The sequence below is a fragment of the Chryseobacterium sp. ISL-6 genome, assembly GCF_018613715.1.
GTDB lineage: Bacteria > Bacteroidota > Bacteroidia > Flavobacteriales > Weeksellaceae > Chryseobacterium > Chryseobacterium paludis.
Genome location: NZ_JAGGPT010000003.1, coordinates 115343 through 230685, shown reverse-complemented (window position 1 = coordinate 230685; position 115343 = coordinate 115343). Strand labels below are relative to the sequence as shown.

112 protein-coding genes, 3 tRNA genes and 1 riboswitch (2 of these 116 running past the window's edge) are annotated in these 115343 nt (G+C 33.6%); of the genes, 73 read left to right on the top strand and 42 right to left on the bottom strand.

Annotated features, from left to right (window positions below; all coding sequences use genetic code 11):
* The 6 genes from J7E44_RS07270 to J7E44_RS07245 all read left to right on the top strand — a co-directional run.
* On the top strand, positions 1–303 hold the end of the coding sequence (locus J7E44_RS07270) for a DUF47 domain-containing protein (protein WP_214827191.1). It extends 336 nt beyond the left edge of the window; 303 of the gene's 639 nt are visible here — the last part of the coding sequence; its start codon lies off the left edge, out of view; the stop codon is at positions 301–303.
* A gap of 15 nt (positions 304–318) precedes the next feature.
* The gene (locus J7E44_RS07265; RefSeq protein WP_214827190.1) at positions 319–1461 is read left to right on the top strand and encodes an inorganic phosphate transporter; all 1143 of its coding nucleotides are present in this window, start codon (positions 319–321) and stop codon (positions 1459–1461) included.
* Positions 1462–1563: 102 nt separating this feature from the next.
* The gene (locus J7E44_RS07260; RefSeq protein ID WP_214827189.1) at positions 1564–2535 is read left to right on the top strand and encodes a polyprenyl synthetase family protein; all 972 of its coding nucleotides are present in this window, start codon (positions 1564–1566) and stop codon (positions 2533–2535) included.
* Positions 2536–2643: 108 nt separating this feature from the next.
* Complete coding sequence (locus J7E44_RS07255; protein ID WP_214827187.1) at positions 2644–3594, top strand: GSCFA domain-containing protein; 951 nt, start codon at positions 2644–2646, stop codon at positions 3592–3594.
* A gap of 3 nt (positions 3595–3597) precedes the next feature.
* A complete protein-coding gene (locus J7E44_RS07250) occupies positions 3598–4128 on the top strand; it encodes a DUF4269 domain-containing protein (RefSeq protein ID WP_251040514.1) in 531 nt (176 codons plus the stop codon).
* A 3-nt stretch (positions 4129–4131) separates the two neighbouring features.
* Complete coding sequence (locus J7E44_RS07245) at positions 4132–4893, top strand: TatD family hydrolase (RefSeq protein ID WP_214827184.1); 762 nt, start codon at positions 4132–4134, stop codon at positions 4891–4893.
* 55 nt (positions 4894–4948) lie between these two features.
* On the opposite strand, the gene J7E44_RS07240 is transcribed toward J7E44_RS07245, so the two are convergent.
* From J7E44_RS07240 to J7E44_RS07220, 5 genes are all read right to left on the bottom strand, one after another.
* Entirely contained in the window at positions 4949–6211 is a 1263-nt protein-coding gene (locus tag J7E44_RS07240) for a DEAD/DEAH box helicase (RefSeq protein WP_214827182.1), read from the bottom strand.
* A 215-nt stretch (positions 6212–6426) separates the two neighbouring features.
* Positions 6427–6912 carry a porin family protein gene (locus J7E44_RS07235; protein WP_214827180.1) on the bottom strand — a complete coding sequence of 162 codons (486 nt, stop codon included), beginning with the start codon at positions 6910–6912 and terminating at the stop codon, positions 6427–6429.
* Positions 6913–6982: 70 nt separating this feature from the next.
* On the bottom strand, positions 6983–7966 hold the full coding sequence (obgE, locus tag J7E44_RS07230) for a GTPase ObgE (RefSeq protein WP_214827178.1): 984 nt from the start codon (positions 7964–7966) through the stop codon (positions 6983–6985).
* Positions 7967–8031: 65 nt separating this feature from the next.
* On the bottom strand, positions 8032–8610 hold the full coding sequence (locus J7E44_RS07225) for an adenylate kinase (RefSeq protein WP_214827176.1): 579 nt from the start codon (positions 8608–8610) through the stop codon (positions 8032–8034).
* Between the two features lie 43 nt (positions 8611–8653).
* Positions 8654–9208 carry a phosphoribosyltransferase gene (locus J7E44_RS07220; RefSeq protein ID WP_034682317.1) on the bottom strand — a complete coding sequence of 185 codons (555 nt, stop codon included), beginning with the start codon at positions 9206–9208 and terminating at the stop codon, positions 8654–8656.
* Between the two features lie 194 nt (positions 9209–9402).
* Here J7E44_RS07220 and J7E44_RS07215 point away from each other — a divergent pair, with 194 nt between their 5' ends.
* On the top strand, positions 9403–10992 hold the full coding sequence (locus tag J7E44_RS07215) for an ABC-F family ATP-binding cassette domain-containing protein (RefSeq protein ID WP_214827174.1): 1590 nt from the start codon (positions 9403–9405) through the stop codon (positions 10990–10992).
* Between the two features lie 227 nt (positions 10993–11219).
* Here J7E44_RS07215 and J7E44_RS07210 read toward each other — a convergent pair whose 3' ends face one another.
* Entirely contained in the window at positions 11220–12155 is a 936-nt protein-coding gene (locus J7E44_RS07210; protein WP_214827173.1) for an alpha/beta fold hydrolase, read from the bottom strand.
* A gap of 211 nt (positions 12156–12366) precedes the next feature.
* On the opposite strand from J7E44_RS07210, the gene J7E44_RS07205 reads away from it, so the two are divergent.
* Positions 12367–13653: an adenylosuccinate synthase gene (locus J7E44_RS07205; protein WP_214827172.1), complete on the top strand. Its 1287-nt coding sequence runs from the start codon at positions 12367–12369 to the stop codon at positions 13651–13653.
* Positions 13654–13902: 249 nt separating this feature from the next.
* On the opposite strand, the gene J7E44_RS07200 is transcribed toward J7E44_RS07205, so the two are convergent.
* From J7E44_RS07200 to J7E44_RS07190, 3 genes are all read right to left on the bottom strand, one after another.
* Positions 13903–14730, bottom strand: coding sequence for an N-acetylmuramidase domain-containing protein (locus tag J7E44_RS07200; protein WP_214827170.1), 828 nt, complete (start codon positions 14728–14730; stop codon positions 13903–13905).
* Positions 14731–14781: 51 nt separating this feature from the next.
* Complete coding sequence (locus tag J7E44_RS07195) at positions 14782–16614, bottom strand: hypothetical protein (RefSeq protein WP_214827168.1); 1833 nt, start codon at positions 16612–16614, stop codon at positions 14782–14784.
* A 74-nt stretch (positions 16615–16688) separates the two neighbouring features.
* Positions 16689–18299, bottom strand: coding sequence for a hypothetical protein (locus J7E44_RS07190; RefSeq protein ID WP_214827166.1), 1611 nt, complete (start codon positions 18297–18299; stop codon positions 16689–16691).
* A gap of 387 nt (positions 18300–18686) precedes the next feature.
* Between J7E44_RS07190 and J7E44_RS07185 the strand changes: the two genes are divergently transcribed.
* The 20 genes from J7E44_RS07185 to J7E44_RS07090 all read left to right on the top strand — a co-directional run bounded on the left by J7E44_RS07185 (position 18687) and on the right by J7E44_RS07090 (position 34361).
* Positions 18687–19520, top strand: a complete 834-nt coding sequence (locus tag J7E44_RS07185; RefSeq protein ID WP_214827164.1) for an energy transducer TonB — start codon at positions 18687–18689, stop codon at positions 19518–19520.
* Positions 19521–19685: 165 nt separating this feature from the next.
* On the top strand, positions 19686–20459 hold the full coding sequence (locus tag J7E44_RS07180; protein WP_214827162.1) for a ParA family protein: 774 nt from the start codon (positions 19686–19688) through the stop codon (positions 20457–20459).
* A gap of 94 nt (positions 20460–20553) precedes the next feature.
* Complete coding sequence (locus J7E44_RS07175; RefSeq protein WP_214827159.1) at positions 20554–21444, top strand: ParB/RepB/Spo0J family partition protein; 891 nt, start codon at positions 20554–20556, stop codon at positions 21442–21444.
* On the top strand, positions 21445–22083 hold the full coding sequence (locus J7E44_RS07170; RefSeq protein ID WP_214827156.1) for a DUF5683 domain-containing protein: 639 nt from the start codon (positions 21445–21447) through the stop codon (positions 22081–22083).
* 35 nt (positions 22084–22118) lie between these two features.
* On the top strand, positions 22119–22820 hold the full coding sequence (dapB, locus tag J7E44_RS07165) for a 4-hydroxy-tetrahydrodipicolinate reductase (RefSeq protein ID WP_214827153.1): 702 nt from the start codon (positions 22119–22121) through the stop codon (positions 22818–22820).
* A gap of 76 nt (positions 22821–22896) precedes the next feature.
* Positions 22897–24552: a signal peptidase I gene (lepB, locus tag J7E44_RS07160; protein ID WP_214827151.1), complete on the top strand. Its 1656-nt coding sequence runs from the start codon at positions 22897–22899 to the stop codon at positions 24550–24552.
* A gap of 56 nt (positions 24553–24608) precedes the next feature.
* Positions 24609–25232, top strand: coding sequence for a WbqC family protein (locus J7E44_RS07155; protein ID WP_502757491.1), 624 nt, complete (start codon positions 24609–24611; stop codon positions 25230–25232).
* Between the two features lies 1 nt (position 25233).
* Positions 25234–26916 carry a S8 family serine peptidase gene (locus J7E44_RS07150; RefSeq protein WP_214827146.1) on the top strand — a complete coding sequence of 561 codons (1683 nt, stop codon included), beginning with the start codon at positions 25234–25236 and terminating at the stop codon, positions 26914–26916.
* 123 nt (positions 26917–27039) lie between these two features.
* Positions 27040–27531 carry a lipocalin-like domain-containing protein gene (locus tag J7E44_RS07145; protein ID WP_214827144.1) on the top strand — a complete coding sequence of 164 codons (492 nt, stop codon included), beginning with the start codon at positions 27040–27042 and terminating at the stop codon, positions 27529–27531.
* A gap of 26 nt (positions 27532–27557) precedes the next feature.
* Entirely contained in the window at positions 27558–28247 is a 690-nt protein-coding gene (locus J7E44_RS07140; protein WP_214827142.1) for a YiaD family glycine zipper/OmpA-like lipoprotein, read from the top strand.
* Positions 28248–28354: 107 nt separating this feature from the next.
* Positions 28355–29242 (top strand): decaprenyl-phosphate phosphoribosyltransferase, encoded by an 888-nt coding sequence (locus J7E44_RS07135; protein ID WP_214827140.1) that lies wholly within the window; start codon positions 28355–28357, stop codon positions 29240–29242.
* Positions 29239–30555: an FAD-binding oxidoreductase gene (locus tag J7E44_RS07130; protein ID WP_214827137.1), complete on the top strand. Its 1317-nt coding sequence runs from the start codon at positions 29239–29241 to the stop codon at positions 30553–30555. The genes J7E44_RS07135 and J7E44_RS07130 overlap by 4 nt, the downstream gene beginning before the upstream one ends.
* A 3-nt stretch (positions 30556–30558) precedes the next feature.
* Positions 30559–31284, top strand: coding sequence for an SDR family NAD(P)-dependent oxidoreductase (locus J7E44_RS07125; protein WP_214827134.1), 726 nt, complete (start codon positions 30559–30561; stop codon positions 31282–31284).
* Between the two features lie 5 nt (positions 31285–31289).
* The gene (locus J7E44_RS07120) at positions 31290–31877 is read left to right on the top strand and encodes an HAD-IB family hydrolase (RefSeq protein WP_214827132.1); all 588 of its coding nucleotides are present in this window, start codon (positions 31290–31292) and stop codon (positions 31875–31877) included.
* Between the two features lie 22 nt (positions 31878–31899).
* Positions 31900–32364 (top strand): hypothetical protein, encoded by a 465-nt coding sequence (locus tag J7E44_RS07115; protein WP_214827130.1) that lies wholly within the window; start codon positions 31900–31902, stop codon positions 32362–32364.
* 2 nt (positions 32365–32366) lie between these two features.
* The gene (locus J7E44_RS07110) at positions 32367–33542 is read left to right on the top strand and encodes a cysteine desulfurase family protein (RefSeq protein ID WP_214827128.1); all 1176 of its coding nucleotides are present in this window, start codon (positions 32367–32369) and stop codon (positions 33540–33542) included.
* Positions 33543–33627: 85 nt separating this feature from the next.
* Positions 33628–33945: a thioredoxin gene (gene trxA, locus J7E44_RS07105; protein ID WP_034682284.1), complete on the top strand. Its 318-nt coding sequence runs from the start codon at positions 33628–33630 to the stop codon at positions 33943–33945.
* Between the two features lie 128 nt (positions 33946–34073).
* Positions 34074–34147 (top strand) — tRNA-Asp (locus J7E44_RS07100).
* Between the two features lie 32 nt (positions 34148–34179).
* Positions 34180–34253, top strand: a tRNA-Asp gene (locus J7E44_RS07095).
* A 34-nt stretch (positions 34254–34287) separates the two neighbouring features.
* Positions 34288–34361, top strand: a tRNA-Asp gene (locus J7E44_RS07090).
* 76 nt (positions 34362–34437) lie between these two features.
* Here J7E44_RS07090 and J7E44_RS07085 read toward each other — a convergent pair.
* Positions 34438–35550 carry a LytR/AlgR family response regulator transcription factor gene (locus J7E44_RS07085; RefSeq protein ID WP_214827126.1) on the bottom strand — a complete coding sequence of 371 codons (1113 nt, stop codon included), beginning with the start codon at positions 35548–35550 and terminating at the stop codon, positions 34438–34440.
* A 159-nt stretch (positions 35551–35709) separates the two neighbouring features.
* Between J7E44_RS07085 and J7E44_RS07080 the strand changes: the two genes are divergently transcribed.
* The 3 genes from J7E44_RS07080 (at position 35710) to J7E44_RS07070 (ending at position 38310) form a co-directional block, all read left to right on the top strand.
* Positions 35710–36672 (top strand): cytochrome P460 family protein, encoded by a 963-nt coding sequence (locus J7E44_RS07080; RefSeq protein WP_214827124.1) that lies wholly within the window; start codon positions 35710–35712, stop codon positions 36670–36672.
* A 2-nt stretch (positions 36673–36674) separates the two neighbouring features.
* Positions 36675–37151, top strand: a complete 477-nt coding sequence (locus tag J7E44_RS07075) for a cytochrome P460 family protein (RefSeq protein WP_214827121.1) — start codon at positions 36675–36677, stop codon at positions 37149–37151.
* 124 nt (positions 37152–37275) lie between these two features.
* A complete protein-coding gene (locus tag J7E44_RS07070) occupies positions 37276–38310 on the top strand; it encodes a L,D-transpeptidase (protein WP_214827118.1) in 1035 nt (344 codons plus the stop codon).
* On the opposite strand, the gene J7E44_RS07065 is transcribed toward J7E44_RS07070, so the two are convergent.
* From J7E44_RS07065 to J7E44_RS07055, 3 genes are all read right to left on the bottom strand, one after another.
* A complete protein-coding gene (locus tag J7E44_RS07065; RefSeq protein WP_214827115.1) occupies positions 38307–38831 on the bottom strand; it encodes a hypothetical protein in 525 nt (174 codons plus the stop codon). The genes J7E44_RS07070 and J7E44_RS07065 overlap by 4 nt on opposite strands.
* 1 nt (position 38832) lies before the next feature.
* Positions 38833–40158, bottom strand: coding sequence for a PDZ domain-containing protein (locus tag J7E44_RS07060; protein ID WP_214827112.1), 1326 nt, complete (start codon positions 40156–40158; stop codon positions 38833–38835).
* Positions 40159–40267: 109 nt separating this feature from the next.
* On the bottom strand, positions 40268–40906 hold the full coding sequence (locus tag J7E44_RS07055) for an alpha/beta hydrolase (protein WP_214827109.1): 639 nt from the start codon (positions 40904–40906) through the stop codon (positions 40268–40270).
* Between the two features lie 224 nt (positions 40907–41130).
* Between J7E44_RS07055 and J7E44_RS07050 the strand changes: the two genes are divergently transcribed.
* Positions 41131–41565, top strand: coding sequence for a hypothetical protein (locus J7E44_RS07050; RefSeq protein ID WP_214827107.1), 435 nt, complete (start codon positions 41131–41133; stop codon positions 41563–41565).
* A 53-nt stretch (positions 41566–41618) separates the two neighbouring features.
* Here the strand turns inward: J7E44_RS07050 and J7E44_RS07045 are convergent, their stop codons facing one another.
* Both J7E44_RS07045 and J7E44_RS07040 read right to left on the bottom strand, forming a co-directional pair.
* A complete protein-coding gene (locus J7E44_RS07045; RefSeq protein ID WP_214827105.1) occupies positions 41619–42254 on the bottom strand; it encodes a response regulator in 636 nt (211 codons plus the stop codon).
* Positions 42244–44238: an ATP-binding protein gene (locus J7E44_RS07040; RefSeq protein WP_214827103.1), complete on the bottom strand. Its 1995-nt coding sequence runs from the start codon at positions 44236–44238 to the stop codon at positions 42244–42246. The genes J7E44_RS07045 and J7E44_RS07040 overlap by 11 nt, the downstream gene beginning before the upstream one ends.
* Positions 44239–44459: 221 nt before the next feature.
* On the opposite strand from J7E44_RS07040, the gene J7E44_RS07035 reads away from it, so the two are divergent.
* Complete coding sequence (locus tag J7E44_RS07035; protein WP_251040513.1) at positions 44460–44876, top strand: hypothetical protein; 417 nt, start codon at positions 44460–44462, stop codon at positions 44874–44876.
* A 52-nt stretch (positions 44877–44928) separates the two neighbouring features.
* Here the strand turns inward: J7E44_RS07035 and tyrS are convergent, their stop codons facing one another.
* Entirely contained in the window at positions 44929–46224 is a 1296-nt protein-coding gene (gene tyrS / locus J7E44_RS07030; protein WP_214827098.1) for a tyrosine--tRNA ligase, read from the bottom strand.
* A gap of 210 nt (positions 46225–46434) precedes the next feature.
* Between tyrS and J7E44_RS07025 the strand changes: the two genes are divergently transcribed.
* Positions 46435–46995 carry an RNA polymerase sigma factor gene (locus tag J7E44_RS07025; RefSeq protein WP_214827094.1) on the top strand — a complete coding sequence of 187 codons (561 nt, stop codon included), beginning with the start codon at positions 46435–46437 and terminating at the stop codon, positions 46993–46995.
* Here the strand turns inward: J7E44_RS07025 and J7E44_RS07020 are convergent, their stop codons facing one another.
* Positions 46996–47643 carry a hypothetical protein gene (locus J7E44_RS07020; RefSeq protein ID WP_214827091.1) on the bottom strand — a complete coding sequence of 216 codons (648 nt, stop codon included), beginning with the start codon at positions 47641–47643 and terminating at the stop codon, positions 46996–46998.
* Between the two features lie 115 nt (positions 47644–47758).
* Between J7E44_RS07020 and lipA the strand changes: the two genes are divergently transcribed.
* Positions 47759–48625 carry a lipoyl synthase gene (gene lipA / locus J7E44_RS07015; protein WP_214827088.1) on the top strand — a complete coding sequence of 289 codons (867 nt, stop codon included), beginning with the start codon at positions 47759–47761 and terminating at the stop codon, positions 48623–48625.
* Between the two features lie 101 nt (positions 48626–48726).
* Here lipA and J7E44_RS07010 read toward each other — a convergent pair whose 3' ends face one another.
* Complete coding sequence (locus tag J7E44_RS07010; protein WP_214827085.1) at positions 48727–49581, bottom strand: AraC family transcriptional regulator; 855 nt, start codon at positions 49579–49581, stop codon at positions 48727–48729.
* A gap of 184 nt (positions 49582–49765) precedes the next feature.
* Between J7E44_RS07010 and J7E44_RS07005 the strand changes: the two genes are divergently transcribed.
* Positions 49766–50944 (top strand): MFS transporter, encoded by a 1179-nt coding sequence (locus J7E44_RS07005; protein ID WP_502757490.1) that lies wholly within the window; start codon positions 49766–49768, stop codon positions 50942–50944.
* Positions 50945–50998: 54 nt separating this feature from the next.
* Here the strand turns inward: J7E44_RS07005 and J7E44_RS07000 are convergent, their stop codons facing one another.
* Positions 50999–51379, bottom strand: coding sequence for a SpoIIAA family protein (locus tag J7E44_RS07000; protein ID WP_214827078.1), 381 nt, complete (start codon positions 51377–51379; stop codon positions 50999–51001).
* Positions 51380–51495: 116 nt separating this feature from the next.
* On the opposite strand from J7E44_RS07000, the gene J7E44_RS06995 reads away from it, so the two are divergent.
* Positions 51496–52701, top strand: a complete 1206-nt coding sequence (locus J7E44_RS06995) for an NAD(P)/FAD-dependent oxidoreductase (RefSeq protein WP_214827076.1) — start codon at positions 51496–51498, stop codon at positions 52699–52701.
* A gap of 70 nt (positions 52702–52771) precedes the next feature.
* Here the strand turns inward: J7E44_RS06995 and J7E44_RS06990 are convergent, their stop codons facing one another.
* From J7E44_RS06990 to J7E44_RS06975, 4 genes are all read right to left on the bottom strand, one after another.
* Entirely contained in the window at positions 52772–53971 is a 1200-nt protein-coding gene (locus J7E44_RS06990; RefSeq protein WP_214827073.1) for a vWA domain-containing protein, read from the bottom strand.
* Between the two features lie 20 nt (positions 53972–53991).
* Positions 53992–55590, bottom strand: a complete 1599-nt coding sequence (locus J7E44_RS06985; protein WP_214827067.1) for a DUF4139 domain-containing protein — start codon at positions 55588–55590, stop codon at positions 53992–53994.
* A 140-nt stretch (positions 55591–55730) separates the two neighbouring features.
* Positions 55731–56405, bottom strand: a complete 675-nt coding sequence (locus tag J7E44_RS06980) for an SIMPL domain-containing protein (RefSeq protein WP_214827065.1) — start codon at positions 56403–56405, stop codon at positions 55731–55733.
* A gap of 149 nt (positions 56406–56554) precedes the next feature.
* Positions 56555–58309 (bottom strand): amidohydrolase family protein, encoded by a 1755-nt coding sequence (locus tag J7E44_RS06975; protein WP_214827062.1) that lies wholly within the window; start codon positions 58307–58309, stop codon positions 56555–56557.
* A gap of 156 nt (positions 58310–58465) precedes the next feature.
* On the opposite strand from J7E44_RS06975, the gene J7E44_RS06970 reads away from it, so the two are divergent.
* From J7E44_RS06970 to J7E44_RS06885, 18 genes are all read left to right on the top strand, one after another.
* Positions 58466–60247, top strand: coding sequence for a tetratricopeptide repeat-containing sensor histidine kinase (locus J7E44_RS06970; protein ID WP_353050453.1), 1782 nt, complete (start codon positions 58466–58468; stop codon positions 60245–60247).
* 110 nt (positions 60248–60357) lie between these two features.
* Positions 60358–60783, top strand: a complete 426-nt coding sequence (locus tag J7E44_RS06965; RefSeq protein ID WP_214827060.1) for a DUF6326 family protein — start codon at positions 60358–60360, stop codon at positions 60781–60783.
* A gap of 85 nt (positions 60784–60868) precedes the next feature.
* A complete protein-coding gene (locus tag J7E44_RS06960; RefSeq protein WP_214827058.1) occupies positions 60869–61603 on the top strand; it encodes a LytR/AlgR family response regulator transcription factor in 735 nt (244 codons plus the stop codon).
* Between the two features lie 72 nt (positions 61604–61675).
* Positions 61676–62218 carry a lipocalin family protein gene (locus J7E44_RS06955; RefSeq protein WP_214827056.1) on the top strand — a complete coding sequence of 181 codons (543 nt, stop codon included), beginning with the start codon at positions 61676–61678 and terminating at the stop codon, positions 62216–62218.
* 256 nt (positions 62219–62474) lie between these two features.
* On the top strand, positions 62475–63725 hold the full coding sequence (locus tag J7E44_RS06950) for a CinA family nicotinamide mononucleotide deamidase-related protein (RefSeq protein ID WP_214827054.1): 1251 nt from the start codon (positions 62475–62477) through the stop codon (positions 63723–63725).
* Between the two features lie 88 nt (positions 63726–63813).
* Positions 63814–67212 carry a trifunctional glycoside hydrolase family 18/polysaccharide deacetylase/glycosyltransferase family 2 protein gene (locus tag J7E44_RS06945; RefSeq protein ID WP_214827049.1) on the top strand — a complete coding sequence of 1133 codons (3399 nt, stop codon included), beginning with the start codon at positions 63814–63816 and terminating at the stop codon, positions 67210–67212.
* A gap of 76 nt (positions 67213–67288) precedes the next feature.
* Complete coding sequence (locus tag J7E44_RS06940; RefSeq protein ID WP_214827047.1) at positions 67289–69346, top strand: M13 family metallopeptidase; 2058 nt, start codon at positions 67289–67291, stop codon at positions 69344–69346.
* A gap of 247 nt (positions 69347–69593) precedes the next feature.
* A complete protein-coding gene (locus tag J7E44_RS06935; protein WP_214827035.1) occupies positions 69594–71690 on the top strand; it encodes a M13 family metallopeptidase in 2097 nt (698 codons plus the stop codon).
* 153 nt (positions 71691–71843) lie between these two features.
* The gene (locus tag J7E44_RS06930) at positions 71844–72395 is read left to right on the top strand and encodes a type VI secretion system contractile sheath small subunit (RefSeq protein WP_214827032.1); all 552 of its coding nucleotides are present in this window, start codon (positions 71844–71846) and stop codon (positions 72393–72395) included.
* A 22-nt stretch (positions 72396–72417) separates the two neighbouring features.
* The gene (locus J7E44_RS06925; RefSeq protein WP_214827029.1) at positions 72418–73779 is read left to right on the top strand and encodes a DUF5458 family protein; all 1362 of its coding nucleotides are present in this window, start codon (positions 72418–72420) and stop codon (positions 73777–73779) included.
* A gap of 129 nt (positions 73780–73908) precedes the next feature.
* Positions 73909–74319, top strand: coding sequence for a hypothetical protein (locus J7E44_RS06920; protein ID WP_251040512.1), 411 nt, complete (start codon positions 73909–73911; stop codon positions 74317–74319).
* Positions 74320–74414: 95 nt separating this feature from the next.
* Positions 74415–75449: an A/G-specific adenine glycosylase gene (gene mutY / locus J7E44_RS06915; RefSeq protein ID WP_214827021.1), complete on the top strand. Its 1035-nt coding sequence runs from the start codon at positions 74415–74417 to the stop codon at positions 75447–75449.
* Positions 75450–75493: 44 nt separating this feature from the next.
* The gene (gene gldD / locus J7E44_RS06910) at positions 75494–76051 is read left to right on the top strand and encodes a gliding motility lipoprotein GldD (RefSeq protein ID WP_214827018.1); all 558 of its coding nucleotides are present in this window, start codon (positions 75494–75496) and stop codon (positions 76049–76051) included.
* A gap of 27 nt (positions 76052–76078) precedes the next feature.
* Positions 76079–77002, top strand: coding sequence for a PfkB family carbohydrate kinase (locus J7E44_RS06905; RefSeq protein WP_214827015.1), 924 nt, complete (start codon positions 76079–76081; stop codon positions 77000–77002).
* Between the two features lie 87 nt (positions 77003–77089).
* A complete protein-coding gene (locus J7E44_RS06900; protein WP_214827012.1) occupies positions 77090–78457 on the top strand; it encodes a peptidylprolyl isomerase in 1368 nt (455 codons plus the stop codon).
* 114 nt (positions 78458–78571) lie between these two features.
* On the top strand, positions 78572–79069 hold the full coding sequence (locus J7E44_RS06895; RefSeq protein WP_214827009.1) for a hypothetical protein: 498 nt from the start codon (positions 78572–78574) through the stop codon (positions 79067–79069).
* Positions 79070–79136: 67 nt separating this feature from the next.
* Positions 79137–80126 carry an NAD(P)H-dependent flavin oxidoreductase gene (locus J7E44_RS06890; RefSeq protein WP_251040511.1) on the top strand — a complete coding sequence of 330 codons (990 nt, stop codon included), beginning with the start codon at positions 79137–79139 and terminating at the stop codon, positions 80124–80126.
* Positions 80127–80274: 148 nt separating this feature from the next.
* Positions 80275–80910, top strand: coding sequence for an alpha/beta fold hydrolase (locus tag J7E44_RS06885; protein ID WP_251040510.1), 636 nt, complete (start codon positions 80275–80277; stop codon positions 80908–80910).
* 15 nt (positions 80911–80925) lie between these two features.
* Here J7E44_RS06885 and J7E44_RS06880 read toward each other — a convergent pair whose 3' ends face one another.
* The 3 genes from J7E44_RS06880 to J7E44_RS06870 form a co-directional block, all read right to left on the bottom strand.
* Entirely contained in the window at positions 80926–81543 is a 618-nt protein-coding gene (locus J7E44_RS06880; protein ID WP_214827006.1) for an HD domain-containing protein, read from the bottom strand.
* Positions 81544–81570: 27 nt separating this feature from the next.
* Positions 81571–81870, bottom strand: coding sequence for a rhodanese-like domain-containing protein (locus J7E44_RS06875; RefSeq protein WP_214827003.1), 300 nt, complete (start codon positions 81868–81870; stop codon positions 81571–81573).
* A gap of 82 nt (positions 81871–81952) precedes the next feature.
* Complete coding sequence (locus tag J7E44_RS06870; RefSeq protein ID WP_214827000.1) at positions 81953–83164, bottom strand: porin family protein; 1212 nt, start codon at positions 83162–83164, stop codon at positions 81953–81955.
* A 98-nt stretch (positions 83165–83262) separates the two neighbouring features.
* On the opposite strand from J7E44_RS06870, the gene queG reads away from it, so the two are divergent.
* Together queG and J7E44_RS06860 are read left to right on the top strand one after the other, a co-directional pair.
* A complete protein-coding gene (gene queG, locus J7E44_RS06865) occupies positions 83263–84207 on the top strand; it encodes a tRNA epoxyqueuosine(34) reductase QueG (protein WP_214826997.1) in 945 nt (314 codons plus the stop codon).
* A gap of 370 nt (positions 84208–84577) precedes the next feature.
* Positions 84578–85255: a TIGR02117 family protein gene (locus tag J7E44_RS06860; RefSeq protein WP_214826994.1), complete on the top strand. Its 678-nt coding sequence runs from the start codon at positions 84578–84580 to the stop codon at positions 85253–85255.
* 81 nt (positions 85256–85336) lie between these two features.
* Here the strand turns inward: J7E44_RS06860 and J7E44_RS06855 are convergent, their stop codons facing one another.
* From J7E44_RS06855 to J7E44_RS06820, 8 genes are all read right to left on the bottom strand, one after another.
* The gene (locus J7E44_RS06855; RefSeq protein WP_214826992.1) at positions 85337–86311 is read right to left on the bottom strand and encodes a chorismate-binding protein; all 975 of its coding nucleotides are present in this window, start codon (positions 86309–86311) and stop codon (positions 85337–85339) included.
* Between the two features lie 23 nt (positions 86312–86334).
* Positions 86335–87222, bottom strand: coding sequence for an outer membrane beta-barrel protein (locus tag J7E44_RS06850; protein WP_214826990.1), 888 nt, complete (start codon positions 87220–87222; stop codon positions 86335–86337).
* Positions 87223–87241: 19 nt separating this feature from the next.
* Entirely contained in the window at positions 87242–88342 is a 1101-nt protein-coding gene (locus J7E44_RS06845) for an RNA polymerase sigma factor (RefSeq protein ID WP_214826988.1), read from the bottom strand.
* 5 nt (positions 88343–88347) lie between these two features.
* The gene (locus J7E44_RS06840; RefSeq protein ID WP_214826986.1) at positions 88348–89406 is read right to left on the bottom strand and encodes a hypothetical protein; all 1059 of its coding nucleotides are present in this window, start codon (positions 89404–89406) and stop codon (positions 88348–88350) included.
* 106 nt (positions 89407–89512) lie between these two features.
* Positions 89513–89941: a PaaI family thioesterase gene (locus tag J7E44_RS06835; RefSeq protein WP_214826985.1), complete on the bottom strand. Its 429-nt coding sequence runs from the start codon at positions 89939–89941 to the stop codon at positions 89513–89515.
* 79 nt (positions 89942–90020) lie between these two features.
* Positions 90021–90617, bottom strand: coding sequence for a 1-acyl-sn-glycerol-3-phosphate acyltransferase (locus tag J7E44_RS06830; protein WP_214826983.1), 597 nt, complete (start codon positions 90615–90617; stop codon positions 90021–90023).
* 310 nt (positions 90618–90927) lie between these two features.
* Positions 90928–92646, bottom strand: coding sequence for a PspC domain-containing protein (locus J7E44_RS06825; protein WP_214826981.1), 1719 nt, complete (start codon positions 92644–92646; stop codon positions 90928–90930).
* An 11-nt stretch (positions 92647–92657) separates the two neighbouring features.
* Positions 92658–92987 carry a PadR family transcriptional regulator gene (locus J7E44_RS06820; RefSeq protein WP_214826979.1) on the bottom strand — a complete coding sequence of 110 codons (330 nt, stop codon included), beginning with the start codon at positions 92985–92987 and terminating at the stop codon, positions 92658–92660.
* Positions 92988–93280: 293 nt separating this feature from the next.
* On the opposite strand from J7E44_RS06820, the gene J7E44_RS06815 reads away from it, so the two are divergent.
* Entirely contained in the window at positions 93281–93973 is a 693-nt protein-coding gene (locus J7E44_RS06815) for an XAC2610-related protein (protein WP_214826976.1), read from the top strand.
* Position 93974: 1 nt separating this feature from the next.
* Positions 93975–94565 carry an HD domain-containing protein gene (locus J7E44_RS06810; protein WP_214826973.1) on the top strand — a complete coding sequence of 197 codons (591 nt, stop codon included), beginning with the start codon at positions 93975–93977 and terminating at the stop codon, positions 94563–94565.
* 39 nt (positions 94566–94604) lie between these two features.
* On the opposite strand, the gene J7E44_RS06805 is transcribed toward J7E44_RS06810, so the two are convergent.
* The 4 genes from J7E44_RS06805 to J7E44_RS06790 all read right to left on the bottom strand — a co-directional run bounded on the left by J7E44_RS06805 (position 94605) and on the right by J7E44_RS06790 (position 99786).
* Positions 94605–94988 carry an acyl-CoA thioesterase gene (locus tag J7E44_RS06805; RefSeq protein ID WP_214826969.1) on the bottom strand — a complete coding sequence of 128 codons (384 nt, stop codon included), beginning with the start codon at positions 94986–94988 and terminating at the stop codon, positions 94605–94607.
* 116 nt (positions 94989–95104) lie between these two features.
* Positions 95105–95282: riboswitch (cobalamin riboswitch) on the bottom strand.
* Positions 95283–95337: 55 nt separating this feature from the next.
* Complete coding sequence (locus J7E44_RS06800; protein ID WP_251040509.1) at positions 95338–96135, bottom strand: hypothetical protein; 798 nt, start codon at positions 96133–96135, stop codon at positions 95338–95340.
* A 160-nt stretch (positions 96136–96295) separates the two neighbouring features.
* A complete protein-coding gene (locus J7E44_RS06795) occupies positions 96296–97285 on the bottom strand; it encodes a hypothetical protein (protein ID WP_214826966.1) in 990 nt (329 codons plus the stop codon).
* A gap of 353 nt (positions 97286–97638) precedes the next feature.
* Positions 97639–99786: an endonuclease MutS2 gene (locus tag J7E44_RS06790; RefSeq protein WP_214826962.1), complete on the bottom strand. Its 2148-nt coding sequence runs from the start codon at positions 99784–99786 to the stop codon at positions 97639–97641.
* A 79-nt stretch (positions 99787–99865) separates the two neighbouring features.
* On the opposite strand from J7E44_RS06790, the gene J7E44_RS06785 reads away from it, so the two are divergent.
* The 3 genes from J7E44_RS06785 (at position 99866) to J7E44_RS06775 (ending at position 101399) form a co-directional block, all read left to right on the top strand.
* Entirely contained in the window at positions 99866–100168 is a 303-nt protein-coding gene (locus J7E44_RS06785) for a hypothetical protein (RefSeq protein ID WP_214826959.1), read from the top strand.
* A gap of 6 nt (positions 100169–100174) precedes the next feature.
* Complete coding sequence (locus J7E44_RS06780; RefSeq protein WP_214826957.1) at positions 100175–100678, top strand: GNAT family N-acetyltransferase; 504 nt, start codon at positions 100175–100177, stop codon at positions 100676–100678.
* A gap of 79 nt (positions 100679–100757) precedes the next feature.
* Positions 100758–101399 carry a uracil-DNA glycosylase gene (locus tag J7E44_RS06775; protein ID WP_214826954.1) on the top strand — a complete coding sequence of 214 codons (642 nt, stop codon included), beginning with the start codon at positions 100758–100760 and terminating at the stop codon, positions 101397–101399.
* Here the strand turns inward: J7E44_RS06775 and J7E44_RS06770 are convergent.
* The 3 genes from J7E44_RS06770 to J7E44_RS06760 form a co-directional block, all read right to left on the bottom strand.
* Positions 101386–101883, bottom strand: coding sequence for a hypothetical protein (locus J7E44_RS06770; RefSeq protein ID WP_214826950.1), 498 nt, complete (start codon positions 101881–101883; stop codon positions 101386–101388). The two genes, J7E44_RS06775 and J7E44_RS06770, sit on opposite strands and share 14 nt — an antisense overlap.
* Positions 101884–101894: 11 nt before the next feature.
* On the bottom strand, positions 101895–102386 hold the full coding sequence (locus J7E44_RS06765) for a DUF456 domain-containing protein (protein ID WP_214826949.1): 492 nt from the start codon (positions 102384–102386) through the stop codon (positions 101895–101897).
* A gap of 75 nt (positions 102387–102461) precedes the next feature.
* A complete protein-coding gene (locus J7E44_RS06760; protein ID WP_214826948.1) occupies positions 102462–103649 on the bottom strand; it encodes a carboxypeptidase-like regulatory domain-containing protein in 1188 nt (395 codons plus the stop codon).
* Between the two features lie 273 nt (positions 103650–103922).
* Here J7E44_RS06760 and J7E44_RS06755 point away from each other — a divergent pair, with 273 nt between their 5' ends.
* The 10 genes from J7E44_RS06755 to J7E44_RS06710 all read left to right on the top strand — a co-directional run bounded on the left by J7E44_RS06755 (position 103923) and on the right by J7E44_RS06710 (position 113655).
* Complete coding sequence (locus J7E44_RS06755) at positions 103923–105185, top strand: mechanosensitive ion channel family protein (RefSeq protein ID WP_214826947.1); 1263 nt, start codon at positions 103923–103925, stop codon at positions 105183–105185.
* A 90-nt stretch (positions 105186–105275) separates the two neighbouring features.
* Entirely contained in the window at positions 105276–105995 is a 720-nt protein-coding gene (locus J7E44_RS06750; protein ID WP_214826946.1) for a pyridoxine 5'-phosphate synthase, read from the top strand.
* Positions 105996–106098: 103 nt separating this feature from the next.
* Positions 106099–106878: an alpha/beta fold hydrolase gene (locus J7E44_RS06745; protein WP_214826945.1), complete on the top strand. Its 780-nt coding sequence runs from the start codon at positions 106099–106101 to the stop codon at positions 106876–106878.
* A gap of 113 nt (positions 106879–106991) precedes the next feature.
* Positions 106992–107261 (top strand): microviridin/marinostatin family tricyclic proteinase inhibitor, encoded by a 270-nt coding sequence (locus J7E44_RS06740; protein WP_214826944.1) that lies wholly within the window; start codon positions 106992–106994, stop codon positions 107259–107261.
* Positions 107262–107304: 43 nt separating this feature from the next.
* Positions 107305–107502 (top strand): microviridin/marinostatin family tricyclic proteinase inhibitor, encoded by a 198-nt coding sequence (locus J7E44_RS06735; protein ID WP_214826943.1) that lies wholly within the window; start codon positions 107305–107307, stop codon positions 107500–107502.
* A 91-nt stretch (positions 107503–107593) separates the two neighbouring features.
* Positions 107594–108553, top strand: a complete 960-nt coding sequence (locus J7E44_RS06730; protein WP_214826939.1) for an MvdC/MvdD family ATP grasp protein — start codon at positions 107594–107596, stop codon at positions 108551–108553.
* On the top strand, positions 108543–109550 hold the full coding sequence (locus J7E44_RS06725) for an MvdC/MvdD family ATP grasp protein (RefSeq protein ID WP_214826936.1): 1008 nt from the start codon (positions 108543–108545) through the stop codon (positions 109548–109550). The genes J7E44_RS06730 and J7E44_RS06725 overlap by 11 nt, the downstream gene beginning before the upstream one ends.
* 210 nt (positions 109551–109760) lie before the next feature.
* A complete protein-coding gene (locus J7E44_RS06720) occupies positions 109761–110774 on the top strand; it encodes an NAD-dependent epimerase/dehydratase family protein (RefSeq protein ID WP_214826934.1) in 1014 nt (337 codons plus the stop codon).
* Positions 110775–112538, top strand: a complete 1764-nt coding sequence (locus J7E44_RS06715) for an AMP-dependent synthetase/ligase (protein ID WP_214826931.1) — start codon at positions 110775–110777, stop codon at positions 112536–112538.
* A 58-nt stretch (positions 112539–112596) separates the two neighbouring features.
* A complete protein-coding gene (locus J7E44_RS06710; protein WP_214826930.1) occupies positions 112597–113655 on the top strand; it encodes a diphosphomevalonate decarboxylase in 1059 nt (352 codons plus the stop codon).
* Positions 113656–113876: 221 nt separating this feature from the next.
* Here J7E44_RS06710 and J7E44_RS06705 read toward each other — a convergent pair whose 3' ends face one another.
* Positions 113877–114959 carry an endonuclease/exonuclease/phosphatase family protein gene (locus J7E44_RS06705; RefSeq protein ID WP_214826929.1) on the bottom strand — a complete coding sequence of 361 codons (1083 nt, stop codon included), beginning with the start codon at positions 114957–114959 and terminating at the stop codon, positions 113877–113879.
* Between the two features lie 132 nt (positions 114960–115091).
* On the opposite strand from J7E44_RS06705, the gene J7E44_RS06700 reads away from it, so the two are divergent.
* Positions 115092–115343 carry the 5' portion of a nuclear transport factor 2 family protein gene (locus J7E44_RS06700; protein ID WP_251040508.1) on the top strand. It continues 198 nt past the right edge of the window, so the window shows 252 of its 450 coding nt (coding positions 1–252); it begins with the start codon at positions 115092–115094; its stop codon lies off the right edge, out of view.

Below are 115343 nucleotides of genomic sequence, written 5' to 3'. Positions count from 1 at the left end.
ATGAAGGCTTATGCAGATTTTTCTCTGTTAATTCATAAAGCATGTCTTGAAATTCAGAACGCCATGAAAAACCTGAAAGGGTTCAAAAATATGGATCAGGTAAAAGAAGCTTGTATTAAAGTAAACTCTATTGAAAATATTGCAGATGATCTGCTTTCCAATTCAATGGTAGAGTTGTTTGAAACTAATGATGCTATCAATATTATTAAAGTATCATCTGTACTTAATTATCTTGAAATAGTAACTGATAAAGCAGAAGATGTTGCCAATACTATTGAGAACATCATGATTAAATACGCATAAACAATATAACAAAAAATGGAATTTCCGATTTTACTTACGGTTATTATTGCTTTAGCTTTAATCTTCGATTATATTAATGGTTTTCATGATGCGGCCAATTCAATTGCTACAATTGTTTCTACGAAAGTTTTAACTCCATTTCAGGCGGTACTTTGGGCAGCACTTTGGAATTTTGCAGCATTCTTTTTAGCAGCCTATGTAATAGGTGAATTTAGAATAGGAAATACCATTGCCAAAACTGTTAATGAAAATTTTATTACCCTTGAGGTTATATTTTCAGGTCTTGTTGCGGCAATTGCCTGGAATCTTTTAACTTGGTGGTTTGGTATTCCATCATCTTCATCTCATACTTTAATTGGCGGGTTTTTAGGAGCAGCTTTGATGCATGCTTTTATGTTGGATTATCACGATGTGGTAGCAACACAACCTAGCCTAGGAACATTTGAAACATTAAAACAGGCTTTTCATCAATTAACTACACAAAGTGTGGTGAAATTTGATAAAGTAATTCCTATTTTCCTGTTTATTTTCATGGCACCAATTATAGGGATGGTAATCTCAATTATTATTACATTAATTATTGTTCATTTATATAAAAGATCAAACCCATACAAAGCAGACAAATCTTTTAAAAGATTACAGCTTGTTTCTTCAGCACTTTTTAGTGTTGGACACGGTTTGAATGATGCACAAAAAGTAATGGGAATTATTGGAGCGGCCTTGATTTATTATCATGTGGAAATGTTACATGATCCTGTTTATCTAAACATACCATCTGCTGGACGTTTTGATTATTTTGCTCAGCATTATCTTTGGGTTCCTTTGGTATCCTTCCTGGCTATTGGTCTGGGAACTATGAGCGGTGGTTGGAAGATCATCAAAACAATGGGAACTAAAATTACTAAAGTAACCCCATTAGAAGGTGTAAGTGCTGAAACAGCAGGAGCTATTACTTTATTTATTACAGACCAGTTGAGTATTCCTGTTTCTACAACGCATACAATTACAGGTTCTATTATCGGTGTTGGACTAACGAAAAGAATCTCTGCCGTAAGATGGGGAATTACTGTAAGCTTACTTTGGGCTTGGGTATTAACAATTCCTATTTCAGCTATTGTAGCAGGAATTACCTACCTTTTGGTTGCTTTTCTTTCTTAAATAGAATTTTAAATAATAATATTAAACTTTGTCCAAATGGGCAAAGTTTTTTGTTTTATAAAGACTTGAAAAATTGTATTTTTGTTGAAATTATAGGATTTTATGGAATTTTTAGACACCTACCAACAGCTTGTTGCTGATGCCATTACCAAATACACTTTTAAAGATAAGCCTACGGAATTATACGATCCGATGAACTACATCATCTCCCATGGTGGAAAGCGTTTACGTCCTATTATGGTTTTAATGGCTTGTGATTTGTTCGGAGGTGATCTTAAGCAGGCGATTAAGCCCGCATTAGCGATCGAGTTTTTCCATAATTTTACTTTGATCCATGATGATATTATGGATGAAGCTCCATTGCGAAGAAATAAACCTACCATTCATACTTTACACGGAATTAATGTGGGAATTCTTTCCGGAGATGGACTGATGTTAAAAGCATACAAGTTCTTTGAAGATCTGGAGCCGGAAATTTTTAAAGCTTGTATCAGAATATTTACGCATACCGGACTTTTGCTATGTGAAGGTCAGCAATATGATATCAACTTTGAGACTCAGGAAGATGTGACTTTTGATGATTATATCAGAATGATTACTTATAAAACAGGTGTTTTAAGTGCCTCTTCTTTTGAGATAGGAGCTCTGATTGCCAAGGCTAATTTTAAAGATGCAAAATCTATTTTCAATTTTGGGAAACATATCGGAATTGCATTCCAGATCATGGATGATTATTTAGATGTATTTGGAGATCAGGCACAGTTTGGGAAAAAACATGCTGGTGATATTTATGAAAACAAAAAAACGGTTCTTTATTTAATGGCGAGAGAACATGCCACTGATGAAGAAAGAAGAGAACTTGATCATTGGTATTCTAAAAAGACCGATAATATTGATAAGGTTTATGGAGTGGAGAAAATTTTCAGAAGAACCAAAGTTGATGAAAAGGCATTGCGTTTAATTCAAAAACATAATGAGATAGGTCAGAGCTATCTTCAGAAGATTAATATTCCGGAAGAAAAGAAAAAACCTTTTATAGAGCTAGCGAATTATTTGTTGAGAAGAGAAAGTTAGAACAGATAATAGATTATTGATAGAAGGTGGCAAAAAATTCAAGAATATATTACCTATTTCCTGCTACAAATTATCTAAAACCTTATTGCTGCTACCTTATACCCATATATGAAATTCAGAACTGAAGTTAACATCAATGAGTCAGAGAATAAGATCGAAGTTGAAGATAAAATATTTTCAATAGGTTCTTGTTTTGCTTCAGAGATGTCAGATCTGCTTCAGCAAGGACAGATTCAGACAGCTAATAATCCGTTTGGGACTGTTTTTAACCCGTTTTCTATTAACAATGCCATACAAAGGCTTCATGACTCAGACTTTTATATTGAGGAGGATTTAATCACCTTTAACGAAGAATATATTTCTCTTGATCACCATAGCAGTTTTGATACACGGTATATTCATCAGACACTGGATAAAATTAATAGCAAAATAGAAGAAGGAAATCTTTTTCTACAAGATGCGAATTGGGTTATTATAACCTATGGAACCTCATTTATCTATGAATTTCAGCCAAAGAAAAAGCTTGTAGCCAACTGTCATAAGATACCACAGAAATTCTTTGAGAAAAGATTGCTGACCCACCAGGAAATTACAGATTCAATTTATAATACGATTCTAAGTCTCAAAGATATCTGTAAAGAAAATGTACAGATCCTGTTTACGGTATCTCCTGTTCGGCATACCAAAGATGGAATGGTGGAAAACCAACTTAGCAAATCAAAATTGATCACCGCTGTTCATGAAGCTATTTCGGTGATTGAAAATTGCCATTATCTGCCAATTTATGAGATTGTGATGGATGATTTACGGGATTATCGTTTCTATAAAGAGGATATGATCCATCCTAATGCTCAGGCTATCCAGTATATTTTTGACAGGTTTGGATCTGCTTATTTCTCAGAGAATACTAAAGAATTTATTAAAGAGAATTTTAAAATTAATAAAGCTTTACAACATAAAACAGAAGATGAGAAAGATCCTAAATATCTTGATTTTAAAGAGAAATTAAAACAAAAGATCGACAATCAACAAAAGAAAGTAAAACATAAAATATTCTAGCTGATGATGATAGACTTTACAAAAATAGATTATTTGGAAAGTGGGAATCAGAAACAGCAAAGAGCTTATGAAGTTCTTACGAAATATAAAGTTTTTGAAAAGCTTAAAAATTATTCTCCGATTTTAGCGGGAACAGTTCCAATTGAAATTGATGTTGAGGGCAGTGATTTAGATATTATCTGTGAGGTAGATCTTAGATTTGAAGAAGATTTTTTGAACGAAATAATGTTTAGCAGGCTAATTCCTTTGGAAGTAGATGTTAAGGTTGAAAAAGTAACTGTAAATGGAGAAAAAAGTATTGTTTTAAACTTTATGCTTGATGAATTTCCCATAGAGATTTTTGGACAAAATAAGCCGACAATAAAACAAAATGCTTACAGACATATGATTGCTGAATACAACATACTACGTGAGAAAGGAGAAACATTTAAACAGCAGATAATAGAATTAAAAAAGAAAGGGATCAAGACAGAACCAGCTTTTGGTTTACTGATGAATCTGGAAAACCCTTATGAAGATCTATTAAAATTTTAGAAAATGATTGATACACATACACACTTATACGCTGAAGAATTTGATGAAGATAGAAAAGAGGCAATCCAAAGAGCTTTTGATAAAGGGATAACTGAATTTTATCTTCCAGCCATCGATTCTGAATCTCATGAAAAGATGCTCCATTTGGAAAGCGAATATCCCGGCCAGATCTTTTCAATGATGGGTTTGCATCCTTGTTATGTAAAACCAGAATCTTGGGAAAATGAATTGAAGATCGTAAAAAATTATCTTGATCAAAGACATTTTCCTGCTATCGGAGAAATCGGAATAGATTTATATTGGGATAAAACGACTTTAGATATTCAGATTAAGACTTTCGAACAACAGATCGATTGGGCTATTGAAATGGATTTACCAATCGTAATTCATACAAGAGAAAGCTTTGATGAAACTTTTGAAGTTCTGGAAAGAAAAAGACATCCGAAACTTCGGGGGATCTTTCATTGCTTTTCCGGTAATCTAGAGCAGGCAAAACGTGCGATAGACCTCAATTTTATTTTAGGGATCGGTGGAGTAGTAACCTTTAAAAATGGAAAGATTGATCAATTTTTGCATGAGATCCCATTGGATAAAATCGTTTTAGAAACAGATTCTCCGTATTTAGCTCCCGTTCCTCATCGGGGAAAAAGAAATGAAAGTTCATATCTTGATCTTGTGGTTGGTAAATTGGTTAATATCTATAACAAAGACTTCCCTGAAATAAGTAGAATTACAACGGAGAATGCAAAAAAAATGTTTAAATAGCTGACCTGTTTTATAGTAAAAAAAATCCTTCTCAGTACTGAGAAGGATTTTTTTATTATTTTTTTCTAAAGAAACTCTTATTCTTTGGCTTTTTCGTGCCGGCATCTTTTCTTTGAGCAGGTTTTGGTCTTCCGGAACCAGCATTGCCATTCATTGGCTTGTTATTGGAATCCCTTTTTTGTGCTACCAGATTCTCTGTATGAAACGGATGATCTTTAATCACCGGGATCTTTATTCCGATTAATTTTTCGGTATCTCTTAAGTTCAACAAATCTAAACCATCTACGAAAGAGATTGAAGTTCCCTCAGCACCTGCTCTTCCCGTTCTTCCGATTCTATGAACATAGGTTTCGGCAACATCAGAAAGTTCGTAGTTGATAACATATTTTAATTCGTCTATATCAATTCCTCTTGCTGCAATATCTGTAGCAACTAAAACTCTGGTTTTTCCGGATTTAAAATTGCTCAAAGCATTTTGACGTGCATTTTGAGATTTATTTCCGTGGATAGCCTCTGCAGAGATATTACTTTTCTGAAGAGTTCTGGCAATTTTATCCGCACCATGTTTTGTTCTTGAGAAAACCAAAACAGATTCGGAGATATGGTCATTTAAGATATGTGTAAGTAATCCTAATTTATCGTCTTTCTGAACAAAATAAACAGATTGTTTAATGGTCTCTGCTGTTGAAGAAACTGGCGTTACTTCAACTTGTACCGGATTATTCAGGATAGAACTTGCCAATTTCTGTATTTCAGGTGGCATTGTAGCAGAGAAAAATAAAGTTTGTCTTCTTTGAGGTAAAAGCTTTATAATTCTTTTTACATCATGTACGAAACCCATATCCAGCATTCTGTCAGCTTCGTCAAGAACGAAGATCTCAAGATTTTTAAGACTGATAATTCCCTGAGCAATAAAGTCAAGTAATCTTCCGGGTGTTGCAACCAGGATATCAACTCCTTTTCTTAATGCAGCTTCTTGTGAACCTTGTTTAACCCCTCCGAAAATTACTAATTTTCTTAAAGGAAGATTTCTTCCATAAGCGCTAAAACTTTCTTCGATCTGTATTGCCAATTCTCTCGTAGGTGTTAGAATTAGGGCTTTGATCTGATTGCTTTTTGGACGTTCTGAAAGATTTTGTAAAATAGGAATAGCAAAAGCTGCTGTTTTACCTGTTCCTGTTTGTGCTGTTCCTAGCAGATCTTTTTTCTCTAAAATAGAAGGAATAGCTTTTTGTTGTATAGGAGTTGGTTTTTCATAACCTTCCTGTTGAAGCGCATCTAAAATGGGCTTGATAATTTTTAAGTCTGTAAATAACAAAATATATTGCGTATTAAAAATAATGCGGTCGAAGTAGTATACTTCATCATTTTTAGCGAATCTGCTAAAAAGATTAACAGAATTTTTAAGTAAAATTAATTACTGAAAGGGCTGAGAATGCCGCGAAATATAATGCAAAGGTAGGTAAAATAATTTAAGTACATTATTTTACCTATTATTGCTGATTTATCCTGAGATTTATTTAAAACGATAACCTACACCGTCTGTAGAAAACCTGCTTTAACGGGAAGTCCGTTAGCTGTATTTATTTTGGTAAAATTGAAATTATATTGGGCATCTACAAAGAATTTTTTATTGAACTTGTATTCCGCACCTAAAAAGGGGTAAAGGTTCAGTGTTTTAATTCCTTCATAATCGTACAGATCTGTACCCAGGAATGTTGTTTTTACTTTTGAAGACAAATTAAATGCGATGTTCATTCCAACAGATGCAGAAAACTGGGGAATGATACTGTATTTTATGGAAACAGGAACCTGAATTTGAGAAAATCGAAGGTTATAACGAGTGTTTTCAAAATTAATTACTCGGCTATCAGGAATGTGAACGGCCTCTTTACTCATTTTTCCTCCAATCTGGGTATAAAGTAACTCCCCTTGCAAAGCAACTTTTGGAGATAAAGGATATTCTACAAGTCCTCCTGCATAGAAGAAAGATTTTGGGTCTAAATTTCTCTTTAGCAAATGATAGATATAATAATAGAGTACACAAAATGCACTCTATTAATAATTTTTTATAAAGACTTAAATAGTTTTATCCATGCAATTTCTTCCAGATCGCATCCTTCAATTCCATAAGATTCTCTCCGGTTACCCCAGAGAAAAATATGGGTTGTCTGTTTTCTGGAAATTCGGCGGAGATCTCTTTTTTAAGTTCATCATCAAGTAGATCTGATTTTGAAACGGAAACAATGAAATCTTTATCCAGCAATTCAGGATTATATTCTTTCAGTTCATTTTCCAGAATTTTAAACTCTTGGAAATGATCCTCAGAGTCAGCCGGAATAATGAATAATAAGATTGAATTTCTTTCAATATGTCTTAAAAATCGATGACCAAGACCTTTTCCTTCAGCAGCACCTTCAATAATTCCCGGAATATCAGCCATTACAAAAGATTTGTAATTTCTGTAATCAACGATCCCTAAGTTAGGAGTTAAAGTAGTAAATGCATAATTTGCAATTTTAGGTTTCGCTGCAGAAACAGAAGCCAAAAGAGTAGACTTTCCAGCGTTAGGGAAACCTACAAGACCCACATCGGCTAAAATCTTAAGTTCAAAAACAACAAAGCCTTCCTGACCATCCATTCCCGGTTGTGCAAATCTTGGAGTCTGGTTGGTAGAAGATTTAAAGAATTCATTTCCCATACCTCCTTTTCCTCCTTCCATCAGAATGATTTCCTGTCCGTCTTCTAAAATTTCACCAATGATCTCACCTTCTTCATTCTTGGCAATGGTTCCAATAGGAACCTCAATATAAACATCAGCTCCATAACCTCCTGTAAGCTGGTTTTTTCCTCCGTTTTCACCACGTTCTGCTTTTACATGACGGGTATAACGAAGTGGAAGTAAAGTCCATTCCTGAGCATTCCCTTTCATGATAACATGACCGCCTCGACCTCCGTCTCCACCATCAGGTCCACCTTTAGGAATGTATTTTTCACGACGAAGATGGGCAGAACCTGCACCACCATGGCCGCTTTTACAATGAATCTTTACGTAATCTACAAAATTAGACATATATTATTTGTTACGAGTTGCGAGTTACGGGATAGGAAACTCTCATCCCGTCCCCCGAATCCCGATTATTTTATTTTTTCTACTTCAGCGAACAACTTTTCAGAAATTTCGTTGATTTCGCCAACTCCATTTACCTCTACATATTTACCTTGTTGCTTGTACAATTCAGCTACTTCAGCTGTTTTCGTATAGTATTCTTTAATTCTGTTTTGGATGATCTCTTCATTACTGTCGTCGGTTCTACCACTTGTTTCTCCTCTTTTCAGTAATCTCTCAACCAAAATTGTATCTTCTACGATCAATGAAAGACAAACATCGATGTCATCATTCAGCTCTTCTTTAACGATTTTTTCCAAAGCCTCTGTTTGTACAGCAGTTCTTGGGTATCCATCGAAAATAAATCCTGCCGCATCTGTCGGTTTTCTTAATTCGTCTATCAGCATATCAATTGTTACCTGATCTGGAACCAATTCTCCCTTATCGATGTAAGATTTAGCTAATTTTCCTAATTCAGTGTCATTTTTCATATTGAATCTGAAAAGATCACCTGTTGAGATTTGCTTTAGATTAAATTTTTCGATGAGATTTTGAGCTTGTGTTCCTTTTCCACTTCCTGGAGGCCCGAACAGAACAATGTTTATCATTTTTATTTAATTAGATATTTAAATTTAAATTTCAGATTTGAAATTAATGGTTGATTTTTCCCTCTTCTAATTGATACAAATTCGAAAGATTTCTTCCCAATTCATCGTAATCTAATCCATAACCAAGAACAAATTTGTTTGGAATTTCTTTTCCAATATAATCCAGCTTGAAATCTTTTTTATAAACCTCAGGTTTTAATAAGAAAGACGCCAGTTTTACAGATTTTGGACGTTGTGTTTCTTTGAAATATTTGAAAAGACTTTCAACTGTGTTTCCTGTATCTACGATGTCTTCTACAAGAATGATGTGACGGTCTTTAACGTCTTTCGTTAATTCCATTTTCTGATAAACGATTCCTGTAGATTCTGTTCCTGCATAAGAACTCATTTGAATAAAAGCAATCTCACAGTTTCCCGGGTAATGCTTTAAAAGGTCTGAGAAGAACATGATAACTCCGTTCAAAACCCCTATGAAGACAGGAACTTCATCTTTGTAATCTTCATAAATTTTTAGCGCTGTTGCTTTTACTATTTCCTGAATTTCGGCGTCCTTTAAATAAGGAACAAAAGTTTTGTCGTGAACTTTAATGCTTTCCATAAAAATTTTTAGTAGTTGGCAAAGTTACGGATTTTTGATTTTTGATTAAAATGTTTTTCTGTTTAATCCACTATTTGCATTATATTTGCATACACAAAACCTAAAAACAGGCTCATGTAGGATATAATTTCTTTCATATTTGATCAGTAATAATCACAGGATTATTGATGTTTAACTTTAATTAGAAAGAAATCATGATTTTTCTACAAAATATATCCTATAGGTTTCCTAACAGAGACCTGCTCTTTAGTCATATCAATTTAACGGTACCATCACACTCAAAATCGGCATTAGCCGGAAGCAACGGCATGGGGAAATCTACCCTGCTTAAACTCATTGCAAACGAAATTCAACCTTTGGATGGAGCGGTAAATATCCAGGGTGATCTATATTATGTTCCACAAATGTTTGGGAATTTTAATGATCTTACAATCGCTGAATGCTTAAAAATAGACAAAAAGCTAGATGCTTTAGAGAAAATCAGCGGCGGAGATGTTGATGAAATTTACTTTGAAATTTTAAATGATGATTGGGACATTGAAGAACGGTGTCAACATATATTAGAATACTGGAAACTGAACAATCTGGATTTAAATCAAAAGCTGAATGGCTTAAGTGGTGGACAAAAAACCAAAGTCTTTCTGGCAGGAATGCAAATTAATGAACCGGATATTGTATTATTAGACGAACCTACCAATCATTTAGATCGGGAAGGAAGAAATTTATTGTATGATTATATCGATAAAACAAGTTCAACACTTGTTATTGTAAGCCATGACAGAGCTTTATTAAATCTTGTTGATACCATCTATGAATTGAGTAATAAGGGTATTTCCACATACGGCGGAAACTTTGATTTTTACACTGAACAAAAAGAAATTGAAGAAGAAGCATTGAACAATGACATTCATTCAAAAGAACGGGCTTTAAAAAAGGCAAAAGAAAAAGAACGCGAAACATTGGAAAGGAAGCAGAAATTGGATGCCAGAGGAAAGAAAAAACAGGAGAAATCCGGTGTTGCAAGAATTATGATGAATACACTTCGTAATAATGCTGAAAAAAATACTTCCAGATTAAAGAATATCCATGCTGAAAAGATCAATGATATTTCTGGTGATCTACGGGGATTGCGTTCTTCTATAAAAAATGCAGAACAGATGAAAGTTAATTTTGATGATCCTAATCTGCATTCCGGAAAAATTCTTATTAATGCAGTGGATGTTAATTTTAAATACAACGAAAATTTCCTGTGGCCGGAAGATCTTAATCTCGAGATCAGAAGCGGGGATCGTATTTCTTTCAAAGGTTCTAACGGTTCGGGAAAAACAACATTGATAAAACTTTTGCTTGGAAATGTTGAACCTACTATTGGAACTGTAAACAGAACAGATTTTAATACGATCTATATTGATCAGGAATACTCTTTGATTGATAAAGAAGCAACAATTTATGAATTTGCTCAGAAGTTTAATGATAATGGATTACAGGAGTCTGAGGTTAAAACCATATTGTCGAGGTTTTTATTTGGTAAAGAAACCTGGGATAAGAAAGGAGAAGTATTGAGTGGGGGAGAGCGTTTAAGACTTTTGCTGTGCGGATTGTCTATCAGTAATAAAGCACCGGATGTTATTGTTCTGGACGAACCGACGAATAATTTAGATCTTCAAAATGTAGAGATCCTTACCAATTCCATCAAAGACTATCAAGGAACATTGTTGGTGATTTCTCATGATGAGTTTTTTCTGGAGGAGATTGGTGTAGAAAATGAGATTGTGTTGGATTAATTAAATATTGGTTAAACGCAAAGACGCAATTTTTTTTAGATAGATTTGTTTTTAAGGCGCAAGGATTTTATCTGCAATAATTTTACCTATACGTTAATCCTGTCATTCCGTAGGAATCTAAATCATCATTCTAAACATGAGCTGCTTAGATTCTTACAGAATGACAAATGCAAAAAGTTTTATTAACTTAACTTGTGTGGCTGAGGCTCTCGAAGCCACACGAGTTATTATAAATGCTTTCTAATCCACTTATAAATATTACTCAATACCTCCTCTCTAATTTCTTCATTCATAATTTCATGGCGCATCTTAGGATAGATTTTATAGTCTACATGAGTAAATCCATCGTGTTTAAGATTATCTACAGTCTGCATAACTCCTTTACTGAAATTTCCAATAGGATCATCCTGCCCACTGACGAATAGAAAAGGTAAAGATTTAGAAATGTTATCTGCCCAGTTTCTTTTTGTTGCTTTTTTATACATTTTAAATAAAGTATAAAAAGCATTGTTAGTGAAAGGGATTCCGGAAAGCTCATCCTTCGTAAAAGAATCTCTATTAGCTTGGTTCAAACTCAGCCAACTTGTATCGCTGAAGTTTTTATCCTTTTTAAAATGACTGTTATTAACAAAATTAAAAAGCGAATTAAAAAATGTTTTTTGACGTGGAGCTATTGTATTGGCCAGTGAGAAATAAGTGTTCAATAATCCAAGGCCTGCTAAAGAACCTCCTGTTCCTACAATAATGGCTCCGGTAAACTGATTCCCTATTTTTTGAAGAAGGCAACGAGTAACAAACGAACCCATCGAATGGCCAAGGATAAAATGAGGAACCTCGGGATATTGGCTGATCAAATGATTGCTCATCATTTCTGCGTCATCAATCAGTTTTCTGTCTGGTTGATCCAATTGGAAAAATCCAATATCTTTTTTATCATTTACTGACTTTCCGTGTCCCAGGTGATCATAAGTTAATACAGCTAATCCTTGACTTGCAAAATATTCAGCTATTTCAGAGTATCTTCCACTATGCTCCTGCATTCCATGAATGATCTGTAAAGTTGCTTTTACCTGATTCGTCTCAGGAATAAACGTATTGTAAAAAAGTTGAGGCCGGTTGTTCGTATTTTTAGATAAATATCCTGATTGGTGTAATGTTCTCATAGGCTACCTTGATTATTTCAGAGTATACTCAAATATACATAATAAATAAAAGAAACTGATCTCACATACTTTTGAGAACTTGGAATTTTACAACTTAAAATCCATCTTAATTCCATGATTTTAAACAAGAATGAAAATAAATTTTCCCCATAATTTGCCCACCATTTTTTTTAAAAGTAATTTTGCATGAATCTAAAAACAAAAGTAAAATATGTCAACTTACGTAGTTGTAGGTCTTCAGTACGGAGATGAGGGTAAAGGGAAAATCACGGATGTTTTATCTGCTAAATCGGATTATGTAGTACGTTTCCAAGGGGGAGACAACGCTGGTCATACGGTTTATGTGGGTGAAGAAAAATTTGTTTTACACCTTCTTCCTTCTGGAGTTCTTCAGTGCAAAGGCAAGTGTATTATTGCAAACGGGGTAGTAGTAAATCCTAAATCTTTCATCAGAGAGGTTGGTCAGATCGAAAGCAAAGGCTTAAGAACAGATCATATCTTTATCAGCAGAAGAGCGCATGTGATCATGCCTTACCACATTCTTTTGGATACTTACCGTGAAGAAGAACATGGAGGAACTCAAATTGGAACGACTAAAAAAGGAATCGGCCCTTGTTATGAAGATAAAATTGCAAGAGTTGGGATCAGAATGATCGACCTTTTGAATCCTGAGATCTTAAGAGAAAAAATTGAGAAAAACCTGAAAATTAAAAATTCTCTTTTTGAAAAATACTACGGAAAACCGACTTTAGACGTAGAAGAAATTTACAACGAGTTTTTAGAGATTGGAAAGCAACTTCAAGACCGAATTGTAGATACAGAAGTTGAATTGAACGAAGCGATCAGAGATGGTAAAAACGTTTTGTTTGAAGGAGCTCAGGCTTTAATGTTGGATATTGATTTCGGAACGTATCCTTATGTTACTTCATCTTCTCCATCTACAGGAGGAGTTTGTACAGGAGCTGGTGTTCCTCCAACTTCACTTCAAAATTTAATTGGTGTTGCTAAAGCATATTGTACAAGAGTAGGAAACGGACCTTTCCCTTCTGAATTAGATAATGAGTTAGGAGAAAAGATCAGACAGATCGGAGGTGAATTCGGAGCGACTACAGGTAGGCCAAGAAGAACCGGTTGGCTAGACCTTGTTTCTTTAAAGCATGCTTGTATGATCAATGGTATTAATAACTTAGTGATTACTAAACTTGACGTTCTTACAGGAATTGAAAACCTGAAAATCGTAACTCATTATAAAACTGAAGATGGAAAAATAATTGATTACTTCACTTCATCAACAGAGAAATTATACAACTATGAGCCGATCTACCAGGATTTACCAGGGTGGAATGAAGATCTTACAAAAGTAAGAAGCTATGATGAACTTCCTGATACAGCTCAGAAGTATATTGAGTTTATCGAAAAGTATTTAGGAATTAATGTTTATTTAGTTTCTGTAGGTCCTGAAAGAAGTCAGAACATTATCAGAAAAGAATTGTTCTAACATAGAATAACTTTAAATATATAAAAAGAGACTGTCAATCTGATAGTCTCTTTTTTGTATTGTCTAATGCTTTCGTCCTTGTCATTGCGAGGAGCGAAACGACGAAGCAATCTATAAATAATTATGAAAAAAAACTCCCACAGATTTCACGGATCACAAGAAAAAATCTGCATCATCTGCTCAATTGCAGGAGCTTAAAGCATAGCGCAAAGAGAACTTTTTAAATCATTGCACTACGTATCTAATTATTTAATTACTCGAATATTTCGCATACGCCTTAGCTAGCTTTTCATCATATTTATTTTGCTTATAGCCTCCACCATTATATCCTTTTGCAAAATTAGCCCAGCTTTTATTTCTTAAATGAACCAAAAGTCCATTTTTTTCTAAGAATTTTCCAAATGCTTTCAAATGTTCTCCTTCATTGATCTCCATTTTGGAAACGAAATCATTCACATCAACATAATCCAGGTTTTTTGCATGGAATCCCATGATCTGAAAACTTCCCCAGGATGCTGAAGAAAGAGCCGCTTCTTTAAATTTAGCATCATTTCCTAATCCAATGGCTTCATTTAATCTGTCGTACTCTTTGACGCCTCCCTGGTAATAGATTTTAGTCCATTTTGGATAAAGAACATCTTTGCTTGAAGAGTTATAATAAGAATTGGGATCTATCCCTCTTTTTCGGAGCTCATTCCAGAAGATATGACCTTCGAACAGTATTTTAGGTTTATTATTAATTAAAAATCCTTTTCCGCTGCTTTCGATCTCATTGACTGCTTTTACGGCGGCCAGCTCAAGCCCATATTGATTGGCGAAATTAATAAGATCACTTTCCTTTAAAAACTTATCTGTTGAATTGATCGGTGCAGAATTTTTAGCAAGCAAAACGGTCCATGTTTTAACGCCGACAATTCCGTCAACGACTAATGAATTTTTACTTTGAAAATCTTTAACGGCCGCATCCACTTCAAGAGTAAATGAATCCGAAATTTTGACGTTGTATCCTTGTTTATAAAGAAGTTCACAAAGTGTGAGAACTTCTGGTGCTTTGGTATTATATTTTAAAAGTTTCATGGTTGGTTGTTTTTATATAGAGTTAAAAGATTATTGAGTAGATCTCAAAAATCAGTTCATTGGTATTTTAGGCATTCTTTCACAGATCATTCCGATCAGAAAGAAAGACTTGAATTTAACTTCTTCTCTTTGAAGCCTGTATTCCAGATTCAATGGATTATCATTTACAACACTAAAGTTTTGGTTAATAACTGCATAGTCATCTATTCTTAATTCAATGCTGTATTCGCCAATTGGGATGATCTGATTGATCATTCCTATTTCGTTGGTTTCTATTTCATAAATTCTGCTATTGTTTGTCCCTTTAATAGAGATAGAGCATTTATAAATAGGATCATTGTTTATTTTATCGAAAATCCTGAATTGTACATTCGCTCCTGTTGAGGGAATCGGAATAGGATATTTTATCGGAACAAAGATTCCCGTATTTCTGATTGGAATCACAGGTTTTATGGGTTGGACTGGAGTTATCGGTTGCGGTGTGGTAACTGTAGTAACCGGCCTTAAGTTTCTGACACTATTGAGAATGTTCATATTCACCTTGTTGTTAAAGGCAAGATTAGGGTTTACTTTTATCGTTTCAGCAGCCGGTTCGGCTATTGGTTTTGCTGTGAATTCTGTAGCTGATATTTTGGCATTTTCAACATTGACTGTTTTCCGGGTTAAATTGTTTAATTGATCAGATTTTATAGTTCTAACATTTGTTATTGCTTTCAGAAATTTCTGATTATTGTTTTTATTCACAAAAAGCTGCTGTTTCATGATCAGTGGGCCAAAATAGATCAATTGATTCGGGTTATTAACTGCATCATTAGTGATAGAAGGGTCTAAGACTATTTTTAGATTTTTAATTAAAATCATCGTTTTAGGAAAAGCGGGTAGTTTGAAGTCATTGGAGATCGTCTGGCCATCTGATATTTTTTTTGGTTCATTCCATTCAAAAAGATCAGACATCATAAAGTTTTTATTAAACCAGCTTCTTTTTAGATGAACAAATGAATAATCCAGCTCCACGGCTTGAATTACACTTTCATCATAATCTATTGATAGAATTTCTGACGGAATATTTTCGTTTGTGTTCTTTGCCTCAGTATATAAACTGTCAAGTTCAGATTTCTCGATTCTCATACTGTTCCATCCGGATTCGTTTTCCATGAAATCATAAGGGATAAAATTAATATCATGAATCGAAGCATTGCTGATCACATCCGTTTTTTCTGCCGCTTCAAAAGTGTTTTTAGCACTTTGAGCCATAGCTAAATATAAATCGGCATCCGAAGCTTTATTAATTCTTGCCAGCTCTTGTTCAATAATATCCTTATTGCCTTTTATTTTCCAGTCAGAAAAAGCCAGTTCTTTCATTGTGTTTAAATTAACTAACTGATCATTCCAATTGCTCTTTTCTTCATCAGTATCCAGACTGTCAAATAATTCTAGATGAGCTGTAATTTTATCAACGGCCTGCTCATGGGTCGTTCTGTATTTTTTATAAGCTTTGAATTCCTTAGTATCACTCTTTTTAGCATCAAAAAGTATAGTGCTTTGGATGGCAATTACCTTATCCAGATTTTCCTCAAGATTCTTTAAATTATTTTTATCCAGAATATCACGATAGATATCAAACAGAGAATTATTGGGATTCAGATCCCAGAATTGAGAAGAAATAGGAACCGAATTCAGTTCATAAGCCATATTTTGCTTTTTAATAATCGAAAGAGCTTTTTTCTGATCATCATTAAACAAACTTTGGGGCTTTAGAAGTTCCAGCTCTTCATTCTCATAAACCCTGAGAGAAGGACAAATCATAGGTAGGTCATTCTCCATGGAGCTTTGAGACAGGTAAGTGTTTTTAAGCTTTTGATAGACGGCAATAAAATATTTCATGGCATTAGTTTTTATTGATTTTTAAATAACCGACAGAAAAAAATTCTGCCGGCTATTCTTTATTGAGAAGGATATTATGATTTTCCGTCAGTCCATTTCTTGATCTCAGGATTTGGATTTGGAGATTTTGGAACAACATGACATTTGTAACCAATGATGTAGATTCCATCAGATGTTAACTTCTTACCGTTCCATTTAGCATTAGACTGTACATCCTGGTTGTCATAGCTATAAGTACCTCCGAAAACAAAAGGTCCGATACCTACGGCTGCTCCTGAGGTTACAGAATTTTTAACATCAGTGAATGCAGTGCTGTTGTTTGCGAAATCCAGACATACATCTTTTGCAATGATCAATTCTGTGATCATTGAAGGCATTAATCCTTTACCTTTTCCATCACTGATTACATCACCACTTAAAGTTTGTGGAGATTGTTCATGTAACTTCCAATATTTAGACTCTATGAAATTCTGGTTAAGCCATCCTCTTTCGACTCTTACTTTTCCAAGTTTGAAAGAGACTTTCATATTTGTATAATCAGTATTGATTTTAGTCTTTTCATGTTTTCCCCCACCTTTTGCTCCTATTGAGAAAATTCCTAAACTAAATCCTGCAGCAGCTCCCCAGTTGTGAACTGATTTTGAGTAGTCGTAGTTAGATTCACCCTCAACAATAGTTACTGTTGGCCACCCTTTAGATTCTTTTAATGCATTAGCTGCAACCGGAATAGAAGGTGAATAATTGGTGTAATCCAAAACTCTTGTTCTCTGGCTGTTTCTAAACTCAGATTCCATTCTTTTTTTGATTACGAGCATGTTTTTTTGCTCTACCTCACTTAGATAATTTTGGATTTTTTCTACCGCTTCCTTATATCCCAAAGACTGCCACGCTTTAAGTGAAGCATCTTCACGTTTTTTCATGTTTTTACCATCAATAGAAAGTTTAGCCATAGCTTCTGCATCTCCATTGTCTGCGGCCGTTCTTATTTCGTTGTTCGCATCCACAATATCATAATACTTCATTTGATATTCTACATATTTAGAATAGGTGGGAGAAACGAAAGTGTGGAAGATCTCCGGCTTATTCATATCGTCGATAGGTGAATTCGGATCGAAATCTGTATTTTTTACTTTTTTGATTTTGAAAAGCTTATCCCTTAAAGTGTTTAGTTTCTTCTCTACTTTTTCATCAAATTCTGTGTCTACTACTACAGACCATTGTAAAAGATCCTCGTATACTTTAGAAACTCTCTTTTGAGAATCATTCATAATACTCATAATAGACATTGATCTTCCATTTCCTGTACTTGTAAGAGGAGGTAATTGTGAAGGAATAACATCCACCATTGCAGCGAACTGTTCCATTTGAAGATACTTTCTGAATTTACTGTTTGATAAAGCATTTTGGTACGCTTCCATGTCGATTTTTGGATTTCCATTGGCGTCAAGAATTGGATTTCCTTTTCCATCAAGCATTGGTTTGGGAGAAGGAGCATCTCCGAATAGCCCGTTAAGAGCATAATCAAAAGTATCTTCAGAAAGAGTAATCCCTACCGGGTCAAATGCAATGAAGTCATTTGGTCCCAGAGAGTCTGGATCTCCACCATTAGTTACGGTGTCATACACTTGTTTTAAAAGCATGCTCATTAATGAGTTCGATTTTGCTTCTTGAGTTAAAGTTGGCATAATTATAAGTTTTTGTTTTTTTATTGCTTACTCTTTTCGGTTTTCAGCATCCCCGGTTTTGTATGGTACAAATGTATTTCGGGTTCAAATGGAAAGTCTCAGTATTTTTCCTGTTTATTGGTGTGGTTTTTACTGTTTTTTAATTTTTATTAAATTTTTTGAATTAAAATATGATTATTGTTGAATAATATAAATCGTATATTCTTTGTTTTTAGTGTATTATTATCTTATACATAATTAATTTTGTTAATTGTCATAAAGAATTTTAAAATATTAATGTTTTAACAAAAATTTGGCAAATGTTTTGATATTATAAACGTACTTATCGATAAGTGCTATAAAAACTAATAATCACATTTTTATTAACCGTTTTAAATATTTAAAGTGATGAAACACCTACACACTAATCAAGAATTTCGCTTCAATGAAGTTCTTTTCGAGCATCGTAATAAGGAATATGGTGCTTATGTTTTAAGAAATGAATCAGACAGAATTCTAACAAAAGCACTATTCGTAGGTGTAAGTTTGTTGGCTGCTATTTCAATTACACCATTAGCTATTTCAGCGTTTAAAACTGCTGAACCAAAAGTTCCGGTTGCGCCCGTATATCATCCAATGGATATTCCTGAGGACCCACCAGTGAAAGACCCACCAGCACAAATTAAACCAGAACCAATTCGAGCTGAGAAAGTTAAAACTTATGATGAAAGATTACCAGAGCCAAAAGCAATTGTAACCAATGAGAAAAAGGAAGTAGTAGACAAAGAAAATGCCGTAGCAAGTACTCAAACTTCACCAGGTAAAGAAGTTGAGAATACAAAATACATCCCGGTTGTTCCTCAAAATATTGGAACTGGAAATGTACCTTATGTAAAGACCGAACCTCCCGTTGAAAAAACTGATCCTAAAAAGATTGAGACAGAACTTAGCATTGAAGCTAATTTCGTTGGCGGAATAGATTCATTCAGAAATAAAGTTATGAATAACTTTGACGGTTCCGGGTTTGATACAGAAGGGGTAGTAAAAACGACTATTACTTTTATCGTAGAGATTGATGGAACAATCTCAGGTATCAAAGCTAATGGTGTAAATGCAGATTTCAATAGTGAGGCTATGAGAACCATAAAATCGATCAGAGGAAAATGGGTTCCAGGAAAAAATAAAAAAGGCGAAGCCGTAAGAAGTTATTTCAAATTTCCAATATCTATGAAGTTTGAATAATCGATATTAAACAAATCTTGACAGTTATCCACAAAATACTATTTTTTGTGGATAATTTTTTTTATGCTTAAAGCTCTTATTAACAATATTTTAACTCATTTTTAGTTTTCATCATCGATTAAGAGCAAAGAAAAATGTGTATTTTTGAGGCTTAAAGTTCTAATAATGGGAAAAATCATAGGTATCGCTAATCAAAAAGGGGGAGTTGGAAAAACGACAACAGCTGTAAATCTTGCGGCAGCATTAGGGGTATTGGAAAAGAAAATATTAATCATCGATGCTGATCCTCAGGCTAATGCCACTTCAGGATTAGGGGTTGAAGATGTTCAGTATTCTACATACAATCTCTTAGAACACAGTGTCGAAACCATTAATTGTATCAAGAAAACAGCAACGCCAAATCTTGATATCGTTCCGTCTCATATAGACTTAGTAGCTGCGGAAATTGAACTGGTAGACAAGGAAGACCGTGAGTATATGCTTAAAAAAGCTTTACAAAGTGTAAAGAATGATTATGATTATATTATCATCGACTGTGCACCAAGTTTAGGTTTGATCACTGTAAATGCATTAACTGCAGCAGACTCTGTTATCATCCCGATCCAGTGTGAATATTTCGCTTTGGAAGGTTTAGGGAAGCTTTTAAATACGATTAAAAATGTTCAGAAGATCCACAACAAAGATCTTGATATTGAAGGTTTACTTCTAACGATGTATGATAGCAGATTAAGGTTGTCTAATCAGGTGGTTGAAGAAGTAAATGCACATTTCCCTGAGATGGTTTTTGAAACGATCATCAGCAGAAACGTTAGATTAAGTGAAGCGCCAAGTTTCGGAGAAAGTATCTTGAATTATGATGCTGAAAGTAAAGGGGCAATTCAATATATTCAGTTGGCAGAAGAGGTTCTGTTGAAAAATGAAAATTTAGTAAAGAATTAAAATTTAAATAAATAATAGATAGCACTTAAATGTAATAATTGATTTATCATTTATCATTTATCATTTATGTTATCATCATTTATCAATTATATCTATGAAGGACAAAAAAAGAGCTATGGGACGTGGTTTGGGAGCTATTTTAAGTGCTGAATCCAAAGCAACTGTTAATTCTGCTACTGATGAAGGGGCAGATAAGTTTGTTGGAAATATCGTAGAAGTAGCGATTGAAGATATTTATCCCAACCCAACTCAGCCAAGAACTTATTTTGACGAAAAAGCATTAAATGAATTAGCGCAGTCTATTAAAAACCTGGGTGTAATCCAACCCATTACCTTAAGGAAAGAAGGCGAAAGATTTGAAATTATATCTGGGGAAAGACGTTTTAGAGCAAGTAAAATTGCTGGCTTAACTTCTATTCCTGCCTATATCCGTTTGGTAAACGATCAGGAGCTTTTAGAAATGGCTCTTGTTGAGAACATTCAGAGAGAAGATCTCGATTCTATTGAGATCGCACTTACCTATCAGAGGCTTTTAGATGAAATAGGAATGACTCAGGAAAACCTTAGCCAAAGAGTAGGAAAAGATAGAAGTACCATTACCAACTCTATCAGATTATTGAGATTAAGTCCGGATATTCAGAATGCTATTCGTAGTGGTGAAATCTCTGCAGGACATGGTAGAGCAATTATCAGCATGGAAAATGATGAGCTGCAGCAAATTTTATTTGATCTTATTATTAAAGAACAGCTGAATGTTCGTCAGGCTGAACAGGCTGCTACTGCACTGAAAAATCCAAAATCACCGGCTGCCAAAAAAGTAAAAGCTGAACTTTCAAATAATTATAAAAGAGCTCAAAAGACAATCTCCGATATATTAGAAGTAAAAGTAGAGATTAAAACAATCGGAAACGGTAAAAAAGGTAAAATTGTTCTCGACTTTAAGAATGAAGATGAGTTGGAATATATTCTGTCTCACATTAAATAAATGAAGAAATTATTGTTCACTTTTTTCTTGTGTCTATCTGCTCTGGCTTATTCACAAGTAAATCCTAATGATACAATTCGGGTAGAACACCATCCGAAGGACAGTATCTCTGCCGCAAAGCCACCAAAATCAGAGTCGAAAGTGATTGCCGACCTTGAAAGTGCAAATGGTCCTACGGCAAAAACACTAAAATTAAATCCTACAAAAGCAGGTTTATATTCTGCGGTCTTTCCAGGTTTAGGACAGTACTACAACAAAAAGTATTGGAAAATTCCTATTGTTTGGGGTGCTGTGGGAACTGGAGTAGGTATTGCCATGTGGAACGACAAGCAATACAAAAAATACAGAGAATATTACATAGCCAAATTAAACGGAACTCCTAATGAATTTATTGATAGCCGACCATGGTTGGATAAAGTAGCATTAGCGAACGTGCAGGATAGAGCAAAAAGACAAAGAGATTATGCAATAGCAATTACAGGATTGATCTATATTTTAAGTATTGTAGATGCTGTAGTTGATGCACATCTTTATGAAAGTCGCCATGACCCTGATTTAACTTTTAAACCAACTGTTATTCAGGATCAGTACAGTATACAACCTCCCAAAACAGGGTTGAGTTTAAGTTATAGGTTCTAATAAATAATTAAGGTTATATAAATAATAAAAGTCACATGAGAATAGCATTAGTTGGATATGGAAAAATGGGTAAGATCATTGATGAGATTGCTACGAAGAGAGGACATGAAGTGGTTGCTCGTCTGAAAGAAACTCCAACTGCTGAAAATCTTAATAATCCTGATGTAGTGATTGAGTTTTCGTTACCTGAAGTAGCGTTTAACAACATACAAGCATGTCTTGAAAATAATATTCCTGTTATTTGCGGGACCACAGGATGGCTGGATAAAAAAGAAGAAGTAGAAAAAATTGCAGTAGAAAATCAAACTGCATTTTTATATGGCTCCAACTTTAGTTTAGGGGTCAATTTATTTTTTGCTTTAAATGAAAAGTTGGCCGATCTAATGAAGAATGTTAATGAATACTCCTGTCAATTAGAAGAAATTCACCACATTCACAAATTAGATGCTCCAAGCGGAACAGCTATTTCCTTAGCTGAGGGTATTTTTAAAAACAATCCTAAATTTGATGCATGGAAATTGGAAGAAACTCAAGGAAATCAATTGGGGATTTTTGCTATTCGTGAAGATGAAGTTCCGGGAACGCATAGCGTATTCTACAGAAGTGAGGTGGATGAAATTGAAATCAAACACACTGCATTCAATAGAAATGGTTTTGCATTAGGCGCAGTAGTTGCTGCAGAATGGATTAAGGACAAGAAAGGAAATTTCACAATGAAAGATGTTTTGGGGCTCTAATCTGTAACAAATACCCCAAATCACAAACTAATAAAGCAGTTGCTCAACACAAACTAATAGAATAGGCACGAAATTTATGAATTATTTTTTAACTTATACAGTATACGTTCTCATTTTATCCGTATTAATGGGGATTTCAACATGGAAACTGTTCAAGAAATTGGGGTATAGTCCATTATTTGCTTTTATACCTTTTTACAATTATTTTATTATTCTAAAAGAAACCAAACATCCGAAGTGGTGGGCTATTTTATCATATTTACCAATTGTTGGTCCGATTATGATGTCTGTTTTTCATTTGTATTTAATGAAAAAGTTTGGAAAAACTCTTTTCAAAGACCAGTTACTTACAGTGATTCTTCCATTCATTTATATGGCAATAGTGAATTATGGTAAAGAAATAGAGTTGGAAGATGAAAATGAGTTGTTCTTAACGGATGAAGAAAAGGCAGCTAAAAAGAAAGATTCTTTCTTAGGTTCTGTTACTTTTGCAGTTGTTTTCGCAACGATCATCCATGTTTTTGTAACTCAGCCTTTCGGGATTCCAACAGGATCTATGGAAAGAACCTTGTTGGTGGGTGACTTCCTTTTTGTAAATAAATGGAGCTATGGCTACAGATTACCAATGCGTCCATTAGCTATACCTTTCTTACAGGGAACTATTATGGATACCGGGGAAAAAGGAAACCCTAAAGATGATCCGAAATCTTACGTAGATGGTGTAAAATTGCCTTATGCAAGAATAATGCAATTCAACAAGCCTCAGAGAAATGATGTTCTTGTTTTCAACTATCCTCAGGATTCAGTACATACTGCCATTGACAGAAAAGACCCTTATGTGAAAAGATGTGTTGCTGCGGCAGGAGATACTTTTGAAATGAGACAGGGAAGGCTTTTTGTAAATGGTAAACCTGAAACTGTTTTAGGAGATCAGGAAGTACAGCATGCATATACTGTAAATACAGGAGCTCAGTTAGATATTCCGGGATTATACAATACTTATGGTTTCTTACCTGTAAGAGAAATGCAGACAGATAAAGGGTTTGTTTATATGTTTCAGGGATTAACTAATAAAACAGCAGCAGATATTAAAGCATTACCAAGTGTAATAAATATGGAAGAAAGTATCTTTCCAAAGGATTCTGCTACTATTCAGCATAAACTAAATGCTGATAGGACGGCTTATTCGAAAAGTATTGATACTACACAGTCTATATTTCCAATCAACAAACCTTGGAATCAGGATTGGTATGGACCACTTAGAATACCTAAAAAAGGAGATGTAGTTGCTATTAATAAAGAAACACTTCCTACATATCGTTGGATTATTTCTGAATATGAACATAATAATTTGGTAGAAAGAGATGGATTGATTTTTATTAATGGTCAGCAGGCTACAAATTATACAATAAAGCAAGACTACTATATGATGATAGGGGATAACAGAGATGCTTCTTTGGATGCAAGATTCTTTGGTTTCGTTCCTGAAGAAAACATTGTAGGAAAACCAATATTTACCTGGATGAGTTTACAGGGAGTTTTTAAAGATGCAAGTTCCACTTACCAGGCTCCGTTTAAGATCCGTTGGGAAAGAATGTTTAAAGCGACCAACACCGGAGAGGCAAATAAAACATCTTACTGGTGGATTGCAGCAATGATCCTTGTCTTATTCTTTGGATGGGAATACTTTGTTAAACTGTTCAGAAAGAAAAAAACAGAAGAAGATTTATAAATAAAATAAATTTAAAATAAAATGAAGTATTTGAAAAAATACTTCATTTTTGTATTATGAATATGAAGAATGTATTATTACCGGTGTTTTATTTACCACCAATTTCATGGTTTTCAGTTTTTATGGGCGCTGAGAATGACGTTACTTTTGAACAATTTGAAAGTTTTCCGAAGCAAACGTATAGAAACAGGACTAATATTTATGGAGCAAATGGAAAACTTTCTTTAATAATTCCTATCAGCCATACTGGAAAAAGAGAATTTAAAGAAATAGAAGTATCAAATAGGGAAGATTGGAGAAAGCTTCACTGGAAATCTATCAAGACTGCCTATCAGAGTTCTCCTTATTTTGAATTTTATGAAGATAAGTTGATCAGGTTATTTGAATCAAAGGAAAATTACCTTTTAGATTTTAATCTTAAAGGATTAGAGATTTTGCAGCAAATCTTAAAAACAGAAAAGGCATACTCTTTGAATGAAGAATATATCAAAAATCCTGAACAAGTTAATTTTAGAGAAAAATTTTCCGCAAAATTACCTTCAGACTATGAAATGGATTCGTACTATCAGACATTCTCTGATAAATTAGGATTTTTGAATGACTTATCGATTCTGGACCTGATTTGTAACAAAGGGCCTGAATCTGTGACTTATATAAAAAATATTAAACAATCATACTAGCATGAAAAAGGTATTATTAGCTGCTGTCTTTTTAGCAGGCTTTCATTCTGCTTTTGCACAGGAAGCACAGGCAAAGAGCGTTGACCCGAAAGAAGATAAAGATTTAATGACGTGGTATCATAAAGATTTTGGAACAACAAAAGTATATGGTATCAATACAGAAAATGCATATAAATATTTAGAATCTAAAGGACTTAAGCCTAAAACTGTTGTCGTTGGTGTTCTGGATAGTGGAGTACAGGTTGACCACCCGGGATTGATCAAAAATATATGGTCCAATCCTAACGAAGTACCAAACAATGGAAAAGATGATGACGGAAATGGTTATATAGATGATGTACACGGATGGAATTTTATCGGTGGAAAGAATGGTGATGTAGATATCGACAATATGGAGGTAACGAGAATGGTTGCTAAATATAAGCCGGTATTTGAAGGAGATGATTCAACTAAAAACAAAGCAAATCAAGCTAAAATGCCAGAGGAATTTGCGATGTATATGAAGTCAAAAGAACTTTTCACTAAGAAAAGTGTAGAAGCAAAACAAAGCCTTCAGCAATACACAATGATCAATGATTTGATTCCTAATATGATTAAACTTTTAGGTGGGAAATCAGTAACTGCTGAAAATATTTCGGCTATAAAGGCTCCAACAGAGCAGAAAGATGCAATCGCACTTAATATTTTAACTCAGGTTGCACAAAGCCCTGAATTTAAAGGAAAGTCAGCGGCGGATTTTGAAACAACAATGAAGAAGGAAATGAAAGGAGCAATCGATCATTTTGCCCCTGCAGCAAAACAATATGATCTGAGCTATGATACAAGAGCAGAAATCGTTGGTGATAATTATGATGACTATAATCAAAAGAATTATGGAAATAATGATTACCAGGGACCTGATGCAGAGCATGGTACTCACGTAGCAGGTATTATTGCTGGTTTACCTCAAGGAAAGGAGATTCAATATGGTGTAGCTTCAAAAGTGGCTAAGATCATGTCTGTAAGAACAGTTCCTAATGGAGATGAAAGAGATAAGGATGTTGCTAATGCAATCAAATATGCAGTAGATAATGGGGCTAAAGTTTTAAATATGAGCTTTGGAAAACCAGTATCTCCAGGTAAAAACGTTGTTTGGGATGCATTTAAGTATGCTGAAGATAAAGGCGTTCTTTTGGTAAAAGCGGCAGGGAATGAAAATGAAGATGTAGCTGAGCATCTTGCTTATCCAACCAACTTTAAAAATATTACTGATGATAAACCATTTGTAAACAATGTAATCGTTGTAGGTGCAAGCACGAATAGAAACAGTGAATTAAGAGCAAGTTTCTCTAACTTTAACAAGAAAATGGTAAATGTTTTTGCTCCGGGTGAAGAAATTTATTCTACTGTTCCAACAAGTACATATGAATATCTTCAGGGGACTTCAATGGCATCTCCTGTTGTAGCAGGAGCAGCAGCTGTTTTATTAGCTTATATGCCAAATTTAAAGCCGAATCAGATCATCGAAGCTTTGGTGAAATCCAGTAACCCAAGTACAGAGAACCAATTTGGAGACTTTTCACAAGCTGGAGGAGTAATAGATCTTAAAAGAGCAGCAGAATATGCATATTCTAACTTTTATAACGGGAAAACTTCAGCAGTAAAAAAAGCTACGAAATCCGTAAAAAAGACTGTTAAAAAATAATTTATTTCACTGTCTTACAGTATATATAATAAAAAGTCCGAATTTTTCGGACTTTTTTGTTTTTATTTTTCAATTTTGGCACGGTTTTTTGTAACTTTATTGTAACAAAAAATAAACGACAAAATGAAAAAGTTACTACTTGCAGGAATGTTGGGAACCTCACTTTTTGCAGTGTCTTGTTCCCAAGTGAAAAATGCACAAACAGCACAAACCCAAAGATCTGAATTTTTAAAACTAAAAGGAGATTGGGAGATTGTAAGCATAGACTATGATAAAGGGTTTAAGATCAAGCCATTTGATGAAGGAGCAGATGCACAATGTTTTGTAGGAAGTCATTGGAAATTAATTCCCAATAACTACACAGGATCTTACAGCTTAAATGGAGGTGGAGATTGCCCTAGTATTACTCAGCCTATCAAATTTGAAGTGACAAGCGGAAGTGCTTTCATGTTTAAAAAAATTGCTACAGGTACAAAAGCTAAGCAAAATACAGTAGGTTATTCTTTAAACGTAATCAATCTATCTGCTGATCAGTTTTCACTAGAACAAAATGTTCCATTTGATGGAAGTACAGTAAGAGTTGTATATAATTTCCAAAGAACTGGAATGAAATAATTTAATAATAAGAAAAAATTAAAAAGATGAAATTTAATAAAACATATATCGGAGCCCTATTTTTATCATCAGCATTGTTATTAACAAGCTGTGAAGCAGTTCAAAACTCAAATCACCAACAAAGAGGTACTGCTGTAGGGGTAGCTTCAGGAGCCGTTATCGGAGGTATTTTAGGAAATAATGTAGGAAGTGGTAAAAACTCTGCATTAGGAGCTGTACTTGGAGGAATAATAGGAGGTGTTGCCGGTAACGTTATTGGTAATAAAATGGACAAGCAGGCTAAAGAAATTAAAGAAACTTTACCTGGAGCTGAAGTAGAAAGAGTAGGAGATGGTATTAAAATTACAATGAATGAAAGTATTGTAAACTTTGCATTTGATTCTTCAAACCTTACTTCCGTTGCTCAGACTAACTTAGATAAATTAGCTCAGGTTCTTACTAATAATCCTGATACCAATATTAATATCTATGGTCATACAGACAGTAAAGGTGCTGATGATTATAATATGAAACTTTCTGAAAGAAGAGCTAACGCTGTGAAAGCTTATTTGTCATCTAAAGGAATTGCTTCCAATAGAATGGCGGCTAAAGGAGAAGGAGAAAGTCAACCGGTTGCAACAAATGATACAGATGCTGGAAGAGCTCAAAACAGAAGAGTGGAATTCGCTATTACAGCAAACCAAAAAATGATTAATGAAGCCAAACAAGGGCAATAATTAATTTAATTTATAAATATTTTCTTAAAAGACCGCCACGGCGGTTTTTTTTGTATTTTTATGCTGCTCATTCTGAAATTACTATTTTTGCAATTGAAATAACATAAATGAAGAAATATCTTAAACTACTGCGTGTAGAGCAATGGGTAAAAAACCTGTTTGTTTTTGTACCATTATTTTTCTCTGGTAATATCAAAAACCTTGATTTACTTTCAAAAAGTATTTTTGCTTTTATTATTTTTTCCCTCGCTGCCAGTATGGTTTATATCCTGAACGATTATAATGATATCGAAGCAGATCGGCAACATCCAGAAAAAAGAAGAAGACCGCTGGCAAGTGGAGCTATTTCGAAGTCAAAGGCGATAGGGGTCCTGATAGGTTTAATCGTTGTAGATATTTTCCTTGTTCTTTTTGCTCAATTTTATTTTGAAGAAGTTCTCTGGAAATTTGCTACGATTATAGGGTTTTATTTTGTCATGAATCTGGCATATACCTTCAAGCTTAAACATGTTCCTATTATTGATATTTTTATTATTGCTACAGGGTTTGTCTTAAGAGTATTGGCAGGTGGTTATATCACGGGTATCAGTATTTCTCAATGGGCCATATTGCTTACATTCGTTCTTGCTTTGGTATTGGCTATAGGAAAAAGAAGAGGTGAGCTGATCAACGCTCAGGTTTCCGGTAAAACAAGACGAGCCTTGGATGGTTATAATGTACAGTTTGCAGATATTGCACTTTCAATTTCAGTAACACTTGCTATTATATGTTACCTAATGTTTACATTATCACCTGAGGTACAGGCTAAGTTTCATGAAAGAGTTTTTTACACTGTTATTTTTGTTGTATTTGCATTTTTAAGATATCTGCAACAGACATTAGTATACAACAGAACAGAGTCTCCTACAAAAATTGTATACAGAGACCGATATATTCAGGTTACCTTATTATTATGGGTGGCTACATTTTTAATTCAAATTTATTTTAAGAAATGAAGCCTAATTTTATACAGAAAGTGACCAACTGGGGTAATTTCCCAGTAGTGGAAAAGGAAATGAAGTCTGAAGACAGCTTCAAAAAGATAAAAGAATTTGTATTGAACCACAATGAAGTCATTGCACGAGGAAATGGGAGGTGTTATGGAGATGCTTCATTAGGGGAACATATATTTTCAACCAAAAAATTAAACAAATTCATCAGTTTTGACCGCTTAAATGGGATCATAGAGTGTGAATCCGGAGTTTTGCTTTCAGATGTACTGGAGATCACAGTACAGCAAGGATATTTTCTATACGTTACGCCGGGAACGAAGTTTATTAGTGTTGGTGGTGCTATAGCATCAGATGTACATGGGAAAAATCACCATTCGGAGGGTTGCTTTTCAGAATATGTCATTGAGTTTAAATTAATGACGGAGAACGGTGAAATCATCACCTGTTCAAGAGAATCAAATGCAGAAAAGTTTTGGGCTACTGTTGGGGGAATGGGACTTACAGGGATCATTCTTACGGCAAAGTTCAAACTTAAAAATATTGATTCAGCCTATATCCGTCAGGAGAGTATTAAAGCTGAAAACCTTGATGAAATATTTAGATTATTTGAAGAGAGTGAGAGCTGGACATATACGGTAGCATGGATCGACTGCTTACAAAAGGGTAAAAATATAGGAAGAAGTATTTTAATGAGAGGCGAGCATGCTTTTCAACATGAACTTCCCCAATCTATGGCTAACAGTCCTTTGAGATTAAAGAAAAAATTTCAGCCGACGGTTCCGTTTTATTTTCCAGGTTTTGTACTGAATGCATTAACCGTAAAGATTTTCAATTTACTGTATTATAAAAAACAGTCTAAAAAAGAGGTTAAAAGTTTTATAGATTATGAGACCTATTTTTATCCCTTAGACTTTGTAAATGATTGGAATAAGATTTATGGAAAATCCGGCTTTATTCAATATCAAATGGTGATCCCAAAGGAATCCGGAAAAGAAGGAATGAAGAAGATCCTGGAAACAATTGCCAATAGTGGAAACGGTTCTTTTTTAGCTGTTTTAAAACTTTTTGGAAAAGATAATCCTCAGGCCTATAATTCATTTCCAATGGAAGGATATACTTTAGCATTAGACTTTAAAGTAAATTCTAAACTAAAAAAACTGGTGGAACAGTTAGATAATATTGTGCAGGAGTTTGGCGGTCGAATTTATTTAACGAAAGACAGTATGAGTAAATCTTCTTTAACCAATTATCTTAAAAACATTCAAAGTCCTAAATTTGTGTCTTTACAGCACAAAAGAATCATAAATAATAATTAGTAAATGATAGTTCTGGGAAGTACCTCTGAAGTAGCACAGGCTTTTGTCGAAAAAGCTTTGCAGGAAGGAGAAAAATATGAAAAAATCTACTTGTTTACCTCCAGTAGGGAAACAACAGAAAGATTTGCAAGACATATTGATGTTAAGTTTCTACAACAATCAGAAGTGATCGAATTGGATCTGATGAAAGAAATAGATTATACTCGATTTGAAAATGTCAGTTCAAATTTATTATTTTGTGCAACAGGATATTTAGGCGATGGGACAGAAGAAGGATTGTATGATAATAAAAATACAGAAAGGATCATTAATATTAATTACTCAAAACTAGTTCCAGTTATGAATTATTTTGCTCAGAAATTTGAAAGCAGAAGATCAGGAACAATAATAGGACTATCTTCAGTAGCAGGAGACAGAGGCCGGCAAAGTAATTTTATATATGGAAGTGCAAAAGCCGCTTTTACAGCATATTTAAGTGGTTTAAGGAATTATCTTTTTGACAAAAAAGTACATGTGCTTACCATAAAGCCAGGTTTTATGGAAACCAAAATGACTGAAGGGTTACCATTAAATCCTAAGCTTACTGCTAAGCCAAAACAGGCTGCCGCAGTTATTTATAATGCCTATAAAAAACAGAAAAATGTGGCATACGTCTTACCAATCTGGGGTATTATTATGATGATCATCAGGAATATTCCTGAGTTTATATTTAAAAAATTAAAGCTTTAATAAAGATGAAAAAATTGTATTGTTTTGATTTTGATGGCACAATAACCTATAAGGATACCATGTTTATGTATCTTAAGTTTTATGATTCTACAAAATATCATATACAATTTTTGAAACACGTTCCTCTTTTTATTTTGTTAAAGCTAAAACTGGCGGAAACAGAAAAAGTAAAGAAGAGTTTTATTGGATCTATATTAAAAGGGCAGTCTCAAGAGAAGATCGAGAGAAAATCCAAACAGTTCTTTGAACAGAATTATCCAAAAATTGTACGGGAAAATGCATTAGACTTTATTAAAAATATAGATCGTAATCATACGCAGAGTCTATTGGTTACCGCTTCATTGGATATCTGGGTGAAACCATTTGCTGAACAACTTCAAATGGAACTTGTTTCGACGCGTGCAGAGTTTAAAAACGGGATTTTTACAGGAAATTTTATTGGAAAAAATTGTAACGGAAAAGAGAAATTGGTAAGGATTCAGGAGCAAATAAATAATTCAAAATACGATAAAATAATCGCTTTTGGAGATACCTCGGGAGATAAGTATATGCTGAAATGGGCAAATGAAGGACATTACCAATTTTTTCACTAATTTTGGGTTATAAAAAGTAATAATGAATAAACTGTTTATTTTGTTCCTAGCTCTCTTTATGAGTTGCATGAGCAAACCATCAGCAACATCGACAGATGCACAAAAAGGAGGAAGTATTCTCGTTTCCGAATCTCAGGGCGGAACCGAAGCTGCTGGCTTTACAATAATAAAAAATGAAGAAGAACTTCAAAAAATAATTAAAGCTAATTCCAGTCTTGCAGAACTAGGTAAAGGTAGCAGTGTTAATTATCCCACCTTTCCGAAAAATCAGAAAGCGGTCTTATATAACTTAGGAACATTCAATTCCGGGGATCATAAGATTACTGAAATCAAAAATCTTTCCATAAAGGATAATGTCTTGTATATAGAAGTTCCACAGCGAGAGTCTGGAGGAATGGAAATACAGGTGATGTCAAATCCGTGGGTCGTTTTTACGATTCCTTCAAATTATCAATTCAATTCCGTAGCATTAAAATATTCAAAATAAAAATGAATAAAGTATATTTAGATAACGCAGCAACAACACCTCTTGCAGAAGAAGTTATTGATGCAATGGTAGGTACCATGAGAATGAATTTTGGAAATCCTTCTTCTACTCATAGCTTTGGACAGGAGGCTAAAATTCTTATAGAAAATGTAAGAAGACAGATTGCTGATTATCTTCATGTAACACCTGCTGAAATTATTTTTACGTCTTGTGGCACAGAATCTAATAATATGATTATTAAGTCCAGTGTAGAGCACCTTGGAGTAGAAAGGATCATCAGTTCTCCACTAGAGCACAAATGTGTTTCAGAGAGTATCTTAGATATGAAGAGCAGAAAAGGTGTGGAGGTAGTATATATCCGACCTAATGAAAAAGGAGATATTGATCTTAATAAGTTAGAGGAATTATTAAAAGCTTCAGATAAAAAGACTTTAGTAAGCTTAATGCATGCTAATAATGAAATCGGAAATATTGTAGATATTAAGAAAATTGCAGAATTATGCAAAGCAAATAATGCACTTTATCATTCAGATACTGTGAAGACAATGGCTCACATGGAATTTGATTTTTCAGATGTTCTTGTGGATTTTGCATCCTGCAGTGCCCATAAATTCCATGGACCAAAAGGAGTAGGTTTTGCTTTTATCAGAAAAGCTACAGGATTGAAAGGAATAATTACTGGCGGACCTCAGGAAAGAAGCCTTAGAGCAGGAACTGAGAATGTTGCCGGTATCGTTGGATTGGGCAAAGCTTTAGAACTTTGCATCAATAATATGAAAACTTATGCCGATCATATAAAAGAAATTAAAGAATACGCTATTGAAAGATTATCAGCGGATATTCCAAACATTAAATTCAATGGGCGAAGCTCAGAAATGGAGAATAGTGTTGATAGTGTTTTAAGTGTTTTACTACCTTATAAAGACCCTTTAATAGGTCTGCAACTAGATATGAAGGGAATTGCTATTTCCCAGGGAAGCGCATGCTCTTCCGGGGCTTCAAAGCCTTCAATGGTTATGATGATGGTGTTATCTGAGGATGAAATGGATCATTGCACACCATTACGTGTTTCGTTTAGCCACCTTACTACGAAAGCGGACATCGATGCTTTAGTGAATGCATTGAAAGAAATTTCAAATGATTTCGTTATAGAAAAAACAAATGTTGAGCATAGATAGTCTTATTGCTGAAAAGTAGTAATTTTGTTTATCCAATTAAGGATTAAAAATACAATAGAATATTAATTTAAATAAAATAAAAAAAATGGCTTTAGAAATTACGGATAGCTCATTTCAGGAAACGGTTTTAAAATCAGATAAACCGGTATTGGTAGACTTTTGGGCAGTATGGTGCGGACCTTGTAGAACGCTTGGACCAATCATTGAAGAGGTAGCAACAGATTTTGAAGGAAAAGCTGTAGTAGGAAAAGTAGATGTAGATAATAATCAGGAAATTTCTATGCAGTATGGTATCAGAAATATCCCTACTGTTCTTATTTTTAAGAATGGTGAAGTTGTAGATAAATTAGTTGGAGTTACTCCAAAAGAGGTGATCGCTGAGAAATTAAGTGCTCATTTATAAAAAAAAGAACTTTGATAATGAATGCCTTCCGCTTTTGGGAGGCATTTTTTTAACAAATAATTTGCAGGTAATTAAAAAAGGTGTAATTTTGCAATCACAAAAAAGAAAGAAGTTCTTTAACAAAATTTGATCCGGTAGTTCAGTTGGTTAGAATGCCGCCCTGTCACGGCGGAGGTCGCGGGTTCGAGTCCCGTCCGGATCGCAATCAAATTTATTTGAAATAAGAGAACTACTGATCCGGTAGTTCAGCTGGTTAGAATGCCGCCCTGTCACGGCGGAGGTCGCGGGTTCGAGTCCCGTCCGGATCGCATATCAAATTTGATTGAAAACTTCAGGACTACTGATCCGGTAGTTCAGCTGGTTAGAATGCCGCCCTGTCACGGCGGAGGTCGCGGGTTCGAGTCCCGTCCGGATCGCAATCAAAATTAAACCTTCAACATTTGTTGAAGGTTTTTTTATTTATAAATTAGCTTAGACATTTGCATACTTTACTTATTGCTCGATCCATTTTTTAAACTCAGCTACCTTATTTTTACTGATAAGGATGGTGTCATTAGTCTCGGGTCTCATTACTAATTTCAATTGATTTTTTCCATATACAAGAATACTGTCGATCGCTTTGATGTTGACGATAAACTGCCGGTTAGCCCGGTAAAACATCTTATTATCCACAGCTTTAATAAGATCATCGAGGCTTGAATTGATCGAATATTGGCTTCCCATAAAAGTATGCAGGTAAACAATATTATTTTCCAGAAAGAAATAAGCTATTTCCGATGTTTCTAAAGAAATTAATTCATCCTTATGGTAAGTGATTAGCCTTTTCCTGGAGTTTTCGAAAGTATCCTCATTAGAACGGAAATTGGTGGTCTCATGAAATTTTTCCTGTAGGGTAGTAAGCTGCTTATTTAAAATGGTAAGATTGTTAACCTCAATATTAAGGGTATTGATCTCTTGATTTTTCTGTGTTTCATACTTTTTATAAATCCATCGTATTAAAGTAAAGCATGTTATTAAAATAACTAAACTTGTAATAATAAATACAAGTAGAAACTTCTGATACAAATCAGTTACCTGTTGTTCTATACTATTGATATTAGCATGAGAGGCTACCATCCAATCACTTCCTGCTACTGGATATACACTTACAATTTCCGAACTGCGGTTACTGTTCTTAGGAAAACTTCGGACTCCTGCATTGATCTGTCCGGAGTTTAGAATAGTTGAAAAGTCTGATTGGTTTTTGGTATCCGAAGTAAATTGAGAGTTGCTTTTATCGATTTTATGACCAATTAGCGCTGGATTTGGATGACAAAGCTCAATTCCATTTTTATTATACATACAGATGAATCCACTTTGGGTATCTGTGTTTACAATACTACTTTGTAAATTTTGAATAACTATATCTTTGGAAAGGCCTTGCTTTAATTGTAATTCCAATAATTTGCCAATCTCCCGAGATTCTCTTTTTCCCGCTTCGATCTTATTATTGAAAATATCATTCTTGGATGATGAATATAAATAACGGAAAGAAAAAAAACTGATCAGTAAGATAACAATACTTACTGCAAAAAAAGTAATGGTATAGAGATTGATCTTTTTCATTCGCTAAATGAGATATTCTTTCTCAAAAGTACTCATTATTCAGAAGAATATATTCGCTTTCAGCGGCCTATTTTTCCCTTTTATTCATAAATCGAACCCACAAGGTGTTGTTTGATGGTATCTTTGATCTGTAATTTTTTAACTATAAAGAGATATGCAATGAAAAGAAATACTAAAATACTTGTGGTTCTATTAATCGTATTTGTTTTGATTCAGTTTTTCCGGCCTGAAAAAATAAATTACGGAAAACCTGCTCAAGACCTGTCTAATGTACCTGAAGAGGTAAATGCTATTATAAGAAATTCCTGTTTCGATTGTCATTCATCTGAAGCGCGTTTAAATTGGTATGACAATATAACGCCGGCTAATTTTTTTGTGACTTCTCATATTAAAGATGGGCGTAAAGCTTTGGATTTTTCGAAATGGAATACCTGGCCTAAGGCTCAGCAAAATTCTACACTATTTTTTGCCTTAAATAAAGTGCTGTCTGGAGAGATGCCATTGCCAAATTATGCAGCTGTACATTCTTCAACAAAGCTCAATGATAAACAGGTTGATATTTTAAAAAATTATGCTTTATCACTTACCTCAAGAAAAGTGACAGATACTGCTCAAGTGAATAAAGTTGAAAAACAATACAACGCATGGATTAATGAAGGCAGGAAAAATACTACTGTCAAACCTTCACCTAACGGATTACAATATATTCCTGACTATAGGGATTGGAAGGCAATCAGTACTACAGATCGTTTTGATAATGGTTCAATACGTATTATTTTCGGAAATGAAATTGCTGTAAAAGCGATTCAAGAGCATCATACAAATCCTTGGCCTGATGGAACGGTTTTCGCAAAAACAGCTTGGAAACAGGAAGTTCATGCGGATGGGAGTATATCGACAGGAGAGTTTATCCAAGTGGAATTTATGGTAAAAGATAGTAAGAAATACACTAAAACAAAAGGTTGGGGATGGGGAAGATGGAAAGGGAATGATCTGAAACCTTACGGTGATCGTCCTGACTTTGATAAAGAATGTGTTGAGTGTCACCAACCGATGAAAAGCAGAGATTATGTTTTCACCTCTCCTTTATATCTTATTTCACAACTTAAAAAAGTAGAATAAAAATGAAAAAGAATGTTATTTATTTAGTCTTGAGTTTTCTATTCATCTTATCATGTCATTCGGAAGAAAAAGAAAATCTTAATAGAAATGCTTCTGTTAAACAGAGTGATGAATTGCTGGAAAACCCACTGTTAATGACTCCAATTACATCATCTGTTCAGCCAAAAGATAGTACAATATCTACATTGTATGGAAATAAAGCAGCTGCTGCTTATGCAAAAATGAATTCTGATTCCAAATATCCTGAAGGTGCTGTACTTTACGAAGTAACATGGAAGCAAAAGCCAGATGAATTATGGTTTGGAGCCAATATACCTAAAGAAATTTTTTCTGTTGAAAAGGTTATTTTCCAAAATAGAGATTTACATAAATATGAGATTTATATGGGAAAACCACTTAAAAAGAAAAGTCTTTTCAAAGACGAGGAACTTTCCAGAATATCGTTTATTACATCACAGAAAATGGCAGTTTCTCCATAAGTGATTTTTAATTTTTTTTTGGTCCTCCGTATTTTTACGATATTTTTCTTTGGTACTATGATTATTCGGTTTTTAGGTCTGATATTTGTATTGACTAGAAAAACTAAGCGACCTGTCAAATTTTATGAATAACATAATTGTGAAAAAATCTCTTTTATACAGTCTTGTACTGGCATTATTTTTAGTTTCATGTAAAAAAGAAATTGAAAAAATAAATGATACTTTAGGCAACGATACAGCCAATACCGAGTCTCCAATGGCGAAAACAGATTCTATAAAGAAAGACTCTGTAGTAAAAAAAGAATCTGTTCCCCCTGCAATGCAGGAAACCGGTTTCTATAATGCTTTTATACTTCCGAAAGATAAAAAAATGAGAGACTCCATATATTCTGTATTTAGTAAAAAATATACAGAAAAGGAGCGGTACGCTATTTTAGCATTAAACAGATTAGACTCTAAAAATAAATGGAACTCAGATACCCTGGTTGTTCCGGCTAAAATAGACACTACATTGATGGCCTATTCGCCATTTCCAATGCAATTGGATGTATTGAGTAATGTGAAAAAATTTGTTGTTTTCTCATATCCTATTCAAGCGTATGGTGTGTATTCCAATGGGAGCCTTGTAAAATGGGGTCCTACAAGTATGGGGAAAAAAGCAGCACAGACAACAAGGGGATTAACTTTTGCAAACTGGAAAAAGAAATTATCAATTTCAACAGTAAGTAGCGAATGGAAATTACCTTATAACTTCAATATCTTTAATTCAGGTGGAATAGGATGGCACCAATATGATTTACCCGGATATCCTGCATCCCATTCATGCTTAAGATTATTGAGGAAAGATGCTCAATGGTTATACTCTTATGCCGATACATGGATCTTAAACCCTGGAGGAGCCACCACAAAGGCCAAAGGAACAGCAGTAATGGTTTTTGGGGATTATAAATGGGGGCACAGAAAACCGTGGCGGAATCTCTTGGAGGATCCTAATGCCAATAATATTTCTGTAGAAGAAATGAATAAGCTTATTGAGCCTAATGTTGAAAGGATTTTAAGAGAACAGGAGAATAGAGAAAAGGTGGCAGATTCTATAAGAGCGGCGAAGGCTGTTGAAATTCAGGAACCTGCACAAAAACCAGAAGTTCTTGCACCTTAAGCTTTCTTTTCAAATTGTAAAGTAGATTCTTCTGCAAATTTTCTGAGCTTTAACATTTCTTCTTTGGCTTTACTCTGTCCAAACCTTGCTGCTCCATAGGTTGCAGCAATACAAATTAACATTGCAAATGAAGCATTTAAAGCCCAAGGGAATTCGTAACTTTTAATTTGTCTTTCAACATAATACATGGTGAAAAAAGTCATCCATAATATTGAAAATGAAAAATAGAGAAACATAAAGAATGTCCATACTGCTGAACTGGGACCAAATACACCTCGTATAACGATGTCGTCATCTTCTTCTTCAGTACGTAGGGATAATCTTGGTTTCCAGTAGTTATCATATTCTGTTTCTACCCAAATAGTAGCGACTTCCTTATTTACATTACCAGAAAATTCATCTTTATGTTCTTTAAGATATGTACTCAGATTTTTAGCGTACTCTTCTTTTGTAAGGTGAGTAAACATTTTAAATCTCGGTCGTGTTCTTATTTTATCTAAAGTGGTTTCTTCCGTTTTCATATTATTCTTGATAGGGGATTGGGTCTTCCAGTGTAAAGCTTAAGGTAAGTTCCTGGCCTTTTCTTTTTATCAGCATTGTAATCGTTTTTCCTTCATCAGACTTCATTAACTCTATGATATGTTCTAAAGTCATATCCAACGTTTTTCTACCATTAATTGTAATGATCTTATCATCTTTTTTTAAACCAGCTTTGTCCGCCGGAGAATCTTTTCGAACTCCGGCAATAGAGAATAAAGGCTTTAAAACAAATTTATATTGTAGATTGTTGTTGATTACTTCTACACCACTGCTGGCATTATTTGCATTTTTGGTCTCAAGAGAAAATGAATCTTTTTCCCATTGCAGTCCATCCTGCTGGAAATCCAGGCCACTCATATTGAAATGAAAAGGATCATCATAATTTTTGTTTTTTCGCAGATACAACTTTTGATTGGGATAATCAAAAACTACAGTAAAACGACGCATAATCTCTCCTCCAATAGAGCCTCTTCTATTTTCGACGAGGTTTACATGCTGAATAGAATACTCATCTGGCATGGCAGTAAGTGGTTTCTCAAATTTAAAATTGCCAAGATAAAAATTATGAATACGGCTTCTTTTCCCATATACATCACCATTAAAACCCCGACCCAAAAAGTCATCAATATTAGGACGGTTGTAAACAAAGTTCTTAATAAGGGTAGGGAAAAGCCATATAGGATCGCTGTTTCCTAAATCTATAAGCAACTTTGAGCTTTTCTTTTCGGTAGTCATCTCTACATCTGCCTCCATATAGGGTTTACTTTTTTCAATGGATATGGAGAACTCATCAAATTTCTTTACTTTTTTTCTGAATAAATCCATATCATTATAAATAGTGATCTTTTTAGAAATATAATCTATTGATATAGGATGGTCTTTAAAAAAATGATAGCCGATAATTCCATTAACAGGAATTCCGACATGAGAAGAAATATTGAAGTCCTGATTAACAATGATAAACAGACTTAAGGAGTTGTTGATAAAATTTTTTCCTATTTTACCAATGTTATTGTCAGAGCGGAATCCATCTATACTTGCGTTTCCTCCTAATCCTGAAAACTTAATTTTCTCCAAGCTTGTAAGCTTTACCTCTTTATTTTCAAGGCTGAAAATTGAAGTTTCAGCAACACCCGTATCCAGTAAAAATGTGAGCTCGGCCCCATTAATATTAACCGGAATAAAAATCAGGTTATTAATTAATTTAAAAGGAATAACGACTTTTTTAGCATCTTTAATTTCAAACGAGTTTTGAGCATTTACGAAAATGCTTATAAATAAAATCCATATAAAATGCCTAAATTTCATTTACTGAATATAGTCAATTTATTGGGAGTTGAAATAAAAAACATTCTCAAATTTGAGAATGTTTATGTATTTTACAATGAATTAATGTAATTGTTTAGTTTTTCGTAAATTATTTAGAAAAGAAATCCATAAGATCCATATAATTTTTTTGATTTACCCCGTGGCCACTCATATACTCTCTAAAGGTAAAATAACATCCTAAATCGTATAATAAATCTGCGGCTTTTCGTCCCCATTCTAATGGGATAACAGCATCATCTGTTCCATGGGATACAAAAAATCTGAGTTTTTCCAGTTTCTTTTTATCTTTAACGATATCACCTAATATCTTTTCCTCCGGATAACTGCTTAAACAGGCTACATAATTGAAAAGATCTGGATGTTTTAATGCCAAAGCATAACATAAAATCCCCCCTTGACTAAATCCACATAAATGCGTTTTACTTTCCGTTAATCCGTAATGATTGATTATTTTTAAAATATTTTCTAAAACATTGTTCAATGATTCTTTTGCCTGATCCGTATCTATAAAATTCTCGGGATTATTAAAATCAATATCATACCATGAATAGCCCTCAAACTGAGTATCCTTTGGAGCCCTGAAGCTTACAAGAAGCCAATCATTGGGAAGTGTTTCTCTAAAACTGAAAAGGTCTTGTTCATTACTTCCATAACCATGAAGCATAAAAAGTATGGGAGTACTGGATGTAATATTTTCGGGTTCTCTTACTAAATAATCTAAATTCATAGTGCAAAGATAATTAATAAATCAATTTCCTAAATCTTTAGGTATCGAATATTTACAGCTTTAGTAATAACTGTAATATGGCGACAATAGATGAAATTTGGAAGTAATTATCCTTTTGTCGATTTGATATTGTTTGGAAATCTTTATTGGAAATTTTTCATAAAAGTTATTTTTATATTGATAAAAAACCTATATTTGAAACATTAAAAAATCTATTTGGAGAAATGAAGCAATTTTACAAATCAAAAAGTTTATTTAAACTTTCTTTCTTATTTATCGTATTATTTTCGGCAATTTCAGTTCTTAACTCTTGTAAGAAAGATGATGACGATGAAGAATTTAAGGACCATATTGTACAGTTTGAGGTAAAAGGTAGTACAGGTGTCATTTCAAAAACTATAGTTACACAGGTGGGAACTACTTCTACCACAATGTATAATACAGTGTTAACTCCTATTACTTTACCTTGGACGAGTGGAGAGTTTTTTGTTAACTCTAGTCAGGCTCAGTTAAATCTTTCGGCCAATGCAACAATGCCAAATGACGATTCTACACTGACTGTTACAATCTGGATCGATGGAGAGGTTACAGAAACTAAAACCGTTACTGGTAAAGGAGATTTAGATGTAGCTGTATTTCACAGTTTCTTAGAATTATAAAAAATCAGATTTTACAGATAAAGAAAACCGCTTTTATAAGCGGTTTTCTTGTTTTATTCAATCATATTTTGTTGCAAAGCAAGACTGATAAGTTCCGTTGAGTTTTTAGCATGAAATTTTTGAAGTAGATTTTTCCGATGGGTATCAACAGTTAGAGGACTTAAAAACAATTCATCAGCGATCATACTACTGGTTTTCCCCTGGGCTACTAATTTTAAAATTTGTTTTTCACGTTTTGTCAATCTGGGAACTGTCAATTCACTTTGAGATGGTTTGCTAATGATTTGCTTGATCTCATTACAGAAAACAATTTCCCCTGAAAGTGCTCCTTTAATACAAGTTACTAATTCATCAATAGAAGTGTTTTTTAATAAATAACCGCTGGCTCCGTTTTGAACACATTGCATAACAATACTTCTTTCAGATCGGTTACTGAACATAATTACAGAAACATCTGATGATAATTTTTTGATCTCTTTACAAAGATTGATACCATTGGCATCCGGCAAAGCAATATCCAAAAGAATAATATCAATATCATTGGTTTTAATAAAATCTATTGCTTCATTTCCTGATGTAAAACTCCTGGAAATAGATAGCAGAGGCTCATTTTTTAGCATCATTTTTAATCCTTCAATAACAATAGGATGGTCGTCCACAATGACGATATTTATGGTATCAGATTTCATAGGTGTTGAGTTCTATATTAATGGTTGTTCCCTCCGTATCTGAGTTGATTTCCATTTTTCCCTGCAGATAATCTACCCTGTTTTTAAGATTTAAAATTCCCATACTTTTGGAAGGGTCTGTAGTATCTTTTTTAAATCCTCTTCCATTGTCTTCAATAGTGATGAAGAAGTGATCTTGCGAGTGAGAGCATTGTAATAGTATATTCGTAGCGCCGGAATGCTTAACTGCATTGGCCAGCAATTCCTGTACAATCCTATAAATAGTGAGCTGTGTTGATAGTAACAGATCTTTATGAATATTGATAGGTTGGAAATCTATTTCCAGATCTTTTCTTATATAAAACTGGCACAGGTCATGAAGTGCTGTTTCCAAACCAAAATTTAATAATGATTCGGGCATTAAATTCCGGGCTATATGTCTCAGTTCACTGACCGACCTATCCAGCTGACTCAAAATTTTGAAAAATTCTTCATGTTTCTCATTATTTAAATGTTCGGAAGCCCACGTCGAAAAATTAATTTTTACACCTGCTAACATTCCTCCAAGCCCGTCATGGAGATCTCTTGCAATACGTTCCCTTTCTCTTTCCTCACCTTCAAGGATGGCTTTGGTAAGAATCAACTCCTCCTTTTGCTTAATATCATTTAATTTTTGCTGCAGATTGATCTCCTTTTGTTCAGATAACTTTCTGTTATTTCCATAGAGTATAAACAAGAAAATGGCAAGACTTATAAACAGGATCAAAACCAGGCTTAGTGCCCATAAATAAGAATTTTTTTTACTTACCTCCAGTTCTTTTTGTTTTTTTTCAGCATTAAGATTGGCAATACTTCTTTCTTTTTCAGCTGTATTATATTTTGTTTCTAACTTATTTATTTCCAGTTTTATATTTGCTGAATTTAAGCTGTCACTCAACTTTGAATGATTTCTCTGCCAAATCAAAGCTTCTTTGGTATTTCCCATTTCTTCATTGATACTAGATAATTGGAGATAGATCATTTTTCTATTATTGGCATCTATAACAAGAGTTCTTTCTGTTAGAATACTTTTTAATAAATCTCTGGCTTCAGTATATTTTTTTTGTCTTTTCAAAATGTCATACTTATTAAGATAAAACATCTGAGTAAGCAAATTCTGTTTAAATTTTTTAGTATAATAAAGTCCTTTTTCAATTGCAGATAGGGTTTCTTCATGTTTTTGTTTCGTAATAAAGTATAAAGCTTTATCATAAAAGTAAAATGAATTTGACGAAGATTCAGGATAAGGTTGAATGAGCTTTTCAGCCTTATCCAGAAAAGACTTACCGATGTCTCCTTTTGCCTGGTAAAAAAAATTGGTGGCAGTATTTAGATAAGCAAAAAATAATTCTGAGGAGTTTGGGGCTGCCTTTTCAAGAATTTCAAGGGCTTTGCTGTTATAATTTTCAGCTTTTTTAAATTCAGCATTATAGGTAAGCATCAGAGCTAGCTGAGTATATTCAAATCCTAAATTTTTACTATTCCCATTCTTTTCTATAAGCGGAATACTCTTTTCAAGCATTATCTTAATTAGAAATGGATATCCTTCTTTGTTTTTCTGAGCTATTCCATAACCGAACCAACACCAGGATTGTAAAAGATCGGATTCCTTGGATTTAAATTTAGATAATAGTTTAATGGCTTTTAAATAAGATACAGCTGCTTTTTCTTTATTACGGTCTGCATAATACTGACCCTCATAATAAAAATATTGGGCAGACGTAAAAGGATCAGATTTAGCCAATATTCGTCCTGTCTCAAGTTGTTTTTTGCTGAGAAGACTGTCCGCATTTCGATAATAATTGGATAGCATGAAAGAAGCAACTGCCTTTGATGGGTAGCCACTGCTATTTTTCATAACACCTTGCAAACTGTCTAAGTAAGACTTTTCGTTAAGAGGGGGAATCTGTTGGGATTGGGCCCTAAAAGAAAGTAAAATACCTAATATAAGCGCTAATCTTTTCAACTTTATAAATTTTTGATATAAATCAGTATTTTTTATTATAAGACCTACAATTTAGCTAAAATTTCTAGCACTAAAAATACCTAAGATTAAGTAGAAATAATTACTGTTTTTCAAGGATTGATAATCTCTTTATACTAGAATAGTTTTGTAGTAATCAAATCAACTCATCATAGAATTAAAAATAATAGTAGAAAATTTAAACAAGAGAACTTATGAAAAAAATGAAATTAAACCAAGTATTAAAAGGAAGCTTTGTTATGCTGATAATGGCTTTGCTTTTAGGATTTGTTACATCTTGCAATAATGATGATGACGATGACAATAACGGAGGAGGTGGCTCTGGAACCAGTCATAAAGTGGTTTTTAAAGCACAAGCGTCTCCAGGAAGTAGTATAGCTAATGCAGCGTACGGATATGATGCTAATAATACACAAGTAACCGGACTTAGTGGAACCAGCTGGACCAGTCCTGAATTTACTGCTCCTGCAGGAGCAGTTATTGTAAACGGTGGAGTAGTGGGTACTGGTGCTAACGCAAATTCTACTTTAAAAGTACAGGTCTATATAGATGGTGAATTAAAAAAAGAAGCAACAGGAAGTGGAACCACTCTTTCCGCAACGGCTAGTTACAGTTTCTAATCACAAATTATATAATAAAAAAGCAACTGTTTTATAACAGTTGCTTTTTTTATTAAATTACTTTTACAATAAAGTAGCTTTTCTTTCCTTTTTGTAATAAAAGAAACTTACCATCAATAAGATCACTTTCATTAGCCGTAAAAGTATCATTTACTTTTTCCTTATTGATTGAAATCGCATTGCCTTTGATTTCTCTCTGAGCTTCACTTTTAGATTTTAAAAATCCTGATTTTTCAGAAAGCAGATCAACAATATTTATTCCTAAGACATCATCTTTTGCCACTTCTTTTTGTGGAACTCCATCGAAAACCTCAAGAAATATTTCTTCGTCAAGGCTTATCAAATCTTCGGCAGTAGAACGTCCAAAAAGAATTTCAGAAGCTTTTACAGATTTTTCATATTCTTCTCTTCCATGTACCCAAACCGTAACCTCTTCGGCTAATTTCTTTTGCAGTTTTCTCTCATGTGGAGCTGTTTTGTGTTCTTCAATTAAACCATCGATTTCCTCTTTGCTTAGGAATGTGTAAAATTTAATAAACCTTTCAGCATCTGCATCTGTAGCATTCAGCCAAAACTGGTAGAATTTATATGGTGATGTTTTCTTTTTATCTAACCAGTAATTTTCACCACTTTCAGATTTTCCAAATTTGGAACCGTCCGCTTTTGTGATCAAAGGAACTGTTAGGGCAAAAGCCTCACCCTGAGCTTTTCTGCGGATCAATTCTGTTCCTGTAGTGATATTTCCCCACTGGTCAGAACCTCCCATTTGTAGCTTTACGTTGTTATTTTGGTATAAATGAAGGAAATCGTATCCTTGAATAAGCTGGTAAGTGAATTCTGTGAAACTCATTCCGTCAGCTCCTGCTTCTCCAGAAAATCTTTTCTTTACAGAATCCTTTGCCATCATATAATTAACGGTAATATTCTTACCAACGTTCTTAGCAAAATCTAAAAACGAGATGTTTTTCATCCAATCATAATTGTTGACCAATTCTGCTTTATTAGCTCCGTCTCCGTCAAAATCTAAAAACTTTGAAAGCTGATTTTTTAAACAATCAACATAGTGAAGAAGGGTTTCTTCATCCAAAAGATTTCTTTCAGATGATTTTCCTGATGGATCACCGATCATGCCTGTAGCACCACCAACCAGAGCAATTGGCTTATGGCCGTGCTGCTGAAAATGAGCCAGAATTTTGATCTGAATAAGACTTCCAATATGTAAAGAATCAGCCGTTGGATCAAAACCAATATATGCCGTAGTTACCTCTTTATTCAGTTGTTCATCGGTTCCTGGCATCATATCAGCAAAAAGACCACGCCATTTTAATTCTTCAATAAAGGAATTCATATTATAATTTTCTTTAAAATTTAACCGTGCAAAGATAAGGAATTCAAGGTTAAGAAATGTTAATTTGTAAAGGGGTAAAATAGTAAAAGTTTGAAAAAGAAATTCAAACTTACGATTTCACAATGATCAGATTTTGGTTTTTTGTAATTTAACAATCACGCTATTTAGTGTTTTTGCGATTTTACTTAAAATAAATTATATTTGTTAATAATGAACGACGAACAGTTATTTTTACTTATTCAAAAGGCAAAAGAAAAAGATCAGAAAGCCCAGACAAAACTCATTAATGTTTTTTGGGTTGATGTTTTTTCTTTTGTAATGAAAAAAGTACGGGATGAAAATGACACGGATGAGATCACAGTAAATGTTTTCTCTAAAGTATTGTCAAAATTGGATATGTACGATCCTCATTTTCAATTTAAAACCTGGATATTAACAATTGCTCAGAATACGGTTATTGATTTCTGGAGAAAAAGAAGTCGAGAAAATCAGGATCCTACTGAAAATCTTGACGAGGTAAAAAATCAATTTGCAAAATCACCCGAAGAATTAATGATTTCCAAAGAAGAACAAAAGAAAATCATTAAAACAATAGAATCTTTAGACGCCAATTATCAGGATATTATAAAATTAAGATTCTTTGAAGAAAAAAGCATCAAAGAAATTGCAGAAGAATTAGGTATTTCTATTGCGAATACCAAAGTAAGAGTAATGCGTGCTAAAAAAGTATTAGCTGAGCTTCTGAAAAATAATGAGTTTGATGAGGATTAATTACAAATGAAACTCAGCTTTTGTTTTTGGAAATATAAAGCTTCTTTCTTTCGTTTCTCTATTTGTGTTTCTATTTTGTAAATTAATCTTCCAATCCTTTTTAATAACGGTTTCTTTTTCGGACTTTCCATTTTCAGGATTGGTCGTATCTTCTACTTCTTTAGAATACATAAGTTTTCCCGTAGAAAGATTATAATCCATATCAGCCCAATAATCTCCCGGTCTTCCATAGCTTAGCGAATGACCTATCAATTCAAAATGGCCATTCTGAAACCTGTATTTATCCGTATATCCCCATTTCCAGCTGCTTCCGCCAGCTTGAGTAATTTCTAAAATACCATTTTTTATGATGGTACCCTGATAAGGATCACCATCCATTCCGCCATGTTTACTTTCCAGTAAGGCGTTTTTTGACTTTTCCAGGACAGCCCACTTTCCATTAGTCTTTTTCAAGATTTGAATTTCACGTACATTACCCATATCCGTCGTGTCCTTTGTATTATATACAATTACTTTTTCAGGAATTTTATCTCCATCAAGATCTCCATCTACTGTTTCAATCATTTCAGAATCTTTCGGTTGAAATTCTTTTTGTGCAAAAGAGATCGTGCTGAAAAGCAGTGATAATAGGCAAAATATCGTTTTCATACAGGGGATTTTGTGGGTTCAATTTACAATTATATTTTTAATTATATGTTCCATCAATTTCTCTGTTAGATGGTTTCCATTAAAAATTCCTTAACTTTGAACTTCAATTTTAGAAATGGAAAATTTAGTTCAAGACACTACCGTTCAAAAACCAAAGTGGATTCGTGTAAAACTTCCTACCGGAAAGAATTACAGAGAACTTAGAAGCTTGGTTGATAAATATAAATTAAATACAATTTGCCAGAGTGGAAGCTGCCCGAATATGGGTGAATGTTGGGGTGAAGGAACTGCAACTTTCATGATATTAGGAAACATCTGTACAAGAAGCTGTGGATTTTGTGGAGTTAAAACCGGAAAACCCATGGATGTAAACTGGGATGAACCTGAAAAAGTAGCACGTTCTATCAAATTAATGAAGATCAAACATGCTGTACTTACTTCTGTAGATCGTGATGATCTGAAAGATATGGGTTCTATTCTTTGGGGTGAAACTGTAAATGCTGTAAGAAGAATTTCTCCAGGTACTACAATGGAAACTCTTATACCGGACTTTCAAGGTCTGACAAAACACCTTGACAGAATGGTAGATGTAGCTCCTGAAGTGATCTCCCATAACATGGAAACGGTAAAACGTTTAACAAGAGAAGTGAGAATTCAGGCTAAATATGAAAGAAGTCTTGAAGTATTAAGATATCTGAAAGAAGCAGGTCAAAGAAGAACAAAAACAGGTCTTATGCTAGGGCTGGGAGAGGAAAAAGACGAAGTTTTTCAAACAATCGAAGACATCAGGAATGCAAATGTTGATATCATCACCATGGGACAATATTTACAGCCTACTAAAAAACATTTGCCTGTGAAAAAATTCATTACACCTGAAGAGTTCGATGAATTTGGAGACTTTGCAAGAAGTTTAGGTTTCAGACATGTTGAAAGTTCACCTCTTGTAAGAAGTTCTTACCACGCTGAAAAACATATTCATTAAAAAATATAATCGCTCCAAAACTGGAGCGATTTTTTTATTTGAAAGTTTAATTAAATCAGTAACAACATGGAAGTGAAAGATTACACTTGATACTTCGTAGCTCAACTTTCAACCTTATCCAAATGCCTTTTCCTAAACTCTGATGGTGTTTCTCCAACGTGCTGTTTGAATAATTTATTAAAGTAGGAAAGACTCTCAAAACCTACCTGAAAACAAACTTCTGTTATGGATGAATCTTTCAGTAAAAATATTTTGGCCTGATTAATCCTGTAGTTATTTACGAAATCAGTAAAGGTCATATTCGTTTGCTTTTTAAAATATCGGCAAAAAGCAGGAGTACTTAGACTTACGATCTCAGCAATCTGATTAACGTTCGTTTTTTTGTCGTAGTTCTCGTGAATGTAATCGTAGATCGTTCCCATTCTTATTTTATCATTCAGGAACCATTTGATCCGGGTGTCATCCCTGTTTAATTCTTTTACTTCTTTTGAATTAGCTAAGATCTGTAGAATCTCTATTAAACCTATTAAAGAATCAAAAGAGTCGGAGTCTTTGATGATGTGCATTTTTTCTACTACCTGTCTTTTAGCTTCTCCAGAAAAAGAAAGCCCTAAATAAGAACGCTCCAGGAGATGTTTTATATTTTCAAATTCCGGAACTGGAATGATAATATCCTGAAGGAAATTTTCTCTCATCTGAAGAACCAATTGTTTGCATTCCGTTTGAATTCTATAGTCAAAATTAAGATGCGGAACATTAGAACCAATTAAAAGCAAATCACTGTCTGTAAAATCAGAAATATCTTTTCCTACATGACGAATACCATTAATAGCTTCAACATAAACCAGTTCGATTTCAGGGTGATAATGCCAGAAAAAACAATTTTTTAAGGAAGGGGCAAAAAGTTTAAATGATTTTCCTTTTTCAAATTCAATAATTTCCTTTTGGATTTTCATTGGTTCTATCTTGATTATTTCTTAATTCAAAATTAAGTAAAAAGGTTAATATAGAGCAAATTTTTATCATTTGAGTAGAAGTGGAAATAAATATTTCTGCCGATTTTTGCACTTTCAAAAACAAAGGGTTGTAGACGGTGTTTAGAAAAGCAGCAATCCAAAGATTTTTTTTAATGATATGGGAATGATAGATAAGAGGATAATACCACTTGCAATTGGTGGTTTGGGGATTGGAACTACAGAGTTTACCATTATGGGTTTATTACCTGATATTGCCAAGACACTTCATGTAAGTATTCCGGAAGCCGGACATTTAATTTCGGCTTATGCACTAGGAGTGGTTATTGGTGCTCCGATATTGATCGGTTATTCAGTGAAATTTCCACCTAAGAAAGTACTGATTGTCTTAATGATGATTTTTACATTGTTTAATGGTTTATCAGCGATAGCCCCAGATTATACATCAATGTTGATCATCAGGTTCCTGTCTGGTTTGCCGCACGGAGCGTTCTTCGGTGTAGGAACGGTAGTAGCCTCAAGGCTGGCAGGAAAAGGAAAAGAAGCTTTCTATATCTCGTTAATGTTTACAGGTCTCACTGTAGCAAACCTGGCTATGGTTCCTTTGGTTACCTATATTGGGCATACATTTCATTGGAAATGGTATTTCGTCATTGTAGCTGTAATCGGATTGTTTGCCTTATTGTTTTTAAAATTCTGGCTGCCTGCTATGGAAACCAAACAAGATACCCACTTTCTGGAAGAATTAAAATTTCTTAAACATAAACAATCCTGGCTAGTACTTTTGATTACAGCAATCGGATTTGGTGGACTTTTTACATGGTTCAGTTATATAACTCCACTAATGACGATCATTGCTGGAATTAAAAGCAGTCAAATGGCTTATGTAATGGTTCTTGCTGGAGCAGGAATGGTAGTGGGAAATTTGGCTGGAGGCTTTTTATCAGATAAATTAGGTCCTGAAAAGACGTGTTCACTTTTATTATTTCTTATGATGACCTCTTTAGCTGGGATATTTTTCTTTTCTGAAAACAGAACAATCGCTTTAGTATTGACATTCATATGTGGAGCATTATCGATGTCTGTGGCTGCACCAATTAATATAATGATGATGAAAGCGGCTCCGAGAAGCGAAATGATGGCTGCTGCTTTTATGCAGGCTGCATTTAATATAGCTAATGCAATGGGAGCATTCTTAGGCGGAATTCCTTTAGAACATGGTTTTTCATTTAAATATCCTTCTCTCGTTGGAGTAGGAATGACATTTATAGGGCTATTAATTAGTATTAGATATATGTATTTATACAGAGCTTCAAAACTTCTGAAAGAGGAGGCTTTAGTTTAATCTATTTCATATTATCAATAAAAAAGAGGCTAACTGCCTCTTTTTTTATCCCTTTTATGCCTCAACTTCATTACCGTTCTTACACCAGTAAAGGGCATTGTATAAATTTTCTTTAGGGAATGACTTGAATTCACCGGGCAATAGAACACTGAAAATGTCTGTAAAATTTTGAACTCCCGCATTATCAGTGACAATAGCAGTTCGATTCCAGTTGGCCAGATTTTTTAATCCTAACAGAGCATCTTGTAACCATGCGCCCATAGTGAAATTATCCAGATCGGTATCTAAATACAATAAATAATTGAGCTCATCAAATTGATCTACTTTCTTTTTTACATGAGGAATAACAAGGTTTTCAAAATCTTCTCTCGTTACTTCTCCTGTTGCATTAAATGCTGCAACATTTTCCGGTGCTTCTGGAATGATAGTTATCATAATATTAATATTTAGTGTGGTTTGATTCTATCTCAACCAACAATAATTACACCATTAATACAGGGGAAAGCGTTAAAAACTCATAAAAATCATTACATTTATTGTAAAATATTAATATGGATCTAAAGTCTAATGAACCATTTTGGTTGGTAAAAAACGGGTTGATAGCTTCTTATCCGTCATTAAAATCAGATGAAGAATGTGATGTACTGGTAATAGGAGGTGGAATAACAGGGAGTTTAATTGCTCATCAAATGCGACAAGATGGATATCAGACAATTCTTATAGATAAGCGGGAAATCTGTAATGGAAGTACCTCAGCAACCACATCCATGTTGCAATACGAAATTGATGTTCCACTTTATGAACTTATAAATCTGATAGGAGAAAAAGGTGCTGTTGAAAGTTACAAGGCTTGTTCAGGTTCAATTGACACTATAGAAAAACTAACTAAAGAAATAAAAACAGAAGCTGGGTTTAAGAGAAAAAGGTCTCTGTATTTTGCTTCGAAAAAGAAAGATGTATCCTGGTTAAAAAAAGAATTTGAAGCCAGAAAAAAATATGGATTTGAAGTAAAATGGTTGGAAGCTGAAGAAATTCAGAAGGAATTTGGGTTTCAAAATACCTATGGCGGGATTGTATCCAAACAGGGAGCCAGTATCGATGCTTTTAAATTTGCTCACGAATTATTGGAATTCAATAGAAAAAAGGGGCTTGCTATATTTGATAAAACAGAAATGAAATCTGTAAAATATTATAAAGGATATAATTTAGTCACAACAACTAACGGTCCTCAAATTAAAGCTAAAAAGATCATCTATTGCATAGGGTATGAGAGTAAAAATTTACTTAAAGAGAATTTTGTAGATCTAAAAAGTACCTATGCTATCGTTTCTGAAATTGATCATGACAAATTTAAGAATATAACAAATACGCTTGTTTGGAATACCGATGAACCATATATGTACATGAGAACTACAGATGATGGCCGATTATTGATCGGAGGTGGAGATGAGGATTTCTATGATGCCGGAAAGCGTGATGCTTTGCTCAATAAAAAAGAAAAGGAAATTATAAAGACCTTAAAAAAAATTAAACCCGATTATCATTTTTATACCGACTTTGTCTGGGCTGGTACTTTTGGTGAAACAAAAGATGGATTACCTTATATCGGGGAGCATAAAAACTTTAAAAACTCTTATTTTGTACTTGGTTTTGGTGGAAATGGGATTACTTTTTCTGTGACGGGAATGGAAATGAGCTCTAAGTTTATGAAAAATAAAAAACATCCCTTATCGAGATATTTTAAATTTGGACGATAAAAAAAACGGTGGCTTTGGGAACCTCAGCCACCAGTTTTAAAACTATGAAAAGGATGTGAAAATTTTTATGTTATGAACTATATCCATTTTTCTTAGCCAATTCTAAAATAGATTTTTCAATCGCTTTTCCAAGATCATCAGAATCTGCATTGCCACGTTTTTTCATTTCTTTATCAATATAATCTTGTCTTTTTTTAGATAGCTCTTCAATCTCTCGTTGAATTTTTCCTCTTTCTGCTGACTTTTGACCCACTACTTTTTTTACCTCTTCTTTACTTTTACCCTTTAATTCAGTGGGAAGCTCACTCTCTTTAACCGTTGTGATAAAGTTTACATCTTTTTCAGCTTTATCCACAAGATCCCAATGGTCATTTTTATAAGCATTCTTCTTACTTTTAGCAACAGTTCTTTCTACAGCATTGGAAACTGATTGAACCTCGGCATTTTTATCCTGCATCATTTGTTTACTTTTATATTCAGATCCATGACTTCCATAATAGATATAAGTATCATTAAGTTTTGTATTGCATTCCGAAATTCTTATATCATAAGGTGTTTCAATATAAATTACTTTTAGGTCGCTATCGATATTGAAATATTTTCCATCGCCAGAAACAGCTCCATTCTGCCAAAAGGATTGGATTCCCTCATTTCTATCCCCACAGAAAATAGTGTTGGTATATATTTTTTTAGCTTTCGCAGAGGAGATAACTTCCTTATAATTAATTCTTCCCTGATCAAAAGGTTCATTACCCGCGATATAGATCAGTTTCATGCTTTTGTCATTTTTATCCCAGTTCAGATTCAATGTTGCATCGCGGATAACAGCACCACAATATTCATTTCCACCATTGGTTCTTAAAGCAAATAATTTTTCTGAAACCAAATCCAGATCTTGTGTTAATGGAGTTACCTGTCTGATGAAATTTTCATCTGAGATTCCATCATTTCCATATTCATAAAGAGCGATCTCTATTTGGGGAGCTTTTCCATCGTATTTCAATGTCGTTAATGTATTAACAATATTCCACAACCTGGATTTTGCCTGATCGATCAGTCCATCCATACTGTTTGAAGTGTCCAATAAAAGAGCGACCTGAATCTTATTTTCTTTGCCTGCATGATTTACCGGAGTTAAAGAAGCATTTCGTGTCGGTATATTCTCATTTGTTTCAGTATTTTTTTTACTTGCACAACGAATATCAGTCAGGCTGTTTGAGCTTAAAAAAGCAGCGCCTATTGCTAATGTTAAAATTTTAAAAGTTGTCATTATTTATATTTTTAATAAGGTTATCTGCTGTAATATTGAATTTGCATGTCTTTAGGATATTTCACTTCAAAAGAAAAGTTGATGGTGTCTGAGCCACCGCTGGTGATCTTTCTGTTCCAAAGGATGGTTCCCGTTTTCCCGTCAAAATCTCCATTGCCTATTTCTAAAGCTTTTACTGATACTTTGGAATTTTCACTTATAGGAAGCTGGTCAAGAATCTCCAGGTCAATGTTTTCTTTCGTATTGTTTCTGATATGTATTTGATAAGACTCTGTTTCCCATTTATTTGAACTCAGGGTTTTTTGAGAAGTTTTATCTTCCTGTTTTACTCTTTTTACAGTAATTCTTTCATCAACACCAAGAGATATTGGAAACTCATCTTTGATATAGTTACTGGCAATATTGGTTTTTCCGATATAGTTATCTTCAAAGTAGATATTGGCTTCACCAGATATCAGGTTGAGGTTTTGCCAGTTTTTCACAAATGCCATCAGGAATACCTGATTATTAAGCTTTGGTACGGTGTGGTACTTGTAAGTAGCATTGACCTCTTTTTTATCCAGAATTACATACTGTTCCTTTTCCTGACTTACAATGGTCTGATTGAATTTTAATTCATACATCACATTCATCTGATTATCAGAAACGGTTGCTACTGGGATTTGGCTGGGTGCTGCAATCTCTTCTGCACGCATTTGATAGGCATTCGTCAATTCAGCTTTAGCTTTTATCGAATAGGCTGCAAGTTCTTTTTGAGAATCATAAGGAGTGTACTCGGTTACGTAGAGTGGTGATAAAATAGGGCGGTTTTGGTTATAAGAGGGCCTGTAGGTTGAAACAAATAATTTTACATTATTCCAGTCCTGACCTGTTTTCTGATAGATTTTTCCTTTATAAACGATCTCAAGAGGTTTTTTTGTAGATTCAGCACGTAGATCATAAGATGGAATCCAGCCAGCATTAGAAACAATATAGCTGACACCAAGATTTACATTCATTTCATGATCAGCAAGAATTTCAAGGAGAAGTTCTTTTTTGTTTTTATTCTTGTGAGTCTGCTCTTCGGTAAATTGTTTATTGATCTTGGCTATACTTTCATCAAATCCACTTTTCTGTTCATTCAGTAAAAATACCTGGTTATCAATTTCAAGCATTCTTTTTCTATAAAACTCTGTTAATTTTATCAACTGATCCTGTGGAGTAGATTTATCATTCGTAGAAACTTTAAGATTATCATTAATGATATTCTGCTCACCCGTAAGGTTTTTAATTTGAATATTCAATAAACTTACCTGTCGTTGAAGTTTTTTTCTTTCATTCTCCAGTTTTTTCTCGCCTTCAGACATTTCGTCATTTTGTAAATAATTATTTTGTGGCGTGATAGATAGGAGCGTGGTATTTTTTTCAAGGTTAATTTTATAGGTATTTTCGTCGATATCATTTGGAAGATTGATAATTCGTACGGTATTTTTTCCTTTCTGCAAAGAGACATTTGTGCTGCCAAAAACTTTTGCGCCTTGCAAGAATAGGGTAGCTTGCTTTACATCTATTTCTTTTTTCAGTTCTTGAGATTTGAATAAAGAAACTGAAAGAGTGAATAGTATTAATAAGTATTTCATAGTATATTATTTAAAATTCTAAAGTAAAATTATCTGAATCTCAGGCTGAAAATCTGAAGACTTGGTGAGTAGGAGATTTGACTTGGTGAATAGTTATTTTAGAAAAAAAGGCAGCTCTTATGAACTGCCTTTATATCGTTTTAAAGTATTTCATATCTTGTTTTGATACTGTACTTCAATTTGATGTTTTCGATATTGTCGAAAGAATAATCTACACCTGCATCTGCTTCCATTTGTACAGTGTTGGATTTTCTTGCATAAGCTCCAATTGGAAGAACGGTATCACTTGTGTAGTCTTCTATTTCTACAATTTCTAAAGGAGCACCCGTTTTTTTACCCATACTTTCCAATAGATAATCAGCTTTTTCTTTAGCTGCTTTTAGAGCATTTATTTTTACTGTTTTTCTGAATTCAGCAATCTTAGTGTTTTTTACCTCCGAAATATTAAGGTTGCTTACCCACTTTTGATTAAGTCCCTCAAATACTTTACTTAGGTTAGTTTTTGCATTTACTTTAAACTGAAAGCTTTTGGTAAACTTGGCTGTTTTTGAATATATATTCTGATACATGGATTTGAAGGTGATATCTTCATTTTTTACTCCATTGCTTTTTAATGTTTCGAATAATTTCTTTTCATTATCCGCCAGTTCATTTTTATTGTCAGCTTTTATTCCGATGTTAAAAATAATTTCATCCGGTTCTACTTCCATTTCAGCAACACCTGTTACTTCAATTGCGTTTTTCTTTACTTCCTGTGCGCTGATTAAACTTCCTGCTGTAAGGAATCCGATTAATAAAAAATGTCTCAATTTCATAATTTTTTGTTTTAAATTCTGAAGTAAAATTAGTCCGATTCAAAACCGGAAATGGAGAGACTTGGTGAAATAGAGTTTTCACTTGGTGAAGTATAAAAAAAAGACAGCCCGAAGGAACTGTCTTTTATTTGTAAGTATTTGAAGCTATATTAAGGTAAGAAATAGACCTTTGAAATTTTATTATCTTTTATCTCATAAATAGCAGTCGCTTCCACTTTTCCATTTTTTCGCATTCCTGAAACACTTTCTTTATCCACAATGAAATTACCATTAATGATTCTGCTTTTGATTTCACAATGCAGATCAGGCATTTTCTCAAACATGGCACTGTAGCTTTTCTTCATAGCTTCCTTCCCTTTGCTTATTAATTTACCAGGGAAAACATAAAGTTCAACATCTTCAGAATATGGATCCATAAAAGCATCGATATTTCTTGCATTGTAGCCATTTAATTGTTGCTGTACAAGAATTTCAGGAGTTACTTTTATGATCTTACTCGGTAACATGGATTGTCCGTTTTTAAACACCATTTCTATTTGAGTAAGATGATCTAAACTTTCAGTCGGATCTGAATTGAGAAGTACCATATCTGCAATTTTACCTTTTGTTATACTTCCGGAAACATTTTCTTTGTTAAATATTTTGGCAGGACTAATAGTTGCCGACTCAAGGACCTGCCAGTTGTTCATTCCACTTTCTTTCATTGCTTTGAGTTCCATAATAAAAGAGGACGCGTGTTGGGTGGCTATATTTCCTGCATCAGTACCTGCAGCAATTGTTACACCGCCGTCTGAAAGCTTCTTTAAATTTACCATCCTGATAGAGTCTTTTTTTCCTGCAGAGATATCTATTTGTGGAAGATTGAAACGCTTTTTTACTGCACTGACTAATATTGAGTCTGAAGAACCAGATAAATGTTTAAGATCATAGATAGATCCTATTGTTTGTGGGTTTGCATTTTCCAATTCATAAGTACTGTAATTCTTTTTCTGTGCGAAAGTCTTATAGTAATTATCCATCACAGTAAGAGTGGGGCTTAAAACAACTTTTTTAGATTTTAAGAGTTTTACAAAATCATCAGGAACAATTTCATCTTCTATATCGTGTACCAAAAAGTCTGCACCATTCTGTACCGCAATTTGAGCAGTTATTCTTTCAGTAGCATGAACCGCAACTTTTAAATTATTTTTATGAGCCTCGTCAATAATAGTTTTTATAATAGGTTCATACTTTTTTGCAGCAGCTTCCATCTCTTTTGGATTGGCCATTACGATATACCATATTTTAATGAAATCCGGCTTATAGGGAAGTTGCTCCAGAACCATTTTTTTTGCTTCTTCAGCTGAAGCTACCAATTTGAAGGGTTCATTTTTATCAAGGTTTTTAAATACCTCAGGTTCATATGTTGTAATAAGTGGACCTGTCATATAAACAGAAGGTAAAGTTGTGTTTTTTGAGAATGAATCCCGAAGTCCCAGAAAATTGTAAGAAGCTCCAGCATCTATTACAGAAGTGATCCCATTTTTAAGATATCTTAATAGAAAGTCTTCCATATTATGATGTACCCAGTCAATTTCTTTTTCATAAGAAACCTGCTTTCTGAGATCTAAAGCATCCGGTCTTGTATATAAACCTCCGCTTTGAAAAAAATGAACGTGGGCATCAGTCATTCCGGGCATCAGAAACTTTCCTTTTCCATCTATAACATTTGCACCCTGAGGAACTTTTATTTTATTGATAGGTTTTATTTCAGAAATGAGGTTTTTAGTAATGACAACGGTTTGATTAGGAACCAGTTTTTTATTGACAACATCCACAACAGTTACATTCTGGATATACGTCTGTGCATGAATCTTACTGGTCAGAAAACAGAGTATACATAATAGATAAAAATACGTTTTCATGAATTTCGTTTATATGATTTATAATTCACAAATATATGAAAACGGCTGTATCGATTGCTATTTCTTTGAAACTTGGTGAAATATGGTTTTGACTTGGTGAAGGATAAGATAGTATAAGTAAAGTTTTAGTTACTTTGCAATATAGATTGGAAACAAGTGAAGTTACTTTTTAAAATAATATTAATCATCACATTAGCGATAGGAAATTTTTCTTTCGCCCAGGATTCTACAAGGATTTCCAAAGCTCTAAAATCAGCATCAAAATTAAAAAAAGCAGTCGACAATAACGATAATAAAACAGTCGCTGAAACTTATGTTGGAATGGCCAACGATTATTATAATCAAGGAAATTATGCCAAAAGCGAAGAGTATCTGATAAAGGCCAGAAATGTATATCAGAACCTGAACGATAAAAAGAATCTGGAATCTGTAACCCGAAAACTAGCGCAATCCCAGGAGAAGCAAAATAAAATAAGTCCTGCCATAAGCAATTATAGCCGGGCTGCGGAAATAAGTTACTCAAAAGAAAGCAGGAGTGTTAACTCAAATGATGTTACTCGACTTTCTTCGCCTTCCCAGGAGGCAAAAGCTGAAGCAATTCAGAGTAATATTGATCTCAGTAGAAAAGAAAATGAAAAAGGAGATTTGGCAGCAAGTTACAGTCAGTTGGCTGATGTAAATATTCAGCAAAATGATATTCCTAAAGCTGAAGAAAATCTGAAAAGTGCTTATAAGCTTTCTAAAAAGCAACAGGAACCACAACAGGCTTTAGAAATTAATCAAAAACTGACGAATTTTTATGTTGATAATAAAGATTTTGATAAAGCGATTGAAGCCAAGAAAAAAGTTCTTAAAGAAGATTTTGTAAAAGACGATTCTCAAAAAAAAGTTGAACAGATCCAGGAACTAGCTGATATCTATATTAAGAAAAACGATACGAAAAGTGCTATTGAAACATTAAAAAACGCTTATGGAATTGCCTTGGAGAAAGGACATACCTTAGAAGCTCAAAAAAGTGTAAAGAGATTAGACAGTCTATACAGTGTTTCTGAAAATACAGACGCTTCGGTAAAATTATACAGGGATTTTCTGGGAAAGCTTCCTGATCTTGTTTCAAAAGACAGAAGCCTTGTGGATAACAAAATCCTGGAGGATACCGAGCAAAGAATCTCACAATTAGAAAAGGAAAGAGAACTGAAAGATGAATTGATCAGAAAGAAAAATGTCTTCAACTACGGTTTGATCGGAGCGTTGATCTTATTATTGGGATTGGTTGGTTTTATTTTCTGGACCCTAAAAAAGGTTCAGATTAAAAATAAAAAAATTGCTTTGCAGTCTCTTCGCCGTGAGATGAATCCTCATTTTATTTTTAACAGTTTAAATAGCGTTAATCAATTCATCGCAACAAATAACGAATTGGAAGCCAATCAATATTTAACCAAATTTTCAAAGCTGATGCGGGGAGTCATGGAAAATTCGACTGAAGATTTTATTCCCTTCCAGCAGGAGCTTGATCTGTTACAGAATTATCTGGCATTGGAAAAAACACGCTTTGCAGATAAGTTTGACTATGAAATTATTGTTGACGAGAATTTAAATTTACAGACCCTACAGATTCCCGGAATGCTCGTTCAGCCATTTTTAGAAAATGCGATCTGGCACGGATTACGATATCGGAAAGAAAAGGGATTTTTAAAATTGAACTTTGAAAAAAGTAATGAGCATTTAAAAATCACTATTGAAGACAATGGAATTGGAATTGAAGAAAGTAAAAAACTGAAAACCCAACATCAAAAAGCGAGAGAAGGACGAGGAATGAAAAATACCATTGAAAGGATTGGACTGCTTAATGATTTATATAAAAAGGAGATCCATTGTAAAGTAACAGATAAAAAGAATGAGCAAGGGGTTCTAGTGGAAATACAGTATAAGCTATAAAGAACCATTGACAAACATTTTCTATTATCGTGTAACTATTTGTGAAATATTATTGTCTTTAAGTTGTAAACCTAAAGGTTCAAAAAAACTAAACTCAATAATTTATTGCTATGAAAACCAATGACCCTCAAAAACTAGAAGATATCCCGGTAAATATTAAAATAAAACTGGCTGGACTTTGGACTTCGGTAACATTATGCTATCTATATGGTGATTATTTTGAACTGTATATTCCCGGCAAAGCACAAGGTCTTGTTGATGGAACGAATTTGCTGGATACTCCCATTAAATTGTTTTTAGCATCACTGTTATTATCAATTCCGGCAGTAATGGTCTTCCTTTCTTTAATATTAAAAGCCACCATCAATAGAATTTTCAATATTATCTTCGGAATATTTTTTACTGGAATCATGCTATTGATAGCAGTAACATCATTTTCAGCCTGGCAAACGTTTTATGTTTTTTTGGCTATTTTAGAAAGTATCATCACTTTATTGATCGTATGGTATGCCTGGAAATGGAAGAGAGTTCAGTAAATAATGACGCAGAGCCATTAAGTTGTATAAAAAGCGAAATATTCATATTTTTACAATAAAACGGAAATACATCCGGATTGTTTAAATGAAAATAAAAGCTGTTATAATAGACGATGAGGTCATTGCGAGAGAGGTTCTCAGGAATTATCTCACAAAATACTGTCCTCAGGTAGAGATCCTGGGAGAAGCCGAAAATATCAAAGATGCCGTTCCCCTTATTGCAGAGAAGCAACCTCAACTTGTTTTTCTGGATGTAGAAATGCCCTATGGGAACGCTTTCGATGTTCTGGAGGCTACAAAAGACTATATCTATGAAACGATCTTTATCACTGCTTTTTCCCAATATTCATTACAGGCACTTAATAAATCAGCGAGTTACTATATTTTAAAACCTATTGATATTCAGGAGCTCATTCTTGCTGTGAATAAAGTAGCAGAAAGTCTTGAGAAAAAAGAAGAACTGAACCGGAATAAAATACTACTTGAAAACTTAAAATTAAAACCCGAAAAGCAACAGCTTATTCTACCAACTTTGCAGGGATTTGATGTCGTAAAAACAGAAGATATTGTCAGACTTCAAGCGGATGGTAATTTTACTCAGGTTTATCTTATGGACGGATCCAAAAAAATGGTCTGCAGATTTTTGAAACATTTCGACGATCTGTTGGAAGCACCATTTGTTAGGGTTCATCGTTCTCATATCATCAATACTGGTTTTGTAAAATCCTATCATAAAAGTGGAACTGTAACATTACTGGATGAAGCTGAAATTGAAGTTTCAGGTACCTTTAAAGATGCTTTTCTAAAAGTTTTCTCTTAGAATTATTGTTTATTAACAGCCCAAAGGCATTATTTTTGGACTTTTTCATACTCACCACATAACTGTATTATTATGAAAAATATTCAGAAAATTGGAATTCCCGTCACGGTTGGCATCTTGGGGTTGTTAATTTTTAATCACTATTCGGTAAGGCTTCCGAAAGGTGCTGTTGCAGTGACTCATTTTGATGCCGAAAAATATTTGGGGAAATGGTATGAAATCGCAAGATTCGATTATAAGTTTGAGAAAGGAATGGATAATGTAACAGCAACTTATTCTCAGAATTCTGATGGAAGCATTCGTGTCAATAATAAAGGGTATAATTATCTAAAAAAAGTATGGGAAGAATCTATAGGTGAAGCAAAGTTTGTAAAAGATAAAACAGAGGGTCGTTTAAAAGTTTCTTTTTTTAAACCAATCTGGGCAGGTTATAATGTGATTGATATCGATGAAAATTATCAGTATGCCCTAGTTGCCGGAAACAGCTTAAAGTATCTTTGGATATTGTCCCGTACCACTGAAATCCCTGAAAGTATAAGACTGCGTTTTTTAGAAAAAGCAAAAAGAATAGGATATAATACAGAAGAACTGATCTGGGTGAGACATAATGATTAAGATTAAATTATTTAAATTTCCTTTTAGATTACTTTATCCTACTAATAACCTTGTCATTTCGCAGGAATCTAAACTTTGTGCTAATCACAGCAGTAGAGAAATCACACCATAATGCCAAAAGGCATCATCATATTTTGCCATTATTTTTTATTATAGTTATAAACAGTTCAAATCAAAGATAGAAAAAATGATTTTATATTGCCTCAACCGCAGATTTTTCCGTCATTTGTACTAGATTTTTTTCAAAAATTACAATATGGAAAACGCTGTTCTGATTACTATTGGAGACGAAATCCTTTCCGGGAATACAATAGATACCAATTCTAACTTTATTGCTACTGAACTTAAAAACATAGGTATAAAAGTTTCGCAGATCTTTACAATCTCTGATGAAATTGAAACCATCAAAAAGACCTTGCAAACGGCCTTTGAGATGGGTGATTTGATTATTACAACGGGTGGATTAGGGCCAACAAGAGACGATAAAACTAAGAAAGCCCTTGCTGAGTTTTTTAATGACGAGATTGCTCTAGATGAAGCTACTTTTGAACATTTAAGAAACTATATGGAAAAAAGGGGGCGATCTGAAATACTGGAAAGAAATAGAGAACAGGCCTTTGTTCCTACAAAATCCATAGTTTTTCAAAATCAATATGGAACCGCTCCATGCATGATGATGAGGTATAATGATAAACTAAGTTTTAGCCTTCCTGGTGTTCCGTATGAAGTAAAACCATTGATCAAAGATCAGATTGTTCCTTATTTAAAAGATACATTTAGTTTACATTATATTACAACCAGAATTGTTTCCGTAGTTGGAATTGCCGAAAGTATCCTGGCAGATATCATTGAGGACTGGGAACTTTCATTGCCTGAAAATTTAGCACTGTCTTATTTGCCTGTTGGAACCCGGGTGAAATTGAGGCTGACGGCATCAGGAGATGATGAAAGTATTTTAAACCAGCAATTGGAAGAAGAAATACAAAAGTTATTTCCTCTGATTGGCGACAGCATTATAGCAACAACAGAAGATAAAATTGAGAAAATTTTAGGTGAGCTTTTGAATGAAAAGAAATTGACACTTTCTACTGCAGAAAGCTGTACAGGTGGTGAGCTTGCAAAAATGATTACCTCAAACTCTGGAAGTTCAAACTATTTTATAGGGGGAATCGTTCCTTATGCGACAGAAAAAAAAGTTAAGATTTTACAAGTTGCCCAAGAGACAGTGAATGAGTTTACCGTAGTAAGTGAGCGGGTAGCTCAGGAAATGGCTAGAGGATGTCAGCAATTATTTGGTACTCATATTTCAATTTCTACAACAGGAGTTGCGGGACCTGGCAAAGGGGAAGATGGAAAAGAAGTAGGGACTGTTTATTATTCGATCAGGATCAATGACAGAGAGGAGAGTTTCAAATTATATATGCCACATCTGGATAGACTGGATTTTATGAACTTTGTTTCTCAGAAAATTATTCAGGACTTAGTAGGATTACTTATAAATGATTAATCATATTTCCTATTTTTTAATTTTATTTTAATTAAAATTGATATGGTTTTTCACGCTTTTTGAGATGTATTCAGAAAAATAACAAAACGTGGAAAATTCAAAACAGGTTTTTCAAACAACTAATAAAAAACGATGGAGAAATGTCCAATGGGGATCCCGTGTTTTTATCTTCATTGGGATATTACTTTTTTTAGCATTGGCATTAATGATGAAGCTGGACAAAAGTCCAAAAATTCCCTTCCATGAAGACTATAAAACAATAATTACTGCCGGAAAACCTTACCTTCAAGAAAATAGAATTTCGAAAGAATATAAAGGATTCAGAAGTTTTATCTCAGAAAAAACAATCCATACCAGTCTTTCTAAAATTGAAAAAGCAAAAGCTGAAAGACTCAAAAATCAAAATAAGAACTGGTCTCAGTTTCCCGGAGGAATTCGCTCTGCTTTCTATGTAGCCTGGGATCCTCAATCTCTAATGTCCCTGAAAAGAAATATTAAACACATCAATTTAGTTTTCCCCGAATGGTTCTTCCTTGATCCTAAAACAGGAGATCTGAAAACAAATATTGATCCTGAAGGTTATAAAGTTATTAAAAGAACCGGAGTTGCTGCAATGCCTATTTTAAGTAACAATTCAGATAGAGAGTTCCGTGCTGAGGGTTTAACTAAAGTGTTGAATGATCCTTTAAAAAGAACAAAGCTTATTCGAAAACTAACTGAAGAATGTGTGAAATTTCATTTTAAAGGAATTAACATTGACTTTGAGGATATGAATCTGGATTCCGATGAGAATCTTATTGCTTTTATGAAAGAGCTTTCAGATACTTTTAAGCAAAATAAGCTATTGGTAACCATGGATATTATGACTGATAATGATGATTATAATATCCAAAGCCTAAACCCTTATGTAGATTATTTTGTGCTGATGGCTTATGATGAATATTCTGCTTCAGGAGATGCGGGTCCAATTTCGTCTCAAAAATGGATCGAGGCCCAGACAGGAAAAATTTTAAAGAAAACAACAGCTAATAAAATTATTTTAGGTCTTGGAGCTTATGGATATGACTGGAGCTCGAATCCCGATGATAATGTCTCAGTTTCCTATATGCAGGCAATTACCAAAGCCAGTGCCAGTAAATCGGTTATGAATTTTGATGACAATACTTTTAATCTTAATTATTCATACACAGATTTTAAAAATAATACACATACTGTATTTTTCAATGATGCTGCTTCTATTTTCAATACGATGCGTTTTTCATCAGAATATCCATTAGCAGGAACAGCACTTTGGAGATTAGGAAGCGAAGACAGCAGAGTATGGAATTTTTATGATAAAGATCTCACTTTTGCAGGTTTGCCAAAACTTGATCTAAAGAAATTTGAGAATGTGAAAGGTCAGACGATGGTAGACTATATCGGAGATGGTGAAGTTTTGGATGTTTTAAATACTCCACATGATGGAAAAATTGCAGTGGAGATAGATCCGAAAGAAAAAATAATTACGGATGAAAATTATGTAACCTATCCGAGTTCTTATGAAGTGAAAAAATATGGCTCAGCACCACAGAAAGAGCTGGTTCTAACATTTGATGATGGGCCGGATGAAACATACACACCACAGGTTCTCGATGTATTGTCAAAATATCATGTTCCTGCAGCATTCTTTTTAATAGGTTTAAATGCTGAGAGAAACTTACCACTTGTAAAAAGAATCTATAGGGAAGGTCACGAAATAGGAAATCATACATTCACCCATGAAAATGTGGCGAAAGTAAGTCCGGAAAGAGCATTGCTGGAACTAAAGCTGACAAGGTTGTTATTTGAATGTATAACAGGTCACAGTACGATCTTATTCAGAGCACCTTATAATGCGGACTCGGAACCTACGACTTCTGAAGAGATCATTCCGGTGGCCTTGGCAAGACAGCAAAATTATCTGGATATTGGTGAAAGTATAGATCCTGAAGACTGGCAGCCTGGTGTAAAATCAGATGAAATTGTAAAGCGCGTATTACAAGGAATAAAACAAGAAAGAGGAAATATTATCCTCCTTCACGATGCGGGCGGAGATACAAGAGAAGAGACTGTTAAGGCTCTTAAAATATTAATTCCTACATTACAAAAACAGGGGTATCATTTTACCACTTTAGCAAGTATTTTACATAAAAGCAAAAATGAGCTAATGCCCGAAGTTCCAAAGACAAAATCCTATTATATTATGCAGTTGAATCTGGTATTGGCAACTGTGATTTATGGGATTAGTCATTTCCTGGTAGCTCTTTTTACAATCTTTATAATATTAGGATTGATACGATTACTGTTGATGGCTTATTGGGCAATCAAAGAGAGAAAAAAAGAAAAAGTACTTTCACAGTTTCCTGTATTGGAAAGCTACCCTAAAGTATCTATTATCGTTCCCGCCTATAATGAAGAAGTAAATATTATATCTTCTCTAACCAATTTGCTGAATCAGTCTTATCCAAATTTTGATGTCATTATGGTAGATGATGGAAGTAAAGATCTAACCTATGAAAGAGCAAGAGAAGCATTTTCTGAACATCCAAAGTTGAAAATCTTCACAAAATCAAATGGTGGAAAAGCAACAGCCTTGAATTTTGGAATCTCTCAAACCGATGCAGAATATGTAGTTTGTATTGATGCAGATACTAAGCTTCAGCAAGATGCTGTAAAATATTTGATAGCCAGGTTTTTAAATGCAAGTCCTGAAGAAAAAATTGCTGCAGTAGCGGGTAATGTAAAAGTGGGAAATCAAGTCAACTGGCTTACGAGATGGCAGGCTATAGAATATACTACGAGCCAGAACTTTGATAGATTAGCGTATGCAAATATCAATGCGATTACAGTAATCCCGGGAGCAATAGGAGCATTTAAAAAATCAGTAATCGATGAGGTTGGCGGATATTCTTCAGATACGCTGGCGGAAGATTGTGATATTACTGTGAAAATCTTAAAAGAAGGATATACAGTAGCCAATGAAAACAGATCCATTGCAGTAACTGAAGCACCGGAAACGGTGAGACAGTTTTTAAAACAACGTTTCCGATGGACATATGGTATCATGCAGATGTTCTGGAAGCAGAAACAGACTTTCTTAAATCCGAAATATAAAGGTTTAGGACTTTGGGCGATGCCTAATATTTTATTATTTCAATATATTATTCCATTTTTCTCGCCTTTTGCAGATGTAATTATGTTTTTTGGAATATTATTTGGAAACGGAGAAAAGATATTCACATACTATTTACTGTTTCTTCTGGTAGATGCTTCACTGGCGATTGTCGCTTTTTTGATGCAGAGAGAGAAACTGGTCAATTTATTGTATGTAATCCCGCAAAGATTCGGCTATAGATGGCTCATGTACATTGTCTTATTCAGAAGCTTAAGAAAGGCATTAAAAGGAGAAATACAAGCCTGGGGATTTCTAAAAAGAACAGGGAATGTAAAAGAGGTAACAACTTCTTAATATTTGTTTAAATTTGTTTTCATTAAACGTAACGAATGTTAAAATAAACATACATATTATATAAATTGTTATCATAATGAAAAAACTAACGCTTTCTTTGTTTTTATTAGCGGGAATTTGCTCACAAAATACAGTGAGTGCTCAGGCTAAAACAACTAAAACAGTAATGAGTACAACAGATAAAGGTTTAGACCTTAGCTTGATGGACAAATCTGTACGTCCACAGGATGATTTTTATAACTACGTGAGTGGAACGTGGATGAAAACAGCCAAAATTCCTTCTGATAAACCAACTTGGGGAAGTTTTAATAAATTGGCAGATGATACTGACAATAATTCAATGACGATTTTGAACTCTCTTCTGAAAGATAAATTTGCTGACGGAAGTGAGGGGAAAAAGATTCAGGATCTTTATGCTACCTATATGAACATGCAGAAGAGAAATGCTGACGGGATTAAACCTATTCAAGGCAATCTGACTAAAATCGATGCGATCAAGAACCTTACAGATTTACAGAATTATTTGACTGCTGTAACTAAAGAAGGAGAAAATACTTTCTACGGATGGGGTGTAGACGCTGATCTTAAGGACTCGAAGATGAATGCTATTTATCTTGGGGATGCATCTTTAGGTTTAGGAAGAGATTATTATCAGAAAGTTAATGATAAAAATACAGAAGCACTTGCTGAATATCAGAAATATGTAGCTTCTATGCTAAAAGAATTAGGCTACAAAAATGCTGATGAAGCTGCAAAAGGAATTGTTGAATATGAAAAAAGCATTGCTAAAACTTATTTGACAAACGAGCAGATCCGTGATTCAAACCTTCAGTATAACCCTAAGACTATGGCAGAACTTTCTGCTTTGGTAAAAAATGTAGACCTTCCTGCTTACCTGAAAAAAGTAGGTGTAAATTCAGATAAGGTGATCATCGGAGAAATAGGATATTATAAAAACTTCGACCAATTAGTGAATGCTCAGAATCTTTCTGTTATTAAAGATTACCTTAAATTCCATTTGATTAATGGAAGCGCTTCTTATTTGAGCGAAAACCTGGGAAATATGAGATTTGCTTTCTATGGTAAATACCTTAGAGGTCAGCAGGAACAAAGAGCACTTAACAAAAGAGGATATGAGTTGATCAATGGTTCTTTAGGAGAAGCTTTCGGTAAATTATATGTTGAAAAATATTTCCCTGCTGAAGCGAAAGCTCAGATGGTTGAATTAATCGATTATTTAAAGAAAAGCTTTGTTGTTCATATCAATAACCTTTCTTGGATGTCTTCTACAACGAAAGAAAAAGCATTGAACAAGCTTAATAAATTTACGGTAAAAGTTGCTTATCCAGACAAATGGAAAGATTATTCTAAATTAATGATCACTCCGGAATCTAAAGGAGGTACTTTATATCAGAATCTTCAGAATGTTTCAGAATGGCAGTATAACAAAGATTTAGCTAAAATCGGAAAACCTGTTGATAAAACAGAATGGGGAATGACTCCACAAACTGTAAATGCTTATTATAACCCGGTAAATAACGAGATCGTATTCCCAGCTGCTATTCTTCAGCCACCATTCTTTAATCCTAAAGCGGATGCTGCTGTAAATTTCGGTGGAATTGGAGCTGTTATCGGTCACGAAATGAGCCACGGATTTGATGATTCAGGAGCTCAGTTTGATGCAGATGGTAACTTGGTAGACTGGTGGACTCCGGAAGATAAAACGAATTTCGAGAAAGCAACAAAAGCTCTTGCTGCTCAATATGATAAATATGAGCCTGTAAAAGGAACTTTCGTAAACGGAACTTTCACAAACGGGGAAAATATTGCTGATTTAGGAGGGGTAAATATCGCTTACGATGCATTACAGATGTATTTAAAAGATAAAGGAAATCCTGGAGTGATCAGTGGATTTACACAAGACCAGAGATTCTTCTTAAGCTGGGCTACAGTTTGGAGAACATTGTCTAGTGAAAAATATATGACCAATCAGGTGAAAACAGATCCACATTCTCCTGGATACTTCAGAAGTTTCGGTCCGTTAACGAACGTTGATGCATTCTATAAAGCATTTGATGTAAAACAAGGAGATAAATTATATAAAGCTCCTCAGGACAGAATCAAAATCTGGTAATATACTTAATATATAGGCCGCTCAGAAATGAGCGGTTTTTTTGTAGGTAGCAGGTAAATGGATAAGAGTTGTTGGGTTTGATTGAAATTATTATAAATAAATTATTTCTCTAACTACCAAATCCTTCTGCATCAGGTACCTCAAATTCCACAACCCATAACTTGTAACATCTTCTCAAATTACCTATTTCCACATTACGAAAATTCGTATATTTGGTAAGTTTGTGTAAAATAAAAAACGATTTTTAATGAAAAAGCTAAATATTGGTATACTTGCCTTTTCGGGTATGGTATTTTTAAACTCATGTGGTACAGCTAAGACCGCAGAAAAAACAACTAAGACAGAGACTGCGGTTGCCACTACACAACCAGTAAAAGAAGAAATGAAAGAAGAGGGAATTAATTTATCATACATGGATAAAAGTGTTCGTCCACAAGATGATTTTTTCAACTATGTAAATGGAAATTGGGTAAAAACAACTCAGATTCCTTCTGATAAAGCAAGCTGGGGATCTTTCAATGCTTTGAGAGAGAATGTAGATGATGCTTCTTTGGATATTTTAAATAAAATATTATCTGAAAAATATTCTGATGGATCTGAAGGACAAAAAATTCAGAATCTATATGCGTCTTTCATGGATACCAGTAAAAGAAATACAGATGGTATTGCTCCTATAAAAGGAGATCTTGCTAAAATTGATGCAATCAAAAACCTTAACGATTTACAGAAGTATCTTTTAGATGCTACTAAACTGGGTGATAATTCTTTTTATGGCTGGAGAGTAGGTGCAGATATGAAGAACTCTAAAATGAATGCGATATATCTTGGTGGACCGGATCTTGGTTTGGGAAGAGATTACTATCAGAAAGTAAATGAAGCCAATACAAAAACGTTAGGTGAGTATACAAACTACGTAGGTAAACTATTCGGAGTATTAGGATATAAAAATTCGACTCAATCTGCTGAAAATGTAGTTGCTTTTGAGAAACAATTAGCCAACTATCTTTTAACTCTGGAGCAGAATAGAGATGCTAATTTAAGATATAATCCAAAAAATGTATCTGAGTTATCAGGATTAGTTAAAAATATTAACCTTGCTAAGTATTTAACCGATGCAGGTGTAAATACAGATAAAGTAATTGTTGGTGAATTGAAGTATTACCAGAATATGGATCAATTCCTGACTCAAAAGAACCTTCCTCTATTAAAAGATTATCTGAAATATCATGTAATAAATGGTAATGCAAGTAATCTTGATGAGAGCCTTGAGCAGATCCGTTTTGATTTCTACTCAAAATATCTTCAGGGACAAAAGGAACAACGCCCAATGAATAAAAGAGGGTTGGGTCTTGTAAATGGTGTTCTTGGTGAAGCTTTTGGGAAATTATATGTTGAAAAGTATTTTACTCCTGAAGCAAAACAGCAAATGGAAACCTATATCGACTATATTTTAAAGTCGTTTAAAACCCATATTAATGATATGGACTGGATGTCTCCGGAAACGAAGGTAAAAGCTCAGGAGAAATTATCTAAATTCACAGTAAAAATTGCTTATCCTGACAAGTGGAAAGATTATACTGAACTAAAAGTAGGTTCTCCGAATCAGGGCTCAACGTTATATTCAAACTTACAAAATGTAGCTGCTTGGCAATATCAGAGAAGTTTGGAAAAAGTTGGAAAGCCAGTTGATAAAACAGAGTGGGGAATGACACCACAAACTGTGAATGCTTACTACAGTGGTTCAAATAATGAGATCGTTTTCCCAGCGGCAATCCTTCAGCCACCTTTCTATAATCCTAAAGCGGATGCAGCAGTAAACTTCGGTGGGATTGGTGCAGTAATCGGTCACGAAATTTCTCATGGTTTTGATGATAGTGGTTCCCGTTTTGATGGTGATGGAAACCTTAATAATTGGTGGACAGATACAGATCGTAAGAACTTTGATGCTAAAGTAGCCCAGTTAGCAGCACAATATAACGGCTACGAACCGGTGAAAGGAAGCTTTGTAAACGGGAAATTTACAAGTGGTGAAAATATTGGTGATCTGGGAGGCGTAGCTGTAGCGTATGATGCATTACAGATGTATCTTAAAGACCACGGAAATCCAGGATCTATCAGCGGATTTAATCAGGATCAAAGATTCTTTATGAGTTGGGCAACGGTTTGGAGAACAAAGTCTACAGACCAATATATGGTGAATCAGGTAAAAACAGATCCACATTCTCCTGGATATTTCAGAGCATTTGGACCATTAGTAAATCAGGATGCTTTTATCAAAGCATTTGATATAAAGCCTGGAGATAAGCTGTATAAAGCTCCTCAGGACAGAATAAAAATTTGGTAACATTGCCAAAAATTGTTAGAAATAAAAAACACATCATCTTTGATGTGTTTTTTTATTTATTTTTCATAGTTTAGTGAAGTGAAAATGACATATTTATGTCTGATAAAATAGGTATAATTAAATAATTCAAGAAAAATCTTAACAAAATTTTGTATGTTAGAGTTTTTTTTTAAATTTAAGCATTGGATTGGGGACTTATTCGACTCGTCGGATAAAAACAATTCTAACCAAAATCAAAAATCTCAAAATAATAATAATATGGCAATGTTTAATTATGGTGTTGGCGGAAACGAGATAAAAGTAGACGCTAATGAAGCTATTCAAGAAATACAGGAAAATAAGTCATTAATTGTAAGCCAGCTTACTACTGATGAATCTTATAACCCTGAAATCGTAACAGGATTAAAGACTGTGGAAGACGTCTTCAAGCATTTTCAACCTTCTATAAGTGTACAACATGAAACAGAAGATGGTAGTGTGGTAGACGAAGAATTCCGTTTTCAAAATCTTGGGGACTTCACTCCTAAGAGTCTTACACAGAAATCAAATTATTTGCAGCAACTTAGCATGGAGCAGGAACAATATAACAAAATTGTACGTCAGCTAAAAACAAATAAAATTCTGCGTAACATGCTGGAAAACGAACAGACAAGATCTGCTTTTGTGGAAGTATTAAAAGAAGTGGCACAAGAACTTGAAAAATAATCTAAAGACTTTACATTAAATCATGGATAGTAAATTACAGGCATCAGAAAGTCAGCAACAAGGTCAACAGCAACATTCGGGACAACCGAAAGGTAATCCTCTTGCCGAGCTCAACAAAATTGGTGGGTTTGGTTTTGTAGAATCTGTTGTAGATGGCATCGCCAACATGAATCCGACTAGAAAAGCAAGGAAAGAAATATTCCTTACTGATAATAATAAAGGAGACGAAAGAAAAGAATTACTTCAAAAGATCAACCTTTGGGTAAGTCTTTTGGAGGGTAATGAATCTGCAGATAAAATGGCAGAGACCTGCAAAAATAAAGCGCAGCAGGCAGAACAAAATTTAAAAACAAACTTAAAAAATACTTTAGATACTGTTCGCCAGTTGGAAACTTCATACAGAACAGTAGCTCAATTCTATAAAAATACAGAACTTGATAAAGTTGATAATGTAAGTATTGTAAATGCAAGCTTAGATCAGCTTTCAGATTTAGATAATCCACTTTTTATCGATGCTATTGCTGAGGAGTTCAAAAGCTATTATGATCGTTTAGATCTAAGAGATAATTATTCTCTTTTAGCAATTCCTGGATATTTAGGATCTAATAAAGTGATTGAAAAATGGGCGAAGATCTGTAACGAGAATAAAGTAATGATGGTTACGGATTTTGCTAATCTCGATAAACCGGATGATGTGGTGGATTTATTCCATTCTGCAAACCTTACAGGAGGAGAGCTTCATAGAAGTAATGTAATCATGACTTGTAACTGGCTTGTAGGTCGTGGAAGAGCAGAAGAAGTGGGTGAAGAAGAAAACGTGGAATTACCACCATCTACTTCATTGGCAGGAAAAATTCATAAGACACTAATGTCTCAGGTAGCAGCGGGTAAAAAACATGGTAATATCAACGAGGTTGATGCCGTAAAATTCGAATTGAAGAAAAGTGAAATTTCTCAGTTGGAAAAAATGGGATTAGTACCTATGGTTAATGAATATGGAAAAATCATGGCTTTCTCTGCTAAAACATTATTTACAGGAGATAATATTGGACTTCAGACTTATTCAGTGGTTCGTGTATTTGATTATGTAACTAAAGTTTTATTGGATTTCTTAAACAGAAGAGCATTTGAAAACTGGACTGCAAAAAATGAAGATGATTTAAGAAGACAGATCGTAACCTTCCTAGATGGAATCAAAGGAGCTGATAAGCTTATTGAAAAGTTCAAAATTGTTCGTTTTGAGCAAGATAAAGTAAATAAAGACAGAGTATGGCTGGATATCCGTTTAACGCCTTATTTCCCAACAAAAAGTTTCGTTATTAAATTGGACGGACACAAAGGAGATGATGGTAACGAATGGGAGTCACAATATACTCAGGACTAATATATCCTATTTTAATAATAAAAACCGATGCAATTTTACATCGGTTTTTTTCTACCAATTCACATAAAAATTAATATGCTTAAATTCAGATTTATTTACTGCATACCAATCCTTCTTATATTTTTTGTTATGAGTTGCGAAAAGAAATTTCAAAGCCCTACTCATTATAAACGAGATCTTTTTGCAGATGAAAGGCAGGAAGGTAAAGCCTATATCATGAATGTTGACGAGTGTTTTGATGCTAGTGATATGGTTCTTGCTACTTCTGATATAAAGCTTGTAGATAGCTCTTCGGGTCGCGGAAAATCAATATTTATTTACAGACTCAAATCGGGTGTAATAGAAAAGACAACAAGAGATTCTGTGATCAACTATCCATTTCAGTTCCTTTCCAACCAAAGGCTAAAACTGAAAAAAGACTCGGTGTACATTTTTCTTAAAAAGCTTAATGGATATCGCTTTATAGCAGATGATAAGAAGCTAAAATATCAATGGCTTAAATCCGCTCCGATATACTCTGTAGGTACAGAAAGTAAATAGTTCTATCTTTGCAGATACTTTGATCTGGTTTTAGAATAATAGATCTAAAACTAATAATTGATCAGAGCAATTGAACTACTTAACAGACTTATTTTTTGGAAAAGAATTTTAGAGATTCAGGTTTTCTTCACTTAGGAAGTAAATTACTGAATTGGTATAAAGAAAATGCCAGAGATTTACCTTTTAGAAAAACAAAAGATCCTTATAAAATATGGATTTGCGAAATTGTTTTTCAGCAAACAAGAATCAGTCAGGGACTCAATCATTACAATAACTTTATCAAAAGATTTCCCGATGTAGAAACTTTAGCTGAAGCTGAAGAGGATGAGGTTTTGCTCCATTGGAAGGGTTTGGGATATTATTCCAGAGCAATTAACATTCATAAAGCTTCAAAACAGATCATAGCTGATCATAATGGTTTTTTTCCATCTCGCTATGAGGATATTCTACTGTTGAAAGGAGTAGGGAAATACACAGCGGCGGCAGTTTCCAGTATTTGTTTTGGTGGTAAAATACCGGCTGTAGATGGAAATTTTTATAGGGTATTGAGTAGGGTTTTTGCAGATGATTTTGATATTTCCAATTCGCGGGCATTTACTTATTTTTCTGAATTGGCAACATTGATCATGCCGGAAAATGTAGGCGATTTTAATCAGGCGATGATGGATCTTGGTTCAGAAATTTGCAAGCCTAAGAATCCACTTTGTGATGAATGTCCTTTGGAAGATGACTGTTTAGCATATTCTTTAAATAAAGTTTCTGATTTCCCTGTTAAAACAAAAAAAACAAAAACAGAGGATCTTCATTTAAAATATTATTTTGTTCACATTAAAGGGCAATTTGTAGTTCAGCAGCGAAAAGATGACTTTATCTGGAAAAAGCTTTTTGAATTTCCAACTTCCATTACAGAAGAGCTGGAACCATTTATAAAAGGTCTTAAAACGCTCCATCATAAACTCACTCATAAGAATCTGACCATTGATATTTATGATGTTGACGTAAGTTCAAAAGTGGTTTGGAATAATTTTATTGAACAAAATGAATACATCATTACAGACTTTAAAGGATCACAAAAGAAATCTTTTCCCAAACCTTTGGAAAACTATATTCAAAACTCATTGAAAGACTGAAATTTGTCTTCTTAAATCTGAAATCTAATTTGTACTTTTGCAAAATGATTAAAAAAGTCATTTTTATATTTGCTTCATTGCTTTTAATTTCATGTGGAAAAGATCCAATTCCAAAACCTTACGGAGAATTACGTTTGGAGTATCCCACACCAAAATATCAAAAATTTGAATCTAACTGTGCTTACAGCTTTGAGTATTCAGATTTTGCGACAATGACAGATGCTAAAAAGCCTTGCTGGTATTATTTGAATTATCCTAAAATGAAGGCTAAGATCTTCGTTACCTATTATCCGATTCAAAATGATTTTGCAGATCATATTAAAGAAGCTGAAAAAATGGTATATGAACATACCATTAAAGCAAGTGCTATTGATACGAAGTCTTTCGAATATCCTGAAAAAAAGGTATATGGAAACTTTTACGAATTAAAAGGACAGAGTGCTTCTAACCTTCAATTTTACATTACGGACAGTACAAAACATTTTGTGACTGCCTATCTATACTTTAATACAAGACCGAAACCGGATTCATTAGCTCCTGCTGTGGATTATATCAAAAAAGATATGAAACACCTGCTGGATACTTTTGAATGGAAAAAATAAATCAGTTTAAAATACATTGAAAAATATATGAAACTTTTAGTTGTTGGGAGTGTTGCATTTGATGCAATTGAAACACCATTTGGTAAGACAGATAAAATTTTAGGCGGAGCCGCCACTTATATTGCAATCACTTCATCTATATTAGGAGTGAAATCAGGAATTGTTTCTGTTGTAGGAGGAGATTTCCCACAAGAACACCTAGACATGTTTACAGACAGAAATGTAAATATTGAAGGACTTGAAATTGTAAAAGAAGGAAAAACTTTTTTCTGGTCAGGTAAATATCATAATGATTTAAATACTAGAGATACTTTAGCTACGGAGGTGAATGTTTTGGAAAATTTTGATCCTAAAATTCCAGACTCTATGCAGGATTCTGAGATTTTATTATTAGGAAATCTACATCCTGGAGTTCAGTTATCAGTTCTTGAAAAAATGAACAAACGTCCTAAACTTGTTGTTCTTGATACAATGAATTTCTGGATGGATACTGCTTTAGATATTTTAATGGATATGATCGCTAAAACTGATGTGATCACTATTAATGATGAAGAAGCAAGACAGTTGTCAGGAGAGTATTCTCTTGTAAAAGCAGCAAAAAAGATCCTTACAATGGGACCTAAATATGTTATCATTAAAAAAGGTGAGCATGGAGCATTACTTTTCCACGATAATAAGGTTTTTGCTGTTCCGGCACTTCCATTAGAAGATGTCTTTGATCCAACAGGAGCTGGAGATACTTTTGCAGGTGGTTTTGCAGCTTATTTAGCTAAAAAAGGGAAGATCGATTTCGAAACAATGAAATCTGCTTTGATCGTTGGTTCTGCTATGGCATCCTTTACTGTTGAAAAATTTGGAACGGAAAGAATTGAGGAAGTAAGCGAGTCTGATATGTTCAGCAGACTGAGACAATTCAAAGAATTAACAACATTTGATGTTGAACTACAATAAATAGGTGTTTTTAAGAAATATTTATAATAAAAAATTTAGTGTAATTCATTAAGAATTCTAAATTTGCAACTTGTTTAAAATACTAAAATGATAAATAAACTAAAGATCACTTTTCTTTTTGGAGTTTTTGTGATGCTATTTGCTACCAACATGAAAGCTCAAATAAAACAAGGAGACCTAGTGGATGGTATTGCTGCTGTAATTGGAGATGAAATTGTATTGGAGTCTGATGTAAATGAACAGATGAATTATGCAAAACAGCAGGGAGCTTCCAATACGGATAAGTGTGAGTTTTTGGAGAATCTGATCAACAACAAACTTCTTGTATACGAAGCTAAGAAAGATACATTAATTGAAAACAGATCTGCAGCTATAAAAAGCCAGGCAAATGCTAAGTACTCTCAATTACTTTCTCAGTTCCCAGACGAAAAAGCAATGTTGGCAGCTTATAAGTTCAGAAATGGGTATGAAATGAAAAATGCTATTGAAAAAATAGATACTGATACTTATTATGGACAGGCAAAATACCAAAGAGTTACTGATAAAGCAGATGTTACTCCTAATGAAGTAACCGATTTTTATAACCTTTATAAAGCTCAGTTGCCTGAGATCAAGGATGAAGTTTCTTTAGCCCAGGTCATGATGTACCCTAAGCTTACGGAAGCGCACAAAGACGAACTGATCAATAAATTAAAAAAGATCAAACAGGATATTGCAGGTGGAGAATCATTTGAAAGCCAGGCTAGAATTTATTCTGAAGATCCAGGTTCCGCATCTACAGGTGGCTTGATGAAAAATATCTCTAAAGGTCAGATGGTAAAGCCATTTGAGGCTGCCGCACTTAATTTACAGGAAGGAGAAATTTCAGATCCTATAGAATCAGAATTTGGTTACCATATTATTCAACTGGTGAAAAAATCTGGAAAGATCTATGATGCAAGACATATTCTTTTAATGGCTACACCTACAGATGATGAGATTAAAACAGCAAAAAAGAAATTAGATAGTATCAAAACTTTAATTGTTGAAGGAAAGATCACATTTAAAGATGCTGCTTTTAAATATTCTGACGATAAGAAAACTAAGTTCAATGGTGGGGTAATTGCCGGAGCCGATGGTTCTAATAAAATTGAAAGAGAAAGTATTCCAGGAACAATTAGCTACGAATTGGCAGGTCTTAACAAAGATGATCTAACAAATGCTTTTGATGATGAAGATGAAAGAAAAAGAAAAGTGGTTAAGATTGTAAAGATCGAAGAGGTAATTCCTGCTCACCAGATCACTTTAGAGACTGACTATGACAGAATAAAGCAGATGGCTCTTAATAAGAAAAGAAATGAAATGGTTGAAAAATTTGTGAATTCAAAATTACCAACGACTTTCATATCAATAGATAGCCGTTACGATTCTTGTAAGTTCAAAGGAAACTGGAAGAAAGAGGCATTAAAGAAATAAATTAAAAACCTTCAGTTAGTCTGAAGGTTTTTTTTGTAAACAATAGGCTAAAAGTAATTACTTTTAGCCTATTGTTTTTAATACCTTAAATATTTTATTTTAAAACAAATAGAAATGGATTATAATTTTTACCAAAATAAATTTCAATCGGCAATTTCAATAATTTTAAAAAAAGAATTGGGTGATTTGAAATTGAAAGTGTCTATAGGTAGTGTTATGGAATCTTTAGCATTGAAAGTGTATAAATCTGAGTGGTCTAGCAATCCACAATCACCATTAATTGCCAATGGAAGAATTTTTTTTTCTGTCTGGGTTAATGATAAAGCGATTCAGGAAAACAAAATATACTATAATATTCACGCTTTGAAGTTAAGGGAATTAAAAGGATATAAAATTTTGAGCCGAAATTTTGCAGAACGATTTAGAGAGCAGTTTATCAATAACAGCGATAATTGGCCTAATGTGAGTGTACAATATGGTCCGTTAACATTAATGGAAGGATGGATTGAGTTGAAACCTGACAGTATTGAAAAGGATACTTCTCAACTGGTTCAAAAATTTTTAGATATCAGTTTTATAATTGATGAAACCCTGGATCATTACAAAATTTGATAAGAATCAGAGTGAATATTCTTAAAAACGGAATGCCTGAAATCTTTGTTTTTAGTATTTTTACAGCATGAGCAATTTTATAGATTTTACGACAGCCAAAAAGCTTCGTGATATGGAATCGGAACAAAATAGGGTTACAAAACTTTTTAATATAAAATATCCAATTATCCAGGCTGGGATGATCTGGCATTCAGGATGGAGACTTGCCTCAGCAGTTTCCAATTGTGGCGGGTTAGGCTTGATCGGCGCAGGAAGTATGTATCCTGATATATTAAGAGAGAATATTCAAAAGTGTAAAGCGGCTACAGATAAGCCTTTTGGAGTTAATGTTCCTATGCTTTACCCAAATATTGAAGAAATTATCCAGATTATTTTAGAGGAAGGAGTGAAGATTGTTTTCACTTCTGCCGGAAATCCAAAAACTTACACGGAAACGTTGCAAAAGGAAGGAATAAAAGTAGCACATGTTGTTTCTTCTACAAAATTTGCTGTCAAATGTGAAGAAGCAGGGGTAGATGCTATTGTAGCTGAAGGCTTTGAAGCAGGAGGCCACAATGGGAGAGATGAAACAACAACTTTCTGTTTGATTCCCAATGTAAGACAGCACATTTCTAAACCTTTAATAGCTGCAGGTGGAATTGCTTTAGGTTCTCAAATGAAAGCAGCAATGATTCTGGGTGCAGATGGGGTGCAAATTGGTTCCCGTTTTGCGGCTACTAACGAAGCTAGTGCTCATGAAAATTGGAAAAAGAAGATTACAGAACTTAAGGAAGGAGATACCCATCTTACTCTAAAAGAATTAGCACCCGTAAGAATGGTTAAAAATAAGTTCTTTAATGAATTGGAAAATATTTACCAGTTAGGACGAGATGCAGAAGCTTTAGCCGCATCTTTAGGAAGAGCCAGGGCAAAAAAGGGAATGTTCGAAGGTGATATGGAAGATGGAGAATTAGAAATAGGACAGGTTTCTGCTTTAATTAATGATATACTGCCAGCTGAAACAGTCTTTAAAAATTTACTGAAAGAGTTTGAAGAGGTGAAAATGCCTAAGTTTTAATGACGTTTTGAATTTTATGTCAACTAATTTAATAGAAGTAAAAGAAAAAAAACTCTATATAGAATATAATCATTCACTTGAAGACAGGCCTACCTTGATTTTTCTCCATGACTCTCTTGGATGTACTCAATTATGACGGGATTTTCCTATGAAACTTTCAGAAGGTTCCCAATGTAATGTTCTGGTTTATGACCGGCTTGGTTATGGTAAGTCTGATCCAATGCTGACAGATGAAAGACCGAATAACTATATGGAAATCGAAGCGGATTTACTAAAAGATCTTTTAACAGAACTGAATATCACAGATGCCATTTTGTTTGGGCATAGCGATGGCGGAACAATCGCTTTGATAACCGCCAGCAAATACCCTAAAAACGTAAAGGCAGTTATTTGTGAAGCTGGGCATATATTTGTTGAAGAAGTTACTCTAAAAGGTGTATATGATGCCTGGGAAGCTTATAAGACTACCAACCTTCCTGAACGTTTACAAAAATACCACGGAGATAAAGTTGAAAGGCTTTTTAAAGTATGGACGGAAACATGGACCAGAGAAAGTTATAGAAATTGGAATATTGAATACTTATTAAAAGATATTACTTGTCCCTTACTATTTATTCAGGGAAATACAGATGAGTATGGAACTTTAGATCAGGTGGAGAAAACAATAGAACAGGTAAGTGGGATTTCAGATAAATACATCATTCCAAATGTCGGACACACACCTCATAAGGAGGTGCCGGATTTGGTGTTAAAAAAAGCAACAGAGTTTATTCAAAACCTTTGAAATTTTAGCCGGAACTTATAATTTATCAAGCTCGTGTTCAATATTTATCCGCGCCTGTTTTTCATATCGATCCTTAAAATAATCGGTTTTAAAAATGTTTTCTAATTCCAGGAAATGTTTCAGTACTTTTTTCCTGCCAGGTTTATATAAGAGATCAGGATAAATAGAGTATTCTTTTCTGATTTTTTTAGTATAATCAAGATAGGTTTCGATGTCTTTTCCCAAAATTGATAAATCAGCATCTAAAAGATAATTAGTGTCATTGTCATTAGATCGTTGATGAGCCTTGGTTGCTAAAATCTGCTCAGAAATCTGTTCGATAGACTTTTGATCAACATTGAGCCTTTGAAGTCTGAATGTAGCTAGCTCTGCACTTTTTTCCTCATTAGCTTTAGAAGAGGCATCGTAAATGACATCATGATAAAACACTGAAAAGCTAATATTAGAGAAATGTGAAATATTAATTTTTACCATTTCAAGCTCTGAAAACATAGTATTCAGATGTTCCAGATTATGATAATGTCTTCCTTTTTGCGAATATTGAGTTTCAATTTCCTTCCATAGGATATCAAGTGTATTTTGATCCTGAGTGTAGGAGAATAGGCTTTGTTTAAATCTTTCTTGCAAATTCATATCATTAAACTATATAAAAAAAGGAACTTAAAAAGTTCCTTGATTTGCTTCGATTGTTGCTTTCAGGTCTGCCCAGCCTCCGCCGTTATAACCGTCTTTTAAGCCTTGAGAATTAAGATATTCCAATGCCTTTCCACTTCTGTTTCCACTTCTGCAGAATATAACAACTGGTTTTTCAATAGATAGAATTTCTTCTTTTCTATCTTCTACTTCACCCAGTGGAATATTTTGAGCACCTTCTATATTACCGTCCATTTCCAGTTCCATTGGTTCACGAACGTCTATTAATTGATAATTTCCTGATTTTAATACTTCTGTTAAAGGCATAGCTGTTGGGTTTTAATCATTAAAATAATAACGAAAATACGTATTTTTTTTCTTAAAAAACTTTCTTGTTGAAACTTAATTCTTAGAAAAGTGTATATCCAAAAATTAATGACATATTATTATAATTGGAGTCCCACATAACATAATTTCTTAGGAGGTTTCTTGTGGTATGTACCCTAAGCTCAACACTGAATTTGTCATTATATTTATATCCAGCACCGAATGCAATATTGTTGGCAGATTTTATTTTCATTTCAGTATTTCCTTCTTTGAAAGAAGAATTAAGACCAATACCGATGATGAATGCAGCATTAATAAATATCTTGGACTTATCATTCAGGAACATATAATGTCTTGCCCCAATAGGTACATCTAATGCTTTATAGTCTATATTTTGAGTGATTTTTCTTTCAAAATAAGTTCCAACATTAACTACTGTTTCAGAATCTGTTTTGTAATATTGATAAGTAGGCTCTATAAAAACTGACCATTTATTTTTGTTATAAGGTAAAATAAACTCGAGCTCAGCTCCAATCCTAAAGGAAAATTTCCTGTCAAAATCTGTTTTTCCAGCTGGATCATAAGAATTAAATGTAGTCTGAAGTTTTGAGCTGCTAATTCCTGGTCGGATATTTAAATTAATAAAGTTTCTTTTTTCTTTATTTTGAGTATAATTAACAGAACCGCCATTTGAACAATTATTATATTTTACGAAAATTCTTGTCAAAGCATTCGTTTTATAATCTGCTCTTTCAATTTCTTTATTTTCGATACCACATGTAAGATTTTCTGCGATCTGCTTTTTATATTCATTATTATAGCGGATCAAACTTTCATTAACGTAATATGGCTTATAAATAAGCTGCTTTATATCAGATTGATCAATATTGTAGAAAAATCTTTTGGTGTCATTATTTTGATAATAATATAAATTTGCCTTTCCTTCAACAACATATTTTAGAAACAGTGTTTCTTCTTTGAAATCTGGTGTTTTATTCTTTGAAATATAGGCAATAATATCAGAAGAGTGATCTATCATTACTGTCTTCCGTACATATTTTTCAGAATTATCAATAGCAAATTCAGCAATATTTTTTACACTTTCTTTTATTGGCGCAGAAGAATCATTAAGTTTATATTCAAAATCGGTGGGATTGTTTTTCCAATCTACATCTTTGATCAATACTTCGGTTCTTTCGCCTGAATTATTAATGATATATCCTTTTTCAAATTTGATTTGTGCATAGTTCATGCTCAAAGTAAAAAGTCCAATTAACAGACCTATTTTCTTCATGGTTTAGATTTTTCGGGTTTAGGTTTTTATATGTATTTAGTAAAAAAGTATAAAGGCGGCAAATTTATAAAATAATCTTAGTTTTGCAATAAGAAATCATGAATTCAACTGCCGAAAAATATTCTGAACTGATAAAGTCCAAAGCTCAACGTTTTGGATTTCAGAATTGTGGTATTTCTAAAGCAGATTTTCTTGAGGAAGATGCTCGGAATCTAGAACTGTGGCTTAAGAATAACTTCCATGGAGAAATGAAATATATGGAAAATCATTTTGATAAAAGACTGGATCCTAGGTTATTGGTGGAAGGTTCTAGATCTGTAATTTCATTATCTTACAATTATTTTCCTGAAGAAAAGATTTCGACCCTCGAAAACTATAAGATTTCAAAATATGCCTATGCCGAAGATTATCATGAAGTAATCAAAGAGATCCTTCGAGAAATGGTAATGGAGCTGCAAGAAGAGATCGGCGAGTTTGGATTCAGGGTCTTTGTAGATTCTGCACCCATACTTGAGAGAAGCTGGGCAAGAAAATCAGGAATTGGTTGGGTGGGTAAAAATGCTAACCTTATTACAAAGCAAAACGGTTCTTTTTATTTTTTAGCAGAAATTATCTGCGACCTGGAACTTATTGCCGACCATGAAACAACTAATCATTGTGGAACATGCAGAAAGTGTATAGATGCATGTCCAACAGATGCTATTGTTTCAGATAAGCTTATTGATGGAAGTAAATGTATTTCTTATGCAACAATAGAATTGAAAACTGAGATTCCTGACTATTTTAAAGATAAGATGCAGGATTGGATGTTTGGTTGTGATATTTGCCAGGATGTCTGCCCATGGAATAGGTTTTCAGCACCAAACCTTCAAAGCAGGTTCAGACCTAATGAAATGCTTAAAAATTTCAAAAAAGGTGAATGGAAGGAACTTACACAAGAATTATTCTCTGATATTTTTAGAAAATCTCCTGTTAAAAGAACAAAATTTGCGGGCTTAAAAAGAAATATTGAATTCTTAGAATCATCTTCAGACAAACTTTAAGTCAGATTTTTGGTGATAAATCCTCTTTTGAAAATTTTACATTCCAAATTTAAAGAGGGTTGTTGATCATGCCTTGTCCTTTAAGGGATAAGGAGATGAAGATTTTTAGTGATAAGAATTCGTTAAAAAGCCTTTCCTAAAAAAGAAAAATTGACTTTCAAAAAGATAAAATCTCTTAGAAAATCAACGTTTTTTTTGTATTCTTTTTGGAGCTATTTTTACTCTTACTTTAAATCTTTTTTGGGATTTAGTGTTTTTACGCATATTTGTAACTATTTCATACCTAAATATACTTATTTTTCCGATTAAAACAAATAGTTTTGTGATAAATTAAAAATTAAGTTTTATTAATCTTTACAAAAACATACTTGTGAAAAAAATATTGATCATATTCTTAAAAGCTTTGGGGATCATTCTTGGGATTGTTGCTTTATATGTCGTTCTGGGTCTTCTAATTCCTTTTATTGAAGTTTCAGCAAAAGATGATGGTGAAACAAAAGAGGTTCCAATTTATATTTATACCAATGGAGTACATACGGATATTGTAATGCCTGTAAAAAATGATTTGCAGGACTGGAGTGTAAAAGTCCCTTTTTCCAATATTGCTTCAAAAAGAACCGACTATCAATATATAGGAATCGGTTGGGGTGATAAAGGCTTTTATCTGGATACTCCAACCTGGTCCGATTTAAAATTTTCAACAGCTTTTAAAGCGGCTTTCTGGTTAAGTGAATCTGCAATGCACTGTACCTACTATAATACAATGAAGGAAGGCGATGATTGTAAGATGATCATGATCAGCAGATCACAATACAAAAAATTGATACAATTTGTAGAAGATAAATTTGACAAGGATAAAAATGGAAATTTCATTCTGATTCCTACCAATGCTGTGTATAGTGATAATGATGCGTTTTATGATGCCAATGGAAGTTATAATTTCTTATACACATGCAATACATGGACAAACAATGCATTAAAAGCAGCCGGACAAAAAGCAGCTTTGTGGACACCTACAGATTTTGGTATATTTCGGCATTATAAATAATTAGACACCTTTTTTCAAATGTAAATTAATTAATAATTTTAATTTACACTAATAGATTTAAAAAGATATACTCTGGCAAAGTCAAGAGATAACAAGATTCTTAAATACAGCTTCGGATTTTAACTCTGTTTCTCCCCATTCCTTTTTAGGGTTACTTTGTGCTGTAATTCCGCCACCAACAAATAAATGCACTGCGTCTTTATAGAGTTTTGCACATCGCAGATTCACAAAATACTGAACGGTTTCTTCTGTCTCAATTTTGATATATCCAGCATAGAATTCACGTGGGAATTTTTCAATCCATTGAATTTTTTCCTTACAGAAATCCTTAGGTATTCCGCAAACAGCGGGAGTAGGGTGCAGCTCTGTAATAATTTTGTCAATATCTTCAGGTTTTATATTTGCTTTAAAGTCCGTTCTTAGATGTTTGATATTTCCTGAAATATGATCATACGTTGGAGATTTCTCAATATGACCTGAAGTAGCGTATTTTTCAAAAACATTTTCAATATAAGTAGATACTGGTTTTTGCTCTTCAATTTCTTTCTGTGACCAATCTTCAGAGACAGGTAGGGTGCCTGCCAGGCTCATCGTTTCAAATGTGTGAGTAACCTTATCGAATTTTCCTAAAACCTCTGAAAAGGCACCCATCCAGCAGTTTTCATCATTAATAAAAATGTACCTGAAAGCATTAGGATAAGAATTACATAGACGTTTGAAACTCTCCTTTAAATCAATTGTATTGAAATTTCTGATTATTTTTCTTCGTGATAAAACGAGCTTAGGAAGATTATTTTCTTTGATGATTTCAATTACACCATTGAGTTTACGGATATATTCATCCTCCGTTTCAGCGATAAAATGATTATTCTCTTTGGGCAAAGATTGACTTGTTATCTCTTTTTTTTCGAAATCTCCAGATTGTATTTCTATAATATTTCCTTTGAAATGTAATTGTTCAGAATTATCAAATGAATGAAAAGTAACTGATATTTTAGAAGAATCTTCTCCGGTGGTATACAGTTTTTCGTTAAAGGGAAGTTTAAAGTAAATCATTAGGCCAATGCTTTTAGAAAAAATTACTTAGAAATAATATAAGATAAGCCTAAGTTGATCTTTCTTTCTGCAAAGGTATTATTACTGTCAAAAATGTCAAAATCAAATGAAGAGTTTTTTAATGATATATTCTTCATTTTGTATTGTTGATAATCTATAGATAGCAAAAATCTCTGCATAAAACGATATTCTATCCCCAGGGTGAAACCATAATTATTTTGAGTGTTTTTAAAATCATCCAATTTGTCCAGAACATTGTTTTCAGGAACTAAAAATTGCATTTTATAGATATTCCTATTGGCTAAAAACCCCACAAATGGTCGGATATTGTTCCATTCGTAAAATATTTTTAATTGAAATGCATATTCAAAATGTTTATTATTAAATCTTTGGAAAAGCAGGGGTTGTTGATCATTGGAAAAATAGAATCCATTTAAGTAGGTGTCTTCTTTATTAGCATCCAGATCAAATGTTGAATTCCAATAATAAACACTTGCCGAAAGCATCAGTGATAATCTTGGAGTAATAATGTTTTTTGATACCCAGACTCCGATACTCTCCCCAAACTGTTGTTTTTTATTTGAAAGCTCCTTTGCCCAATTGCTGTTTTTTAGCCCAACTCCAGCAGTAATACCATATTGGAAGTTTGTTGGTAATGAATCTTGTTTTCGTGAATTGGTTTTATTTTCTACAATATTTTCTCGAATGATATCTTTAATTTCCGTTTTATTTATATTTAATTGAGGAACAGAGATGCTGTTCAATTTTGCTTTTATAGGTTTTTCTAAATAAATGGTATCATATACAATTACTTTTTCATAAACATAAACCGTATCATTTTTCTTTTTTTGAGCTTTTGAAAAGTGAAACAATATAATTGGAAATAAGAGAAGCAGTCTTCTGAGAAACATAGTTTTGGATTATTAGTTTTTATCTTTCTATAAATATTGTATCCCTTTGGATAATTTTCTTTACCACAATAATTTTTTTTGGAGCATTCTGAATGGAATCTTTCAAAATGACTTTCTTTGATTTTTCTTTGCTGTCTATACTTTTTTCTTCAGATGTAGATTGAGATTCTACAATTGGAATTTGAGAATTGTCCCCATTTAAAGCTTTTTCCAAAGGTTGATCAACTGAACTTGAACTTTTTTTAAGATTTTGAGAAGTTATTTCTATTGTTTTATGTTCGTTGTCTGGGGTTTTATCAGATGTAATTATTGAGGTTTCTTTTGAATGAAGATTTTTATTTGATTTTATTATAAAGATAGAGACTACAATAATTAATAAAGTCATAGAACTTATGACCACTTTCTTTTTCCATACCAGCGATGAGATCATCGGAGGGGAAGTTACCTTAATAGAAATGTTTTCAGAAATATCAAATACTTTAGAAGGCGCAATACTATAATCCAAAAATTTACTTCTGAAAGTTTGTGCCCATAATAAACCGCCAAATCCAAAGAGGACAAGCAATTGCGTAATTTTCTTTTTATTTTTTGGTGTATGATGATCCACATTGCCAAGCAAATAGTTTTGAATAGACTTTTTTGCTCTTAATAAATGAGATTTTGAGGTATTAACAGTTATTCCTAACATACCTGAAATTTCCATGTGTGAGTGATTTTCAATAAAAAATAAATTGAAAACAGATTTGTGATGCTCTGGTAAATTATCTATTGAAGACAGAAGTTGATCTCTTGTGAAGTCATATTTAAAAAATATTTTTTCGTCTAAAGAAGGGTGATTCATCTCTGAAAGTATATCTGGGATTTCTGAAGGCTCCGTTGTAATGAAAGTTTCTTTACTGCTCTTTCTTATATATTGCAGGGCATTATTCACTACAATTGTTTTTAACCATGCAAAGAGTAATTTTTCATCTCTGAGCTGGTTCTTATTTTGTATGGCTGTTATAAAACTATCTTGCACAATATCTTCAGCGGCATAAATATCCTGTATATATCTACGGCAAATCCCCAAGAGTTTTGGGGAGTAGTTGATGTATATAGTTTGCCAATCGTATGTCTGCATTAATATTAATCGATAAAAATTGATAAAATTCCACCAACATTAGGATCTGAAACACCCATTATAGGTTGGCTTTGAACTTCAGTGTCATTGATGAAAACTTTTGCAAAAGGTGATGGATTTGAACCATCTTTATACCTTATTGTATAGATTTGATTATTTTTAATGTTAAACCTAGCAATCTTATTATATCCATTTGGATCATTTAATTGAATTAAAGTACTGTTTTTGTAATAAAAATTGTTCCCAATATAATATTTGTCATTATTGTCCCATACAACGAGTGTAATTTCTCCTGGAGGATTTGAAGGAAGTGATAAGATAGCATTGGTTTGTATATTTTTGAAATACTTTTCACCTGTCAAAATGTTTCTTATGTAAGCATATATTCCAGTACTATCCTTGTAAAAATCCAAAATATGTGAGTCATTTGTTAGAGGAAAATAAGTGGAGTTTTTGTAGAATCCGGTTTCCCATGTAATTGGATTGTACTGCTGGTTCTTCCTTATACTTAAGTAAATGTCATTATTAATTAATGCGTAAGTTCCGGAAATTAAACCTTCATTACTATCTGAAATCATTGTTTTTATACCGTTTTTCCATGAATAAAAAGTGTTCGGCCCTTGATTGGGTAAAGGATTAGGGTTTCTAAGAGAACCACAGAAGTAAATGTTTCCATTCTCAACAACCATCCTTGAAGAAATATCAAAATAATTATTTGGATCCGGATCTGGTACATCTTGTAAATATTCATCCAAATTATATCTCGTTCCGTTTTTCCATAAGTACAAATGTTTTGATGGAGGGATATTTGCAAATTCAGAAGTCATTCCTCCGTACACATATACATTGTTATTTTCAACGATAATCTGCATAGCATATAGTCCCGTTCCATTAGGAAGAATTATCTTTTGACCGTTTTTCCAATAACAAGCTTGGTTATTTTCAACTCCTGCTACATATAAATCAACAGATGTTGTATTCTTTTCTAAAAGCTCATCATTATCTTGTTTGCAGGAAACTATGGATATTAATAAAAATAAGAAAGGTAAAATGAAAGTTTTCATGGATGCTTAATTTTCTTATAAGATGATAAAAAATAAAAAGGTTGCAGCAAGTATATAAAAAAAGACTCAAAAAATTTGAGTCTTATATTTACTATTAATCATCGAGTTACTTGTTAATGATATTATTGGTCATTGTTGTATGGTTGATTAGCTGGCCTTTTTCATCACGGATTTCGATTTCAGAAACATGCATCGTTCTTCCTTTTCTTATAAATCGTGCAGTTCCCGTTATGATTCCATCTTTTTTGCTTCTCAGGTGGTTGGAGTTAATATTAGTTCCTACACCATAATATTTTTCACCATCTATGAATATATTAGATAGGCTAGAGCCTAAAGTTTCGGCTAAAACACAGCTTGCACCACCATGTAATATGCCGAATGGCTGATGAACCCTTGGTAAAACCGGCATTGTAGCAGTAAGTGTTTCGTTGGTCTGATCGATATCAATGAATCTTATTTCAAGTGCTTTGGCCATTGTTTCTTCACCCCAGTTGTTAAGGAAGTTTAATAGCTCATCTTTGGTCATGTCTTTCATATAGTATCAGTATGGTTTTATTAAAAAGTAATGTAATAAATAATGAGGAGTTACTCATCATTATCTATTAATTCACTGTTTATGATTGCTGTTCGTTCTCTGTTCCCATGATATTCGGATTCCAATTAGCAGGAACTTTTGGTGTAATATCGTTTTTAATGTAGTAATTTTTAATTTCGTCCATGATCTCTGAAAAAGGAACGGAAGCTATTCTTTCATAGGGAATAGTATATCCTAGATAAACGATTTTTTTCTTAAAATCTCCGGCAGCCAGTACGATGGGCACTTTTGCTGCCAATGCCATATGGTAAAAACCTTTTCTCCATTTTGGCACCCAGCTTCTTGTTCCTTCGGGCGTGATCACCAAGCTGAAATCTTCTTTAGCGAATTCTTTGGCAACGAAATTTACCAGATCATTTTTCTGACTTCTGTCGATTCCGATTCCGCCAAGATTTTTTACGATCCCGCCATACCATCCTTTGGTATGAGCATCTTTGATAATTATTTTTAATGGTTTTTGTAACGACCAATAGGCGAAATTCCCCAATATGTATTCCATATTATGAGTATGTGGTGCTACTACAAGAATACACCTGTTCAGGCTGTTGACATCGCCCTGAAGAACGACCTTCCAACCCATGAGTTTCAACATTAATTTGCCGATTAGTTTTTTCATATATTTTCTATTAAAAACAAAAAAAGTATAACCAAATAAGTACTTTACAAATATATTGAAATATTATCGCTCTTAAAATAAACCGCTGATTAAATCTACGATTTTCATTACAATTTCTAGTGCTACTTGTACCATGGTTTAGGTGTGTTTTTAATGATTTGGTTATTATTAATATAACTGTACGAAGGTAAGATAATTTTTTAATATAAAGAACTAATTAATAATGTTTTTTGTTGCTAATGAGAGAAGAAGAGTGTGAATTTCAAACTGTTGCCTTCCATTCACACCTTCTGCCACTCTCTGCAGTTTATTATTTGGTTTTTATAGAAATTTCGTCTTTTCCATCCTTTATCTGGATGTCTACTTTACCTTTCATCTTTTTAATGTCAGACTTTACTGAATCCATTATTTTTTCTGCTTTTGAATTTGGAACTTTCTTTCCGTTGATAATGATACTGTCTTTATCATCAGAGTTGTATTCGATTGTAGAACCATTTACAGAAATTTTATTTTTTTCAATTCTGATATTTCCATGATCGTCATCATTATTCTCATCATCGTCATCTACTCCGTCACCATTCAAGTCCCCATCAAAATCAATTCCGTCTTTCTTTACAGGGATTACGATTGCGTTCTGTGGAATTACCAATTCATAATCTACATTGTAGTCTCTGAAACGGTGATCATATGGATATTTAACATAATTAGGAAGGATCACTTTGTTATTTAATACTTCTACGGGAACACTTACATTAAGGGGGATGTTATAACCTTTTGCTTCTTTTTTAATAATTAAATAAGGTGTTTTTATGTCAGCTTTTCTTGTTACCTGAACATGAATCCAATCTCTTTTAAAAACAGATACTTTGTCAGAATAAAGATCATCATCATATCCCATAAAGTTTTGAGGAATAACGATTTGTTTTAAGTCAACATAGATACTGTCCGATGTTGTATTGATAGAAACTTCTTCTGTATCTTCTTTGTGGCCTTTTAAGAACATATCTTTTCTCGCCATGCTAACTCCGAAATAAGTGGATACTGCAATTAAACCAAGAACCAAAGCTCCTAAAACCCATCCTGTATTTCTTAATTTTGTTTTAGGGGAAATTAATTTAATACTTAATAATGCGAACAACATTGCAGGAATCAAACTTCCTAATATGATCATCGCCATTAGTACATACCTCATTCCATCGTTGTCAAAGTAGAAATTCATTTCGTTGATTGGAGGAAAATCATTGCTTCCCATAAATCCAAAAACTACGAATACTCCAATCAAACAACCAAATGCCATCAATCCGAAGATTCCTCCTAAAACATATCTTACAACGTTCCAAATTCCACTTCCTGCATTGTTGATATAAGGTTTGTTTTCGATATATATTTCTCCGACTCTCTGTGTAGATTCATTAGCAAACTGAACCAGTTTGTTAGATTCGCTTTTAAGATTGTCGAAGTTCATAGGCTTTCCCTTCATTTTCAAAAAATCGGCTGCCGTCTCTGCTTTTGGAAGTACGATCCAAAGAATGATATAAAGCAATGCTATTAATGAAGAAGAAATAGCTGCTGTAAATATTCCTAAGATAAATACACCTAACCAGATCGCTCTCATGGCAGTGATATCCATTCCTACATAATGAGCTAAACCTGCGCAAACACCTGCTATTTTTTGTCTTTCAGGGTCACGGAATAATTGCTTTTTATCAGAATATTCAGCACCTGAATGGCCAGTTCTTTTAGAATTCTTTTCAGAATAATAAGCTTCTTCCTGTTCTTCGATCTTTTCAGGGGTTCCGATTTGTGCAATAACTCCTTCTACATCTGTATCGTTGATTACTTCTCGTTTTCCTAATGAATCTCTGAAGATTTCAACCATTCTTATTTCTATGTCATGCATTACCTCGTCTACTTCTGAAGCGTCCAATGTACTTCTTAGAGCATTAAGGTAATCGCTAAGCTTTATATATGCGTGTTCCTCTATTGTAAAAGAAAAACCTGCGAGTCCTATGGAGAGTGTCTTATTCATAGCTTTGTTTTTTAATTTTTTTGAGTGATTTGGTTTACTGAATTGGTTAATTCGTTCCAGGTGTTTAAAAGTTCACTTAAAAACAGTTTACCTTTTTCTGTAATCTGGTAGTACTTTCTCGGAGGTCCTCCGGTTGATTCTTCCCATCTGTATGAAAGAAACTCTCCATTTTTTAATCTTGTTAAAAGAGGGTAGAGTGTGCCTTCTACAACATCCAGTTTTCCTTTTTTTAGTTCATCTATAAGGTCGGAAACATACATTTCACGATGATTGATAAGACTTAAAATACAGAATTCCAGAATCCCTTTTCGCATCTGCGCTTTGGTATTTTCAGTATTCATCTTAATAAGGTTTTTAATTAGTTATATTTAGAATTCAGTTCCTAGCTAGTTGAACCTATTCTTATTTTACATTACAAAGATATGTAATTAAAATGGTATTATGCAATACAAAGTAGTGAAATTTTTATTATTTATTATTTAAAATACTGATAGTCAGTTTAATAAATTTTATCAAGTCTTTAAAAGAAAATTATATTTAATTAAATTAGAGGATAAATGATCCAGATTTTGACAGCTATTCTTACTTTTGTTATGAAATTTCAGTCGTATTTGTACTGAATAAAATCTATATATTGAATAAGTATAATACATTGATCAGTTTTGTCTTTTTGGGATTTCTATGTTCCGGGCAGCATCATTTTGAACTTAAAACGGGATCAAATCACTATGATGCAGTGATTACGGTAAATGATTGTGACGCAGAAAAATGTAGTGGAAGCGGGATAGTAGAACTAAAAGATAAAAAAACATTACGTACTATTCAGACTTTAACCTCTGATGATCTTTACTTTTATTTGAATAAAGACCAGCAACCAAGTGTCAATGTTATTCAATTATATGATGAGCAAAGTCCATTGATTTTTGAAGATTTTAATTTTGATGGTTCAGAAGATATTGCAATACGAAATGGGAATGAAAGCAGTTATGGTGGTTCATCCTATGATGTATATGTCTACAATTCTACAAAAAAACAATTCGTTATCAGTGATGAATTAACTACTCTTGCTTTTGAAAATCTGGGAATGTTTCAAACAGATCCTAAAAGAAAGAGATTAATTACATTTTCTAAATCCGGATGTTGCTGGCATTTAACAACAGAGTATCAGGTAATTCCGAAAAAAGGACTAGATAAAGTTTACGAGCTGGAAGAAGATGCAATGGGTGGTGAAGAATTCGTAAAAGTAACAAAGCGACAAAAGATCAATAACAAGTGGATCGTAAAATCAAAAAAATATCCGATCAAACAGTACTATAAAGAAGATTAAAATGAAAATACAAAAAGAGATCGATTTTATTTTAGCAGTAGATGCTTTAAAAAATGTGCAGAGAAGAAATTATAATGCAGATGATTCAAGACGGGAAAATACTGCTGAACACTCTTGGCAGATAATAATACTGGCACAGGTACTTTTTCCATATGCTAAAAACAGGACAGATATCGATTTGTTAAGAGTTATAAGGATGCTTTCTATCCATGATCTGGTAGAAATTGAAGCTGGTGATACATTCTTATTTGATGAGAAAGCAATGGTTGGCAAATTTGAAAGAGAGAAATTATCAGCTCAGAATATTTTTGGAATTTTAGATGAACCTTTAGGTTCAGAGTTTTTCAATCTATGGTTGGAGTTTGAAGAAGAGCAGACTGCGGATGCTATTTTTGCCTGTGCAATAGACCGCATTATGCCATTTATTCTTAACTCACATACTTCGGGGAAAAGCTGGACCGAAGCAAAAGTAACCGAGAGTCAAATCAGAAATATGCTGGAAAATGCAATAAGCAGAGCTTCTGATGAAATGGGTGAAGCTTTCCAGCTTCTGCTTAATAGAAGTTTAGAGACCGAAAAAGTTTTAAAATAAAGAAAACGCAAGTCAATTTGACTTGCGTTTCTCATCTAATTATAGTATTTGAACAGGCTTTTTAAATTCATCGATAGCCACAAAAGTAAAGTCTCCCACAATAGCTCTTTCTCTTTCATAAGAATACATTTGTTCCGTGTAGATCTCTATATTTACTTTCATACTTGTTGTTCCAACATGAGAAACCGTTCCTATCAGCTCGACAATAGTTCCGGCAGGAATAGGTTTCTTAAAGTCAATTTTGTCGCTGCTTACAGTTACCACTCTTTTTCTTGCAAAACGGGTAGCAGTAATAAATGCCACTTCATCCATCAATTGCATCGCTGTACCTCCAAAAAGAGTATCATAATGATTGGTTGTGTTAGGGAAAACCGCTTTAAAGATTCTGGTTTCGGATGCTTGAATTCTTTCTTCTGTAGTCATATTTCATTATTAAATTAAAGCGAAATGAAATATATTGAAGCAAACAGAATAATAACAGGAAAGGTGAAATTCCTGAAACAATCCATCAGATCAATAAACTTCAAGCCGCGAAAGTTTCTTGTTTATAGAAAGTGGCAGGTCTCCTGACTTGTAACATCCTTATCCCTTCCCATGCTTTTGCACAGTGGTTTATTATAAAGACTTTAGTTACTTACAGTTGCGCGACAGTTCGTGATTTTCACACGATTCCCTATTAATCTGTGATTAAACAGAACCAATTCCTGTGATGAATAAGCGTTAAAACTTTTTCAATGACAAAAATAAGGATAATACAGAGAAGTATAGTGAATTATTCAGGATTTTTAAAAATAATCTGGTGAGCAACCTTTCCCTGTCTGATCGTCCAGAGCGTGGTATATCTGTTTTCCCCGGAACCGTTGATCATATAAAGAAAAATGTTATCATTGTCGATAGCAGCAACACTAATGTTATTGAAATCCATAGTCGGCTGGAACATATTTTTAATAGCTTCTCTTACAAAAACGGAACCTCTTCCAACCTGTTGTACACGGATAGACTTGATTTCTGTCATCCCTTCAGGAAGTTCTTTACTGATACCCCAAGGTTTTACTTTATCAATAGTAAGGATTGTTCCATCCGCATCTTTTTCCTGTTTCCTATAACTGGCATTGGAAGGATAGACATCAATGATAACCTTATTTCTTTGGGCAGTAGGTATTTTAGGATTGTTATTGTCAGTGAAAATAAGGGATCTTCCGTTTTTGGATTTGGACGGTGTGTATTGAGGAAGCTGATCAATAAAAGCTACACGTTCTTTATTCACCATACCTTCTTTGTCAAGATTCTCATATCTCACAAAAGGTTTTTCAGTGTCCTGCTTTTCGGGATATTTGATCCATAACCATTCTGTTTCTCCCGGAGCCGGTTTTACATAAAGAAAGACATCTCCTTTACGCATTCTGATCTTATCAACAATTTTTCTATAATTATCCTTGGCAACCCTAACATTCGCGTAACCCTCTTCAGCCTTTACCACTCCAAAAGGAATTTTTTGCTGGCCTTTTACAAAAGCTAATGAGAATAAACTGATGGCTGATAAATAGACTGCTTTATTTACGGAAATCATTATGAAAAATTTTTGATGCATCAAATATATAAATTAAATACTTTTCGGAAGATAATTATATAACTCTAAATCCTTAATATTAGTTATTGGTTTTAGATGACCTGTAAAAAGGTTGAACTTTGTTTGAAATATTTAAAAAGACGGTTCAATATGCAGGACATTATCTTCTAATCCTATTAAAATCCAAAGTATAAAAATCGTTCAATAAAATTTTATCCAGCACGAACCCAGGATCTTTATAAATGTTCTTTTTATCAGCTTCTTCTATCAGAAAATTATTGGTTTCAATGATATTTTCGGTCTGTTCCTTCGCTTTTTTGTTTGCAACTATAAAGAATATAGATTTGAATCCCTTACCTGCAGGAAACATAGGGCCATCGCTGCTGATTCCTTTGTTTTCGGAAATTTTAGCATTTTCAAAAAGGGTTTTTCTGCCTTGTCCTTTTGAATCATCCATCAATAATAAGTCTTGATGTTTACTCACAAAGTCCCGTGGAAAAAGAAAGCTTAAAAATGGACTGGAGATTAGTTTACTAAAGAAAATACTTCCAAAAAATCTGGGTTCTGTTTCGGGATAAAACATGAAAACTTTCACATAAGTTAAATCTGCCCAGTTGTATGCTTTTAAGCCCAATAAACCGGCACAACCATTCGTAACAATACGAACTTCTTCAAGGTGTTGGCCTTCATTCTTTAAAATCTCTTTAGGCATGACAGAAGTTACATAGTCTAAATCTTCCCCAAACTCTTTTTGATCTTCACTTTCAGATTTTATAAAATGAGATTTCCCAAAACCAATCCTATCCACTGCGATGATATGAAATATTTTATTGATTTCTTTATTCTTAAAATAGTCTAAAAAATATCCGGAATTCTTTCCACTGTCATGTATCAAGAAGAGGTAGGGCTTTTTCTTTCGCGTTTCCTGATTAGTGATTACATCATCATTGGCTTTATTAGTGAGATAATGAATACTGTATCCGCGTATGTTTATAGAGTCATAAACGGGAGCTTTCAGATTTTCTTTTTTAAAAATAGTATTGATATCTTCCTGTGAATAAGATGGATAGAAAAAATAGTATTTTCCCCATATAAACAGGATCCATACTAACAGAAAAGCAATTATTCCAAAGATGATTTTCTTAAACATTTTCTTTTAAAGATATAAAAAGTTGAATGAATATTGCTTTTGTTTTTCTTTATTGCAAAAATAAAGGGAATTTTAATTTTATAAAATTTCCTTGATATCCTATAATGATGATTCAATATATTAGTATAATTTTCATTAAAATATTAAAAACTAATAAAATGTGCCAACCAATGTTCAGGTCTCAAGTATTACAGCAACTTCAGCCTAAAGGAGTGTATTTTATTGAATTCAAAGGAAAAGAAAATAATAATATCAGGTTAAAATTTATTAAGAAGTGAGAGAAAAGAGAAAAGAGAGTGCTTGAAGTACTCTCTTTTGTTTTTTATTAAATTTAATTTGTTGCTAAATAAGCTTTAAATTCTCTCTAATTCATCGGCATTAATTGTGGTCTTAAAGGTTCCATAATTAACGATCACTTTATTTCTGGAAATTTTTTCAATAGTACCGACGCTTGTACTTCCCGGAATACGGACCCGTTGTCCTATTTTCATCCATACGGCGCGGTCTACTTTACGTTTCTCCTCTATCTTTTCATTCGTTTCAGCGATCTTTTCAATAACATCTTCTTTTTTGAGCTGCTGGGTAATTTTTCTTTTTACCACTTGAAGACGTTTTGTTTCATCTTTATCAGCACCCACTTTTCGAAACTTTTCCTGCTCCAGGATCTTTACGAAATCTTTCACCACATCCTTTCGGGATTTACCTTTTACGTAACTATCAACAAAGGCCTCAATTTTATTTCCGAATTGAAGTTTGCGGTGTTCATCTTCATATAATTTTTGGAAATTGAAAAGCTTTTGCTGGAGCTGTTCGTTTAGTTTTTGCAGATTGTCACGCTTATCTTCAACTGATTCTTTTCTTTCCGCAAGGTCTGTTTTAAGTTTTTCAACCTCAAATTTTTCCTGCTGCAGTTTTACAATCGTCTTATCAAGATTTACAATATCATGTTCTACTTTTTTCTTTGCAGAATGAATGATAAATCTAGGGATCTTATTTTTTTCAGCAACCTCAAAAGTGAATGAGCTTCCCGCTTGTCCGACTTCTAATTTATACATTGGTTCCAGCGTTTCCTCATTAAACAACATCGCTGCATTTTCAGCATTGGGAAGCTGCTCTATAACCAATTTGATATTGGTATAGTGTGTTGTTATAATGGCAAAACTCTTTTTATCATAGAAAAACTCAAGGAAACTTTCTGCTAAAGCACCACCTAATTCCGGGTCAGAACCGGTTCCGAACTCATCGATCAATAAAAGAGTATTGGCGTCAGACTCACGAATGATACCACCCATTTTCTTTAATCGGGATGAATACGTAGAAAGGTGATTTTCAATCGACTGATTATCTCCAATATCGGTCATGATCTTATCAAAGAAAAACATTTCAGATTTCGGATGAACAGGAACTAAAATTCCACTCTGAATCATTAATTGGAGTAATCCGACCGTTTTCAGCGTAATCGACTTTCCTCCCGCATTCGGTCCTGAAATACATATGATTCTGTTGTGTTCCGTTAAACTTAATGTCTGCGAGTGGATTGTTTTGTTTTCTGCCTTATTTCTCAACCATAGCAAAGGATGGAAGGCCTCTCTTAATCTGAGTGTTTTATGGCGGTTGATCTTAGGTAAAACACCATTAATCATTTCTGAAAACTTAGCCTTCGCCCTCGTTAAGTCGAGATCAAAGATATATTTCTGATATCGCCAAAGCTGAGGTTGGAATTCTGCTAATTCAGCAGTCAGCTTTCTAAGGATCTTATCAATTTCTTTCTTCTCTTCCTCCTCATTTTCTTTAAGCTTAAAATAATGGGTTACCACACTATCCGGTTGAATATATGTGATAGAACCGGTTTTTGAAAGTCCTAAAACTCTTCCGGGAACTCTTTTTTTGTATGCTGATTTTACAGCTAAAACCCTTTGGTCTTCAATAATACTTTCTCGGATATCATCTAAAAAATCACTTTGGCCATAATTGAACAATACACGATTGAAATTTTCCTGAATTGCTTTTTTAGCTTGCTGAATTTCTGTTCGTAACGTTTTTAAAATAGGTGAAGCTTCACTTTTCACTTCCCCAAAACGATTGAAAACTTTATCAACCTTATCAATGATCTCTTTTTTAAATTCCAGAACAGAAGCATCTTCCATAAGATTAGGGAAGGTATCAGGCATGGTTGGAAAGAATTTTTGTAGCTTTCCTATTTGTTCCGTTAAAGTTTTTATTTTGATGAAAGCGCTGTTTTCCAGACGGTAATTTTCGATCAGCATTAATTTAAGCTCTGCTTCAATATCTTCATATTCATCGAACGGAATAGCATTTGAACTTTCAAAACTAGAAAGATATTCTGAAGTTTTTTTCAAAGAAAGTTCTGCTTCGTCAATTTCCATCGGACGAAGGTGAAGGATTTTTTCTCTTGTTTTCGGAGAATACGCAAAAGGAGAAATTTCCGCGAGCAATTGCGGAAACTCTAATTCGTTTAAATCTTCTTTATTTATATACACACTGCAAATTTAGTGAGAAATTTGATTATTATGTATATTTGATTATTAAAGAGACCATTAATAATTTAAATACAAGACAGTGACAAAACTAATTATTAACCGTTCATCTGAATTTTCGAATGCTTTAAGATCTATAGGAATCTTTTTGGGAGATAAGAAAATAGGTGAGATTAAAGACGGAGAATCTAAAGAATTTGAAGTAATGCCAGGTATATATCAATTAAGAGCGCAAATAGATTGGTGCAGATCTAATGTAATCAACTTAGAAATCAATCAGGATGAGGTACTTCGATATAATTTAAGTGGTCGTAATCCTTTCTTATCTCTATTTTATGTTACGTTAGGGAAAGATCATTATTTAAAATTAAAGTCTATAAATTAAGCTGAGATGACCCTAGAAACCCAACGATTAATTTTAAAGGAGATTGATGAAACCTATGCTGAAGATATTCTAAAGATCAGAAGTAACGAGGTGATCAATAAATATGTTTTGAGAAATTCGCCCAAAACGAATTATGATGCATTGAATTTTATTTTAACGATTAAAAAAAATACTGAAAATAAGCAAACCCTTTATTTAGGTATTTCTTATAAAGATAAATCCAATCTTATCGGAACAATTTGCCTGTGGAATTTTTCTGAAGACCGAAAAGTAGCGGAAGTGGGTTATGAATTATTACCCGACTATCACAGAAAAGGAATAATGTCCGAAGCATTAGAAGCGGTTTTAGATTACGGTTTTAATGAATTAAATTTGCAGGAAATTTTAGCTATTACAAATAAGGATAATGAAAATTCAATTGGACTTCTTCTAAAACATCACTTTATTTTGGAGAGAGATAAGAAGGATGAAGGTTTTCCGGATAATATTATTTTTAACTTAAAGAAATAGTTAATCTATCATTTAGTATATACACCAGATGAAAATTGATTGTCAAATTAGTCCCTTTTCAAATTATTAAATCCAAACCATGACCTGGACAGAAATTTTAGCACCTATAAAAAGCACAGAATATTTTACTAATCTTTGGGGAAAAGTAAAGCAGGAGTATGCAACTACCAAAGTATTTCCACCTAAAAATCAAATTTTCAGGGCATTAGAAATCACACCTTTTGATGACATCGAAGTGGTGATTATCGGGCAGGATCCTTACCATAATGATCATCAGGCAAATGGTTTATGTTTTTCTGTTTCAGAACAGGTTACAGCTCCACCATCTCTTAAGAATATCTTTATCGAACTGAAGGATGATCTGGGAATAGTAAGAACTTCAAAAGAATTAGATGATTGGGGGAAACAGGGCGTTTTGTTATTGAATGCAACATTAACCGTTCGCGCTCATACTCCCAATTCCCATAAAGATCTGGGTTGGGAGACCTTTACCAATTATATCATTAAAGAAATTTCTGATAAAAAAGAAAATGTGGTTTTTGTTTTGTGGGGAGCCTTTGCACAAAAAAAAGCCGAACTCATAGATCCGGCTAAGCATTTTATTTTGAAATCGGCACATCCATCGCCATTTTCTGTATACAGAGGATTTTTCGGAAGCAAACCTTTTTCAAAAATTAATGAATATCTTGTTTCGAAAGGTAAGAAGCCTATCTCATGGTAGGTTTTTCACCAGTCTTTTTAATCGTAATTCCTATTTTATATTTTCCCGGAAGTGCTTTTGCTCCACTTTGTGAAGTAGGATAAGGGGCAACATCATTTAATGAAATCGTATATCCGTTAAACTCCGCAGATTTAAAATAATTTCTTCCCGGATTTTCTGTTGTAGCTAAAGTCAAAGTAACCGGTCTTGTTGTAGTTCCCATTACCGTAATATTGGCGACTGCCACACCCGCCCAGATACAATTGACACCCTCTGGACAACGACTGTCTTCAGAAATATTAGTAAAAGTAACATTCATTTGGTATTCTTTAAGAAATCTGTTCTCTCCCTCATTGAAATAAACAATGTCTCCTTCTTTGTTCATCGTTTTTTCTTTTGTGCTGGTTGTACCAGACGATTTTGTAGGTGATTTAGTCTCTTTTTGAGCATTACAGTTCGTAAGAGCCAACATACCTAAACTGAATAAAATGGTTTTATATAACATGGTAATCTATTTTAAATGTAATCGAGCATATCTAATACTACTACCAAAAACATTGCCACACCTACAACAAAACTAAATCCCGTACCATATATAAATCCAATGAAAGCTCCTTTTGTGGATTTAAGGGCTTTATCCATATCTTTGCTGTCGTGAAGTAATTCCCCTATAAATACTCCGGCAAACATGCCTATTAAAAATCCCAATGGAATAGGAATAAACATCCCTACAATGGTACCAACTACTGAACCTATACTTCCCCATTTTGTTCCACCATATTTTTTATTGGTTTTAGCGGGAATTACATAGTTTAAAACCGCGGAGGCAGCAGTAAGGATTCCAAAAACCCAAATATAAAGCATTGGTAAATCGGCATCCGTTCCAAACTTATAAATCAACAAACCGCAAAGGCTTAATAAAAGGCCTGGTAAAATAGGGAGGAAAGTTCCCAGCATTCCTAATATTAATAAAACAAGACAGAGAATATTAATTAACGTTGTATCCATTCTTTAAAATTATATATGCAAGATAAAAAAAGGTGGCCTTAAAAAAGCCACCTTTTAATATAAGTTTAAGATTTTCTATAAGTTTAAGATTACATATTGTAGAATTACGCCGGCGTTTCCAATGTTACCTGAAGCATGATTATGGAAAGTTGTGTAATAAATATACCCACTTGTTGAAGATCCTGAGCATGGTCCTATTGTAGCACCTAATGCAACCAAATAAGGAACTAATACCTGAGGAACTGAAATACTGATCTGGATGTTTCCAGGAAGAGTAATACAAACCGTTACAAATGTTGAATTCGGAGCATTTCCTATCGGAGTAGTTGGTATTCCTGTTGCTGTAAAATGATTGGTTCTGATCATTAAAGCGTCATTTGATGAAGTTTCTTTAACTAAAACTTCCCAATAAGCAGGATCATAATTAGTTATTTTTTGCCACGCACCTAAGTCATAATCGATATTAAGTGTATTGAACCCCAAAGCTGTTGTAAGTCCCGTATTAGTTACCGTAGCGCCTAGTGTACCTGAACTTCCGATATTTTTAGAGCATAATTTTGTATCAGGAACAAATCCTCCAGGAAGAGAACAGTTATTGGTATTGGTTGTTCCACCCACTAAGTAGGCAACGTCCCAATCTGAAGCGTAGATACTTCCTCCGTTAGCAACAAAAGTTGCTAAATTAGTATCAATTACAGAATAAAGTCCCGAATTTGAAGAGTAACTATTCCTTGAACCACAGTTAAGAAATATAATATCATACTGTGCAATAGTAGTTAGGTTAGCAAGATCGGTATTGGTAATTTCGGTGGCGGTATAGCCTAAAGTCTGAATAATATCCTCGATTTTATCATACGTTCCTTTTACGTAAGCGATTTTTGCAACCTGATTCAGTTTGGTTTGACTGGCGTCGAGATTTAAAGTTTCATTATCTTTTACAGTTGTGTTAATTTCCGTACGGAAATTACTACCATTACCTGTTTGGATATGAATGGTGTGATTTCCAACCGGAGCTTCCAAGGTAAAGTTACCATCTGCATCTGAAGTAGTGTAATAGATTTTATACTTGTCATCAAAAGTAAAAACTGAAGCACCTCCAATAGGTTTTGTTCCATTTTGTGACATCACCTTTCCGGTAAGTTTTCCGGTTTTTACAGCTGTAGGGCCAACATTTTGGGGAGTCATCACAGGATCGTCTCCTCCTGCACAATTTGTTAAAAGTGTGAATACACACAATAAAATAAATAGGTAGTGTTTTCTCATATCTAATTGATTTTGATTGGGTTAGTTTTGATCAAATTTAATAAATAATTAAATATAAAATTATAAAATATGATAAATTTTCAGTATTATTTATTTTTAATTAAGTTTTTTGGTGAATTTTTTATTTATTAATCCAAGTTTAAGAGGATTTAATAATATTAAAAAAAATGATTTAAAATTTTTATTAAATATTAAAAAAGGAAATTATTTGGGATGAAAATTGATGGAAAGGTTTTAATTAAAATCAGCCTTAAATTTCATAAATTTGCTATAATGAAAGACGAGTTACAAGACACCAAAGATTTTTTACAGGATATTAGTGATCAGGTCCACTATTTTGTAAGTGCTAATGTGCCCAATGACTTGGTGCTTACCTGCCAGATAATCCTTAAATTTTTATTTTTGGCCGGACTTGTTTATGTATTGGATTTTATTTTTAAAATTCTTGTTAATACTATATTTAAATATTTTTTTGACAAAGAGAAATATCCGGTTCTAAAATCAATTTATCAATCCCGAATTACCAATTCAATTGTTCACTTAGGAGCATTGAGTTTTGCAGAATATGCTTTGAAATCTGTTTTTTGGAGACATCCTAAAAGTTTTGAACTATTGGGATTGATCGTAAGTGTTTCTATTATTTTTGTCATTGCGGGAATGTTATTCAGAGCATTAACTGCCTTAAGGAATTATTTTGTGATCAAACAGGACTTTTATAAGATAATGGCTTTGAATGCTATTTCAGAGTCTGTAAAAATATTTGGTATTTTTATCCTTACTGTGGTAGGTATTTGTGTGATTTTTGGAATTAAAGGTGGGACAATATTAGGAAGTTTAGGAGCTATAACTGCTGTTTTGGTTCTCGTTTTCAGAGATACCATTTTAGGATTTGTTACAGGACTTCACGTGGCAACTTCTAAAAATATGAAAGTAGGAGATTGGATTGGTATCCCTAAATACAACATAGAAGGAAATATTGCAGATATCAGTCTCTTAACCACAAAAATCACAAATTTTGATAAGACAGTCTCTACAATTCCAACCTATGATCTGTTAACTACTGAGATAAAGAATCTTCAGATTATGTCAGAATCCAATACCCGAAGAATTAAAAAATCGATCTATTTCAATATCAATTCTTTTAAATTTTTAAGCGATGAGGAGATTGAACGGTTAAAAGATATTAATTTGATTTCTGAATATCTGGAAGGTAAAAGCGTAGAAATCAGAAAAGAAAAAGAGAAGCTTGCACATAAAGACAAAATTGTAAACGGAAGGCAATTAACCAATATTGGGGTTTTCAGATATTATGCACAAAAGTATATCGAAAATGATCCTGATATAGACAAAAAAGGAGTTATGATGGTTCGTCAGCTGGATATTACTCCGCATGGGCTTCCCCTGGAGGTTTATTGCTTCGCAAATGATTCCAAATGGGAACGTTTTGAACAGATTCAGGCAGATATCTTTGATCACCTTTTAGTCGCTTCAAAAGAATTTGATCTGCAGGTAATGCAGGTAACCGTAAAAGTTTAATTTAATGAGAGGTTAGACTTTAGATGTTAGATATTAGAAGCAACCTTATCTAACATCTAAGATCTGACATCTAACATCTACTTATAAAAAATGACAAAACTAAGCGTAAACATTAATAAAATTGCAACTTTAAGAAATGCAAGGGGAGGCGAAACACCAAGCGTTACAGAAGCAGCAATAAAAATTCAGGAGTTTGGAGGACAGGGAATTACCATTCATCCACGACCAGATGAGAGACATATTACAAGAAAAGATGTTTATGACCTGAAGCCTTTAGTAACCACAGAATTTAATATTGAAGGAAATCCACACCGTTCTTTTATCGATATGGTGCTGGAGGTGAAACCTGAACAGGTTACTCTTGTTCCGGATGCGGATGATGCTATAACTTCCAATGCGGGTTGGGACACCAAAAAGCATTTAGATTTTCTAAAAGAAATAATTGCTGAGTTTAAAAATGCAGGAGTTCGTACTTCAATTTTTCTAGATCCAAAACCTGAACTGGTGGAGTATGCTGCAAAAACAGGTGCTGACAGAATAGAGCTGTATACTGAAGCGTATGCAAAAGATTATCTTACAAATAAAGAACAAGCTATAAAGCCCTATCTTGAAACAGCAATTGCTGCTGGTGAATTCGGATTGGGTGTAAACGCAGGACACGATCTGAGTCTTGAAAATTTAAAATATTTTGCTAATACGATCCCTAATCTATTAGAAGTTTCTATCGGGCATGCTTTAGTTTCTGAAGCCCTGTATATGGGAATGGAGAATACGGTTCAGGCCTATCTGAAGAGATTAGCAAAGTGGTAAATTTAGATGTTGGATACCGGGTGTCAGATAGTAGACTTTAAATATAAAGTATACTGATCCTCTGGAATCTGTGGTCTGAAATTTAAAATCTTAAAAAAGAATTATGGAAATTTTACATTCAAAAATATTTGGCGAAGAAAAATCGTCTACACCTTTATTAGTATTCCATGGTTTGTTTGGAATGCTCGACAATTGGGGAAGTTTTGGAAAGGATCTGGGAGAATATCTTCCGGTTCATCTTTTGGATCTAAGAAATCATGGACGAAGTTTCCACTCAGAAAGTATGTCACATGATGACCTGGCAGATGATATTGCCAATTATATGGATCATTATGGAATAAAAAAAGCCCACGTTTTAGGACATTCTTTAGGTGGTAAAGCGGTAATGCAGTTTGCCATAAAATATCCGGAAAAAGTTGAAAAGTTAATTGTTGTTGATATTTCTCCAAAAGCATACCCTCCACATCATCAGGGAATTATTAAAGCTTTGGAAACTGTTGATTTCAATACAGTGGGATCAAGAAATGAAGTAGAAGCTGTATTAACTCAGTATATACCAGAAAAATCGACCATTCAGTTTCTGGCTAAGAATCTGTATTGGGATGATAATAAAAAATTGAATTGGAGATTTAATCTTAAAACACTATCTGAAAAATATAATGAGTTTGTTTCCAATGCGATAAAATTTGGAGTTTTTGAAGGAGAGACATTGTTTATTGCCGGAGAAAAATCCAATTACATTCTTCCACAAGATGAATATGCAATTAAACAACAGTTTCCAAAGGCGAAAATTGTGACGGTTAAAAATGCAGCTCATTGGGTTCAGGCTGATAATCCTGTGGATTTTAGTATGGTTGTTAAAAAATTTTTAGGGTTGGATTAATTTGATACTCTGTCTTTTATGTTGTTAAAATTTTCTTAAAAGAGTGATTTATTTTTTTTGAATGTGAAAATTTTGTACTTTAGATTTATCAAAAAAGTTAAAAATATTTACTTATGAAACCAAAAAAACTAAAAAAACCATTTTTTGCTTCTTTTCTAGAGAAACAAATTCAAGAGCCTGAGAAAGTAACCGGAGGCGGGGTTATTACTTCCATTAACGGAGATGTAATTACTATTCCTTCAAAAGATGACATTACTTCTGTTTTAGCAGATAATGTAACAACAGTAAGAAATGATAATGTTACATTGAAGTATCCTTCTGATAATGATGAAGGCGGACCTCTTCATCCTATAGATCCATCTTTACCGATCGATCATTTTTAATCAAATTTCAACAAAATATTAAGTCAAACCAAATTAAAACATTATGAAAAACAAGAGTTCAAAGAAAAAACCATTTTTCGCATCGTTTCTTGAGAAACAATTAAAAGATCCTCAATCTGTAACAGGCGGTGGACCAGACATTACAATTCCAGAAAGAGATGTTGTTACAAAGCCAACTTTAGATATGGCTCATACAATGAAATATCCATCTGATGGGGATGATGATGCTCCAACAGTATAATGAATTGTTTATATAATAGATAACAATATTTACAAATCATAATTAAAGGAAACTTACACTCTAAGTTTCCTTTTTTAATAAAAAGCAATAAATGATTCTTTGTATCACTCACTCCAATGATTTTTATAACATTGATATTTTCTTCGAATATCTTTCCTCTAAAAATATTCCATATTTCAGATTGAATTCAGATCATGTGAACCATCTTCAGGAAGTCAGTATTAACGAAAATTCATTTGAATTGACAGATGAGTATGGAAATACAGTCAGTTCCAATGACATTAAAGCGGTTTGGCACAGAAAAGGCTGGCGCATCAGTATTCCGGAAGAGTTGGATAATGATTATGTGAAAATTTTTGTAAATGAATATGGAAGTTTGCGATATAATCTTTACACAGCTTTAGAGCATGTCCCATGGATCAATCCCTTTGAAGAAGAAAAAAAAGTGGATGGAAATAAATTGTATCAACTGAAAATAGCAAAAAAGAATAATTTAACGGTTCCAAAAACATTGTTTTCGAATGATGAAGAAAAAATAACTGCTTTTTTCCATGAGCATTGTAATGGAAAAGCAGTCGCAAAACTTCATGGGGTCATTTCAAAATCGATGGGCGGAGAAGATTTACTTTCTACGACAATAATTGATGAAGATAATTTAGAATCAATTTCTGATATCGCTTACTGTCCTATGATTTTTCAGCCTTATATTGAAAAAGAATATGAATTAAGAATCATGTATGTGGATGGTGATTTTTTTACAGGAAAGATCAATAATAGTGAACATGCTGACTGGCGTGTCAATCAAGGAAATTATTTTTGGTCACCTTATGAATTGCCTGAAGATATTAAAGCTCATCTTTCCGGAATGATGAAAGAAATGGGACTTTATATGGGCGCCATTGATATGATAAAAGGGAGAGATGGAAATTATTATTTCCTTGAAGTAAACCCACAAGGAGAGTGGGGAATGTTACAAAAAGAATTAGATTTTCCTATTGCGGAAAGCATTGCCGATAACCTTATAAAAAGAATGAAAACCAATGAACAATAAAATTTTAATAATAACCCATACTGGAGATAATTTTTCAATTCTAAAAGTAACAGAATATATTGAAAAAAATGGCTTTGAGGTTATTCGTTTTGATGTAGATTTATATCCTCTACAAAATAAATTATCAACCACTTTCCAGGATGGAAAATGGATCAGCATTCTCGAAACTCCTACTGCTAAACATCGTTTAGATGATATTGCTGCTGTATGGTATAGAAGAGCCTATAATATGGGGGAGGGCCTGAAAGAAGAAATTGATGCTAAATTTTATGGTGCAGCAATGGGTGAAATTCGCACAACACTTTTTGGATTTTTAGAATCTATTGATGCGTATGCTTTGGGAAAACCAAGTGTCTACAGAAGATTAGACAGTAAGGAAGAACAGTTGAAAATTGCTGATAAAATCGGATTGAAAATTCCTGAAACCTGTATTACCAATAACCCTGATGAGGCAAGAAGCTTTATCCTTAAACACAAGAATGTGATAGGGAAGATGCAGGCTGGTTTTGCAATCTATGAAGATGGTGTAGAGAACGTGGTCTTTACGAATGTTATTGGAGAAGAGAAACTGGAAGAATTGGATACTTTACTCTATTGTCCGATGCAGTTTCAGACGAAAATCGAAAAGAAAAGAGAATTAAGAGTGACTGTTGTAGGCAGAGATGTATACGCTTTTGAGATCGATTCGCAACAATTTGAAGATGCAAAAGTAGACTGGAGAAAAGATGGTGTGAATCTTATCGATAAATGGGTGAGAACAGATCTTCCTAAAGATATTGAAACTAAAGTTCTCGAACTTCTGGATGTTTATAATGTTGATTACGGTGCATTGGATATTATTGTATCTCCTGATGATGAATATTATTTCATTGAAATTAATGGTGCTGGTGAGTTTTTCTGGTTGGATAATCTAACGGAAGAGAATCTTATTTCTAAAAGTATTGCTGATGTTTTGTGTGACAAGGCACCGAGAAGAAATAATATGGTTTTAGCTTAAAAAGTAAATTTTTATAAAGCCGGTTTTCCGTTACAATAACTATTCTAAGAATATATTTAAACTGATAATATTGATGAAATTAAGCTGAATTGTGCTTTAAAAATCGCAAATTTGCAAAAGTATTTTTTCACATTTTTAGGATGCAGCTGAGAATTGCTGAATCAAAAATATTATCATAATTTAGTCAACAATCAAGTAGGAATATAATTGATGGTTTTTGTAACGGGAGCAACCGGAATTTTGGGCCGCGTAATTATTTTAGAACTTCTTAAGAGAGGTAAAAATGTACGAGGCGCCAAAAGACCCACAAGTAATTTAAACGAAGTAAGACATTCGTATCAGTTTTATACTGAAAATCCAGATGATTTTTTTAACAAGATCGAATGGATAGATGTTGATTTTGACGATATCAATTCACTGGAAAATGCTTTGAAAGGAGTAGATGAAGTGTATCACTGCGCCGCAAAAGTAAGTTTTCATCCACAAGATGGAAAGGAGATGTACCATACAAATATCAAAGGTACTGAACGTCTTTTATTTGCCTGTGAAGGTTCTCAGGTAACAAAATTTCTACATGTAAGCTCTGTGGCTGTTTTAGACGGCTTCAATGAAAAAGGAGAGCTTGACGAAGATTCTGATTTTAATCCAAAAATTGATCATCCTGCATACGCCATTTCTAAGCATTTATCAGAAATGGAAGTATGGAGAGCTTCAGCGGAAGGTTTAAATACGATCATCATCAATCCGGCTATTATCATAGGCAGTGGAAACTGGACTCAAAGCAGTGGTGAGCTTTTTTCAACTTTTGAGAAAAATAATTTTACATTTTCTGGTGGTTCATCATACGTTGATGTTCGGGACGTTGCCAGGATCTCTATAGAACTTATGGAGAATAACATTTTTGGTGAACGTTTTATCTTGGTCTCTGAAAATAAAAGATATGCAGAAGTAGGTAATTATATCCGTAAAAAACTAGGATTAAAAGACGCCCGGATTTTATCCCAAGCAGAGCTTAATGCCGGAAGAACAGCCAATATACTCTTTGGTTGGTTGATTCCTAAATTAAAGATGGTTACAAAATCTAATATTGAATCTATCACTTCATTCAACACCATTTCCAGTCAAAGAATTAAAGAAAAGTTGAATTATCAATTCATTCCCGTAAAAGATAGTATTGATTTTCATCTCAATAATTACATTAACGACAAAAAGCTGAATAAATAAATGAATCTTGCAGAGGCTATTATCAGTAAAAATATAGAAAAGCATCCTTTAAAGTCAGCAATTGGTTTTAAAAGTAAAGAGGTTTGGAAAGAACTTAGCTGGAAAAAATTCAGCGAAATGATTTTTAAAACTGCCAATGCGCTTAAAAATGCAGGAATCCAGGAAAATGATAAAGTGGCTATTTATTCAGACAATTCTGCTGAATGGATGATGTTTGATCTGGCTTCATTGTCTATCGGAGCCATTACGGTACCAATTTATTCTACCAACAATGCAGAACAGGCGGAATATATTATCAGGGATTCTCAGGCTAAAGCTGTTTTAGTAGGAGATCAGGCTCAGTATGATGCTTGTTTTGAACTGTTAAGTAAAGAGGATAATGATCTTCAGACCATTGTTGTCACTAAAAAAGCAGTCTGGATAAAAAAAGAAAATGCATCTTATTTGGAAGACTTTATTGCAAAGGCGTCTCCAAAATTGGAAATCTCTAAAAAGGAATATGAAGATGTAGCTACATTGATTTATACTTCCGGAACCACTGGAACTCCTAAAGGTGTAATGCTTACACACGGTAATTTTGTAAAGGCTTTTGATGCCCACTTTGAGTTTTTTAAGTTTAAAAATTTCGAAGAAGAACTTTCACTGGCATTTTTACCATTAAGCCACGTTTTTGAAAGAAGCTGGAGCTTACTTTCATTGTATGGAGGGGCAAGGGTTTATTTTTTAGAAGATCCTAAAAATATTGCTAAAGCCCTGGTGGAAATAAAGCCAACAATGATGTGTGCGGTTCCAAGATTTTTCCAGAAGATTTATGCTGGAGTAAATGATATGGCAGCAGAAAGCTCACCATTTAAGAAAAAGATCTTTAATTGGGCTTTAGAAGTTGGTAAACAAACAGCCGAATTAAGAAGAAATGATCATCCTGCTCCATTTGGATTGAAAATTAAAGAATCCATTGCCAATATGTTGGTCTTTAGTAAGATCAAAGAGAAAATGGGTGGACGATTATGGTTTTTACCTTGTGGCGGAGCTTCTTTATCTCCTGAAGTGACCCGATTCTTTGAATCTGTAGGAATCCATGTGACAGTAGGATATGGTCTTACTGAAACTACAGCTACGTTAACTCTTTTTCCCTTAACTCATTTTGAACATGCTACCAGTGGGAAACCCTTACCCGGAGTTGAGGTTCGAATTAGCGATAATGATGAAATTCAGGCCAGAGGAAATGGGATTATGAAAGGCTACTATAATAAACCTGAAGAAACGAAAGCGGTATTTACGGAAGATGGGTGGTTTAAAACCGGGGATGCTGGAAAATTTGATGATAATGGAAATCTGATCATTACAGATAGGATCAAGGATCTCATGAAAACTTCCAATGGGAAATATATTGCCCCACAACAGATTGAGAATTTGCTGACCAATAATAATTATATCCAGCAGATTGTATTGATTGCTGAAGGAAGACAGTTTGTTTCAGCCTTAATAGTTCCTAATTTTGAATTTTTAGAAGACTATATCAAGAAAAATAATATTCCATTTACCAGTTGGGAAGAAATTGTTAAAAAAGAAGAAATTATCGATCTTTATAAAAATAAAATAAAAGAACTACAGGAGCATCTGGCAGATTTCGAGAAGGTGAAAAAATTCACCCTTATGCCTGCAGAATTTGATATTAACACGGGGGAAATCACTCCTACTTTGAAGATCAAGAGAAATGTAGTTCTGAAGAGATATGAAGATATTATTGAGAAGATGTATTAGTAGGTAGCCACCATTCGATGATTTTTATTGAAATGATATGGCACATTTAAATTAAATTATGACAACACAAGAATTTCTAGGAAAAGAAAATTATACAATTCATTCGCAGATGGTTTCAGAAAGCTGTCCATCAAATATTGCACTGATTAAATATTGGGGGAAATATGCAAATCAGATTCCTGCAAACCCAAGTATCAGCTATACTCTTAATCATTGTAAAACAAATACGACCATAGAATTTCTGGCTGATGAAGCTTTCTCTGTACAAACTTTTTTGTCGGGAATTGAAGAAGTAAAGTTTGCTGAAAAAATAGAAAAATACTTTAAAAATATAGAACAATATTTACCTTGGATTTTAAAAGGAAAATATAGTATTAAAACAGAAAATACATTTCCACACAGCTCTGGTATTGCAAGTTCAGCTTCTGGGTTTGGAGCTATTGCAAAATGTCTGATGAAGCTGGAGGAAACTTTTTCAGGAAATATTTCTCAGGAAGACTCCCTACGAAAAGCATCATTTTTGGCAAGGTTGGGAAGTGGAAGTGCATGCAGAAGTCTGTACAATGGATTAGTGGTTTGGGGAGATTCTGATGAGGTTTCAGGAAGTTCAGATTTATTTGCTGTGCAATATCCAAATACTGAAGTTCACGAGATTTTTAAGGATTTCAATGACTGGGTTTTATTGATCCATGAAGGTCAGAAAAGTGTATCCTCAACAGTAGGGCATGGTTTGATGAATACAAATCCTTATGCCGAAAGAAGATTTCAAGAGGCCAGAGAAAACTTTATTCCGATGAAGGCAATACTTAAAAGTGGTAATCTTGAAAGCTTTATTAAATTAGTAGAACATGAAGCATTAACTCTTCATGCAATGATGATGATGAGTGACCCTGCATTTATTTTGATGAAGGCAGGAACTATGGAAGTAATTAACAAGATCTGGGATTTTAGAAAAGACACGAAACTACCATTATTCTTTACTTTGGATGCAGGGGCAAATGTCCACCTTCTATTTCCAAATGATGGTTCTGAAGAAAAAATAAAAAGTTTTATTGAAGCAGAGTTATTACAGCACACTCAAAAAAATGGGGTAGTGAAAGATATAATGAAATTTTAATGACATAAAAAATAATACAAACGGGATTTAGCCCGTTTTTTTGTGAAATTAAAGTGTTTTTTGGTTCGAATATCTTGGTTTCCAACCATAAAAAAAGGGATAAATTCTGTTTTTTTATGGATCCTTTTTTGACACCAAAAAGTTCCGAAAATTCTTATCGTGTTTCGAATAGGTAATAATAAAATGTACGATCAATAGGAGCTGTTCACTGAAAAAGCAAATTAATCTTCTGTAACCACAGCATCACGCTCGCCATCTTCTTTTTTTCCTTCCTGAATCATTTTTTCTGCTTCCGCTTTTTCTTCTAAAGTCGCATCTTCAATTCTTTCCTCCTGCCCGTCATTATGATGATCTATAAAAAACTCACAATAGACTGGTAAATGATCTGAGCCAAAATTTTCCAGGGTTTTAAGATCTTTAATAAAAATGTCTTCACTGTGAAACATTAAGTCGATCGGAAATCTTAATAAACGATATTTTGCATGAAAGGTAGAAACAAAGGCACGTCCGATTCTTGGATCGATAAGGTGACTGGTTTTTCTGAATAATATAGATGATTTTGACCAGGCAACATTATTGAAATCACCAACAACAATAACTGGAATTTTGATGTCTTTTACTCGTTTTGCAATACTTAAAAGATCACCATCTCTTTCTTTTGATGTTTCTTCTTCCGTAGGACTTGGCGGTGGTGGATGAACTCCAAAAAAGACAAAAGAAAAGCCATCTTCGGTTTCCAAGGATATTTCAATGCTTGGAATATCATCAGCAACGAAATAATGTGTTACAGCATTTTTGATTTTGATTTTAGAATAAAAATGCATCCCATAAGTGTTTTCTAAAGTCACTTTATGAGTGTAAGGATAATCTTTTTCGAGAATTCTTAATGCTTTCTCCCAACCACCATTGCTTTCCATAGTCATGAATATCTCCGGTTTGCTTTTTTCAATAAGTTCAACGAATCTATTGTAATCAGTGTTGAACTGATAAACATTGGCAGAAACAAAATGTATTTTTTGGGACGAATGATTATGTTGACGATGTTTTTTAACCTTATAGAGCGGAGTGTATTTTACAAGAATAGAACCATGATGAACAAATAGAATTAATAGGGCACTCTGGAAATACCAAAATTTTTCAGAAGACTCCAAGAAAAAGCCTAAAATGAAGGTAATAACAATAAAATATGTGATTTGAATTTTCCCAAATTCAGGAACCCGAAATATCCAATGCTGATTTTGAATTTTGGGTAATAATGTTAACAGGATCAGTAAACCAATTAAAATCAGGTAAGCACTCCACATATCTCTTAAAATAGGTTGATAAAATTAGCTTATTTTTACAAGAATTCAAATTAAATTGGCTTTTTTTAGTTTAAATCAGGTTTGTTTAAAAGGTATTTTTCTTATTTTTAATCAATTAAACTATGAGAAAATATGATCAATAGAATACTTGTTATTGCTATGTTTTTTAGTTCTTTCTGTTTTGGGCAGGGATCTGAAAATAAGGAAATTGAAAAACCTATCCGGGATCTTTTTTCAGCGATGAAAAATGCGGATCCGGATTTACTAAAATCAACTTTTGCTGAAACCGCAGTTCTACAGACTATCACAAAGGGTGGGGTTGTAAAAACAGATAGTATTAATGATTTTATATCTACGATCTCTAAAGCTTCAAAAGGAGACCTT

Excerpts from the sequence above, each read along its gene's own strand:
- J7E44_RS07265 (WP_214827190.1), top strand. The coding sequence starts at position 319 with ATGGAATTTCCGATTTTACTTACGGTTATTATTGCTTTAGCTTTAATC.
- J7E44_RS07260 (WP_214827189.1), top strand. The coding sequence starts at position 1,564 with ATGGAATTTTTAGACACCTACCAACAGCTTGTTGCTGATGCCATTACC.
- J7E44_RS07255 (WP_214827187.1), top strand. The coding sequence starts at position 2,644 with ATGAAATTCAGAACTGAAGTTAACATCAATGAGTCAGAGAATAAGATC.
- J7E44_RS07250 (WP_251040514.1), top strand. The coding sequence starts at position 3,598 with ATGATGATAGACTTTACAAAAATAGATTATTTGGAAAGTGGGAATCAG.
- J7E44_RS07245 (WP_214827184.1), top strand. The coding sequence starts at position 4,132 with ATGATTGATACACATACACACTTATACGCTGAAGAATTTGATGAAGAT.
- obgE (WP_214827178.1), bottom strand. The coding sequence starts at position 7,966 with ATGTCTAATTTTGTAGATTACGTAAAGATTCATTGTAAAAGCGGCCAT.
- J7E44_RS07225 (WP_214827176.1), bottom strand. The coding sequence starts at position 8,610 with ATGATAAACATTGTTCTGTTCGGGCCTCCAGGAAGTGGAAAAGGAACA.
- J7E44_RS07220 (WP_034682317.1), bottom strand. The coding sequence starts at position 9,208 with ATGGAAAGCATTAAAGTTCACGACAAAACTTTTGTTCCTTATTTAAAG.
- J7E44_RS07215 (WP_214827174.1), top strand. The coding sequence starts at position 9,403 with ATGATTTTTCTACAAAATATATCCTATAGGTTTCCTAACAGAGACCTG.
- J7E44_RS07210 (WP_214827173.1), bottom strand. The coding sequence starts at position 12,155 with ATGAGAACATTACACCAATCAGGATATTTATCTAAAAATACGAACAAC.
- J7E44_RS07205 (WP_214827172.1), top strand. The coding sequence starts at position 12,367 with ATGTCAACTTACGTAGTTGTAGGTCTTCAGTACGGAGATGAGGGTAAA.
- J7E44_RS07200 (WP_214827170.1), bottom strand. The coding sequence starts at position 14,730 with ATGAAACTTTTAAAATATAATACCAAAGCACCAGAAGTTCTCACACTT.
- J7E44_RS07195 (WP_214827168.1), bottom strand. The coding sequence starts at position 16,614 with ATGAAATATTTTATTGCCGTCTATCAAAAGCTTAAAAACACTTACCTG.
- J7E44_RS07190 (WP_214827166.1), bottom strand. The coding sequence starts at position 18,299 with ATGCCAACTTTAACTCAAGAAGCAAAATCGAACTCATTAATGAGCATG.
- J7E44_RS07185 (WP_214827164.1), top strand. The coding sequence starts at position 18,687 with ATGAAACACCTACACACTAATCAAGAATTTCGCTTCAATGAAGTTCTT.
- J7E44_RS07180 (WP_214827162.1), top strand. The coding sequence starts at position 19,686 with ATGGGAAAAATCATAGGTATCGCTAATCAAAAAGGGGGAGTTGGAAAA.
- J7E44_RS07175 (WP_214827159.1), top strand. The coding sequence starts at position 20,554 with ATGAAGGACAAAAAAAGAGCTATGGGACGTGGTTTGGGAGCTATTTTA.
- J7E44_RS07170 (WP_214827156.1), top strand. The coding sequence starts at position 21,445 with ATGAAGAAATTATTGTTCACTTTTTTCTTGTGTCTATCTGCTCTGGCT.
- dapB (WP_214827153.1), top strand. The coding sequence starts at position 22,119 with ATGAGAATAGCATTAGTTGGATATGGAAAAATGGGTAAGATCATTGAT.
- lepB (WP_214827151.1), top strand. The coding sequence starts at position 22,897 with ATGAATTATTTTTTAACTTATACAGTATACGTTCTCATTTTATCCGTA.
- J7E44_RS07155 (WP_502757491.1), top strand. The coding sequence starts at position 24,609 with ATGAATATGAAGAATGTATTATTACCGGTGTTTTATTTACCACCAATT.
- J7E44_RS07150 (WP_214827146.1), top strand. The coding sequence starts at position 25,234 with ATGAAAAAGGTATTATTAGCTGCTGTCTTTTTAGCAGGCTTTCATTCT.
- J7E44_RS07145 (WP_214827144.1), top strand. The coding sequence starts at position 27,040 with ATGAAAAAGTTACTACTTGCAGGAATGTTGGGAACCTCACTTTTTGCA.
- J7E44_RS07140 (WP_214827142.1), top strand. The coding sequence starts at position 27,558 with ATGAAATTTAATAAAACATATATCGGAGCCCTATTTTTATCATCAGCA.
- J7E44_RS07135 (WP_214827140.1), top strand. The coding sequence starts at position 28,355 with ATGAAGAAATATCTTAAACTACTGCGTGTAGAGCAATGGGTAAAAAAC.
- J7E44_RS07130 (WP_214827137.1), top strand. The coding sequence starts at position 29,239 with ATGAAGCCTAATTTTATACAGAAAGTGACCAACTGGGGTAATTTCCCA.
- J7E44_RS07125 (WP_214827134.1), top strand. The coding sequence starts at position 30,559 with ATGATAGTTCTGGGAAGTACCTCTGAAGTAGCACAGGCTTTTGTCGAA.
- J7E44_RS07120 (WP_214827132.1), top strand. The coding sequence starts at position 31,290 with ATGAAAAAATTGTATTGTTTTGATTTTGATGGCACAATAACCTATAAG.
- J7E44_RS07115 (WP_214827130.1), top strand. The coding sequence starts at position 31,900 with ATGAATAAACTGTTTATTTTGTTCCTAGCTCTCTTTATGAGTTGCATG.
- J7E44_RS07110 (WP_214827128.1), top strand. The coding sequence starts at position 32,367 with ATGAATAAAGTATATTTAGATAACGCAGCAACAACACCTCTTGCAGAA.
- trxA (WP_034682284.1), top strand. The coding sequence starts at position 33,628 with ATGGCTTTAGAAATTACGGATAGCTCATTTCAGGAAACGGTTTTAAAA.
- J7E44_RS07085 (WP_214827126.1), bottom strand. The coding sequence starts at position 35,550 with ATGAAAAAGATCAATCTCTATACCATTACTTTTTTTGCAGTAAGTATT.
- J7E44_RS07080 (WP_214827124.1), top strand. The coding sequence starts at position 35,710 with ATGAAAAGAAATACTAAAATACTTGTGGTTCTATTAATCGTATTTGTT.
- J7E44_RS07075 (WP_214827121.1), top strand. The coding sequence starts at position 36,675 with ATGAAAAAGAATGTTATTTATTTAGTCTTGAGTTTTCTATTCATCTTA.
- J7E44_RS07070 (WP_214827118.1), top strand. The coding sequence starts at position 37,276 with ATGAATAACATAATTGTGAAAAAATCTCTTTTATACAGTCTTGTACTG.
- J7E44_RS07065 (WP_214827115.1), bottom strand. The coding sequence starts at position 38,831 with ATGAAAACGGAAGAAACCACTTTAGATAAAATAAGAACACGACCGAGA.
- J7E44_RS07060 (WP_214827112.1), bottom strand. The coding sequence starts at position 40,158 with ATGAAATTTAGGCATTTTATATGGATTTTATTTATAAGCATTTTCGTA.
- J7E44_RS07055 (WP_214827109.1), bottom strand. The coding sequence starts at position 40,906 with ATGAATTTAGATTATTTAGTAAGAGAACCCGAAAATATTACATCCAGT.
- J7E44_RS07050 (WP_214827107.1), top strand. The coding sequence starts at position 41,131 with ATGAAGCAATTTTACAAATCAAAAAGTTTATTTAAACTTTCTTTCTTA.
- J7E44_RS07045 (WP_214827105.1), bottom strand. The coding sequence starts at position 42,254 with ATGAAATCTGATACCATAAATATCGTCATTGTGGACGACCATCCTATT.
- J7E44_RS07035 (WP_251040513.1), top strand. The coding sequence starts at position 44,460 with ATGAAATTAAACCAAGTATTAAAAGGAAGCTTTGTTATGCTGATAATG.
- tyrS (WP_214827098.1), bottom strand. The coding sequence starts at position 46,224 with ATGAATTCCTTTATTGAAGAATTAAAATGGCGTGGTCTTTTTGCTGAT.
- J7E44_RS07025 (WP_214827094.1), top strand. The coding sequence starts at position 46,435 with ATGAACGACGAACAGTTATTTTTACTTATTCAAAAGGCAAAAGAAAAA.
- J7E44_RS07020 (WP_214827091.1), bottom strand. The coding sequence starts at position 47,643 with ATGAAAACGATATTTTGCCTATTATCACTGCTTTTCAGCACGATCTCT.
- lipA (WP_214827088.1), top strand. The coding sequence starts at position 47,759 with ATGGAAAATTTAGTTCAAGACACTACCGTTCAAAAACCAAAGTGGATT.
- J7E44_RS07010 (WP_214827085.1), bottom strand. The coding sequence starts at position 49,581 with ATGAAAATCCAAAAGGAAATTATTGAATTTGAAAAAGGAAAATCATTT.
- J7E44_RS07005 (WP_502757490.1), top strand. The coding sequence starts at position 49,766 with ATGATAGATAAGAGGATAATACCACTTGCAATTGGTGGTTTGGGGATT.
- J7E44_RS07000 (WP_214827078.1), bottom strand. The coding sequence starts at position 51,379 with ATGATAACTATCATTCCAGAAGCACCGGAAAATGTTGCAGCATTTAAT.
- J7E44_RS06995 (WP_214827076.1), top strand. The coding sequence starts at position 51,496 with ATGGATCTAAAGTCTAATGAACCATTTTGGTTGGTAAAAAACGGGTTG.
- J7E44_RS06990 (WP_214827073.1), bottom strand. The coding sequence starts at position 53,971 with ATGACAACTTTTAAAATTTTAACATTAGCAATAGGCGCTGCTTTTTTA.
- J7E44_RS06985 (WP_214827067.1), bottom strand. The coding sequence starts at position 55,590 with ATGAAATACTTATTAATACTATTCACTCTTTCAGTTTCTTTATTCAAA.
- J7E44_RS06980 (WP_214827065.1), bottom strand. The coding sequence starts at position 56,405 with ATGAAATTGAGACATTTTTTATTAATCGGATTCCTTACAGCAGGAAGT.
- J7E44_RS06975 (WP_214827062.1), bottom strand. The coding sequence starts at position 58,309 with ATGAAAACGTATTTTTATCTATTATGTATACTCTGTTTTCTGACCAGT.
- J7E44_RS06965 (WP_214827060.1), top strand. The coding sequence starts at position 60,358 with ATGAAAACCAATGACCCTCAAAAACTAGAAGATATCCCGGTAAATATT.
- J7E44_RS06960 (WP_214827058.1), top strand. The coding sequence starts at position 60,869 with ATGAAAATAAAAGCTGTTATAATAGACGATGAGGTCATTGCGAGAGAG.
- J7E44_RS06955 (WP_214827056.1), top strand. The coding sequence starts at position 61,676 with ATGAAAAATATTCAGAAAATTGGAATTCCCGTCACGGTTGGCATCTTG.
- J7E44_RS06950 (WP_214827054.1), top strand. The coding sequence starts at position 62,475 with ATGGAAAACGCTGTTCTGATTACTATTGGAGACGAAATCCTTTCCGGG.
- J7E44_RS06940 (WP_214827047.1), top strand. The coding sequence starts at position 67,289 with ATGAAAAAACTAACGCTTTCTTTGTTTTTATTAGCGGGAATTTGCTCA.
- J7E44_RS06935 (WP_214827035.1), top strand. The coding sequence starts at position 69,594 with ATGAAAAAGCTAAATATTGGTATACTTGCCTTTTCGGGTATGGTATTT.
- J7E44_RS06930 (WP_214827032.1), top strand. The coding sequence starts at position 71,844 with ATGTTAGAGTTTTTTTTTAAATTTAAGCATTGGATTGGGGACTTATTC.
- J7E44_RS06925 (WP_214827029.1), top strand. The coding sequence starts at position 72,418 with ATGGATAGTAAATTACAGGCATCAGAAAGTCAGCAACAAGGTCAACAG.
- J7E44_RS06920 (WP_251040512.1), top strand. The coding sequence starts at position 73,909 with ATGAGTTGCGAAAAGAAATTTCAAAGCCCTACTCATTATAAACGAGAT.
- gldD (WP_214827018.1), top strand. The coding sequence starts at position 75,494 with ATGATTAAAAAAGTCATTTTTATATTTGCTTCATTGCTTTTAATTTCA.
- J7E44_RS06905 (WP_214827015.1), top strand. The coding sequence starts at position 76,079 with ATGAAACTTTTAGTTGTTGGGAGTGTTGCATTTGATGCAATTGAAACA.
- J7E44_RS06900 (WP_214827012.1), top strand. The coding sequence starts at position 77,090 with ATGATAAATAAACTAAAGATCACTTTTCTTTTTGGAGTTTTTGTGATG.
- J7E44_RS06895 (WP_214827009.1), top strand. The coding sequence starts at position 78,572 with ATGGATTATAATTTTTACCAAAATAAATTTCAATCGGCAATTTCAATA.
- J7E44_RS06890 (WP_251040511.1), top strand. The coding sequence starts at position 79,137 with ATGAGCAATTTTATAGATTTTACGACAGCCAAAAAGCTTCGTGATATG.
- J7E44_RS06885 (WP_251040510.1), top strand. The coding sequence starts at position 80,275 with ATGAAACTTTCAGAAGGTTCCCAATGTAATGTTCTGGTTTATGACCGG.
- J7E44_RS06880 (WP_214827006.1), bottom strand. The coding sequence starts at position 81,543 with ATGAATTTGCAAGAAAGATTTAAACAAAGCCTATTCTCCTACACTCAG.
- J7E44_RS06875 (WP_214827003.1), bottom strand. The coding sequence starts at position 81,870 with ATGCCTTTAACAGAAGTATTAAAATCAGGAAATTATCAATTAATAGAC.
- J7E44_RS06870 (WP_214827000.1), bottom strand. The coding sequence starts at position 83,164 with ATGAAGAAAATAGGTCTGTTAATTGGACTTTTTACTTTGAGCATGAAC.
- queG (WP_214826997.1), top strand. The coding sequence starts at position 83,263 with ATGAATTCAACTGCCGAAAAATATTCTGAACTGATAAAGTCCAAAGCT.
- J7E44_RS06855 (WP_214826992.1), bottom strand. The coding sequence starts at position 86,311 with ATGATTTACTTTAAACTTCCCTTTAACGAAAAACTGTATACCACCGGA.
- J7E44_RS06850 (WP_214826990.1), bottom strand. The coding sequence starts at position 87,222 with ATGTTTCTCAGAAGACTGCTTCTCTTATTTCCAATTATATTGTTTCAC.
- J7E44_RS06845 (WP_214826988.1), bottom strand. The coding sequence starts at position 88,342 with ATGCAGACATACGATTGGCAAACTATATACATCAACTACTCCCCAAAA.
- J7E44_RS06840 (WP_214826986.1), bottom strand. The coding sequence starts at position 89,406 with ATGAAAACTTTCATTTTACCTTTCTTATTTTTATTAATATCCATAGTT.
- J7E44_RS06835 (WP_214826985.1), bottom strand. The coding sequence starts at position 89,941 with ATGAAAGACATGACCAAAGATGAGCTATTAAACTTCCTTAACAACTGG.
- J7E44_RS06830 (WP_214826983.1), bottom strand. The coding sequence starts at position 90,617 with ATGAAAAAACTAATCGGCAAATTAATGTTGAAACTCATGGGTTGGAAG.
- J7E44_RS06825 (WP_214826981.1), bottom strand. The coding sequence starts at position 92,646 with ATGAATAAGACACTCTCCATAGGACTCGCAGGTTTTTCTTTTACAATA.
- J7E44_RS06820 (WP_214826979.1), bottom strand. The coding sequence starts at position 92,987 with ATGAATACTGAAAATACCAAAGCGCAGATGCGAAAAGGGATTCTGGAA.
- J7E44_RS06810 (WP_214826973.1), top strand. The coding sequence starts at position 93,975 with ATGAAAATACAAAAAGAGATCGATTTTATTTTAGCAGTAGATGCTTTA.
- J7E44_RS06805 (WP_214826969.1), bottom strand. The coding sequence starts at position 94,988 with ATGACTACAGAAGAAAGAATTCAAGCATCCGAAACCAGAATCTTTAAA.
- J7E44_RS06800 (WP_251040509.1), bottom strand. The coding sequence starts at position 96,135 with ATGATTTCCGTAAATAAAGCAGTCTATTTATCAGCCATCAGTTTATTC.
- J7E44_RS06795 (WP_214826966.1), bottom strand. The coding sequence starts at position 97,285 with ATGTTTAAGAAAATCATCTTTGGAATAATTGCTTTTCTGTTAGTATGG.
- J7E44_RS06780 (WP_214826957.1), top strand. The coding sequence starts at position 100,175 with ATGACCCTAGAAACCCAACGATTAATTTTAAAGGAGATTGATGAAACC.
- J7E44_RS06775 (WP_214826954.1), top strand. The coding sequence starts at position 100,758 with ATGACCTGGACAGAAATTTTAGCACCTATAAAAAGCACAGAATATTTT.
- J7E44_RS06770 (WP_214826950.1), bottom strand. The coding sequence starts at position 101,883 with ATGTTATATAAAACCATTTTATTCAGTTTAGGTATGTTGGCTCTTACG.
- J7E44_RS06765 (WP_214826949.1), bottom strand. The coding sequence starts at position 102,386 with ATGGATACAACGTTAATTAATATTCTCTGTCTTGTTTTATTAATATTA.
- J7E44_RS06760 (WP_214826948.1), bottom strand. The coding sequence starts at position 103,649 with ATGAGAAAACACTACCTATTTATTTTATTGTGTGTATTCACACTTTTA.
- J7E44_RS06755 (WP_214826947.1), top strand. The coding sequence starts at position 103,923 with ATGAAAGACGAGTTACAAGACACCAAAGATTTTTTACAGGATATTAGT.
- J7E44_RS06750 (WP_214826946.1), top strand. The coding sequence starts at position 105,276 with ATGACAAAACTAAGCGTAAACATTAATAAAATTGCAACTTTAAGAAAT.
- J7E44_RS06745 (WP_214826945.1), top strand. The coding sequence starts at position 106,099 with ATGGAAATTTTACATTCAAAAATATTTGGCGAAGAAAAATCGTCTACA.
- J7E44_RS06740 (WP_214826944.1), top strand. The coding sequence starts at position 106,992 with ATGAAACCAAAAAAACTAAAAAAACCATTTTTTGCTTCTTTTCTAGAG.
- J7E44_RS06735 (WP_214826943.1), top strand. The coding sequence starts at position 107,305 with ATGAAAAACAAGAGTTCAAAGAAAAAACCATTTTTCGCATCGTTTCTT.
- J7E44_RS06730 (WP_214826939.1), top strand. The coding sequence starts at position 107,594 with ATGATTCTTTGTATCACTCACTCCAATGATTTTTATAACATTGATATT.
- J7E44_RS06725 (WP_214826936.1), top strand. The coding sequence starts at position 108,543 with ATGAACAATAAAATTTTAATAATAACCCATACTGGAGATAATTTTTCA.
- J7E44_RS06720 (WP_214826934.1), top strand. The coding sequence starts at position 109,761 with ATGGTTTTTGTAACGGGAGCAACCGGAATTTTGGGCCGCGTAATTATT.
- J7E44_RS06715 (WP_214826931.1), top strand. The coding sequence starts at position 110,775 with ATGAATCTTGCAGAGGCTATTATCAGTAAAAATATAGAAAAGCATCCT.
- J7E44_RS06710 (WP_214826930.1), top strand. The coding sequence starts at position 112,597 with ATGACAACACAAGAATTTCTAGGAAAAGAAAATTATACAATTCATTCG.
- J7E44_RS06705 (WP_214826929.1), bottom strand. The coding sequence starts at position 114,959 with ATGTGGAGTGCTTACCTGATTTTAATTGGTTTACTGATCCTGTTAACA.